The 115,343-nt window shown below is 62.3% G+C and carries 107 protein-coding genes (2 of these 107 cut by a window edge); 35 read left to right on the top strand and 72 right to left on the bottom strand.

The genetic code is table 11. From position 1 onward, the window contains the following. Positions 1-235 carry the final stretch of a mandelate racemase/muconate lactonizing enzyme family protein gene (locus F4X41_00745; GenBank protein MYB15555.1) on the top strand. Its footprint begins 884 nt before the window's first position, so the window shows 235 of its 1,119 coding nt (coding positions 885-1,119); its start codon lies off the left edge, out of view; the stop codon is at positions 233-235. A gap of 19 nt (positions 236-254) precedes the next feature. Here the strand turns inward: F4X41_00745 and F4X41_00740 are convergent, their stop codons facing one another. From F4X41_00740 to F4X41_00710, 7 genes are all read right to left on the bottom strand, one after another. Beyond that, the gene (locus F4X41_00740; GenBank protein ID MYB15554.1) at positions 255-1,226 is read right to left on the bottom strand and encodes an alpha/beta hydrolase fold domain-containing protein; all 972 of its coding nucleotides are present in this window, start codon (positions 1,224-1,226) and stop codon (positions 255-257) included. 19 nt (positions 1,227-1,245) lie between these two features. Then, positions 1,246-2,235 carry an alpha/beta hydrolase gene (locus F4X41_00735; protein MYB15553.1) on the bottom strand — a complete coding sequence of 330 codons (990 nt, stop codon included), beginning with the start codon at positions 2,233-2,235 and terminating at the stop codon, positions 1,246-1,248. Between the two features lie 69 nt (positions 2,236-2,304). Further along, positions 2,305-4,017, bottom strand: coding sequence for a gamma-glutamyltransferase (ggt, locus tag F4X41_00730; protein MYB15552.1), 1,713 nt, complete (start codon positions 4,015-4,017; stop codon positions 2,305-2,307). A 61-nt stretch (positions 4,018-4,078) separates the two neighbouring features. After that, a complete protein-coding gene (locus F4X41_00725; GenBank protein MYB15551.1) occupies positions 4,079-4,537 on the bottom strand; it encodes a VOC family protein in 459 nt (152 codons plus the stop codon). 79 nt (positions 4,538-4,616) lie between these two features. Next, complete coding sequence (locus F4X41_00720) at positions 4,617-5,510, bottom strand: homocysteine S-methyltransferase family protein (protein MYB15550.1); 894 nt, start codon at positions 5,508-5,510, stop codon at positions 4,617-4,619. A 54-nt stretch (positions 5,511-5,564) separates the two neighbouring features. Beyond that, positions 5,565-6,143: a hypothetical protein gene (locus F4X41_00715; protein ID MYB15549.1), complete on the bottom strand. Its 579-nt coding sequence runs from the start codon at positions 6,141-6,143 to the stop codon at positions 5,565-5,567. Positions 6,144-6,260: 117 nt separating this feature from the next. Beyond that, complete coding sequence (locus F4X41_00710) at positions 6,261-7,328, bottom strand: aryldialkylphosphatase (GenBank protein MYB15548.1); 1,068 nt, start codon at positions 7,326-7,328, stop codon at positions 6,261-6,263. A gap of 189 nt (positions 7,329-7,517) precedes the next feature. Between F4X41_00710 and F4X41_00705 the strand changes: the two genes are divergently transcribed. Further along, complete coding sequence (locus F4X41_00705) at positions 7,518-8,588, top strand: DSD1 family PLP-dependent enzyme (protein ID MYB15547.1); 1,071 nt, start codon at positions 7,518-7,520, stop codon at positions 8,586-8,588. A 106-nt stretch (positions 8,589-8,694) separates the two neighbouring features. Next, on the top strand, positions 8,695-9,114 hold the full coding sequence (locus tag F4X41_00700; GenBank protein MYB15546.1) for a DUF1801 domain-containing protein: 420 nt from the start codon (positions 8,695-8,697) through the stop codon (positions 9,112-9,114). A gap of 89 nt (positions 9,115-9,203) precedes the next feature. Here F4X41_00700 and F4X41_00695 read toward each other — a convergent pair whose 3' ends face one another. Then, positions 9,204-10,367 (bottom strand): fatty acid desaturase, encoded by a 1,164-nt coding sequence (locus F4X41_00695; protein ID MYB15545.1) that lies wholly within the window; start codon positions 10,365-10,367, stop codon positions 9,204-9,206. A 243-nt stretch (positions 10,368-10,610) separates the two neighbouring features. After that, a complete protein-coding gene (locus F4X41_00690; GenBank protein ID MYB15544.1) occupies positions 10,611-11,780 on the bottom strand; it encodes a fatty acid desaturase in 1,170 nt (389 codons plus the stop codon). Between the two features lie 248 nt (positions 11,781-12,028). On the opposite strand from F4X41_00690, the gene F4X41_00685 reads away from it, so the two are divergent. Beyond that, entirely contained in the window at positions 12,029-12,439 is a 411-nt protein-coding gene (locus tag F4X41_00685) for a DUF3574 domain-containing protein (GenBank protein MYB15543.1), read from the top strand. Positions 12,440-12,458: 19 nt separating this feature from the next. On the opposite strand, the gene F4X41_00680 is transcribed toward F4X41_00685, so the two are convergent. Next, complete coding sequence (locus F4X41_00680) at positions 12,459-13,193, bottom strand: GyrI-like domain-containing protein (GenBank protein ID MYB15542.1); 735 nt, start codon at positions 13,191-13,193, stop codon at positions 12,459-12,461. 68 nt (positions 13,194-13,261) lie between these two features. Between F4X41_00680 and F4X41_00675 the strand changes: the two genes are divergently transcribed. Then, positions 13,262-14,620 carry an ABC transporter substrate-binding protein gene (locus F4X41_00675; protein MYB15541.1) on the top strand — a complete coding sequence of 453 codons (1,359 nt, stop codon included), beginning with the start codon at positions 13,262-13,264 and terminating at the stop codon, positions 14,618-14,620. Positions 14,621-14,665: 45 nt separating this feature from the next. On the opposite strand, the gene F4X41_00670 is transcribed toward F4X41_00675, so the two are convergent. The 4 genes from F4X41_00670 to F4X41_00655 are packed head-to-tail and all read right to left on the bottom strand — an operon-like array spanning position 14,666 to position 18,183. Continuing rightward, entirely contained in the window at positions 14,666-15,727 is a 1,062-nt protein-coding gene (locus tag F4X41_00670) for a branched-chain amino acid ABC transporter permease (protein ID MYB15540.1), read from the bottom strand. Then, positions 15,727-16,737, bottom strand: coding sequence for a branched-chain amino acid ABC transporter permease (locus F4X41_00665; GenBank protein MYB15539.1), 1,011 nt, complete (start codon positions 16,735-16,737; stop codon positions 15,727-15,729). Before F4X41_00665 ends, F4X41_00670 begins: the two co-directional genes overlap by 1 nt. Positions 16,738-16,743: 6 nt before the next feature. Continuing rightward, on the bottom strand, positions 16,744-17,451 hold the full coding sequence (locus F4X41_00660) for an ABC transporter ATP-binding protein (protein ID MYB15538.1): 708 nt from the start codon (positions 17,449-17,451) through the stop codon (positions 16,744-16,746). A gap of 3 nt (positions 17,452-17,454) precedes the next feature. Next, positions 17,455-18,183 (bottom strand): ABC transporter ATP-binding protein, encoded by a 729-nt coding sequence (locus tag F4X41_00655; GenBank protein ID MYB15537.1) that lies wholly within the window; start codon positions 18,181-18,183, stop codon positions 17,455-17,457. Positions 18,184-18,541: 358 nt separating this feature from the next. Here F4X41_00655 and F4X41_00650 point away from each other — a divergent pair, with 358 nt between their 5' ends. Both F4X41_00650 and F4X41_00645 read left to right on the top strand, forming a co-directional pair. Then, positions 18,542-19,435, top strand: a complete 894-nt coding sequence (locus F4X41_00650) for an aldo/keto reductase (GenBank protein MYB15536.1) — start codon at positions 18,542-18,544, stop codon at positions 19,433-19,435. 146 nt (positions 19,436-19,581) lie between these two features. Continuing rightward, on the top strand, positions 19,582-20,859 hold the full coding sequence (locus F4X41_00645; GenBank protein MYB15535.1) for an MFS transporter: 1,278 nt from the start codon (positions 19,582-19,584) through the stop codon (positions 20,857-20,859). 22 nt (positions 20,860-20,881) lie between these two features. On the opposite strand, the gene F4X41_00640 is transcribed toward F4X41_00645, so the two are convergent. The 6 genes from F4X41_00640 to F4X41_00615 all read right to left on the bottom strand — a co-directional run bounded on the left by F4X41_00640 (position 20,882) and on the right by F4X41_00615 (position 27,003). After that, positions 20,882-21,766, bottom strand: a complete 885-nt coding sequence (locus tag F4X41_00640; protein MYB15534.1) for an amidohydrolase family protein — start codon at positions 21,764-21,766, stop codon at positions 20,882-20,884. Positions 21,767-21,844: 78 nt separating this feature from the next. Beyond that, a complete protein-coding gene (locus F4X41_00635) occupies positions 21,845-22,165 on the bottom strand; it encodes an L-rhamnose mutarotase (protein MYB15533.1) in 321 nt (106 codons plus the stop codon). A gap of 8 nt (positions 22,166-22,173) precedes the next feature. Continuing rightward, positions 22,174-23,277: a Gfo/Idh/MocA family oxidoreductase gene (locus F4X41_00630; protein MYB15532.1), complete on the bottom strand. Its 1,104-nt coding sequence runs from the start codon at positions 23,275-23,277 to the stop codon at positions 22,174-22,176. Positions 23,278-23,849: 572 nt separating this feature from the next. Further along, the gene (locus tag F4X41_00625; GenBank protein ID MYB15531.1) at positions 23,850-24,929 is read right to left on the bottom strand and encodes a class I SAM-dependent methyltransferase; all 1,080 of its coding nucleotides are present in this window, start codon (positions 24,927-24,929) and stop codon (positions 23,850-23,852) included. Beyond that, positions 24,929-25,753 carry a DUF1365 domain-containing protein gene (locus F4X41_00620; protein MYB15530.1) on the bottom strand — a complete coding sequence of 275 codons (825 nt, stop codon included), beginning with the start codon at positions 25,751-25,753 and terminating at the stop codon, positions 24,929-24,931. Before F4X41_00620 ends, F4X41_00625 begins: the two co-directional genes overlap by 1 nt. Before the next feature lie 5 nt (positions 25,754-25,758). After that, positions 25,759-27,003 carry an FAD-dependent oxidoreductase gene (locus tag F4X41_00615; protein ID MYB15529.1) on the bottom strand — a complete coding sequence of 415 codons (1,245 nt, stop codon included), beginning with the start codon at positions 27,001-27,003 and terminating at the stop codon, positions 25,759-25,761. A 248-nt stretch (positions 27,004-27,251) separates the two neighbouring features. Here F4X41_00615 and F4X41_00610 point away from each other — a divergent pair, with 248 nt between their 5' ends. Together F4X41_00610 and F4X41_00605 are read left to right on the top strand one after the other, a co-directional pair. Next, a complete protein-coding gene (locus F4X41_00610) occupies positions 27,252-28,124 on the top strand; it encodes a DUF1295 domain-containing protein (protein ID MYB15528.1) in 873 nt (290 codons plus the stop codon). Positions 28,125-28,234: 110 nt separating this feature from the next. Next, the gene (locus tag F4X41_00605) at positions 28,235-28,615 is read left to right on the top strand and encodes a hypothetical protein (protein MYB15527.1); all 381 of its coding nucleotides are present in this window, start codon (positions 28,235-28,237) and stop codon (positions 28,613-28,615) included. Between the two features lie 115 nt (positions 28,616-28,730). Here F4X41_00605 and F4X41_00600 read toward each other — a convergent pair whose 3' ends face one another. The 3 genes from F4X41_00600 to F4X41_00590 form a co-directional block, all read right to left on the bottom strand. Beyond that, a complete protein-coding gene (locus F4X41_00600) occupies positions 28,731-29,288 on the bottom strand; it encodes a GNAT family N-acetyltransferase (protein ID MYB15526.1) in 558 nt (185 codons plus the stop codon). Positions 29,289-29,426: 138 nt separating this feature from the next. Beyond that, entirely contained in the window at positions 29,427-29,744 is a 318-nt protein-coding gene (locus F4X41_00595) for an antibiotic biosynthesis monooxygenase (GenBank protein MYB15525.1), read from the bottom strand. A gap of 144 nt (positions 29,745-29,888) precedes the next feature. Next, positions 29,889-31,097 carry a cupin domain-containing protein gene (locus F4X41_00590; protein ID MYB15524.1) on the bottom strand — a complete coding sequence of 403 codons (1,209 nt, stop codon included), beginning with the start codon at positions 31,095-31,097 and terminating at the stop codon, positions 29,889-29,891. A 78-nt stretch (positions 31,098-31,175) separates the two neighbouring features. Between F4X41_00590 and F4X41_00585 the strand changes: the two genes are divergently transcribed. Next, positions 31,176-32,084 (top strand): NAD(P)-dependent oxidoreductase, encoded by a 909-nt coding sequence (locus tag F4X41_00585; protein MYB15523.1) that lies wholly within the window; start codon positions 31,176-31,178, stop codon positions 32,082-32,084. Here F4X41_00585 and F4X41_00580 read toward each other — a convergent pair. Together F4X41_00580 and F4X41_00575 are read right to left on the bottom strand one after the other, a co-directional pair. Then, positions 32,081-33,169, bottom strand: a complete 1,089-nt coding sequence (locus tag F4X41_00580) for a mechanosensitive ion channel family protein (protein ID MYB15522.1) — start codon at positions 33,167-33,169, stop codon at positions 32,081-32,083. The two genes, F4X41_00585 and F4X41_00580, sit on opposite strands and share 4 nt — an antisense overlap. A 254-nt stretch (positions 33,170-33,423) precedes the next feature. After that, positions 33,424-34,065, bottom strand: a complete 642-nt coding sequence (locus F4X41_00575; protein ID MYB15521.1) for a hypothetical protein — start codon at positions 34,063-34,065, stop codon at positions 33,424-33,426. On the opposite strand from F4X41_00575, the gene F4X41_00570 reads away from it, so the two are divergent. Continuing rightward, positions 34,043-34,831, top strand: coding sequence for a thioredoxin-dependent thiol peroxidase (locus F4X41_00570; protein MYB15520.1), 789 nt, complete (start codon positions 34,043-34,045; stop codon positions 34,829-34,831). The two genes, F4X41_00575 and F4X41_00570, sit on opposite strands and share 23 nt — an antisense overlap. A gap of 86 nt (positions 34,832-34,917) precedes the next feature. Here F4X41_00570 and F4X41_00565 read toward each other — a convergent pair whose 3' ends face one another. From F4X41_00565 to F4X41_00540, 6 genes are all read right to left on the bottom strand, one after another. Then, positions 34,918-35,784, bottom strand: a complete 867-nt coding sequence (locus tag F4X41_00565) for an alpha/beta hydrolase (GenBank protein MYB15519.1) — start codon at positions 35,782-35,784, stop codon at positions 34,918-34,920. A gap of 35 nt (positions 35,785-35,819) precedes the next feature. Further along, entirely contained in the window at positions 35,820-36,626 is an 807-nt protein-coding gene (locus F4X41_00560; GenBank protein ID MYB15518.1) for a sugar phosphate isomerase/epimerase, read from the bottom strand. Positions 36,627-36,732: 106 nt separating this feature from the next. Continuing rightward, entirely contained in the window at positions 36,733-39,732 is a 3,000-nt protein-coding gene (locus F4X41_00555; protein MYB15517.1) for an insulinase family protein, read from the bottom strand. 110 nt (positions 39,733-39,842) lie between these two features. Then, positions 39,843-40,262, bottom strand: a complete 420-nt coding sequence (locus F4X41_00550; GenBank protein MYB15516.1) for a cupin domain-containing protein — start codon at positions 40,260-40,262, stop codon at positions 39,843-39,845. A 128-nt stretch (positions 40,263-40,390) separates the two neighbouring features. Continuing rightward, positions 40,391-40,762: a VOC family protein gene (locus tag F4X41_00545; GenBank protein ID MYB15515.1), complete on the bottom strand. Its 372-nt coding sequence runs from the start codon at positions 40,760-40,762 to the stop codon at positions 40,391-40,393. 239 nt (positions 40,763-41,001) lie between these two features. Continuing rightward, complete coding sequence (locus F4X41_00540) at positions 41,002-43,545, bottom strand: trypsin-like serine protease (GenBank protein ID MYB15514.1); 2,544 nt, start codon at positions 43,543-43,545, stop codon at positions 41,002-41,004. 124 nt (positions 43,546-43,669) lie between these two features. On the opposite strand from F4X41_00540, the gene F4X41_00535 reads away from it, so the two are divergent. From F4X41_00535 to F4X41_00510, 6 genes are all read left to right on the top strand, one after another. Next, entirely contained in the window at positions 43,670-44,494 is an 825-nt protein-coding gene (locus tag F4X41_00535) for an SDR family oxidoreductase (GenBank protein ID MYB15513.1), read from the top strand. A 254-nt stretch (positions 44,495-44,748) separates the two neighbouring features. Further along, positions 44,749-45,747 carry a hypothetical protein gene (locus tag F4X41_00530; protein ID MYB15512.1) on the top strand — a complete coding sequence of 333 codons (999 nt, stop codon included), beginning with the start codon at positions 44,749-44,751 and terminating at the stop codon, positions 45,745-45,747. A gap of 253 nt (positions 45,748-46,000) precedes the next feature. After that, on the top strand, positions 46,001-47,131 hold the full coding sequence (locus F4X41_00525) for a pyridoxal phosphate-dependent aminotransferase (GenBank protein ID MYB15511.1): 1,131 nt from the start codon (positions 46,001-46,003) through the stop codon (positions 47,129-47,131). Between the two features lie 41 nt (positions 47,132-47,172). Further along, entirely contained in the window at positions 47,173-47,955 is a 783-nt protein-coding gene (locus F4X41_00520) for an SDR family oxidoreductase (protein MYB15510.1), read from the top strand. Positions 47,956-47,965: 10 nt separating this feature from the next. Further along, on the top strand, positions 47,966-48,844 hold the full coding sequence (locus F4X41_00515; GenBank protein ID MYB15509.1) for an alpha/beta hydrolase: 879 nt from the start codon (positions 47,966-47,968) through the stop codon (positions 48,842-48,844). A gap of 71 nt (positions 48,845-48,915) precedes the next feature. Then, complete coding sequence (locus F4X41_00510; protein MYB15508.1) at positions 48,916-50,106, top strand: hydantoinase/carbamoylase family amidase; 1,191 nt, start codon at positions 48,916-48,918, stop codon at positions 50,104-50,106. 64 nt (positions 50,107-50,170) lie between these two features. Here F4X41_00510 and F4X41_00505 read toward each other — a convergent pair whose 3' ends face one another. The 3 genes from F4X41_00505 to F4X41_00495 form a co-directional block, all read right to left on the bottom strand. Then, positions 50,171-51,070: a protoheme IX farnesyltransferase gene (locus tag F4X41_00505; GenBank protein MYB15507.1), complete on the bottom strand. Its 900-nt coding sequence runs from the start codon at positions 51,068-51,070 to the stop codon at positions 50,171-50,173. A 10-nt stretch (positions 51,071-51,080) separates the two neighbouring features. Beyond that, positions 51,081-51,998: a hypothetical protein gene (locus F4X41_00500; GenBank protein ID MYB15506.1), complete on the bottom strand. Its 918-nt coding sequence runs from the start codon at positions 51,996-51,998 to the stop codon at positions 51,081-51,083. A gap of 254 nt (positions 51,999-52,252) precedes the next feature. Beyond that, positions 52,253-53,098 (bottom strand): creatininase family protein, encoded by an 846-nt coding sequence (locus tag F4X41_00495; GenBank protein MYB15505.1) that lies wholly within the window; start codon positions 53,096-53,098, stop codon positions 52,253-52,255. 336 nt (positions 53,099-53,434) lie between these two features. Here F4X41_00495 and F4X41_00490 point away from each other — a divergent pair, with 336 nt between their 5' ends. The 5 genes from F4X41_00490 to F4X41_00470 all read left to right on the top strand — a co-directional run bounded on the left by F4X41_00490 (position 53,435) and on the right by F4X41_00470 (position 63,356). Beyond that, the gene (locus tag F4X41_00490) at positions 53,435-54,058 is read left to right on the top strand and encodes a DUF805 domain-containing protein (GenBank protein MYB15504.1); all 624 of its coding nucleotides are present in this window, start codon (positions 53,435-53,437) and stop codon (positions 54,056-54,058) included. Positions 54,059-54,118: 60 nt separating this feature from the next. Then, a complete protein-coding gene (locus F4X41_00485) occupies positions 54,119-56,086 on the top strand; it encodes a DUF2339 domain-containing protein (GenBank protein ID MYB15503.1) in 1,968 nt (655 codons plus the stop codon). Between the two features lie 540 nt (positions 56,087-56,626). Then, complete coding sequence (locus tag F4X41_00480) at positions 56,627-57,901, top strand: MFS transporter (protein ID MYB15502.1); 1,275 nt, start codon at positions 56,627-56,629, stop codon at positions 57,899-57,901. 86 nt (positions 57,902-57,987) lie between these two features. Continuing rightward, positions 57,988-61,170 carry an insulinase family protein gene (locus F4X41_00475; GenBank protein ID MYB15501.1) on the top strand — a complete coding sequence of 1,061 codons (3,183 nt, stop codon included), beginning with the start codon at positions 57,988-57,990 and terminating at the stop codon, positions 61,168-61,170. Between the two features lie 440 nt (positions 61,171-61,610). Then, positions 61,611-63,356, top strand: coding sequence for a glycoside hydrolase family 3 protein (locus F4X41_00470; protein MYB15500.1), 1,746 nt, complete (start codon positions 61,611-61,613; stop codon positions 63,354-63,356). 95 nt (positions 63,357-63,451) lie between these two features. On the opposite strand, the gene F4X41_00465 is transcribed toward F4X41_00470, so the two are convergent. The 3 genes from F4X41_00465 to F4X41_00455 form a co-directional block, all read right to left on the bottom strand. After that, positions 63,452-64,327, bottom strand: a complete 876-nt coding sequence (locus tag F4X41_00465; GenBank protein ID MYB15499.1) for an SDR family oxidoreductase — start codon at positions 64,325-64,327, stop codon at positions 63,452-63,454. Positions 64,328-64,552: 225 nt separating this feature from the next. Continuing rightward, the gene (locus F4X41_00460) at positions 64,553-64,888 is read right to left on the bottom strand and encodes an L-rhamnose mutarotase (protein MYB15498.1); all 336 of its coding nucleotides are present in this window, start codon (positions 64,886-64,888) and stop codon (positions 64,553-64,555) included. Positions 64,889-64,895: 7 nt separating this feature from the next. Next, positions 64,896-65,921, bottom strand: a complete 1,026-nt coding sequence (locus tag F4X41_00455) for an aldo/keto reductase (GenBank protein ID MYB15497.1) — start codon at positions 65,919-65,921, stop codon at positions 64,896-64,898. A 578-nt stretch (positions 65,922-66,499) separates the two neighbouring features. Here F4X41_00455 and F4X41_00450 point away from each other — a divergent pair. Further along, complete coding sequence (locus F4X41_00450) at positions 66,500-67,189, top strand: HAD family phosphatase (GenBank protein ID MYB15496.1); 690 nt, start codon at positions 66,500-66,502, stop codon at positions 67,187-67,189. Between the two features lie 375 nt (positions 67,190-67,564). On the opposite strand, the gene F4X41_00445 is transcribed toward F4X41_00450, so the two are convergent. The 3 genes from F4X41_00445 to F4X41_00435 all read right to left on the bottom strand — a co-directional run bounded on the left by F4X41_00445 (position 67,565) and on the right by F4X41_00435 (position 71,396). Beyond that, a complete protein-coding gene (locus F4X41_00445; protein MYB15495.1) occupies positions 67,565-68,650 on the bottom strand; it encodes a hypothetical protein in 1,086 nt (361 codons plus the stop codon). A 2-nt stretch (positions 68,651-68,652) separates the two neighbouring features. Then, positions 68,653-69,357: a hypothetical protein gene (locus F4X41_00440; protein MYB15494.1), complete on the bottom strand. Its 705-nt coding sequence runs from the start codon at positions 69,355-69,357 to the stop codon at positions 68,653-68,655. 68 nt (positions 69,358-69,425) lie between these two features. After that, positions 69,426-71,396, bottom strand: coding sequence for a hypothetical protein (locus tag F4X41_00435; protein MYB15493.1), 1,971 nt, complete (start codon positions 71,394-71,396; stop codon positions 69,426-69,428). Between the two features lie 491 nt (positions 71,397-71,887). On the opposite strand from F4X41_00435, the gene F4X41_00430 reads away from it, so the two are divergent. From F4X41_00430 to F4X41_00420, 3 genes are all read left to right on the top strand, one after another. Next, positions 71,888-74,272, top strand: coding sequence for a DUF262 domain-containing protein (locus F4X41_00430; GenBank protein ID MYB15492.1), 2,385 nt, complete (start codon positions 71,888-71,890; stop codon positions 74,270-74,272). 451 nt (positions 74,273-74,723) lie between these two features. Then, on the top strand, positions 74,724-75,002 hold the full coding sequence (locus tag F4X41_00425; GenBank protein ID MYB15491.1) for a hypothetical protein: 279 nt from the start codon (positions 74,724-74,726) through the stop codon (positions 75,000-75,002). A gap of 1,341 nt (positions 75,003-76,343) precedes the next feature. Then, entirely contained in the window at positions 76,344-76,616 is a 273-nt protein-coding gene (locus F4X41_00420) for a hypothetical protein (protein ID MYB15490.1), read from the top strand. Between the two features lie 114 nt (positions 76,617-76,730). Here the strand turns inward: F4X41_00420 and F4X41_00415 are convergent, their stop codons facing one another. From F4X41_00415 to F4X41_00375, 9 genes are all read right to left on the bottom strand, one after another. Continuing rightward, a complete protein-coding gene (locus tag F4X41_00415) occupies positions 76,731-77,615 on the bottom strand; it encodes a hypothetical protein (GenBank protein MYB15489.1) in 885 nt (294 codons plus the stop codon). Positions 77,616-77,686: 71 nt separating this feature from the next. After that, positions 77,687-79,021 (bottom strand): hypothetical protein, encoded by a 1,335-nt coding sequence (locus tag F4X41_00410; protein ID MYB15488.1) that lies wholly within the window; start codon positions 79,019-79,021, stop codon positions 77,687-77,689. An 8-nt stretch (positions 79,022-79,029) separates the two neighbouring features. Next, entirely contained in the window at positions 79,030-80,190 is a 1,161-nt protein-coding gene (locus F4X41_00405) for a DNA cytosine methyltransferase (GenBank protein MYB15487.1), read from the bottom strand. Between the two features lie 179 nt (positions 80,191-80,369). Continuing rightward, a complete protein-coding gene (gene vsr, locus F4X41_00400; protein MYB15486.1) occupies positions 80,370-80,858 on the bottom strand; it encodes a DNA mismatch endonuclease Vsr in 489 nt (162 codons plus the stop codon). A gap of 122 nt (positions 80,859-80,980) precedes the next feature. Continuing rightward, positions 80,981-81,151, bottom strand: a complete 171-nt coding sequence (locus F4X41_00395) for a hypothetical protein (GenBank protein ID MYB15485.1) — start codon at positions 81,149-81,151, stop codon at positions 80,981-80,983. Between the two features lie 18 nt (positions 81,152-81,169). After that, on the bottom strand, positions 81,170-81,238 hold the full coding sequence (locus F4X41_00390; GenBank protein MYB15484.1) for a hypothetical protein: 69 nt from the start codon (positions 81,236-81,238) through the stop codon (positions 81,170-81,172). Positions 81,239-81,244: 6 nt separating this feature from the next. Next, positions 81,245-81,496 carry a hypothetical protein gene (locus F4X41_00385; protein MYB15483.1) on the bottom strand — a complete coding sequence of 84 codons (252 nt, stop codon included), beginning with the start codon at positions 81,494-81,496 and terminating at the stop codon, positions 81,245-81,247. A gap of 97 nt (positions 81,497-81,593) precedes the next feature. Beyond that, positions 81,594-82,172 (bottom strand): hypothetical protein, encoded by a 579-nt coding sequence (locus tag F4X41_00380; GenBank protein MYB15482.1) that lies wholly within the window; start codon positions 82,170-82,172, stop codon positions 81,594-81,596. Between the two features lie 269 nt (positions 82,173-82,441). Continuing rightward, positions 82,442-82,681 (bottom strand): helix-turn-helix transcriptional regulator, encoded by a 240-nt coding sequence (locus tag F4X41_00375; protein MYB15481.1) that lies wholly within the window; start codon positions 82,679-82,681, stop codon positions 82,442-82,444. 50 nt (positions 82,682-82,731) lie between these two features. Between F4X41_00375 and F4X41_00370 the strand changes: the two genes are divergently transcribed. Continuing rightward, complete coding sequence (locus tag F4X41_00370; protein ID MYB15480.1) at positions 82,732-83,646, top strand: Dam family site-specific DNA-(adenine-N6)-methyltransferase; 915 nt, start codon at positions 82,732-82,734, stop codon at positions 83,644-83,646. Between the two features lie 400 nt (positions 83,647-84,046). Beyond that, on the top strand, positions 84,047-86,767 hold the full coding sequence (locus F4X41_00365; protein ID MYB15479.1) for an ATP-dependent helicase: 2,721 nt from the start codon (positions 84,047-84,049) through the stop codon (positions 86,765-86,767). Between the two features lie 79 nt (positions 86,768-86,846). On the opposite strand, the gene F4X41_00360 is transcribed toward F4X41_00365, so the two are convergent. Further along, the gene (locus tag F4X41_00360) at positions 86,847-87,215 is read right to left on the bottom strand and encodes a hypothetical protein (protein MYB15478.1); all 369 of its coding nucleotides are present in this window, start codon (positions 87,213-87,215) and stop codon (positions 86,847-86,849) included. A gap of 16 nt (positions 87,216-87,231) precedes the next feature. Between F4X41_00360 and dcm the strand changes: the two genes are divergently transcribed. Then, complete coding sequence (gene dcm / locus F4X41_00355; GenBank protein ID MYB15477.1) at positions 87,232-88,155, top strand: DNA (cytosine-5-)-methyltransferase; 924 nt, start codon at positions 87,232-87,234, stop codon at positions 88,153-88,155. Continuing rightward, positions 88,140-88,709 carry an HNH endonuclease gene (locus F4X41_00350; GenBank protein ID MYB15476.1) on the top strand — a complete coding sequence of 190 codons (570 nt, stop codon included), beginning with the start codon at positions 88,140-88,142 and terminating at the stop codon, positions 88,707-88,709. The genes dcm and F4X41_00350 overlap by 16 nt, the downstream gene beginning before the upstream one ends. A gap of 106 nt (positions 88,710-88,815) precedes the next feature. Here F4X41_00350 and vsr (F4X41_00345) read toward each other — a convergent pair whose 3' ends face one another. Beyond that, positions 88,816-89,325, bottom strand: coding sequence for a DNA mismatch endonuclease Vsr (vsr, locus tag F4X41_00345; protein MYB15475.1), 510 nt, complete (start codon positions 89,323-89,325; stop codon positions 88,816-88,818). Between the two features lie 97 nt (positions 89,326-89,422). Here vsr (F4X41_00345) and F4X41_00340 point away from each other — a divergent pair, with 97 nt between their 5' ends. Further along, positions 89,423-90,340 (top strand): 3'-5' exonuclease, encoded by a 918-nt coding sequence (locus F4X41_00340; GenBank protein ID MYB15474.1) that lies wholly within the window; start codon positions 89,423-89,425, stop codon positions 90,338-90,340. Between the two features lie 320 nt (positions 90,341-90,660). Here the strand turns inward: F4X41_00340 and F4X41_00335 are convergent, their stop codons facing one another. The 20 genes from F4X41_00335 to F4X41_00240 all read right to left on the bottom strand — a co-directional run bounded on the left by F4X41_00335 (position 90,661) and on the right by F4X41_00240 (position 109,466). Further along, a complete protein-coding gene (locus tag F4X41_00335; protein MYB15473.1) occupies positions 90,661-91,131 on the bottom strand; it encodes a hypothetical protein in 471 nt (156 codons plus the stop codon). A gap of 542 nt (positions 91,132-91,673) precedes the next feature. Then, positions 91,674-92,549, bottom strand: coding sequence for a hypothetical protein (locus F4X41_00330; protein MYB15472.1), 876 nt, complete (start codon positions 92,547-92,549; stop codon positions 91,674-91,676). A 180-nt stretch (positions 92,550-92,729) separates the two neighbouring features. After that, on the bottom strand, positions 92,730-93,269 hold the full coding sequence (locus tag F4X41_00325) for a prepilin peptidase (protein ID MYB15471.1): 540 nt from the start codon (positions 93,267-93,269) through the stop codon (positions 92,730-92,732). Continuing rightward, positions 93,194-93,763 (bottom strand): hypothetical protein, encoded by a 570-nt coding sequence (locus tag F4X41_00320; protein ID MYB15470.1) that lies wholly within the window; start codon positions 93,761-93,763, stop codon positions 93,194-93,196. The genes F4X41_00325 and F4X41_00320 overlap by 76 nt, the downstream gene beginning before the upstream one ends. 197 nt (positions 93,764-93,960) lie before the next feature. Next, entirely contained in the window at positions 93,961-94,779 is an 819-nt protein-coding gene (locus F4X41_00315; GenBank protein ID MYB15469.1) for a hypothetical protein, read from the bottom strand. A 34-nt stretch (positions 94,780-94,813) separates the two neighbouring features. Further along, on the bottom strand, positions 94,814-96,391 hold the full coding sequence (locus F4X41_00310) for a CpaF family protein (protein MYB15468.1): 1,578 nt from the start codon (positions 96,389-96,391) through the stop codon (positions 94,814-94,816). Beyond that, entirely contained in the window at positions 96,073-96,726 is a 654-nt protein-coding gene (locus tag F4X41_00305; protein ID MYB15467.1) for a hypothetical protein, read from the bottom strand. The genes F4X41_00310 and F4X41_00305 overlap by 319 nt, the downstream gene beginning before the upstream one ends. Continuing rightward, positions 96,723-98,282 carry a hypothetical protein gene (locus tag F4X41_00300; protein MYB15466.1) on the bottom strand — a complete coding sequence of 520 codons (1,560 nt, stop codon included), beginning with the start codon at positions 98,280-98,282 and terminating at the stop codon, positions 96,723-96,725. Before F4X41_00300 ends, F4X41_00305 begins: the two co-directional genes overlap by 4 nt. Positions 98,283-98,301: 19 nt before the next feature. Continuing rightward, positions 98,302-98,724, bottom strand: coding sequence for a hypothetical protein (locus F4X41_00295; protein ID MYB15465.1), 423 nt, complete (start codon positions 98,722-98,724; stop codon positions 98,302-98,304). Position 98,725: 1 nt separating this feature from the next. Beyond that, on the bottom strand, positions 98,726-99,193 hold the full coding sequence (locus tag F4X41_00290) for a hypothetical protein (GenBank protein ID MYB15464.1): 468 nt from the start codon (positions 99,191-99,193) through the stop codon (positions 98,726-98,728). After that, complete coding sequence (locus F4X41_00285; GenBank protein ID MYB15463.1) at positions 99,190-99,540, bottom strand: hypothetical protein; 351 nt, start codon at positions 99,538-99,540, stop codon at positions 99,190-99,192. The genes F4X41_00290 and F4X41_00285 overlap by 4 nt, the downstream gene beginning before the upstream one ends. Before the next feature lie 55 nt (positions 99,541-99,595). Further along, positions 99,596-99,793, bottom strand: a complete 198-nt coding sequence (locus F4X41_00280) for a hypothetical protein (GenBank protein MYB15462.1) — start codon at positions 99,791-99,793, stop codon at positions 99,596-99,598. Continuing rightward, complete coding sequence (locus F4X41_00275; GenBank protein ID MYB15461.1) at positions 99,786-100,172, bottom strand: hypothetical protein; 387 nt, start codon at positions 100,170-100,172, stop codon at positions 99,786-99,788. The genes F4X41_00280 and F4X41_00275 overlap by 8 nt, the downstream gene beginning before the upstream one ends. Before the next feature lie 122 nt (positions 100,173-100,294). Continuing rightward, the gene (locus F4X41_00270; GenBank protein MYB15460.1) at positions 100,295-102,574 is read right to left on the bottom strand and encodes a DUF853 family protein; all 2,280 of its coding nucleotides are present in this window, start codon (positions 102,572-102,574) and stop codon (positions 100,295-100,297) included. Further along, positions 102,510-103,697 (bottom strand): hypothetical protein, encoded by a 1,188-nt coding sequence (locus F4X41_00265; protein MYB15459.1) that lies wholly within the window; start codon positions 103,695-103,697, stop codon positions 102,510-102,512. Before F4X41_00265 ends, F4X41_00270 begins: the two co-directional genes overlap by 65 nt. Beyond that, complete coding sequence (locus F4X41_00260; GenBank protein ID MYB15458.1) at positions 103,694-106,009, bottom strand: DUF87 domain-containing protein; 2,316 nt, start codon at positions 106,007-106,009, stop codon at positions 103,694-103,696. Before F4X41_00260 ends, F4X41_00265 begins: the two co-directional genes overlap by 4 nt. After that, positions 105,993-106,412 (bottom strand): hypothetical protein, encoded by a 420-nt coding sequence (locus F4X41_00255; GenBank protein ID MYB15457.1) that lies wholly within the window; start codon positions 106,410-106,412, stop codon positions 105,993-105,995. Before F4X41_00255 ends, F4X41_00260 begins: the two co-directional genes overlap by 17 nt. A 2-nt stretch (positions 106,413-106,414) precedes the next feature. Further along, entirely contained in the window at positions 106,415-106,759 is a 345-nt protein-coding gene (locus tag F4X41_00250; protein MYB15456.1) for a hypothetical protein, read from the bottom strand. Between the two features lie 70 nt (positions 106,760-106,829). Beyond that, positions 106,830-107,525: a response regulator transcription factor gene (locus tag F4X41_00245; protein MYB15455.1), complete on the bottom strand. Its 696-nt coding sequence runs from the start codon at positions 107,523-107,525 to the stop codon at positions 106,830-106,832. 939 nt (positions 107,526-108,464) lie between these two features. Further along, the gene (locus tag F4X41_00240) at positions 108,465-109,466 is read right to left on the bottom strand and encodes a restriction endonuclease (GenBank protein MYB15454.1); all 1,002 of its coding nucleotides are present in this window, start codon (positions 109,464-109,466) and stop codon (positions 108,465-108,467) included. A gap of 269 nt (positions 109,467-109,735) precedes the next feature. Here F4X41_00240 and F4X41_00235 point away from each other — a divergent pair, with 269 nt between their 5' ends. Next, positions 109,736-111,094, top strand: coding sequence for a DNA-binding protein (locus F4X41_00235; GenBank protein MYB15453.1), 1,359 nt, complete (start codon positions 109,736-109,738; stop codon positions 111,092-111,094). Between the two features lie 284 nt (positions 111,095-111,378). Here F4X41_00235 and F4X41_00230 read toward each other — a convergent pair whose 3' ends face one another. Further along, positions 111,379-112,224 (bottom strand): hypothetical protein, encoded by an 846-nt coding sequence (locus F4X41_00230; protein ID MYB15452.1) that lies wholly within the window; start codon positions 112,222-112,224, stop codon positions 111,379-111,381. 307 nt (positions 112,225-112,531) lie between these two features. Here F4X41_00230 and F4X41_00225 point away from each other — a divergent pair, with 307 nt between their 5' ends. From F4X41_00225 to F4X41_00215, 3 genes are all read left to right on the top strand, one after another. Then, positions 112,532-113,059 (top strand): hypothetical protein, encoded by a 528-nt coding sequence (locus tag F4X41_00225; GenBank protein MYB15451.1) that lies wholly within the window; start codon positions 112,532-112,534, stop codon positions 113,057-113,059. A gap of 401 nt (positions 113,060-113,460) precedes the next feature. Beyond that, the gene (locus F4X41_00220; GenBank protein ID MYB15450.1) at positions 113,461-114,288 is read left to right on the top strand and encodes a 3'-5' exonuclease; all 828 of its coding nucleotides are present in this window, start codon (positions 113,461-113,463) and stop codon (positions 114,286-114,288) included. Positions 114,289-114,622: 334 nt separating this feature from the next. After that, positions 114,623-115,343: the 5' portion of a DUF2207 domain-containing protein gene (locus F4X41_00215; protein MYB15449.1), read on the top strand. It continues 986 nt past the right edge of the window; the window shows 721 of its 1,707 coding nt (coding positions 1-721); its start codon is at positions 114,623-114,625; the stop codon falls past the right edge of the window.

Genomic DNA, 115,343 nt, shown 5'->3' with positions numbered 1-115,343 from the left:
TTGCGTCAATCACGGATTCACCACCTACATCAACGTCGCCGCCGCGTTGCACTTTCTCAATTCGATCCCCAATTCGTTCATAACTGAATTCGTCGTCGAAGAGGGTACGACCCTGCGCGATCAAATCACCCGCCAGCGCCTGAGCGCGGTCGACGGGATGCTGGCGGTGCCCCAGGAACCCGGACTGGGGATCGACCTCGACCCCGACGGCGTCGAAAAGTTCCGCGTCGCCTGAAGGGCGCGGATTCGGCGCGCTAGACCCCGAGCGCCCGGCCCAGGGCCGCCAGCTCGTCGGCGATCCAGCGCCGTGAGAGGGCGGCGTCCGGAATGCTTATCGCCGAGCCGTGGTACGCGCCCGGGTAGACGTGCAGCTCGACCGGGACGCCGGCGTGCGACATCGCCCGGGCGTAGGCGACATCTTCGTCTAGCAGCCCGTCGAGATCGCCGACGTTTACGTAGGCCGGCGGCAGCCCGGCCAGTTCGGTGGCCCGCGCCGGGGCGGCGTATGGAGAGATCTCGGCGCCGCCGGCGTTGCCCTCCAGGTAGGCATTCCAGGCGGCCAGGTTCGAGTCTCGGTCCCAGGTTCGCGGGTCGAGGACAGCGTGGCTGCTGCGGGTTTCGGCGCGGTCGTCGAGCATCGGCGCGTTCAGCAACTGCAGACAGGGGAGAAATTCGCCGCGGTCGCGGGCCAGGAGGGAAAGCGCTGCCGAAAGCAGGCCGCCGGCGCTGATGCCGGCCACCGCTATGCGATCGCGGTCGACATCGAACTCGGAGCCGGTCAGGGCCAGCCACTTGAATCCCGCGTAGCAGTCCTCCAGCGGGATCGGAAACGGGTGCTCGGGGGCGCGGCGGTACTCGACCGAAGTAACCAGCACGTTGAGAGCGGCCGCCATGTTGGCGCAATATGGATCGTTCATGTCGGCCTGGCCCAGGACCGTTCCGCCGCCGTGGATCCAGTAGACCGCCGCCGCCCGTTCGGGCAGGTCGTGCGGGCGGTAGGCGCGAAGCTCGACGTCGGGCCCGTTGGACGGACCGGGGACAAATCGGGTGGAGACGTCCACGGCGGCCGGCATCGGCGCGGCCGGCAATTTCGCCCGCTGGGCCGCCGTCCAGTCGCGCAGCGCCGGGATGTCGGACCAGTCGCGCGCGGTCAACGGCAGCGAATCGAATACGCGCCGGTGCTCCTCGTCGAGACGCGAGCTTATGTCGATGACGTCTATATCCACCTTCGCTGCCTCCTGGTTGTCAGCTGGTAGTCTTCGGTTCGCCCAGCTGCAAGGCGCGCTCCAGCGCGGCTAGTTCGTCGGTAATCCAACGGCGCGAAAGCTGGGCGGCAGGGACCGCGCCGGGTGATCCGTGATAGGCCCCGGGGTAGACGTGCAACTCCACCGGCACGCCGGCCGCGCCCAGTGCCTGGGCGTAGGCTACGTCCTCGTCCAGGAAAAGGTCCAGGTCGCCGACGTTGATGTAGGCCGGCGGCAGGCCGGCGAGGTCCGTTGCGCGGGCCGGTGCGGCGTGCGCGGGAACGTTCGCGGTTCCGGCCTCGCCTTCCAGATAGGCGTCCCAGGCGGCAAGGCTCGAGGCCCGGTCCCACACCCGCGGATCGGTGACCGCGTTCGCGCTGCGGGTTGAGTTGCGATCGTCGAGCATCGGGTAGACCAGCAATTGGAAGCAGGGCCTCAGCCGGCCGCGGTCGCGCGCCAGGAGCGCCAAGGCGGCCGCCAGCAGACCCCCGGCGCTGCCGCCGCCGACGGCGATGCGTGCGTTGTCCAGGCCCAGCTCGACAACGTTGGCAAACACCCACGCGAGTCCCGCGTAGCAGTCCTCCAGACCGGCCGGGTAAGGATGTTCCGGTGCCAGTCGGTATTCGATTGAGGTGACCAGGATGCCCAGCTGATCGGCGATGTTGGCGCAGTAATGGTCGTTCATCTCCAGATCGCCGATCACCGTTCCGCCGCCGTGGATCCAGTAGAGCGCCGCCGGTTGCATTCCCGTCCGGGGGACATAAAGGCGCAGGCGCGGATCCGGCGCTCCGGCGGGACCCGGTACCCGGCGATCGGATATCTCGACCGACGGCGGCAAGGGAGGTTGCGGCAGCGCATTGCGGTCGGCTACGAATTTGGCGCGCACCGCCGGGATGTCGGTCCAGTCGCGCGGTTCGCGCGGCAGCGCATCGAACACGGCGCGGTGCTCCGCGTCGAGGCGGGCGCTGATATCGATCGGCTTAACGTCCATCCCGATACCCTCGCGGCTAGGCTCTGCCCGGCAGTTTATGCCGGTGGCGCGCAATGGCCATTGGTCCCCTCACCGGCCCATCGCGTAGCCGTCGAAGCGCGGATCGGCGGCGCCCATCAGCGCCCCCGAGGCCTGGTCGATCTCGATCATCATCTCGCGTCCGGTTACCCCGGCCCAGGACTCCAGCACCCTGACCCGGTGGCCGAGCGACGACAGGCCCCGGACCGTGTCCTCAGGGAAGCGGGCCTCGATCAGGAGTTCGTCGTCGCATTCATGCGGAATCGCCGATTCCAGCGGGCTCTGATTGTCCTTCCAGCGTGGCGCTTCCACCGCCTCGGCCACGCTCATGCCGAAATCGAGCACATGGCTGATCACCTGCAAATTGGCCTGCACCTGGGTATCGGCACCCGGGGTCCCCAGCACCAGACGCAGGCGCTTCGCGCCGTCATCGGACGGCGCGAACACCATCACCGGGTTCATGGTGTGACGGACGCGCTTGCCCGGCGCCAGGCAGTCGACGTGGTCGGGGTCCAGGTGCCAGTACGTCATTCGGTTGTTGAGCAGGATTCCGGTGTCGCCGGCGATGAGGCTCGACCCCCAGGCGCTCTGCAGGCTCTGCAGCTGGGAAACCGCATTTCCTTCCGAATCGACCACCACGAAACAGGTCGTGTCCTCGCCGTCGGGCATCCCGCCGGCGAGCCTGGGGCGCCGCCGGGTGATTCCGGCGTCCTGGTACGCCCATGGGTCGCCTGGCGCAACTTCGCCCGCGGCCGCCTGCCGGTCTATCAAGCCGGCCCGAAAACGTGCGTATTCGCGGGAAATCAGGCCTTCGATCGGGACCTCGACGTAGTCCGGATCGGCCAGGAACGCCTCGCGGTCCACGAACGCAAGCTTCTTGGCCTCCACCATGAGGTGGATCGATTCGGCTGAGTCCCAGCGATGGGGCTCGAGATCGAACTGGTCCAGCATCGCCAGTTCCTGCAGGAGGACGTGGCCGCTGGAATTCGGCGGCGCCTCGCAGACGCGGTGGCCGCGGTAACTGGTCCAGATTGGGTCCTGCCAGCGCGCGCTGCAGGCGGCCAGGTCGCGCATCGTCAGCAGTCCGCCCTGTTCCTGGATGAAGCTCACCATCCGTTCGCCGACGGAGCCTTCATAGAAAACAGCGCGCCCGTCTTCGGCGATGGCTGCCAGGGTTTTTGCCAGGTCGCTCTGGCGCAGGATCTGGCCGGGACGCAGCGGTTCGCCGGCGTCGGCGAAGACCGCCCGCGAAGTCGGGAATTGGCACAGCAGTGGGTCGGCGGCGATCTCGCCGGCCAGATAGTGACTGACCGGAAACCCTTCGGCGGCCAGCTCGATCGCCGGCGCCAGCACCGCGCCGAGCGAAAGTCGGCCGATCGCTTCATGCGCATCCAGCCAGCCGTGGAGCAGGGCCGGGACCGAGACCGAGAGCGCTCCTTTCTGCGGTATTCCGTCGCGGGCGTAGCGTTCGCGGGTGGCCTCCTGGCCGGCCGGACCGGTCGCGTTCACCACCCGCACACGCCCCTCGGCCTTCGAATAAACCATGATGAAGCCGTCGCCGCCGATCCCCGACATCATTGGCTCAACCACGTTTAAGGAAGCCGCCACTGCAATCGCCGCGTCGACCGCATTGCCCCCCTGTCGCAGGATCCTGACCCCCGCCTCGGCGGCGAGCGGGTGACCGGCACAGACCATGCCCCGGCGGCCCATCACCACCGGCCGGTGCGACTCGGACACTTGTCCGTGGGGGCTATTGCGGGTCAATCGCCCGGCCCAATTTCGCGGCCTCGATCGGTACTCGCGGCGCGATCACCGAGGTCGGCCTTCACTCCGACAATCCGGCCGCCGCCCGCAGCGGCGCGACTTCGATTTTTTCCATTCCGAGCAAGACCTCGGTGACGCCCTCGGGGTTTCTTCCCATCAGCTCCCCGAGGCAGTCCGGCACGACCTGCCAGGAAACCCCGAACCGGTCGCGCAGCCATCCGCAGGGTTGGCCGATTCCGCCGTTGGTCAGTTCCTTCCAATACCGGTCGATCTCGACTTGCGATTCGCAGTTGATCACGAAGGAGATCGCCGGACTGTGCTGGTACATCGGGCCGCCGTCCACGGCGGTAAATCGCCGTCCCGCGATCACAAATTCAACCAGCGCTTGCCCGGAGGCTGGCCCGGACGATATAGGTGAAATGGAAATCAGGTCCGAATCCGGAAAAAGCGAGGTGTAAAAGCGGGCCGCCTCCACGGCATCGCCGTCGAACCAGAGGCAGGTGTGGATTTTTGAATCCAGCTTCAACGATTCAACTCACGCGTCCACCGGGACCCGAGGCGGCCGGGAATCGAGCTTGGGCGATTCCAACCGGGCGGGCCTAGTTCCGGCCAAGTCGGTCTGAAAACGCGGCTATATCGGCGGGCGTGATCCTGCAGCAACCGCCAACCACCGTGGCGCCGTGCCCGACCCAGCGAAGGCCGGCGGCGACGAACTGTTCGGTACCGAAATCGGCTCGATGGCGCAGCCGGGCATTCTCCCCGGCCCAGTCGTGCGGGACGTCGAATCGATTGGGGTAGCCCCCGGTCGGCTTGTCGGTCAGGGAAGCCATCTCTACGATCGCCGATTCAATCGCGTCCGGATGCGTGCAGTTGAAGAGGAATCCGTCGGTACCAATTTCGGCAAGGGCGGCCCAGGCCTCTCTCACGCTCTCGCCGCTGCGCAGCCCGAAACCGGGCCGTTCGTCCAATGTCCAGGCGACGAAGACCGGAAGCCCGCGATCCGCCGCGACCAACTGGGCGGCCGCAACGGCGGTGACGGATTCACGGATGCTGGACATCGTCTCACAAATGTACAAATCGACGAATGGCTCCAGCGCGCGGGCGAGACTTTCGTAAATCGGCCCGGCCTCGGCGGCATCGGGAACCAATTCGGCCTGATAACTCAGCGACAGCGGGGGCAGGCCTCCGGCCACCTGCACTTCCGCGTCGGCTTCGTCGGCAGCTTTGCGGGCAAGCCGACCCGCTTCGGCGGCCAGCTCAGCATAGCGGTCGGCTATCCCCGCCTTAGCCAGCCAGCCGGGAACGCAGGCGTAGCTATTGGTGATGATCATCCCCGCCCCGGCAGCGATGAAATCGCGGTGCGCGGCAACTACTGCTTCCGGCGCGTCGATCAACGCCTGCGCGGACCAGAGTCCGTCTTCGCTTTCGCTGATCGCGCCGCGCCGGACCAGTTCGGCTCCCATGCCGCCGTCCATGACGGTCACCCTAGACATGCGCCCCGGTTCCAGTCATCACAATGGTTTCGTTCCCTATCGGCTGTATGTAGTTCAGATCCCGATCGCCATGAAGATGACCACGTTTATCACCAGCACAGGGATGGCGCCGATGACTATTACGAAGAAGGCGCGCGCGGTCGAGTCGAAGTCAAGACACTGGCGCACCGCGACGACCATGCCGGCCAGCTGCCAGAAAAACGCGATCGCCGCAAACAATCCACCGATTCCGGGGACGAACAAAAGCAAGTTGAGCAGACCGGGAGTCTGGGCAAACCCGGTGCCACGGGCCAGTTGCCCCCAGTCCGCATGGGTCTGCCCGGTGCGCAGGATGTATCCACCCACGATCCAGGCGACCAGCGCCCAGACGGCCCACGTGACGATCGAACGCAGCACCCCGTAGACGAGGGCTTCGGTGGCGGTCGCATCGCCGGCCAGCAGCGCTCCGACACCGCCGGCGGCCGAAACCAGCACCACCACCAAAAGCGCCGGCAGGGTCGCGCCAGTATCGTTCTCGACGTCCTCGTAGGTCGCAACCCGGAGACTTGCGGCCCCAATCATCCGGGCCAGCAGCGTTTGAAACATATTTTTCCCATCCGAGTGTGCCGGGCAGGCGCGTCCGACCCGTTCCATTGACCGCCTCCATTCTCACGTCGCGCGGGATCGGGGCCCGCGAGACCGGCTCTGATCCGCACGCACTCCGGGCGGCACCGGTAATCTTCCAGCGCGGCTACCGGCCTCGCGCGATCGTCAGGACCGCGGATCGACGAAGGTGAGTATGTCGCGCGGGTTGTTTACGAAGATGTCGTCCACGAGTTCGGACGAGAATCCGCGCGCCCTCATCCGCGGGGCAATCTGGCTCAGCAAGTAGTAGTACCCGTGACCGCCGTACCGCTGGAGCCGGAATTTCGAGCAGATGTCGTGGGAAACCACGATTTTGCGGCCGTGACCCTGCGACGCCGCCCAGGCGATGTCGTCCATCCGCTTGGCGTCGCTCGGCATGTGTATGGCGGGGTTGAACGGGTAGTGCGACTCCTCCCGGCCGAACAGGTCCCATTCCAGATAGCACCCGGACTCGGCGATCCGGGCCAGAGTATCGCGCCGGAACACGGTGCGGTCCAGGTGACCCATCACGGTCCGTCCCAGATCGGCGCCCGCTTCCTCCAGCACCGCCATGATTTCCAGCGGCGCGGCCTCGTCCCTGCCGGGGTGGATCAGCAGCGCGGCCCCGGTGATCCGCTGGGCGCCGGCGGAAGCGCGCAGCACTTTGCGTTCGTTTTTAGTCAGCGGCCACGAGCAACCTACCTCACCGATGATGCCGGAGCGGATGGCGGTTTCCTGCGCACCTTGGTAAACGTCGCGCACAATTTCTTCCCGGATGGCCGATTCGCGGCGGTGATCCATGTCGGGAGGATGGGCGGAGTCAACGTAGTACGACGACCCCATGACAACGTTTACTCCGGTTGCCCGCGAGATTTCGGCCAGTCCGCGCGGGTCGCGCGCGATGCCGACGCTGGTGGCTTCGACCAGCGACCCGCCACCGTTTTGCCGGTAAAGGTTGATTTCATCGATGGCGGTGGGAACGTCCCCCAGGATCACGTTGTCTCGGTTGGGCATGAAGTGGTGCCGGATGCGTCCGATGGTCTCGATCGAAACCGGTTGCTCCCAGAATTCGCGTTCGCCGGGTTCGGTGGGCGGGGTGTATGTTGGAGACAGGTCGACCAGTAGGTGTTCGTGCGCCAGGGTTACGCCGAGTTCTTCGGGTTCGATTAGGCCGCGAACCGTCTGCACCTTGCCGGCAATCGACTCGTCGTTCATCGAAACACCTCGAGGCTGCGGGGGCGACCCCGGCTCCGCACCACGCTCCGGCGATCACCGCTCGTTGAATCCCGGGGCACCACGCAGCGTATCCGTGGCTTGGCGCGCTGTCAATCCGCCGGGGGTCCGCGCCCGGCCGGTGGTGCGGGCCGCGGAAGTCGCTTACGATTGCCACGACGGGAGGTCGACATGAGAACGCCGCGAGACCTGGATACGCCTGCGCTGTTGCTCGACCTGGATGCGCTGGAGCACAACGCCCGCCTGATGGCGACCCGGTGCACGGCGGCCGGTGTGGCCTGGCGCCCGCACGTAAAGGCGTCCAAGGCTCCGGCCCTCGCGCTGCGCCTGATCGAAGCCGGCGCGGTGGGAATCACCTGTGCCAAGGCTTCCGAGGCGCTGGTGATGGCCCGGGGCGGCGTCCGCGACATCCTGATTGCCAACGAGGTTGTCGGTGCCGCCAAGGTGGACCGCCTGATCGAAGTGGCGCGTCTGGCCAATCTCTGCGTCGCGGCCGACGACGCGACCAACATCCGCGAGATCGCCACGGCCGCGGCTGCCGCCGGCGTCGTGGTCGACGTGCTGGTCGACGTCGACGTGAATCTCAACCGTTGCGGAGTTACCCCGGAAGAAGCGCCACCCCTGTGCGACCTGGTTGCTGAATTGCACGGCGTCCGTCTACGCGGATTGATGGGGTACGAAGGCCATGTGATGCACATGCCCGAAGACGAGAAGGAGCGCGAGACCGCGGTATCGGCCGCGATTCTGGCGCGTGCCCGGGACCTCTGCGAGGCGTCCGGGCACACCATCGGACTACTCTCCGGCGGCGGCAGCGGCAATTACCGGTACGTGCTCGAGCAGGGCGTATTGACCGAACTGCAGGCCGGCGGGGCAGTGCTGATGGACGTGACCTATGAGGAGATGGGGGTTGACGGTCACCGGCGGGCGCTGAGTCTCATATCCCAGGTGGTATCGGCAGCCAATCCGCACCGCGCGGCCGCCGACGCGGGCTGGAAATCTTCCGGCCGCCACACCGGGCTGCCAGAGGTGATAAGTCCGCCCGGCTGGCGTTGTGCCAGGCTCAGCGCCGAGCACATGAGCCTGGCCAGAGAGGGCGGTGACCCGCTTCGGGCCGGGGACCGAATCGAGGCCATACCGCATTACTCGGACAGCACCGTCCTGCTGCACCGGAAGATTTACGCGTGCCGCGGCGGGCGCGTAATTGAGGAATGGCCGATCGCCGGCGCCGGCGCGCTGCAATGACCGCCGACCACGCTCTCGCCCCGCACGCGTACCGGCCCGGCGCTGCGACCAAACTGCCCGGAGCGCCATCAAACCGGACCAAACCTAGGGCTGAAAAGGGATTCGCGTGAGCCAGAACAAGACCCAGAAGACCGGCGCCAGCGTTGAGGAGTTTCTGGAGTCCGTCGCCAGTCCGCGACGCCGCGAGGACGGGTTCGCGGTCTTGGCGATGATGCGTGAAATCACCGGTCTCGAACCGGAAATGTGGGGACCGAGCATCATCGGGTTCGGCGATTACCACTACAAGTACGAATCGGGTCGCGAGGGCGACTTTTTCCTGACCGGGTTTTCACCGCGCAAGCAGAGTCTCACGCTTTACATCATGAGTGGCCTCGAAGGACACGAAGACCTGCTGGAGAAACTCGGCAAGCACCGTACCGGCGCGGCTTGTCTTTACATAAACAAGCTTGCCGACGTGGACACCGACATCCTGCGGGACCTCATCCGAATCTCCTTCGAGAGCGCCCAGGCGGATCTAACGACCTGACGCCGGCCGGCGAATTCGCCGCGGAAGCACTTTTCAGAGGCGTTCCGGTCGGATTCAGGACATGAGGGAGCCGTGCCCGAACCCTGCCGTCAGCGCAGGCCTTCGGGCGCGAGGTCGGCGATCGAACGGTCCAGCTCGTCCTGCTCGTCTTCGCGGGTCCGCTGCGCCGTAGCCGGCAACGGAGTGTCGAACTGGTAGCTGGGATCTTCCTGCTGGCGGTCCCAGATGTACCACATTTCACGCCAGGCGCCGATCAGGGTACGCGGTTCGGGCACGTCGTGGGCGATCGCCTTGTGCAGCTTGCTGAGGTTGTAGCACGGGACGCCGGCGTACATGTGATGCTCCAGGTGCCAGTTCATGTGCCAGTAGATGAACTCAAGCGGCCAGGGAATCGTGATCGTGCGCACGCACTTTCGAAAGTCGGGGGTTTTGTCCATGAGTCCGCAGTGCATGGGCAGGCCGACGAAATAGGTGGCCCAATTCGCGATGAAGGGAAACAGGCTGAGGATGATCGGCAGCACCCACTGCCCGGTAGCTATGGCAAACACGAGGATCGCGCCGTGGAATACCAGCTGCCAGCGGGCCCAGACTATCGACTTGCGGAATTCCTTCGGCTGGTCGGCGTGGATCGCCTTGAGCCATTCGTGGGACGGTATCTTCATCGGACCGTGCACGCCGAAAGCGGTGCGGACGGTGAAGATGATGGTCGACAGCAGGCCGCCCTTGGCAAGGGTCCGGCCCGGTTGGGTGAAGACGTTCACCGTAAACAGCTGCACCAGGAAAAACTTGCCGACCGTCGGTTTGAGCGGCAGCAGGACCTCGCGGTCGCCTTCGGGGTGCAGGGTGTATCGGTGGTGGAAGGTGTGGCTGACGTTGTAGTCGAAGGGGTCGTACCAGGCCAGCATGCAGAAAACGTAATTGAACCACCGGTTTAGCCACTTGGTCCTGAACACCGATCCGTGTCCGAGTTCGTGTGGATTGGTGCCGACGAAAAAACTGCCGATCGTGCCGTGCAGGAACAGCGCGACGAAGAACCCAATCCAGATGTGCTGCCACCAGAAGAAGTAGGTCAGCGCGCCGGTGAGCGCGAAGAGCGCCAGGTGCCCGCCGGCCTGGATCCAGCCCTGCAGGTCGCTGCGCCGCGAGAGTTCCTTGAGCACCGTCCGGTCAATCGGGGACCGGTACCATTCGATCCGCAGGCTCTTGCGTACGTCGGCCAGCGGCTTGTAACCGGAATCTTCCGCCGTTGCCATGTTCAATCCCGCTCCACTCAGCTCAATTGGTAGCCGCATCCGCCTGGGGACCGGCCGAATCCGCAACCACCAACACTTGGTTCCACATCCACAGTGTCGTTAAGCCAAATATAAATGGGTGGCGGCCACCGATGAAAGTCGCGACCGGGCCCGCGGCTGCTTGAGCCAACCGCCGCTGCCGGACGGGCTCGACCTACTTCTTCTAATCAACCACCGGGCGGGGCACCGGCCGGCCGACCGCAATCAGGCCAGCTCCTTGGGCGCCAGGTCGCCGATTGAAGCCTCGAGGGCGTCTGGTTTTTCGCGGCCGATTTTCCCGGCCCCTTCCGGAAGCGGCGTGTCGAACTGGTAGTCGGGCTCTTCCTGCTGGCGGTTCCAGACATGGAACATCTCGCGCCAGGCGCTGACCAAAGTGCGCGGCTTCGGCATGTCGTGGGCGACCGCGCGGTGGAGCTTTTTCAGGTTGTAGCAAGGTACGCCCGCGTACATGTGGTGCTCGAGGTGCCAGTTCATGTTCCAGTAGAGGAACTCAAGCGGCCAGATCATGGTCATCGAGCGCACGCTTTTGCGAAAGTCGGGGGTTTTGTCCATTAGACCGCAGTGCTGCGGCATGACGCAGAGGTGGCGGGCCCAGTTGCCGATGCTCGAGGAGACTGTCAGCAGCAGAATCCAAACCCATTGGCCGGTGGCGATCGAGACCACCAGTACCGCGGCGTGAAAGAAAAGTTGCCAGCGCGAGAACCAGGCGGAGCGCATGTGCTGGCGCGGCTGGTCCTGGTGGACCGAATTGAGCCACTCGTTGCTGGGGAACCTTTTCGCACCGGCCGGCCCCAGGGCCGAGCGGGCCGTGGTCAGGATGGTCGCGAAGAGTCCGCCTTTGGACAGCGTGCGGTCGGGAGGGGTGGAGAGATTGATAGTAAAAAGCTGGATCAGGAACGTCCGGCCAACGGTTGGGCTGATCGGCAACAGCACCTCGCGGTCGCCCTCGGGGTGCAGGGTGTAGCGGTGGTGATAAGTGTGGCTGGCGGCGTAGTCGAAGGGATCGAACCAACTGATTGTGCTGAACAAATACAGGAAGAATTTGTTCAGCCATTTGGTTTTGAAAACTGTTCCATGGTCAAGCTCGTGGCCGGCGACTCCAACCCAGAAGCTGGCGATGGTTCCGTGCACGAACAGGGCCGCCAGAAACGCAATCCAGATTTCTTGCAGCCACAGGAAATAGGTCAGTCCGCCGCTGGCCAGGAATAGGGCAAGGTGCCCGCCGGCCTGGACGAATCCTTTCCGGTCGCTGCGCCGCGAGAGTTCGCGCAGGACGCGGCCCTCGATTGGACTGCGGTACCACTTGACGCGCAATTCCTGGCGCACTTCCGCCAACGGGCGGTATTGGGAATCGACTTCCCCGGTAACTGCCACCTTCTACCCCTGCTCGACCTCGGCCTGATTTTCAAAAGCGTAAACCGCGCCGCGCAGCGAGTCAATGTAGCTGGTCCGCCTCGGTGCAAACGCGTGCGGCAATTCGGTATCTGGCTTGAAGCCGGGACCTAGACTCGGGCGGCTTTTTTCAGGCGATAGGAGCCGCTGCCGGAGTGGGGTTTTCAGTGTGGTTCAGGGCGCAAATCGCGGGCGATATTGCGCCCTTTTTCCTCCGGCCCGGATTTTGTGTGGCCGCCGTCTGTATCACGGCCTTGTCATTCGCCCTGGCCGCATGCAATCCCCTGAACGGAACCGAATGCGGGACCGGTACCGAACCGTTCGTCGAATACCAGCTTTTCATGGGGCGCGGTGGCGTGGCCGGCGAGGTCGTCAGCGATGAAGACTGGGACGAATTCTTGGCCACCTCGGTCACGCCGCGGTTCCCGGACGGCCTGACCGTAATCGACGGATTCGGCCAATGGCGCGATGCCGCCGGCCAGATCAAACAGGAACGAACCAAGATCCTGGTCCTGTACGCGGTCGGGGACGAGAGTTCATTGCGCGCCGACATCGACGCCATATCAAGCGAGTACGAGCAGCGGTTCGATCAGGAGTCGGTGCTCCGGGTAGTCGATCAGGCCTGCGTTTCGTTCTCCTGAACCGGAACTGGGACGCCGCTCATCTGCTGACCGGGAAAACGATATCCGTTCGCCATTTGGCTGGATCCGGCTCGGCACCCGGATCGGTCACGTAGACCTCCCACGGAGCGCCGGCGGGGGCAAGCCCCTGGCTCTCCATCCAATCGGTCAGATTCGACCACGCCCCGGGCAGCTCGTCATAGGGACCGATGTGGGTCGTGATGGCCGCCAGCGTGGCCGGAAGTTCACCGGCGGTGATCCGGCCTGATCCGGCGATTCCGGCAGCGACCGGCATGGCGCACTCCAGCTCGAGTCCATCGCCCTCCATCGAGTGGTAAAGCGTCAGCGGCATGCCGACCGGCTGCTGGCCCTGGTCTTGGATGAATTCGTAGACCTCCGCGAAGAGTTCGCCCAGCAACTGCGGGACTTGCTCCATCGTGGTTGAGGCCCTGATTCCCAAGATTGGTTGCGACGGAATCTCGCGGGTCGAAAACTCCTGTTTGATGGCAGTTTCCTCTCGTTCTGAAATTGGCCGCGCGGTGCTGTGCCGCCAAGCCGAATGCGCCGTGCGAGTGTAGACATCATCTGCTTGGGCTACCGCCTGTCGTCCCGCCAGGGCGTCGGTCCGTGGAGGGTTCGGCGACGCGATCCAGCTGGCAACCCGCGCGATTCCTGATTGCCGGCCCAAGTTGCCGAATACGACCCGGGACCGGAAATCTTGCACCGTTTGCGGCCGGGGCGACTCGAAACCGGCCGGATGTAGCTTTGGGTCCACAGTTCAAACTAGCTGTAACCGAATTTGACTGAGCCCGGGTGACTTTTGGAACGGGCCAAGGAGAAAAGATGAGAGCGCTTCGACTCGTCAAACTGATTCTGCTGGCGACGCTGTTTTGCTTGGCGATCACGGGTTGTGATTTGACCGAGTCAGAACCCGAGCCGACCCCGGCGCCGGCACCGCCGGCGACTGCTCCGGCTCCTGCCTCCGAACCCGCTCCGCCGCCGGCCGAGGAACCGGCCGAACCGGCCCCTGCACCCGAGCCCGCGCCGGAACCGGCTCCCGCGCCCGGTCCGGTCAAGATTGGTTCGCTTATGGACCTGACCGGTGAGTTGGGCGAATTCGGCGGTCCGATGGACCAGGCTGTCCGGCTGGCCGCCGAACACGTGAACGCGGCCGGTGGCGTCCTGGACGGTCGCATGATCGAAATCCTCACCGAGGACGGGGCTACCAGCGACGTGATCTCGGTCGACGCGGCCCGCAAGCTGGTGAACGTGGAGGGCGTATCGGCCCTGGTCGGGCCGCTCTCCAGCGGGATTACCCTGGCGATCGCCAACGCGGTCACGGTGCCCAACCAGGTGCCGCAGATCTCACCCTCGGCGACCGCGCCGTCGCTTACCTTGCTTGAGGATGACGACTTCGTATTCCGGACCGCCCCGTCGGACGCGTTCCAGGGCGTGGTGCTGGCCGACCTGGCCTGGGAACTGGGATACCGGAATGCAGCCGTGCTTTTCATCAATAACGCCTACGGCCAAGGACTGGCCGACCAGTTCGCCGAGTCCTTTGCGGCGCTCGGCGGCCAGGTCACGGCGGTTGCCCACGAGTCAGGCCAGCCCTCCTACGCATCCGAACTGGCCCAGGCCAGCGCGAACGGTCCCGACGTGCTGATCGCGGTCAGCTATCCGGTAAGCGCCGGCGTTTACATCCGTGAAGCCATCGACAGCGGCGCGGCCGACACTTTCCTGTTCGTCGACGGCAGCCGCTCCGAGGACCTGATCGCCGCGGTCGGCGCCGAGGACCTGGAGGGCGCCTACGGGACCGCCCCGGGCGCAGTCGACAACGAGGGCACCCAGCGGTTCGACGCCGAATTCGCGGCGTTCGCCCCCGATGCCGGGGGGATTTTCCTGCGCGAGTCCTACGACGCCGCGATCCTTTTCGCGCTGGCCATTGAAGCCGCCGGGTCGGACGACCCGGTAGCCGTCCGCGACGCCTTGCGCGCGGTTGCCGGCGGATCCGGCGTAGAAATCGGGCCCGGTGCGGCCGAGATCGCCCGCGCCCTTGAACTGCTGCGCGACGGCCAGGAGATCAACTACCAAGGGGCCAGCGGCCCGGTCGATTTGGACGCCAACGGCGACGTCAGCGGGGCGATGGAAATCTGGAAGATCGAAAACGGCCAGATCGTCAGCGAGCGCGTGATTAGCGAATAGAACAGCCAGACCGACGATCGAAAACCCGGGCGGGGTCGCGGCGCCTCACCCGGGTTCGGCTTCGCCCCGCTCCCGGTTTCGCCCCAGGCGACGGCGGTACCGGTCCAGGGCCGGGGTGATTCCGGCGGGCGCGTAAAGCAGGACCAGCACCACCAGCGCGCCGATTGCAAAGTAGCGGACGTTGGCCAGGCCGATCGTTTCCAGCGCGGCCAGTATCGGGGCGCCGAGCGCTTCGGGCAGCAGTCCCAGGGCGTTGGGAGTAAATTGCGACCCGCTCCAAATGGCCCAGACGACGAACGCGCCGGCTATCGGCCCGTAGAGTCGCCCGCTGCCGCCGACGACCAACATCGCCCAGATGATGAACGTGCCCAGCAGGGGCGTAAACGCTATCGGCGAGATGGCGCGTATGTTGAACGCATAAAGGGCGCCGCCGATCGCCATGATGATCGCGCCGAGGACGAAGGCCTGCAGCTTGAACCGGAAGATGTCTTTCCCGCAGGCCTGAGCGGTGACCTCGTCCTCGCGGATCGCCCGCAGGACCCGCCCCCAGGGGGAGCGTACCAGCGTCCGCACGATCGCAAACAGAATCACGAAAACGGCCAGAACGACTACCAGATAAACCCGGTCGTAATCCTGCGGCGCGGCCAGTTCGCCGAGTACGCGCGGAATCGTGTAGATGCCGCGGCTGCCGTTGCTGAGCCAGCTCTCGTTCAGAAAGAGCAGGCGCACGCTTTCCGCAATGCCCAGGGTCGCGATCGCCAGGTAATCGCCGCGCAGCCGGATCGTGATCGCCCCGACCGCCACCGCCACCAGCGCCGCCACCAGCGACGCTGCCAGCAGCGCGATGGGGAACCAGAGATCGAACGGGGCGATCGCCGCTACCGCATCCAGCCGGTTCGCCAGGTCCCCCGCGTAAAGATAGTCCTCGCCCTGGTCGGGGAACGGCGGCCGGATCGTGACCAACGCTGCGGTGTAGGCGCCGAGCGCGAAGAATCCGGCCACGCCGATGTTGAAAAGGCCGGTGTAGCCCCAGTGCAGGTTCAGCCCCAGCGTGAATACCGAATAGACCCCGACCAGGATCAGGAATGCGGTCAGGTACTCGAGCATCAGTCCCTTGCCCCGAGCAGTCCGTGAGGCCGGAACAGCAGAACCAGGACCATTACCAGAAACGCGATCGCCGGCTTGTAGGTCGGCAGCGCCCAGGCGGTCGACACCTCCATCGAGATTCCGATCAGCATCGCCCCCAGGAACGCCCCGTAGGGATTTCCGATGCCGCCGACGACCACCGCCGCAAAAAGCGGCACCAGCAACTGGAAGCCGATGGTGGGCTTGAGTTGCGAGGTGGCGTTGAAGATGACCAGCAGCACCCCGGCCGCGCCGGCCAGAAGACCGCCGATGGCCCAGGTCCAGAGCAGCACCCGGTCGGTGTCGATCCCGCTGGCGCGGGCGAGATCCGGATTGTCCGAGGTGGCCCGCATCGCCTTGCCCGACTTGGTCCGGGTCAATAGCAGGTGCAGGCCGATTGCCAGCAGCAGCGCCGCACCGGCGACGAAGAGGTGATTGGGCGCGATGCTGATGCCGGCCGGCAGCGAATAGTGGTCGCGCCCCTCGTGCGGGTAATAACGCACCGGGGTGTCCCAGATCATCTGCACCACTCCGCGGACCGCTATGGCCAGGCCCAGCGAGGCGATCTCGATCGTAACTAGGTTGGCGCGCCGCAGGCGCAGGCGCCGGAAGACCAGGATCTCCATCCCCACCGCCAGCGCGGCAACCCCGGCCATGCTGATCGGAATCGCCAGCAGCAGCGGAAACCCGAACGTGAAAGGCCCCAGACCGGCGTGCTCCGGCAGCACGCTCACCAGCAGGAAAAACGCCAGGTAGGCGCCGAAGGTCATCATGTCGCCCTGGGCGATGTTGGCGAAACGGAGCACGCCGTAGATCAATGTGATCCCAATCGCGCCCAGCGCGAGGATGCTGCCCAGGAACATGCCGTTGACCGCCAGATCAATCTGGCTGGCGGCGGCGGCCCCGAAGGCGATGGCGGCTACCAGCTGGGCGGCGCGGCTCAGGCGGCGCGCCGCCGGGCTTGCGAGCACCCGCAGGATTGCGGCCAGCACCGCGGTTCAGGCCCTTCCCAGATAGAGCAGGCCGACCTGCTCGTCAACGGCAAGCTGGGGCCCGGGAGCCTCCATCCGCACCTGGCCCGTCGCCAGCACGTAACCGCGGTGCGATATCGCCAGCGCCTGCTTTGTGCGGTGTTCGATCATCAGGATCGCCACGCCGGTGGAATTGATCCGTTCCACCATGTCGAAAACGGATAGGGCCAACCGCGGTGAGAGCCCCGCCGACGGCTCGTCCAAAAGCAGCAGCCGCGGTTCGAGCATCAGCGCGCGGGCAACCGCCATCATCTGGCGCTGGCCGCCCGAGAGCGATCCGGCCGGCACCGAACGCCGGTCGGCCAGGTCCGGGAATAGGTCGAACATCTCCGCGATGCGCTCGCGGATTCCGCCCTTGCGCAGGTAGCCGCCCATCTCCAAGTTCTCCAGCACCGTCAGTCGGGGGAAGACGTTGTCGGTTTGCGGGACGTAGCAGATGCCCAGCGGGATGCGCAGGTCGGGACGCAGGTCATTGATTCGGCGACCGTCGAAGCGGATCGACCCGTGGGTGGCGGGCACGATTCCAACCAGTGCCTTCATGAGGGTCGATTTGCCGGACCCGTTGGGACCGATGATCGTGACGATTTCGCCCTCGTCGATAGCCAGGTCGGCGCCGTGAACGATTTCGGTATCGCCGTATCCGGCACGCAGCTCCGCGACCTCCAGCAAAGCCATTTGCTAGCCGCCCAGGTAGGCGTCGATCACGCGCTGATCGCGCTGCACCGAATCCGGCGGACCCTGGGTGAGAACCGAGCCCTGCTCCATGACGATTACGTGATCGCAGAGCCTGCCGATCAATCCCATGTCGTGTTCGATTAGCAGGAAGGTGATGCCTAGCTCGTCGCGGGCGCGGCGGATCCCGCCTTCAAGGCGCCTTAGCAGGGTCGGGTTCACGCCGGCCCCGGGTTCGTCCAGCAACACCAGCTCGGGGTCGGCCATCAACGTCCGGGCCAGTTCCAGGAGCTTCTTCTGCCCGCCGGAGAGGCTGCCGGCATCGAGGTCGGCAACTTCGCTCAGGCCGGTGAAATCCAGTACCTGTCGGGCCCGATCCGCGATCTCGCGTTCCTGTCTTTTGATCGTCCAGGGGGTCAGCATCACCCGCCAAATGCTCTCGCCGGCCTGGGCGGACGGAACCAGCATCAGGTTCTCCAGCACGCTCATGCGCTTGAGTTCGCGCGGCACCTGGAACGTGCGCACGATTCCGGCCCCGAATATCAGGTGCGGGGGCAGGCCCTCGATTCGCCGATCGCGAAAGCTGACCTGTCCCGCGGTCGGCTTGTGAAAACCCGCGATCAAATTGAAGACCGTGGTCTTGCCGGCCCCGTTGGGTCCGATCAGGCCGGTGATCGAACCTTTTTCGACTTCGATCGCGCAGTCGTTGACCGCCCGCACGCCGCCGAAGTCCATGACTAGGCCGCGCGCGTTCAGGATCGGTCCGGCCATGGCGGGCGATTAGGACGCGGTGGTCCGCCGACGGCCGTTGGCGGAGCGGAATTGGGGTTCGGCGCGGGCGACGGCCATTTCAATCCTGACTCTGGCGCAGCGATTCGGCGGCGGTTCCGTGTCCACCTTAATTGAATCTTTCCGACTTCCCGCGCAGCCCGGCCGTCCGAGTACGGCCTCCGGGTCCCCGGCGACCCGCCGCCGCCCGGTTTCGCCGCGCGCGCAGCCCCGGGTTTTGCGGCGGCAATCTAAATTTGGAAAGTACTGTCGCCGCGATGCGGCAGCGCTACAGACTTGGGGGAGGCCGGGCATGGGCAACGATCTGCCGACGGCGGAATTGGGCCAGACCGGCATGCGGGTATCGCGGCTCGGCTTCGGCACCGCGCTCTGGCGGTCCGAACGGCCGTACTGGACCGAAGAATCCGCGCACGCGGTGTACAAAGCGGCCCTTGACGCGGGCATCGATTTCATAGACACGGCATTTGACTACGCGTTCGCCGAGGAGTGGATCGGCAGCGGGTTGGGCAATCGCTACGGGGAATTCGCACTCGCCACCAAGTGCGGCTGCACCAATACGAGACCGACGCAGAACAATTCCGACCACCTCTGGACGCGTGAGAACTTCCACTACAACATCGACGTGAGCCTGGAGCGCCTGGAGCGCGAAAGCGTCGACATTCTGCAGCCGCACAATCCAACCGTTGCCGAATTCGAGGGAGGCGATTTGGGACGCGCGCTGTCGGAAATCCGCGATGCCGGCAAGGCCCGCCACATCGGTATTTCAACCACCCTGCCGCACCTTCCAGTTTTCCTGGAGATGGGGATATTTGCGACGATGCAGATCCCCTACTCGGCGCTCGAACGCGAACACGAGGATTGGATCACGAAGGTGGCCGATTCCGGTGTAGGCACGATCATCCGCGGCGGAATCGCCCAGGGCGAGGGCGACACGCGGCAACCGGCTGCCAAATGGGATCAGTTCGCGCGCGCCGGCCTTGACGAGCTGCGCCAGGACGGCGAGAGTCGGTCCGCGTTCGTACTGCGGTTCACGCTATCGCACCCGCACATCCACACCATCATCGTCGGGACCTCGCGGGCCGAACACCTTGCCGAGAACGTCGCCGCGGTGCGCAGCGGGCCGCTGTCGGCGGACGTGTACGCCGAGGCCAAGGCCCGTCTGGACGCGATCGGCCAGTCGCCGTCCCCGGTCGGCTGATTCATCTCCGGCAAACCCGGTCCAAATGCGTCGGGCCCGGGTTCGATGCGCCGGCGAATTGAGACGGCGCCCGCTCGTTTGCTCGGTTCGGGCGGCCGGCGGTTCCCGGTCGTGACCGGCGCGCCGATCCTCCGGGGGGTCGCCCGGTGATCCGAGAGGTTATCTCCGGCGCCTACCTGCGCGGGTCCGGCGCGCTGCGTCACCGCGACTTTCGTTGGGTCCTGCTGGGCGGCCTCAGCGGCCAGTCGGCCTACTGGGCGCTGATCATCGCCCGCGGGGTGTTCATCCTGGCGGCTACCGGGTCCTCGGGGCTGGTCGGGCTGGCCACGTTCGCCGCGATGGCGCCGCGCTTTATCGTTCCGCCGCTGTCCGGGTACGTGTCCGACCGATTCGACCGACGCACCGTCCTGGCGGCCGCCTACGGATTCCAGCTGGGTCACGCGGTCCTGCTTTCGGCGCTTGCGCTCACCGATTCGATCGAGGTCTGGCAAATCGTTGCCCTGGCCCTGATTGACGGATCGTTCCGGACATTCCAGATAACCGCCACCCAGAGCCTTATTCCAAACCTGGTACCGCGCAACCTGCTACTAAACGCGGTGGCGTTGAATCAACTGGCGATCCAGGGCTCGCGCTTGGTCGGACCGGCGGTCATCGCCCCGCTGCTGCTGTTGCAGGGGCCGCAGGCGGCATTCGTGGCCAGCATATTTCTCTATGCATTCGGCATTGCCAGCGTGATGGCGATACGCGTCAGGTCATCGGGTGAACTCACCGGCGGAGAGAAATTGGCCGCCAGCCTCTGGGCCGCCTACCGGTTCGTCTGGGGCAACCGGCCGCTGCGCTGGCTGTTCATCCTGGTCGCTCTGCACTGCGCCATGACGATGTCATTCGAGTCGATGCTGCCGGTCCTGGCGCGCGACGCCCTGGGTGAGGCAACCGCGAGCGTTTCCTACCTGATGATGGGCGTCGGCGGCGGAGCCGTCGTCGGGGTGGTGATTGTTGCCGGACTGCAGAGCGCGGCCCTGCGCGGACAGGCGCTGCTGGTGACGGGATTGCTCAGCGGGGCATCGATGGTCCTGCTGGCGGTCTCCTCGAACGTGACCGTGGCGATCGTCGGGGCGGCGGCGATGGGCGGCTCGCAGGCCGCTTTCATGGCGATCGGCATCGCCATGATCCAATCGCTGGCCCCGGACGGGATGCGGGGCCGCATAACCGGCCTGGAGCAGATCAACATCGGCGGCAACATGGCGGTCCTGAATCTGGTCAACGGTATCGCCGCCGACGCGGTCGGCGCTCCGGCCGTCCTTACCGTCATGGGGACCGGGTTCGTCGCGGTGGTTTTCATCAGCCTGGCCGTCGCCACGCTGCGGGCGATCTACTCCGGCGCGCTCCGTGCCGCCTCAGGATCGGTGGCGGTCCACGCCTGAGGCCTCGGTTCGAATTCCCGGTTCAAATCCGATAGAGCCTTTCGGCGTTGCCGGCGTGCAGGGCGGTCCGGTCGCCCTCGCTCAGCCCGGCGGTTATCTCGGCGTAGGCGGCAACGACCGCTTCGTAGCTGCTAAAGAGGCTGTCGACCGGCCAGTTCGTACCGAAAAAGCAACGCTCGACGCCGAAGGTTTCGATGCAGTATTCGATGAACGGCCGGATTGAATCGGTGCTCCATTCGTGGTCGGTCATCCCCAGTCCGGAGAGCTTGCACCAGACGTTGCCGGCCCCGGCCGCGGTGGCCATTCCGCGGCGCCAGTCGGCGATGTACTCGCGCGTCCGCCCCCGCGGCGAGCCGGTGTGGTCGACCACCATCTGCAGTTCCGGATGACGCTCGGCGATCGAGCGAACCCGGGCCATGTGTTCCCAGGTCACATTCATGCTTGCGATCAGGCCCATCTCCTCGAGCAGCGCGAACCCGCGCAGAGTGGCCGGGTCGTCAAGCCGATCGGCCACTTCGAAATCCCTGACTCCGCGCATGTTGGCAAACCGGCAGTGCCTCTGCAGCGTCGTCTCGGCGTCGGCGCTCGAGAGGTCGGCGGCGGCGATGATGCCGTGCGGGAAACCGGTGCGGTCGGCCGCTTCCTGGAGCCAGGCGGTTTCGGCAACCGGATCGGGCGAGCCGATCGCGGCCTGGACGTGGACGGCTTTGGCCACGTTGAAGGGGCGCGTCAATTCGATAAAGTCCTCGGCCAGGAAATTTCGTTCGCCGAGCGTGCGCACGCGGGTCCCCAGCGTCGGGTGAACCACGTCCGGACCCCAGTGCGAATAGACCAGTTCGGGGTGTTGCATGTCGTAGTAGTGAACATGCGAATCAACGAATCGCGGCAGACTCACGGATCGCTCCATTGCATTGGTCGCGCTTTTGGGATGGTACCGCGACCGTTTCTCCGGATCAGCTCCCGGATTTCCGGCCGGTAACCGGAGTCAGTCAAGAAAAAAGACCTGCTCCAGCTCCAGCATGCGCTGGTCGGGGTGGCCCGGCGGGCCCTCGAAGAATTCGGCCATGAATTCCTGCCAGCGGGTATTTACCTCCTCGTCGGCCATCCCGGCAAGGCTTTCAGCAAAGCTCTCATCAGCCTCGAAATAGCCGAACAGCAATCCGTCGGGGGCCATGAACAGCGAGTAGTTTCGCCAACCGTGCCGGCGCAATGCGGACAGCATATCCGGCCAGACCGCGCGGTGGTGACGCTTGTACTCGTCGATCCGGTCTTCACGTACCTTGAGGAGGAACCCGACGCGCTGCACTTGCCCGGTCAATCTCCTGGACGGGCGGGGATCCGGGCGGTCCGGCCTTCGGCCGAGGACCGGTAACCGGCTTCGAGGAATTCGACCACTCGGGCGCCGACGGTGCCCGGCGCGCGGTTCTCGCCTCCCTTGCCGATCAGGTCGACCAGGGCCCTGGCCGGAGCGTGCTGGGGATAGAGTTCGTCCCCGGTCAGATCCGCGAAGTCCTCCGACGTCCCGTCATGGTAGCTGACCCGCAGGATCCCGCCGGTCAGGTCCTGCTCGATGATCCCCGCGCTGCCGAAGTAGGTGTTGGCCTGGAGCGGTGACTGGTGGGGACGGACCCCTCCGGTGGATCCCATCACCCCGACGCCGCCGTTGCTGAGGCGATACGAGAAGGCGTCCGCCAGGTCGACGGCGAGATCGAAGTTCTCGACGAACCCGGTGACCTCGATCGCGTGCAGGCCGGTCACCCAGAGCACCATTCCCATCGGATGCGTGACTTGGAGAACGCCCTGTCCGCCGCCGGCGATCGCCGGATCGGAGTACGTCGATGGCTCGGGTCCGGTGACCGGGAACTGGAAATGGTCGACATAATCTTGCGGGCGTCCCCGCAGATACGATTCGACCATCGTGGCGAACAGCCCCGAAACAAACTGGATTTCCCCCAGCCGGCCCGACCTGACGATTTCGTGGGCGGCCTTGGCGTGGCGGGTGAAGTGAAACGTGTAGCCGACCATCAGGTGCAGGTCCCCGGCCGCGGCCCGATCCACCAGGTCCCACGCCTCGTGCGCGTGCAGGGTCATCGGTTTTTCCACCAAGACGCTCACGCCCGCGTCCAGGGCATCGCGGGCGACCTGGTAGTGGTAGGCGTGCTGGACCGCGACCACGACGCCGTCGAGGTTCGCCGCCAGCAGCTCGCGGTGGTCGGTGAAGCGGCCGGGAATGTCGTAATAATCGGCGGCCCGCTGGAGCTTTTCCGGCTTCAGGTCGCAAATCCCCACCAGGTCGGCCGCCGGGTAGTTCAAGAGGCTGGGGATATGGTGCTGGGTTGCCCACCACCCGGTGCCGATCACCCCGATTCGCGCGCGCACCCCGAATTGACTCCTAGCGGATTTCCGGCTCATGCCCATTTTGTCCGCCGTGGCGGCTCACGGCCGTCAATCGCTCGGTTTTCAGGAATCCGCCGCAATTGGCTTTCAAGTGCCGGCGCCGCCGATTGCTGGGGGTCGATCGCCGGGGCGGCTTCTCCGCTAGCGGTCTTCTAGTCGCTCCCGAAGGGCAACTCCGCCGATGGCAACCGGCCCGCCTCGCAGTCCGGAGCGGCCTTTGCCAGAACCATCACCCGCATTACGCGATGCCCCTCAACAATTGCCATTCGAGATCCTTGCCCCAGTCATTCCCTCCGTGCGCAGAATCGAACTTGGACAGTTGCCGGAAATCGGAGGCGGGGATGCTTGCCCGGAGTCTGCGAATGGGCGCCCACGTGGCATTGTTCGCGATTGCGTTCGTCCTCTTTTATCTCGGTCTTGGGCTGGGTCTCCAGCATGATCCGACGCTCGGCACGATCTGCTGGATCGGCGCGGGCATCCTGGTCGCCGGCAACATTTTCTGGATCGATCGCGTCCGGCGGCGGGCCCGGGAGGAGTAGGCCGCCCCAGGACCTCTCCGGCCGCCGCGAATGCATGGTCGGCCGGAATTGGGACTAGCAATCGGCGTTATCGAATCGCGGTGCGAGCAGATAGTGGCCCACGCCCCATTCGTTTCCGCCCGAGAAACCCCATTGCTCGGCGCAGGCAATGAAAAACAGCCGCCACCGGCGGTACCAGCGCCGGGCCTCAACCTGCCCATGGGTTCGCGAGAGAATCTGTAGCACTTTTTCTTGCTCGGCATCCATCTGCGACAGCCAGGCTTCGGCCGTCAACTGGTAGTGCCGCCCTGACCACCACCAGTCCCGCTCCAATTGGAAGTCTTCGCCAAAGCACGGCAGCAGGTCGCGTCCGGGCATCAATCCGCCGCTGAAAAAATGGCGGGCGACCCAATCGCCGGCGCCGCCGGGTTCGAATCCGTACGTGAGCCGGTTGTGGGCAAAAACATGGATGAACAGGCGTCCGTCGGGCTTGAGCCAACTCCTGATGCGGGCCAGCATGGCGCGGTAATTGCGCAGGTGCTCGAACATCTCAATTGACACGACGCGGTCGAACCGACGCCCGGGATCGAAGGAATTCACGTCGGCGGCTACCGCTTCGACGTTTTTCAACCCCCGGGTCCGTGCCCGGGATCGGATGTGGGCCTGCTGGGTTGAGGAATTGGAAACCGCGGTGACGTGGACTCCGGGGCAGGATTCTGCCAGCCACAACGCCAGCGCTCCCCATCCGCACCCCAGGTCCAGCACCCGCATCCCGTCCTGGATCCCGGCCCGCGAACGGTAGGTCTCCAAAGCCGCCACTTCCGCTTCGGCCAGGGTGTTCGTTCCCGGTGGCCAGAAGCAACAGCTGTACTTGAGCCGCGGTCCTAGCACGGCGCTGAAAAAATCGGTAGGGACCTCGTAGTGTTGGCGATTGGCGGACGCTGGCTCGGGCGCGATCGGCCCGTCGCTCAACTGCCCTTTCCAGTCCGCTAGCGACAGCGGCGACCAACCGCGTGCGGCCGAGGCCAGGCGGCGCTCGCAGAACCGGCGCGCGGCAAACCGCAGCAACCGGTCCGGCAGGGCCCCGGACTCGGCGGCGGCGATCCCGGCGGCCAGCAACCGTTCCGAGGCATCGCGCCGCGGGCCGGATTCGATCAATTGCGGCCGCCGGTCCGCTTTTCAATCTGGTTCCGAACGTTTGCGGGAGGTGCATGGCCCGAAGTTCGGTTGTCGGTGCGCTTGCCCGGGTGAGGAAAGAACGGCGCTCCCTTGAGCAGGAGCCGGAAAGCTTGCCAATAAATCGCTGCCAGGACCCGGCCGGTGATGAACGGGTACTTGACCAGACAGCGGGCCAGACTCGCTCCGCGAATGGGAACGCGCTCCAATTCCATTTCGGCAACAAACATCCCGCCGGCCGGATCCGAACCCTGCACGCTCACGGCCAGCGCTTCCCCGGGAATACCTACCGCCCAGCGGTACCCCATCTGCATCCCCATGAAAGGGGATACGTGGAATTGCTTCTGGTTGTCTTGGAGCAGGACCCTACCGGTTTGGCCGCGCGTATCCAGGACGTAGCAGTGGCGTTCCCTCCAGGGCGTGTTGCTTACCTCCAAAACCAGGAAATCAATCGCCGATCCATCCGGGGCGAAGCAGAAATAGATGCTGATCGGGTTGAAGCAGTAGCCGAAATAACTAAGGTGCGTCAGCAATCGCACCGGCCCGCCGGGCCGACTGCCGGTCCGGTCCCGTACCAGCCTGCGCACCGCTTCGTCCAGCGGCAGGTCGGGGTCGCCCAGGTGGTCGCCCCGCCGGAAGCGGGCCGGCGCGGGGCGATTCGCGGACCAGAACAGGCGATCGGCGAACACCGCGTCGATTTCCTCCAGGTCCAGGTACAGCAGGAACAGCCGGAATGAGAACTTGTGCCGCACCGGCCGGTGGCGGGCATGCCGGACTACGCCTTCGTATATGCAGCTATTCATCGCGGTCATTCCCGCGCCAGGACGTTCGCGACCGCCAGGGCGCTGTTGACCGCGTCTTCGTGGAACCCGAACCCCCAGTAGGCCCCGCAGAAGGAAGTACGGCGGCGCCCGATCAACTCGCGGTGGCGGCTCTGGGCCCGCTCCGAACCGGGACCGTACTGCGGATGCCGGTAGGTGAATCGACCCAGGATTTTGTCGGCGGGAATGCTTCCCTGGTCGTTTAGCGTGACGTTGAAGACGTGCGGGCCGGGAATTTTTTGCAGGATGTTCATGTTGTAAGTGATTCGAACGCTGTCCTGATCGACCGGCGGAGCGTGAACATTCCAACTTGCCCAGGTTCGGCGGTTTCGCGGCAAGACCGACGGATCGGTGTGCAAAAGGACCGAGTTGGCCTGGTAAGGAAACTGCCCCAAGAGTTCTCTTTCGGTTTCGTCCGGGTCCTCCAGCAGATCCAGCGCTTCGTCGGCGTGACAGGCGATCACGACCTGGTCGAACTGTTCCCGACCACCGCCCGCAGCATCAACTTCAACATACTTCTGGCGGCGGCGTACCCGGTGGACCCCGCACCCGACCCGGATCCGGTCCTTGAATAGGGTTGTCAGCTCGTCCAGGTAATTGGCGGAGCCGGCTGCGATGAATCGGTAGCGGGGTCTGCGCCCGGTCTGCAACAGGCGGTTGTTGCGCAGGAACCGGATCACAAAGCTGGCGGGATAACGGCGAAACGCCGCCGGCGGAGCCGACCACAACGCCGAGCCCAGCGGCACCAGGTAATGCTCCAGGAATTCGGGTCGGTATCCGCGGTCGGCCAGGAACTGGACGATCGGGCCGTCGCCGATGTCGGGCCAGCGTCCCGGCGAGTTGAATTCACGACTGAAGCGGTTGATGTCGTAGAGCATGCGCAGGAAGGCCGGCCGCAGGAGGTTGCTGCGCTGGCTGAAGAGGCCGTTCAGCGAGGCGCCGCTGTACTCGACCCCGCTGCGATCATGGCGGACGCTGAAGCTCATCTCGGTTTCCCGGGTGGGTACTGCCAACTGCCGTAGGAGGCGCGAGAAATTTGGAAAGGTTTCTTCGCTGTAGACGATGAACCCGGTGTCGACGCGGTAGACCTTTCCCTGGAGCTTGGCAGAGACGGTATGCACGTGCCCGCCGATCCTGGGTCGTCGCTCGAAAACCGAGATCCGGTGGCGCGAATGCAGGCGGTGGGCGACGGTCAGGCCGGCGATTCCGGATCCGATGATTGCAATGCGCAATGGCTGCTCCGTCAGGGCGGGAATCCGCCCGCAATCCGGCCCGTGCGCGCGCGTGCGACCTCGCCCGCGTCCGGGCTCTGAAACCATCCGAATTGGAACTCCGGCCGGCGCGCCCAGGCAGCACAGGCCGACCGATCCCGCGCGAATCCAGCTGACCGTCGCGTGACTGCGGCCGGGCCGGCCGGTAGGCCCACCCGTTCGATCCCTTAACGGGTCCGGTTCGTATCCGAAACTGATATGTACTACGGATCATTTGTTCGGGCGGATGGATTGCCGAAGCGCTCGGACCGGGTCACGGCGCCCGGCGGTTCGGCCGGCCGGCAATTGCGCAGACGGCATTGACGTACCTACTGGCGACGCTCGCGCTCAGCCTGGCGATCCAGGCGTTTTTCTTTGCATTCGCCGCCGGTTTTCGGTCGGACAAGGTAACCGACCTTTCATACAGCCTCAGCTTCATCGCCCTGGCGGCGTTCCTGCTGCTGCAAACCGGCGCCGACGGTTGGGCGCAGATCGTCTTGACGGCAATGGTCGTGGCCTGGGCGGTGCGGTTGGCCGCTTACCTGGTGCGCCGAATCCTGCTGATGGGACACGATCCGCGATTCGACCGGATGCGCGGGGACCTGCGAAAGTTCTTGGCTTTCTGGGCGTTGCAGGGCCTGTTCGTGTGGGTGCTGATGCTGCCGGTGACGGTCTGGTTCGCCTGGCATGTACCCGATCGCCTGGGCCCAGTCCATTGGCTGGGGCTGGCGATCTGGGTGGTCGGCCTGGCTTTGGAATCGATCGCCGATGCCCAGAAATTTGCCCACAAGCGCAATCCAGATCGAGCCCAGGGATGGGTGGCGCACGGGCTCTGGCGCTGGAGCCGGCACCCGAATTATTTCGGGGAACTGGTCCTCTGGTGGGGCGTATTCATCTTCGTCGCCGCGGATCTGAGCGGTTGGTCCTGGCTGGGCGCGATTGGCCCGATCACCTTGGTCGGTTTGCTCAGGTTCGGAACCGGGATTCCGCAACTGGAAAAGAGCGCCAAGCGCAAATGGGGCCAGGACCCCGCCTATCGGCAATACGTGGCCGCCACCAACCTGCTGATTCCGGGGCCGCCCGGCCCACCTTCACCACGATGAACCGGGCACCCGCCGTGAACCCGGATGGCTAGGGTCCCAAACCGGAGCCCGCGGACCGCGACGGCACCCTCGTTCGTGGATATCCCGTCGATCGAATCCGGCGCGATTCGTTGACTTCACATCCGGACGCGGGCCGGAGTCGCCGCCACGCCAACCTGCGCTCTGGCCTGGGAATGGGCCTGCTGGCCGGCGTGACCGCCATCATGTGCTGCGTGTCGCCAGTCCTCATGGTTCTGCTGGGTGTCTTGACCGCGGTCGAGGCAATCTCCCTGGGGGACACGCTGTATTACGAGTACGGGTGGTATTTCCGGGGGGCCGGCCTCCTGGTCGCCGCTTTGGCGGTCTTGATCTACCTCCGTAGAAGAAATTCATGCTCGCTTGGCGGCGCGCGGCGCCACTGGATCGCGCTCGCGACGCTTCCGGTAACCGCCGTCATCACCTATGTGGCGCTTTTCTGGCTTACCAAGTACCTGGGAATCTGGTTCGGTTAAATCCCATGGTGGTCGATCGCCCCGGGGCTTGGCAATCCGAGCAGGGGGTAGTCGGCGATAGGTATCGCCCGTGCAATCGGCGGGCGCTCCGCCTGGCCCACCCGACGGGGACTCCCTACCCTCGCGCGGCCCCCAGCCAGCGCCGCATGGCGTGACGGCGTTTGCCGATCCGTCCGAACTCCTCAAAACCGGCCGCCCGAAAAGTGGGCACCAGCCCCATGAACCTATAACTTGGTGACCCTGGGTCCACCGGATAACCCTCGATCACGTCGGCTCCGGCCTCGGTCGCCAGCTCGCAGGCGGCGTTGAGGAGCCGGGCCTGGATCCGCTGGCGGCGCATGGGCCGCGGCACGAAAAAGCAGACCACCGCCCAGACGCTTATTCCGGCCGCGTAAGCGCCGCCCCCTAGATCGCGAAATGTTTCTCGCGGCGCGACCGAACACCAGCCGACCGGTTCGGGACCGGAATATGCCAGCAATCCGACCGGCGTGCCGCCCAGGACCGCCCGGCGCAGTACGGAGCGTTTGCAGGCCGGGTCCTGGCGGTCCGACTTTCTCCCCGGCCGCCAAAGGGTGCACCAGCAGTACTTGGGTCCCCCGCGGGCTTCGAACAGGCGCGCCAGGTCGGGCCAGTTCCCTGGCCCGACTGCGCGGAATTGCAATGGTTCCGCCATGGTCTGCCGGTCCCGGTCATCCGCCCCTGGCGGAGGTTCGGGCCTCAATCGGGAGGAATCGCCGGGCCAGGACTCCGGAACCGCGTTAAGGCCCGGGTCTTGTTCGGCTGATTTCGGAATCTACCGGCCCGGAATCGGCTACTTCCAGTTCTCGTCGGTCGGCCATATGTTGGTGCTGCCCAGCGCCGCCCCCTGCAGGCCGTCGACGATGATGTCGGCGGTGGCATCGCGGAATTTGATGAAGTGCGGCGTCTCCAGGTGGGCCTTGAAGGCGGCTTCGTCGTCGTAGATCTCATACAGCCAGACCCGGTTTTCGTCTTCGCCGTCCTGGATCACGTCGAATCGGTGACAACCCGGTTCATCGTTGACGGACCCCACCGCATCGCCAATGATGGCTTCGACGAATTCGTCCTTGGACCCCGGTTTGATTTGAACGGGGGCGATTATCACGTACAAGGGTCACCTGCCTATCGGAAGCCCTATCGGCTGAATGGGACGCGCCGACACGACGCTAAATGCGCGGACCGGCTGCCTGATTCTCATTTCCGGACCGCTGGCGTCCCGGACATGCTTCCGGCCGTCGAGTCGCACCAAGCCGCATCAGGCCTCGCCATCGAAATAGTCGACCGCGTCCTTCAACCGGAATAGGCGGCGCACCGCACCCACGTTCACCTTGCCCGAGTCCGGGTACTCCACGTTGTCCACCGTCGGGACGGTGCCCAGCATCAGGATCGTGCAGGGCGCCGTGCCGTTGTTGACGAACTTGTGGGCGCTGCGCGGGCCGGAGGGTGCGGCGATGAAATCTCCCGCCCGCACCGCGAATTCGCCGCGGTCCGTCAAAAGGGTGCATGTCCCGTCCGTGACGTAGAACATCTCTTCGGCGACGTGGTGGAAGTGTCGCGGATAGGTTGCGCGGCCGGGCGCGAGCCGCACCAACTGGTACCCCAGCCGCCGCGCCCCGATAAGCGCATCAATGTCCTTGCTCTCAAGGCGGTACGGCCCCGGACCCGATCGCGTATCCCAATCCACCTCATCCAGGTTGATTCGGTTGATGTAGATGTCCGAGCGCGACTCAAGCAACATCAGCAGTGCTTCGCGGGCACCCGTGTAAATCGAATGCCCGTCACCGAGCAGGAGGGCGTCGAGGGGGCGGATGGCGAGCAGCTTGCGTAGCTGCAGCAACGCCTGCGCGTGATTGGACACCTTTTGCGGCGCCCCCAGGCTCAGCTCGCCGGCCGGCGAGCCCCACACAAAGTCGCCGATGAACGCAACCTGCCCGCCTAACCCGATCAGGGCAATCTCGCCCGCACTCTTGCCGTGCTCCAGGTGCAGCACGCGTAAGTCCGGCACGATCTCCTCGCCATCGGCCACCGTCCGGTCGATCGGAAACTCGAAATGTGGCGCCTCCGCAGCGTGCGCGACCAGCTGGGCGTCCAATTGCTCCTTGAACTCGACGGCCTCGCGGTCATGATCCCGGTTGGTCAACACGATCGTCGTCGCGCCGCCCAGTGCAGCCAGTTGCGCCCGATCGCTCGCTCCCATCGGCACCGGATCAATCAATACGTTGCCTTCCGGCCGCACCCACAGATGTCCGTTGAAATCGAACTGCTTCTCCTCATCGAACACGGACCACGAGTAGAGACCCTCGAACATCAACCGCTTCACGGCAATCCCTCCGTCTGTCCTGCAGCTCCCGATCGTCGGCCCGATTCTGGCGCAATCCCTCAGGCGACCATTGCTTCCGTCGCGCCTTCCGCCGGGGCGCCACCACTGCCGGCAATCTTGTGCTGCAAAGGACTGAACCGTCATCTCGATGTCGCTTTCGGAATAACGCCGCCGCGGCCGAACGGGCAAGGCTCTAATGAATGAGGAATAGGAGGCACGCAAATGCAAGATCGCAAGGTTTTACTGACCGGTGCTGCCGGATACGTCGCCGGACAGCTCCTGCCAGCCTTCCGTCAGCGCTTTGATCTGACCCTGACCGATGTCGTCGACACCGATCGCGACGGCCGCACGGTCGATGGGGTTGAGATTTCCGACCTGACCGTAGCTGATCGGAGTCAATACGCGCGGTTATTTGAAGGCCAAGACGCCGTTGTACACCTGGGTTACAAGCGCCGGCGCTGGGACCTGCTGGACGATTTCTTCGACGAACAGGTGAACGTGGCCATGGCCTACAACGTGTTTCGTTCGGCCTACGAAGCGGGCGTCAAAAGGGTGGTCATGGCCAGCTCCAACCACGCCGCCGACTGGTACGAGCACAACCTCATCCACGAACGCAAGCTGGAAAACCTGGACCCATACCGGCTCCCGCTGTCCGACAACTTCTACGGTTGGGCCAAGGCGACCTACGAGCACATTGGATTCGTATTCGCCAGCGGGGTTTTCGGACGCAAGCTGGAGGTTGTGATGGTGCGCATCGGCGCCCCGCGGGAAATCCGGACCGAGGACTTCCCCGACAACCCCAGGGGCTACAAGCGCGATCTGGGCGCGTACTTGTCGCCCCGCGACCTGACCCAGCTCATCCGCCGGGCGATTGAGGCGCCGGCCATCGAAAACGAGCACGAAATACCCTGGCAGGTCGTTTACGGGATTTCCGACAATACACGCGCTTTCTGGTCGCTGGAAAGCGCCCGCAAGTACTTGGGGTATTGCCCGGAGGATGACTCCGAGGTCAGTTTCGCCGAAGGGATACGGGAGATCCTCACCTCCCCCGGCGCCGACGCCGGTCCCGGGCGCGCGGGCGGGGCGGGAGAGATTGAGTTCCTGATCCGGCGGCCGCCGGTTACCGGTTAGCGACCTGAGGGCGCGGGCAGTTCCTTGACGTAGAGGTCCTGCTTCGAATAGGGGATCTCGATCCGCTCGCTGGCAAATCTCCGGTAGACCTCGGTGTTCAGTGCATCGGTCACGCGCCCGCGCAGCACCGGTTCGTCGACCCAGGCCAGCAGTTCCAGGTCAAGGCCGGAGGGGCCGAACGTGCGAAACCGGACCCTGGGTTCAGGGTCCCGGCAAACGCCACCGTGGCCTTCGGCCACCTCCAGCAGGACCTGCTTTACGCGGTCGATGTCGGAACCGTAGGCGCACCCGACGCGAATCCTGATGCGGTGCTTGGTGTGGGGACCGCCGGTCTCGTTGATGACCTTGATGTTCCCCATGATCCCGTTGGGGATCGTGATCTCAATGTCGTCACGGGTCAGGAGCCGGGTGCTGCGCAGACCGATATGGGTGACCTGGCCCCGTTCGCCGGTGTCCAGGACGATGAAATCGCCTACCCGGTAGGGTGCGTCAGCCAGGATCAGCACGCCGGCGAAGAAATTCGCGACCGTATCGCGGGCGCCGAGCCCGACCGCGATGCCCAGGATCCCCGCCGAGGCGAGCCATGCCGTCACGTCCAGGTCCCAGACCAGCAGCAGGAAATACGCCGCGATTCCGACCAGGAGCACATTGTTGATGTTTCTAAACAGCGGCATCGTGCGCTGCCCGACGTAGCGGAAGCGCTCCTGGTTCCGGCTCAACCCCTCCAGGGTCAGCTGGTTCAGGCGAACGGCCAGGACCAGGACGACGAACACGGCCAGCGTGCCGAGTATTCCGAAGGTGATAGTCTGCGCCCACCCGTCCAGGACCAGCAGGGTTGACGCGACGGCAAGGCCGCCGAGCAACACCAATAGAAAGACTGGCCGGTGCAAGATCTCGACGAGCCGGTCGTCAAAGTCGTTTTCGGTTCTGCGCACCCAGCGCAGCAGCAACCGCGTGATGATCCAATCGGCCGTTTTGGCCACGACCGCGCTCACGAGCACCACAATGGCCGCCTGAATCCGGGGATCGACCGCGGCTACGTCGTAGGCCGTGATTTCACCCAGCAAATCCCAGAACCCCTGCATTGGTCACCTCCCGGTGGTGGAAATGCGCGAAAACGACCCTTTGGCTATTCGGCTTCCCGCCGGGCGATCGCCGTTCGCGCTGCGCCGGACTCCACCCGCTCAACATACAAGAAGCTTGCGTGACCGAACGGTTCAATCACGCGGCGCGCATGATGCAGGACTCGGCGTGCGGTGCCGGGACCAGTGATGCGCAGGGGAAGCCGCCGCGCGACTGGACCTTTCGGAGCCGATCCCGGACTACCACCGGGTTGAATTCAGGCCGGATCGCCACCTATAAGACCGACCGGGAAAACGTCGTTAACCAGCGGGTTCTCGGTATCGGGGCAGTGCGCCGGCCGGACCGTTCGCCATTCCTCACGGGGGATATGGTACCTGAGCTCGCCGGAAATCCAGATTTCCGCCTCCAGTTCATAGCGGCGGTGGCGGGAAATTGCCACGCCTTCCTCCGGCAGAAAAATCTCGATCGGAAACGATCCGGAATATCCGGCCTGGCGGGACTCGGTGACTATGGTTCGGTCGTCCGGATCGGAAACGTCCACCAGCCGCACGCGAATCTCGGCGTCGTCAAAAGCAACCCGATCAGCAGGGTCGGTGTGTATCCGGACGGGCAGGGGCGCCACGCAACGATCGTAGGGATCTACCGAGACGACCTGTACGTCGCTGTTGTCGGGCGCACCGCGGGTCAACACCGGATGAACCGTGTCGTTGACATAAAGCAGGGAATCGCCGTCAGTGATCCTGGCCTGCAGCGAATACTCGTTGCGCGGGTTTATCGCGGCCGAGTCGTAGGCGACCCGGAATCGGACCGGCAATTGCCCCGGGTTTTCGATGACCGTGCGGCCCAGTTCCACCGCCGGGGCGTCGGCCAGGGAAATGTCACTAAGCGAGACGACCACCACTGCGCCATCGGGCAGCTGGACATTTCTGGCGAACGTCACCTGGCCCGTCACGGCGCTCTCGCCGAGCGGTCCGCAGGCGGTTACCGCCAGAACCAGCGCCAGCAAGAGTACGTGTCGGAAGCGGCGCAATGGCCCTGATTTCACCCGGTCCGATCCCGGTTGGCATTTGCATCCATTTGTAACTACGCGATGGCCGTCTCGGCGGTTTGGGCGGGATCTGAGAACTACACTGGCGGGCCAGAATCTTACCGTCGCGCAATCGGTCCCGCAGCCCTCGGAAGGGATTCAGGTGGCAATCACGCTCGCGCCGGGCGATCCCGCGCCGGAATTCGAACTCCCCGATCAGGACGGCAACGTCCACCGGTCGTCCGAATACCGCGGACGCACCGTCGTTCTGTACTTCTATCCGCGCGACGACACGCCGGGCTGCACCGCCCAGGCCTGCTCATTCAGGGACGCGCACGATGAAATCGCCGCCGAGGGCGCGGTCGTGCTCGGCATATCCAGCGACGACGCCCACTCGCACCGCAACTTTCGCGACAACCACGCCCTGCCCTTCCCGCTGCTGGTCGACGAGGACGCTCAGGTGGCCAATGCATATGGCGCCTGGGGCGAAAAAGTCTTCTACGGACGCAGGTTTCTGGGCCTTACCCGCTCCACTTTCGTTATCGGGCCCGACGGGTCCCTGCTGAAGGTGTGGAAGCGAGCGCGGCCCAAGGAGCACGGACCGGCGGTACTGAGGGCCTTGCGATCGCTGAAGTGATCTTGCCCTGATCCAGCGGCGCACGGGCGGCTCAAATCAACTGATCACTGCGGTGGTTGTTTGCGGCGGATTCGTTTTGGCGGGAATTACGCCAACGTGCGTCTGAGGAATCCAACCACCAGGTCCTGCGCCCAATCCGAATCGAATGCGCCGCCCCCGTGACCCGTGTCGGATAGAAGGTAGTACTCTGCGGCTTCCGGTCCGAATCGCTCCTGCAGGGCGTCCTTCAGTCGTACCGACTGCGGGGCTCCGATCAGCGGGTCTTGGTCGCCGTGCATGATCAGGAACGGCGGCGCCGAGCCGGCCGATTCGAGGTAATGCAGGGGGCTGGCGGCATAGGCCAGATCGGGGCGATCGTTCACGACCGCGCCGATCAGGTCCGATTCGGGCGATCCGGCTTCTCCATTGGGAGGCGATCCGCGTGTCACCCCGGTTAAGGCGATGTCGCTGTCCATGTGCTGGAAGTGAATTGGTCCGTACCAGTCCACGACCGCGTCAATCCGCAATTCCGGATCGTCGGCGAATGCGATCCCCATGACCGCCGCCAGATGGCCGCCGGCCGAGGACCCGAACGCGGCCAGCCGGCCGTCGTCGAATCCGAATTCGGCCGCATTGGCCCTTATGAACCTGCTCACGTTGGCCAGGTCCTCAAGCTGGGCCGGCCATATCGCATGCTGGCTCAGGCGGTAGTTGATGCTCACGATCGCCATCCCGGCGTCCAGGATCGGACCGGGCATCTTCAGGTCGCGCTTGTCGCCAATGCGGAATGCGCCTCCATGAATCCATACCACGACCGGACAGGGTCCGGCGCCGGGCGCCGCCGGCGGCAGGTAGATGTCGCAGACATTGCGGGGCGATAAGTCCGCGTAGGGAACATCGGCAACGCTCGGGGCGCGGATTCGGCCGTGGCTTCTGGCGGCGATTGGATTCCTCGCTTCGCTACGCGGGCGAATCGGCCACGCTAGTCAATCACCGGTTGCGCGAACTGCTATTGGGCCTGGTCGAGGCATTCGCGGAGGAACCGGGCCGTTTCGGCGAGGGTCTTGCCTTTCGGTTCTGCGATCCGGCATTCCAGAGCGGCGAACCCATCGTAGCCAATCTCGCGCAGCGCCTTGAATCCCGCCACGAAATCGGTGTGTCCGCGCCCCGGAACCTGCCGGTTGCTGTCGGCCAGGTGGACGTGGCGGAGGTGCCGGGCGGCCGATTTGAGACTGGAAGCGATATCGGCTTCCTCGACGTTCATGTGGAAAAAGTCGGCCATCAACTTCAGGCCCGGGCTGTCGACCTCGTCGCAGATCGAGGCCGCCTCGGCCAGATCGCGCGGGAAGTCGGACTCGTAGCGGATCAAAGGCTCCAGGAGCACGCACACGCCCAGGTCAGCGGCCTCCTGCGCCAAGGGTCGCATCAGGGCGACCAGCAGTTCCCGCTGCAGCTGGCCGGTCGTGGCGATCGGTTCGAGCCCCGGGATCCGGGTGTCGTGATTGAACATCGGCACCACTATGCAGCCGATCGCGCCGAATTCGGCGCAGAGCTTTAGTATTTCGCGCTGCTGGCGGACCGACTCCTCGCGCTTGGTCCGATCAGGGTGGATGAACTGCACGTTGCTGCCGCCGCAAATGGTGCTGGCTTGGACCGGGCTGTCGGCCAGGGCGGACTTGATCTCGGCAACCCGCGAGCGCAGCAACCCGTCAAAGTCGGTGAGCTCGACGGCCTCATATCCCCAAGCGGCGAGATTGGCCAGGCGGTCGGCGAACGTAGCGCCGGGGACCAGGTTTTCCTGGCAGGACAGCTTCATTTATGGCTCCGCTCGAGGCCCGCGCGCAATTATTGACCGGCGGGCGGCCGCTCGGGCACCGCCAATCGGTTCACCCGCCCGGACCCGAGCTCCTTCGGGCCGGGGGTCATCCTTCCTCGGGCAGCAGGACGACCCGCAGGTACTGGTCGAGCGGCAGAACCCGCTGGGCCACCGCCGCTATGTCGTCGAGCGTCAGCGCCGACAGTCGTTCTTCCAGGTCGGCGATTTGACCAAACGAGTCGGCGCGCTGCGAAGCGCTCAGAATCTGCCGCATCCAGAAACCGTTCTCACGCAGCTGCTCCTCGCGGGCGCTGATGAACTGTTCCTTGACCGTCGCCAGGTATGAGTCCGCCGCCCCCGCGCGCAGCCATTCGACCTCCTCCAGGACCTTGGCCAGGAGTTCGTCGGTCCTTTCCGGATCGCTGCCGAAGATGATCGAGACCTGATATTCGGCGTCCGGCAGCCTGCTCCGCGAGGCGTCGACCTGGATCGCATATGTACCTCCCAGGGCCTCGCGGATGCTCTCGCGCAGTCGTATGCCGAGCACATCGCCGGCGACCGAAAGGGCCAGCGCCTCGCGCTGGCTGAATTCGGCCTCGCCGGCAAATATCAGGACCGTCGCCGCGCGCGGTTCAAGCCCGCTGTTTACGACCTCGTCGATCAGACCGGTCGGCGGATCGATTCCAACGTCGCGCCAGCTCTCCTTGACCCCGCCGGCCGGCAGGCTGGCCAGGTAGGTCCGGGTCAGCGAGCGCAGGTTTTCCCAGTCGAATGCCCCCACGAACACGAAGGTGGCATCGCCCAGATCACGGAACCGGTCGGCGTAAACGGCCTGCACCCGCTCCGGATCGAGCTCCTTGATCAACTCGGCGGTCAACGGCCGGGCCCGGAAGTGGCCCTGGCTCAGCAGTCGGCCCACATGGTCGAAGAGGATGGCGTCGGGATCGGCGGCCCGGGTCTCGGCCACGCTTTCCAGGCTGGCCCGGTAGCGGCTGTAGAACGCCGGGTCCAGGCGCGGCTGGGTGGCGTACAGGGTGATCAGCTGGAACATGGTTTCAAGGTCCTGCGGCGACGCGCTGCCGCTGAACCCCTCGTAGAGCTCCGAAATGTAGGGCGCGACCGCAACCCGCTTGCCGGCCAGCAGCTTGTCCAGGTCCACGCTGTCGTGCGGGCCCACCCCGCTGCCGGAAATGAGCGTATCGCTGTAGATCGCCGATACGTGGTCGGCGTCCTCGACCAGCGAGTGCCCGCCGGGGCTGTAGGCGTTGAAGACGACCTCGTCGTCCCGGAAATCGGTCTTTTTGGCGTAGACCGTAATGCCGTTGGAAAGGGTCCACTTGCGGGCATCTATCGATTCGATCGACTCCTCGGCGACAATGCTGCCGGCTTCGGGCAGATTCGCCAGCAACGGTATGTCCTCGATCGCGTCGACATACGCGTCGGGCGCCAGGCCGGGCGCCGATTCGAGATCGCCGAGCAGCGCGGCGGTCAGGTCGGCGTCGGGCAGCGCGTCGTCCCCGCCGGGCCGGACTACGAGCAGCGCCGTGTCCGCCGACCGGGTCCATCGATCGGTCGAGGTCTTCAGCTCGGCCAGCGATATCTGCGGCAGAACCTCCTGGTAAAAGCCCCACTCGGCCTCGATCCCGGGGGCGGGGATCCCGCGCAGGAAGTGGTCGACGTACTCGCCAACGAAGCTTGACGACGGGGTCTGTTCGCGCTGCGTATAGGCGCTCTCAATCGCCCGCAGCAGGGTTTCCTTTTCACGCGCCAGTTCGGTTTCGGTGAATCCGTGCAATTGCACCCGCCGCAGTTCTTCGAGCATCGTCCCCAGGCCGCGCTCGACCCCGCCCGGTTCGACCCAGCCGGAGAAAGTCAGAATATCCAGCCTTTCCACGTAGGGGGATCGCGCCGCGCCGGCCCAAAGGTATGGCGGGTCTTCGACCTGGGCGCGCTCGAACAGGCGCGCGTTCAGCATCATGAAGGCCAGTCTTTCGACCACGATCCGCCGGAACGCGGCCGCGTCCTGGCCGTCCTCCGGAGAGATCTTGCGCACCAGGATGAACTGGACGCCGGGAGACTCGGGGTCGGTGAAAACTTCGATCCGCGGATCGGCGTGCCCTGGGATCTCAATACTGGGCCGGGCGGTCGGATCGCCGACGGCGGCCGCGGCCTGACCGGCCTGGCCCTCGGGCGGCGGGGCGAAGTGCTGCTTGATCTTGGACTCGATGGCCGCCGGGTCGAATTCCCCCACCGCCACGATCGCCATGTTGTCGGGCCGATACCAGCGCCGGTAGAAGTCGACCAGGCGCTCCGGCGGGGCGTTCTCGATCACCTCCGGCAGGCCGATCGGGGCCCGCTGCGCGTAGCGCGAATCGCCGAAAAGCAGGGTCAGCAGGTTGTCCTGCAGCCTTGAGCTGAATCCCTGGCTCAGCCGCCATTCCTCCAGGACGACGCCCCGCTCGAGATCCACTTCCTCTGGGTCGAAGGCGATCGCGTAGGCCCAGTCGCTAAGGATCTGGAACGCGGTCTCGGTGATTTCGGGATCGTCGGTCGGGATTTCGACCCAGTAGAGGGTGCTGTCAAAACCGGTCTGGGCGTTGATGTCGGGCCCGAACGTGCCTCCGACCGACTCCAGGTATTCGACGATCTCCTGCTTGGCGAACCGCTCGGTCCCGTTAAAAGCCATGTGCTCGACCAGGTGCGCCAATCCGCGCTGGTCCTCTTCCTCCAGGACCGACCCGGCCTTGACGACCAGCGAAATCTGGGCGCGGTTCCGGGGTTCGGAGTTCGGCCGGATGTAGTAGCTCAGGCCGTTGGACAGGGTGCCGCGAATGACCTTCGGATCAAAGGCCAGGGGCGGGCCCGGCTCGGGCGCGGGCTCCGGTTCGCGCTCGCGGACCGGAGCGGGTGTGAGTTCGGGCTCCGGTTCGGCGGGTTCTTCCACCGGTTCCGGTTCGGCGAGCGTGGTGGGCTCTGCCACCGGCGCGGCCGTGGCGGCCGGCGGCACGGTTGCGGTCGGTGTCGGATCTTCGGATTGGCCGATGTCGCAGGCTGCCAACGCAACAAGCGCCACGGTTAGCAGCAGCCCCGTCCAGATACGCTTCAAGCCGGCACCGGTCCTTTGGGTCTCAATTGGGTAATTCGCAGTCATTAGGTAACTACGAAAACTGGGTCGATCGGATCACCCGCAGCCCGCGTATTCGACCGCGCGGCCGGTCAACAATCGGTCCGGCCCTTGCCGTCCATTTCCACGACCAGTTCGACCGGCGTGTTGCGGGCAACGATGAGCCGCAGCGGCTGGTCGTCGCTGGTGTTGACCGGTTGGTGCGCGGCGCCGGGAGGGATGTAGATCATGTCGCCGGGGCCGATGACCTCCTCGATTTCGAGATCGTGGCCGGAGAGCATCAGACCTTCGCCTGCGGACACGTAAATCGCCGACTCGCAATTGCTGTGGTAGTGGGCGGTGGAGCAGCGACCGGGCGGGATCAACGCTTCGGCCAGGTGTATCCCCTTGGCCCCGGTCAGCGCTTCCGATACCCCGGCTATCCGGGTCATGGCGCCCGAGGCGATCTCGATCTCCCGCTCGTGCTCGCGCACGACGAGCACTTCGGGTTTCCGCAACTCAACGTCAGACATCTGACCGAATTATCCGGTAGCACCGCGCTCGGCTGCCGGCCGACAGCACAGTTTGCAGGCCGGCGCCAGGGGGCATTGAGGTGCCGGCGAACACGCTGGCGGCGGCGCTTTGGCCCGCTGCGATGCCCCTAGCGATGCTGGTCGATGAGGATCGGATTCCCATCCGGATCGATCGCCATCAGGCTGCCCGGGCCAGATCCTTCCGGGTCGACCTCGCTGATAAGGTCCACGCCGGCGTCCTTCAGGCGGTGCTGGATCTGCCGCACGTCCGCAAACGAGTCCAACTCCTGGCCGAACCGGTCCCATCCCGGGTTGAAGGTGAGGATGTTCTCCTCGAACATGCCTTCGAACAGCCCGATCGTGTGATCGCCGTTGCGCAGGATCTGCCAATTCGCATCCCGGTCACCGCCGATCACCTTGAACCCGAAGTGTTCGTAGAACCTCCGTGACGCGTCGATGTCGGCGACGGCGAGGCTGATCGAAAACGCCCCGAGCTCCATTTGCACTGTCTGGCCTCAATTCCAACCTTTGAAAAATCGATGCGGTCCGACCCAATAGAGCGGTTCGCCAACGCCGGCCCGCGAGCCGATGCTAGACAAGTTCGCGGGCTCCCAGTCGATCGGCGTTTTTAATCTGTTGCCGGATATGGCGGACGGCCGAGAACCCAAGGCCAATCAGTTTTGGTCGGCGTCCGGCGGTTTTGGGCCGCGGCTGCCGGCGCGTAATGATCCGGTCCGCTTTAAGGCGTGAACACGCGGAAGCTGTCGAACTCTTCAAGATTGCGGTTGCCGCTGATGATCCCACCAGCCAGGGCGATGAAGCCACGATCCAGGTTGTGGCTTAAGTCGAGTTCCAGGGCCAGTTTCCCATCGACAAAGAACCAACCCGAGGACCCGGTCGCAATGAGCTGCAGCCGACGGTTTACCTGGCCCTCTACGGGTTCGGGCGCCTGACCGGTGCCGAGCCGATCGAAACGATCCTCGCCGGTAGTGCGCGTGTAGTGGAAGACCTCGCCGTCTCCGTCCAGGGCAACCATTTCAAACCGGTCGGACTGGGAATTTCTAAATATGAATCCGGCGTCCCAGTCGGTTTCGGTCGGCAGGGGAACTTCCGCTTCGGCGACCAGGTCGCGGGCAAAAGCACCGCTCTGCAGCACCGCGATCTTGTCGTCATCAACCCTTTCCAGCATCCCGGCGCCGGAATCGAAGTGCGGTTGCAGGCCGCGCCCGGCAAAGCTCTCAAACCGCGTCGCCGCGCCAGCCACTTGGTGGCGGTTGTAGTAACCGGAAATCGCCGCCACGTCGCCGGCTCCGGTCACGGCGTCCAGCTCCAATCCGGCGACCAGCTCCCCGTTGCCGAATAGCCACCCGCTTTCGCCGACCGCAATCACGCTCAGGTGGTTCGATTCGCCCACGCCGTCGCGGAACCGCGGCATGCGGCCCTCGCCGACTAACGTCCGCGGCGGGTCGTCGCCGTAGAAGAGGCGCCAGGAGGCGTCGGAAGTGACGATCAGGAAAAAGGCATTGCCGCCGGCGTCACGGAACTTGAATCCGTAGTCGAATCCGCCGGCCGCCGCGCTGTAGGGATTGAAGAAGGTGGCCTCGATAACGAAGTCGGCCGCGTCGAAGCCGGCTGCGACGCCTTTGATGAAACCATCATCGGGATCGTGATTCAGCGTCCCGCTGGCGGGACCGAAATCTGAAGCTCCTGATGGAGTGGTCTCGTTGGTCGGCGGCGATTGCGTGCTGGGGGCCAGTCGCCCGGACAGCAGCTCCGGCAGGCGATTGGCCAGTTCGTCGTGGCGAATTGCGAATCCGATCCCCTGGGCCAACCGCGAGGGAATCCCGGACGTGTTCATGCCCACGACCTGGCCACGCAGGTTCAGCAGCGGTCCGCCGCTGTTGCCCGGATTGATCGCCGCGTCGGTCTGCAGGTGGATCACATCGTCGAGGACGCGTTCGAGCGACGAGATGATTCCGGTGGTCACCGTCAGTCCGCCCTGGAGTCCAAGCGGGAAACCCAGCGCCACGACCGACTCCCCGGCGCGGACGTTCGTGGCCAGGGACAGGAAAGGCAATGGCGAATCGGGGTTGACTTTTAGCAATGCGATATCGCGGGCCGAGTCGATTCCGATCAGTTCGGGTTCCCAGCGGCTGCCGTCCTCGAGAACGACTTCCATTTCGCCCACGCGCTCCACCACGTGGGCATTGGTGAGGATGTGGCCCTCGGGATCGATCACGAATCCCGAACCTGATCCGGTAGTCCCCTCGATGCGCACCACCGCGGCGCGGGCTCCCGCTACCACGTCGACCACCGGCATCTCCGGGGGTTCGGAGATAAACGTCCCGGGCGTCACGTAGCGGTCGGCTCGTTCGGGTTGCAGTGGCGCGCCGGCAAACATCCCGACCTGCTTGGCAAGGTCGCCGCCGTTGGCGACCGTCACCGTACCGGCGCTGGCCCACGGGAAATCGCTGGTCCAGAGTTGCAGCACCGCGCGTTGCAAGCGAATGGAGCGAAGTCCCTCGTACTCGCGCACCCGGGAGGTCGGCAGTCCGTAGGTGAGCAGCGGATCGGGCACCGATTGGTAGGTCGCCAGCAGTTGCGGTTCAACTTCCAGCAACGCGATCCGCTTCCGGACGATCTCGCTGAAGTTGAGCGAACCTTCGTCGGCGAACGTTTCGGTCTCGGGAACCAGCAGTTTCGCCAGCGCCGCGTCGTGGCCCCGGCCCGTGAGGTCGTCGAAGACGTTCACGAACGCCGTGCTGCCGGATTCGGGACGCCACTGGAAGACCGCTTTCTGCATTACCTGGGTGGTGAATCCGTCCCAGACGAACCGGCGCGAGATCGGATAACCGACCGCGGCCACCCCGCCGTTATCCTGGAACGCGCTCCAGAATCGGGCCTGGCCGTCGTCAATTACCGCGAATCCGTCCTGCGGGTCCGGCGTATCGGTCGCGCCCTGGGTAAAGAACCAGCCCTCCGCGATCGGGTAATCGAGCGTCTGGGCGCCGGCGCCGGGCGCGGACTGGACGGCCAGTGCCAAAAACGCCGCCAGCAAGCCGATCCGGAGCATCCGCAGCAATCGGCGTTGGCCAGGCCGCCGGCCCGGCGGGCGCCGAAAGGCCGGCACGGTTGCAGCTGGCGGCAGGTTCAACCTGTATGCAAACAATGCGGGCGGGACACCAATCGACGGCCGAAAACGCTGCCCAAATGTATACGTACCTTTGCTGGTTCGGGTTTGCCGGCGGGCAAACGACCGATGACGCCGGACCGGTCTTGGCATTCGGCTTGAGCGATCCAATCTTGCGGCCAGCGGCGAACTTTGGGTAAGAATCGGCCGGTTGAAAAGTTCCGGCTGGAGGGCCAATCCAAACCTCGGCCGACCGTCTTCGCCAAAGGGGCGCGAATTGACCCAGCTGCAGGGAAAGGTCGCCGTGATCACCGGAGCGACCGGAGGGATAGGCCGGGCCGCGGCGCGCCGGTTCGTTGAAGCCGGAGCAAAACTCACCCTGGTCGACCTGGACGAGGATGCGCTCCGGAGCCTGGTCGAGTCGCTGGGTCCCGGTAACGCCAACTTCTGCGCCGCCGACGTGACCGACCCCGCGCAGACCAAGGCGTACGTTGACGCTGCCACCGGGCGATGGCAGGGCATAGACGTCCTGCTGGCCAACGCCGGGATCGAAGGGCCGGTTGCCCTCATTTCCGAATATGCGGACGAGGATTTCGACCGGGTCCTGTCGGTCAACGTGCGCGGCGTGTTCCTGGGGCTTAAGCACGTGTTTCCGGTCATGCGTCGCGGCGGCGGCGGCAGCGTCGTGATCACGTCGTCGACGGCCGGCGTCAGCGGATCGGCAGGCATGTCGGGCTATTCGGTCAGCAAGCACGCGGTCATAGGTCTCGCCCGCACTGCGGCGATCGAGGGGGCCGCTCACGGAATCCGGGTCAATACGGTGAATCCGGCCCCGATCCAGACCAGGATGATGCGCTCGATCGAGCACATGCGGGCGGAGGCAGATAGCGGACCGCGGGAAACCGCCGAGCAGGCCCGGGAGCGTATGCAGTCCCGGATCCCGCTGGGCCGGTACGGCAGACCCAAGGAAGTGGCGCGGCTCATGGCGTTCCTGGCCAGCGATCAGGCCAGCTTCTGCACCGGCGGCATCTACATGGTCGACGGCGGCTGGACGCTTGGCCAAGCTCCCGCGGATTCGGCCAATCAGGCCGGTTCGGAGTAATCCGGATCCCGGGTCTTGGGCCCGCGGCGCCCGAGTAATCGGCGACGGCTTTGAATGAGCGTGGCTTCCCGGCATTCAATTCGATTCGCTCAGTAACGTCGTCGTTCCGCGAATGCGCGCAGACGGCTCGAGCCCTGGCCGCGGCCGGCGGGCGGGCGGACCGTTGCCGACCCGCCCGCCGGCGCGCGTGATAGGCATTGCGTGCCCTGCCGGCGCCCAAGGGTGTCTTGTTGGCGGCAACGCCCGGAGCCGACATGGGTGATGCGAAGCTCCCGGCCATCCGGGTGGAACGCCTTAGCGACGGGCCGATCATCTGCCCGGAGACCCACCCAATCGCCGGCCGCAACATCCAGGGACCTTCGCTGATTCGGGTCCCCGACTGGGTCGAGCAACCGCTCGGCAGGTACTACCTGTATTTCGCAGACCACAAGGGCAGCCATATCAGATTGGCGCACGCCGACGACCTGCTTGGGCCCTGGAGGATTCATTCCCCGGGCAGCCTGCGGATCGAACATTCGCATTTCCCGAGCGATCCGCCGGAGTTCGACGAGAGGATGCTGAACAGGGCGGTGAAGCGGCACCGGCAGAACCCCCGCTACAACCGGCTTCCGCACTCGCTGCTCGCCGAGTTCACGACTCCGCACATCGCATCGCCGGACGCGCACGCGGACGAGCAGAACCAACGCATCGTGATGTATTTCCACGGGTTGGAGGATTTCGGAGTACAAAGGAGCCGGGTAGCGGTCTCGCGGGACGGGATCAACTTCCAGGCCCGCCCGGAGATCCTCGGACGGACCTACCTCCGAGCGTTCAAACATGACGGTTTCACGTTTGGCATCGCGATGCCCGGCCACGTCTACCGCTCCACCGATGGCCTGTCCGGATTCGAAAAAGGTCCGACCCTTTTCAACCCCGACATGCGGCATTGCGCGGTCCTCAAGCGGGGGGAGCGGTTGCACGTGTTTTGGACGCAGGTCGGGCACGCGCCGGAACGGATCCTGCTGAGTACGATCGACCTCTCGGCCCCATGGACTCAGTGGAAGGAGACCAAGGCGGTTGAAGTCTTGCGGCCGGAAAGGAGCTGGGAGGGCGCCGAACTGCCGCTGGAGCCGTCGATGGGCAGCGTCGCCTACGGCCGCGTGAACCAGCTGCGGGATCCGGCGATCTTCGAGGAAGCCGGTCGGGTATATCTGCTCTACGCGATCGCCGGCGAGGCGGGCATCGCAATCGCCGAACTGCACCTGACCAACTGACGGGGATCAAGTGACCCTTTCCGCGCGCCGATCACCGGAGGCGCGATTAACGCCGCCCGCGACCGGGCAAGCGCAAGGGTGCCGATGGCCCGGAGGTGACTGAGACTCCCGCAGTGACATCCGTGGCCCAGACTGGACGGAACCAGGCGCAAACAGTCAAAAATGAGAGCATGCGTTTGGTCGAACCCGTCCGGTTAATCGTTTGCGGCCGTGACGCGCCGGTCCGGACCGAGCAGCCAACTGGCAACAACCGGTGATTGAGCGCCGCAATCGCCATTTCGACGAGCTGGTCTCGCGCCGTGAACTCAGATGGCTGGGTCAGAACACCAACCATTTCCAGCCCCATCCGGCCGTTCGGGAGGCGATGCTCAAATGCATAGATTCGGGCGAATTCCATCTTTACGCGCCGCCGCTCGGGCTTGAGGCCCTGCGCCGGGGCATCCTCGCCGATCTCGGAGTCGGTGCCGGATTCTCAGTGCTGGTCACCGACGGGGCGATCGAAGGCCTCTACCACGCGTGCCGAACGCTGATCGGGTCCGGCGACCAAATGCTGTTCACCGACCCGGGCTGGCTCTGGCCGCGCCGCTTCGCCGCCAGCGCCGGCGCCACGGTCTCGGAAATTCCGATCTACGACCGGTCGGCCGGGTTCAGGCTCTGTCCCGACCGGTTGCGCGCGGCAATCACGCCCCGGACCCGCCTGGTCTACCTGGTCGATCCCAGCAACCCGCTCGGGTCGGTCCAGTCAGAAGACGAATTGAGGGAAATTGCCGAAGTCTGCCGCGCCGCCAGATCGATCCTGATCCACGACTGCACCTACCGCCACTTCGCCGCCCGGCATTCGCTCGCCGCCGAGCACTACCCAGAAGGAACGATCACGACCTACAGCTTTTCCAAATGGCTCGGCATCGCCGGACTGCGCCTCGGCGCCCTGGTGGCGTCGCCGGAAATGATTGCGCGGTTGGCCGAGGCGCCGCCGAACAATCTGGGCGCATCGGTCCTGGCGCAGCGCGCCGCGCTGGCCGGACTGCAGCACAAGGCGGAGTGGTTTCCCGCGGTCCATAAAGCACAGCTTGCCAACCAGGCCTCGATCAAGAACGCGGTCGATGCAATTCCGGGCCTGGCATTGACCGTTTACCCATCCAACGGCAACTTCGTCTGCATTGACGTGAGCGGAGCGTCGATCGCGCCCGACCGGCTGTGCGAGTACTACCTCGAGCGCAACGTCCTCATTCGCCAGGCAAGGTATCACACGGACCGCTTCGCCGAGCGATTCGTAAAGGTGGGCACCACGGTGCCGAGCGAATGGATCGCCGAGTTCTGTAATCACCTCGATGAAGCGGTCGCGCGATGCCGGGGGAAAGTCGCCGCCAGCGAGTTGTTCTGATTCCCCTTCGTTGGATCAATGAAGCACGAAAGAGGTAGCGGTTGGATCTTCAGTTAGCTGGCCGGCGGGCGCTTATTACCGGCGCTTCGCAGGGAATCGGCGAGGGGCTCGCCGAAGCTTTCGCGCGCGAGGGCGTGAACCTTCTGCTAGTCGCCCGGAACGAGGTCCGCCTGCTGGCGGTAAAGACCCGGTTGAGCGAAAGCTACGGGGTGGCGGTCGAAATCCTACCGGGCGATCTGACCGCGCCCGGGGTCATAGACGCGATCGCTGCGGTTGCGGGCGACGTTGACATATTGGTGAACAATGCCGGCAGCATCCCGGGCGGGAACCTGGAATCCGTCAGTGAAGCCTCCTGGCGCGAGGGGTGGGATCTCAAGGTGTACGGCTACATCAATCTGACCCGGACGATTTACCCGATCATGCGCGACCGTGGTGGCGGCGTCATCGTCAACAACATCGGCAATGCCGGCCAGGTTTACGACCCCGACTACGTGGCCGGAACCTCCGGCAACGCCAGCCTGATGGCGTTCACCCGGGCGCTCGGCGGACGCAGCCTGGATGACGGGATCCGTGTCGTCGGCGTAAACCCGGGTCCGGTCGAAACCGAGCGGATCTACAAGCTCCTGCGGCGCCGCGCGCTTGACCTGTACGGCGACGAAAGCCAGTTCACCCGCCTGCTGGAACGCTATCCGCTGAACCGACCGGCAACCGTTCCCGAGGTCGTCGACCTGATGGTTTTTCTCGCCTCGGACCGCTCGGGGTACACGTCGGGCACGATCGTCACGGTCGACGGCGGCATCAGCTCGCGCCACTCGATCATCTAGGAGCACTGCCATTCCGTTCGCCACCACCGACGACGGTGTCCGCCTCTACTACGAATCAGAAGGCTGCGGCGATCCGTTGGTTTTCGTGCACGAATTCGCCGGCAGCTACTGGAGCTGGGAACCCCAGGTATCAGCGTTCGCGGGGCGCTATCGCTGCATCACCTACGCGGCCCGCGGCTACCCGCCCTCGGACGTACCGCCAAGCGTAGAAGCCTACTCGCAGGCACGGGCGGCCGACGATATCGTCGCCGTCCTGGGCGCCGCCGGCGCCGAACCGGCTCACCTGGTTGGGTTGTCGATGGGTGGATTCGCGGTTCTGCACGCCGCCATTCGGCATCCCGGCATGGTCCGCTCGCTGGTCGTGGCGGGAACCGGCTACGGCGCCGAAAAGGAGCACGAAGAGTACTTCCGCGAAGTTTCGGAATTGGTGGCCGGCGGGTTCGAACGCGGCGCGGCTGAATTTGCCCCCGTTTACGCCGAGGGAGCTTCGCGCGTCCAGTTCCAGGGAAAGGATCCGCGCGGCTGGCGGACATTCGCCGAGCGGCTGGCCAGGCACTCGGAGCTGGGAGCGGCCAACACGATGCGCGGCGTCCAGGCCCGGCGGCCCTCGCTTTACGACCTCGAAGCAGATCTCGGGGCAATCGCGGCCCCGACTTTGATCGTCAGCGGGGATGAAGACGACCACTGCCTCCAGCCGGGGATTTTCCTGAAGCGAACGATCCCCGCTTGCGGACTGGCCGTGTTGCCCAAGACCGGGCATACGATAAACCTCGAGGAGCCCGAGCTCTTCAACCGCCTGCTGGCGGGATTCCTCGCCTCGGTCGAGGCGGGCGGCTGGCGGGAACGCGACCCGCGCGCCGATCCCAACCAGATCATGCGCACTTCGTGAATCAAGCGGGCGCGCCGGGATCGGGTCCGGCTTCCCGGCTGATCGACCCGCAGCGGTTGTGGAACCGGCACATGCAGCTCGCCGAGATCGGCGCAACGCCAGGCGGCGGCGTTAACCGACCGGCGTTGTCCGACGTCGAGATCGCCGCCCGCCAGGTACTGCTGGCCTGGGCTCGGCAGTCCGGATTGACCGCCTTTCACGATCCGATCGCAAACCTTTTTCTGCGCCTTGAGGGAAGCGACCCGGATGCCGCGCCGGTGCTCGCCGGATCGCACATCGATTCGCAGCCCACCGGCGGCAAGTTCGACGGTGCGTTTGGAGTTCTGGCGGCGCTTGAAGCGGTAACTGCGATGGCCGCAGGTGGATTGCGGCCGCGGCGGTCCATCGAAGTCGTGGCCTGGACCAACGAGGAGGGTTCGCGATTCGCCCCGGGATTGATGGGGTCAGAGGCGTTCGCCGGTTTGCGCCCGCTGGAGAAAATTCTGGCCGTGACCGACGCCGAAGGTGAGACGGTCCGGGAATCAGTTGCGCGGATCCTGGCCGCCGACGCCGGGGTCGAATCGAGGCCGCTGGGGTTCCCGATTCATGCTTTCATCGAACCCCACATCGAACAGGGGCCGGTCCTGGAGCGCGAGGACGTGCCGATCGGCGTGGTGAGCGGGATGCAGGGCAGCCGCCGGTTTCGGGTAACCGTTTCCGGGAATGCGTCCCATGCCGGCACGACCCCGCGGGGGGACCGCCGCGACGCGGTCCTCGCGGCGGCGAGGATGATTACCGACCTTGCTGCACTGATGGACGAACCCCAGGACTTGATGTTCACGGTCGGCCTGCTGAACGTTAGTCCGAACGCACCGTCGGTTGTGGCGGAAGAGGCCTATTTTTCGATCGACCTGCGGCATCCCGTGAACGCGGTGCTGGCCGACCTCGGAGATGCCATCGCCGGTTGCTGCGAGCGCGCTCGCGGTCCCTGCGCGGTCAGCGTGGGCGAGATTGCCAGCACGCCCTCGATCGAGTTTCCCGTCAGCATGCAGCGGCGGCTGAGCACGGCCGCCGAACGCCTGGGGCTGGCCTGGCACAGCGTCTATTCGCTGGCCGGTCACGATGCCCGGAACCTTCACGCCGTTTGCGAAAGCGGCATGATATTCGTCCCATGCCGCGACGGCGTCAGCCACAACGAATCCGAATCGGCCGAACCCGGGCATCTTGTCGCCGGTGCCCGGGTCCTGGCCGACGCGCTCTGGGGTCTGGCCGACGGCGACTGATTCGCTCGCAGATGCTCGGGGGCCCGGCGCTCGGTGCGAACTCAGACCGGGTCGGGCACCACGATCAGGCGGCGAGAAAGCCGCCCGCCAGAACGTCCAGCATCGCGCCCAGAAACACCGCCGCCAGATAGGCGATCGAATAGAGGTACAAGGACTTGGCACCCTCTATCCCTTCGGACCTGGCCAGGCGCAGCGCCAACACGAGAAAGCCCGCCCCCGATGCCGACGCGATTACCAGGTACATGGATCCGACGACGCCGGTGAAGGCGAACGCGATCGTCACGCCCACCAGCACGAAGGAGTAGATCAGGATCTGTCGCTTGGTGGCCGCCGGTCCGGCCACGACCGGGAGCATGGGCAATCCGGCTCGCGCGTAATCGTCCTTGATCAACAGCGCCAGGGCCCAGAAATGGGGCGGCGTCCAGATGAAGATGATCGCGAAGAGGACCAGCGCCGGCAGTTCGAGCGATCCGGTTACCGCCGCCCAGCCTACCAGCGGAGGGACCGCGCCGGCCGCACCTCCGATGACGATGTTCTGCGGAGTGATCCGCTTGAGCCCGAACGTGTACACGAACAGATAGATCAGAGTGCCGCTCAGAGCGAGCACGGCGGTCAAAAGATTCAGGAACGTTGCCAGGATCGCGAACGCCAGGACGTTGAGGATGATTCCGAAGCCGATCGCGTGCCGGGGCGGTACCCGGCCGCTGGCGACCGGGCGTCGGCTGGTCCGCCGCATGCTCCGGTCCAAATCCCGTTCCGCGCCGTGGTTCAGCGAGTTGGCTCCACCGGCGGCCAGGTACCCGCAGAGGGTCACCAGCAGCAACGTGATCGGATCGGGCCACCCCTGGGCCGCGACGACCATCCCGGCGATGGCGGTAACAAGCAGCAGCGAGATGATCCGCGGCTTGGTCAGCGCGATGTAGTCGCGCAGGTGCCCGGCGAAGGGAAAGGCCTGGATCAACATCTGCCGCCGGTCACTTAACCAAGATCCGGGCTCGAAACCGGGCGGGGTCGAATAGGACCGCGACCAGTCCCACGAGCGAGACCCAGAGGAGGGTCGCGGTCACCAGGTGCAGCGATCTCAGCAATGCCGAGAAGTTGAACCAAACCATGAGCGCCCCCAGGAGAATCGCAGCTGTCATCCAGCCGGCCGCCAGCACCGCGATCCAGCGCGCCCGACGGGTTCCGGGTCCCGGAACCCAGGCCCGGTAGCACAGCCAAAAAACCGGTAACGAAATAAGCGCGGTCGTGACCCTGTGGGTCATGTTCGCGATGAAGGCGAAACCCTCGGGGATCCGCGTTCCCTGGCACATCGGCCAACTAGTGCAGGCGGCGCCGTAGTTGAAGCCGACCATGTACGAGCCAAAAACGATAACGCACAGCAGCGCGGCGGGGGTTGCCAATCCCACCGTCCGGTCGAGTTTGGATCCGGCCCGCGGCTCATCGACGGACCGCAATTCCCTAGGCCCGGCGAGCCAAGCGACGGCGATGCAGGCGACGACGAGTTCGGCCAGCACCAGGTGGATGAGCCGCGCCCACCAGGACAGTTCGGTCAGAACGGTCAATCCGCCCAGCAGGGCGGCCGCCACCACCAACACCAGGGCCGCGCCGATCGCCAGCAGCGAGGTTCCGAATCTCGGCACCTGGCGCCAGGCCAGCACGCTCGCTATCAGTACCAGTACGCCCAATACCGAGGCCGACAGGCGATGGCTGAATTCAAGCCAGATGTTCAAGTCGAGGGGAGGAATTATCTGGCCGTGGCACAGCGGCCAATCGGGGCACGCGTCGCCGGACCCGGTGACCCGTACCACTCCACCCAACGCCACCTGCGCGATTGCCGCGGCGAGCCCCAACAGCAAAGTGGCGCGATACCAGGAGAGGTTGGCAGTCAAAGCCGCGGTGTCTATGGGCTTTTCGGCCGGTGCGGAATTCGGAGCGTCAGCCGTAATCGATTGATACGGGATCCGGACATCGTGCCAACGTCAATCAGCCGCGCACGAGCCGACAAATCATATCCTGCCGATCTGCCTTGTCCGCTGCGCGTTGCACAGAAATCGCGGGCCCGGCCCGCCGGCGAGCGGCGGCCGGCCGTCCTCCTGCCAACGGTCAGGCATTCGGATTCAATGGGGAAGCGCGATTTGGCCGCCTAGCCGGGAACCGGAATCGACGGCGGTGCGGCGTGATGGTCGGTCCTGGCCGGGTACTGGCGAGCATGAAACTCGTCTCCCCACTCGGCCAACCTGGAAACTGCCTCCTCGAAAAGCAGTTCTCCTTTTTCTCGGGTCGCCAACTCGGCCGACCCGCATACGCCCGTTTCCGTGTATGTGCTTGTCCAGCCCGTTACCGCGACGGGCCCGAATCCGAAAATGTCGACCGATTCGAACTTGGATCCCTGGGCGTTGGTCCACGTCTGGTGGCTCTCGACCAAGTCCTTCCGAACCATGGACTCATCCAATCGCAGCGCGAGGGATGTTTCCAGTTCGCATGCGTGCGCGCAGCCGCCCGGGAATTCCGATTCCCGCCACTGGGCCGCGAAGCCCGGATCGACCGTCACGAGCGACCACCAGCTGGTCATCGATACCACGGCGTCGGTTTCAATCATTGCCCGCCTGGCGGCCAAGTCCAGCGGCGGAACGTTGGAGCCGTGACCGTTGACGACGATCACTTTTTTGAATCCGTGGTAGGCGACGCTCTTGATCACATCGACGACGTAGCGGATGAAAGTTTCGTGGTGGACCGTGATGCTGCCGGGGAAGTCCATCACATGGGTCGTGTAACCGTAGGGGATGACCGGCATCGCCAGTAGCCGGTCGGGCCGGCGCCGCGCAGCTTCGTCAACCACCGAATCGGCCGACCATAGGTCCATCTTCAGGGGCAGGTGCGGGCCGTGCTGTTCAACCGTGCCGACCGGCAGGACTGGAATCAGGCCGTTGGCGACTGCGTCGTTGACCTCCGGCCAGGTCAGGTTTTCGAATCGGTGCGAGTTTTCCATCGGTATCTGCTCCGGGGGTCTGATTGCTGGTCCGGCGCACTCTGAGCGCCTCGCCGGGCGTGCAGCTGCCAGCAACGCGGGGACTGGCACCCTTCATATGAGTTTGATCACGCCAAACTGTGCTTCGGCCATACGTTTTCAAGCGGTCGCTGGCTCCAGGGTCAATCGCGATTCGGGCGCACCATCGGGACCCCAACACAGGTTTCCGCTGCGCGGGCAAAGCTATCGTTGTACGTGAACGCGCATCCGCGCGAAACGTGCGTGCAATCCGCGTGTGCAAATGCGGGTCGGGCGGGGTCGTGGCGAGTTGGATCAGGTACGGCGGAGGGTGCTGAAGTGACGCTGGTTGACTCGATTCGGACTTGCTTCCAGAAGTACTTTGATTTCAGCGGCAGAGCTTCGCGGTCCGAATTCTGGTGGTTCTTCCTCTGCGCAACCATTGCCCAGTGGGTAGTGGGCATTTTTCTGCCCGGGATCCTATTCCTGCTTCTGGTTTCACCGTTTCTGGCGGTGTCGGCCCGCCGCCTGCATGACACCGGCCGTTCGGCCTGGTGGCTGTTGTCGTATTTGGTATCGGGTGTAGCGATCATCGTTCTGGCGGTAGCGGGGTTCGTGCTGGCGTTCGCTGGGGAAGATATCTTCTCGGAATTTGATTTCGAGGACGCCGAGTTCGTGACCCTGGCGGTGATTCTTCTCTTCGGCCTGCTGGCCGGCTTGGCCGCATCTTTGCTGCCCCTGGTGCTCTGTGCCCTCCCGGGGACGGTCGGACCCAACCGCTTTGGCGACGACCCGCTGTCTCCGCCTCCCGAATCCGGCACCGTGGATTTGCCCCCGATCGACCCGGTAGCGCACGCTCCACCGATCGAACGAGAGGCTGACAAACCCCGATTTTGCGCCCAGTGCGGGTCGAGCCTGGACCCCGGTGCAAAGTTCTGCGCCAGCTGTGGCGCGGCCGTTTAGGCCGCACGACGGCGACGTCGTCGAAACGCGTCTTATGAGGCGGGCCGCCGGAAGAAGCTGATGATCGAACGGCACTGCTCAAATTGCGGGCACGAGGCGTCGTCCGCCGATGCCAAGTATTGCGTGAATTGCGGCACCGAATTGCCCGAATTTGCCGCGGAACCGGCCTCCACCGCCGACGACGAAGACCTGCGGCGGGCAGTAAGCGAATTGCAGTCGCTGGTTACCGGACTCCAGTCGCAGGTGAACCGCCAAACGCGGCGCATTTTTGCGTTGGAGAACACAACCTCGGGGGTCGCCCCTTCGGCGACCGAATCGGCCGGACGCGCCGGCGCCCCAGGCGCCGATCGGCGCGGTTCCGCGACGGCGGAGGCGGTGCGATCCCGGCGCCCGGCACCGGCCGCTCCCCGGACGGCCGACGAAAAAGACGCGTCCAGGGACTGGGAGTGGTTGCTGGGCGGCAACTGGCTCGCCCGAATCGGCATCTTGGCGCTCATAGTCGGAGTTGGCTTCTTCCTCAAACTGGCTTTCGACAACGATTGGATCGGCGAGACCGGCCGGGTCGTGCTGGGGTTTGCGACGGGCGTGCTGCTGTTGGGCGGCGGCGAATTCTGGTCGCGGCGTTACCCGGCGTGGGCCCAGGCCGTCACCGGCGGCGGGGTGGCGATCCTCTACCTCTCGGTGTTTGCCGGCTACTCCCTTTACGACCTTTTCGCTCCGGTCCCAGCTCTCTTCCTCGCCGGCCTCGTGACCGCGGCGGCGGCGGGGTTGTCGATTCGCCACGCATCCCGGGCGGTCGCGGTCCTCGCGATGCTGGGCGGATTCGCAACGCCGCTTTTCCTTGCCGACAGGCTTGAGGATCTGTGGGTTCTCCTGGTTTACGTCGTGGTCCTGGATCTGGGCGTCCTGGCGCTGGCCTATTACCGCGACTGGCGCTGGCTTGCGATCCTGGCCTTTGTCGGTTCACTGGTGCTATTCGGGTTCTGGTACGACGAATTCGATCCGGGCCTGGCCCTGGCGCAGACAGGGATAACAGTCATCTTTTTGATGTTTGCCGGCGCGTCGAACCTCTTGTGTCTGCGCAGGACGGGCGACCCGGAACCGCTCGACTGGGCGTTGATCGTCCTGAATGCGGTCGCGTTCCTTGCGATCAGCTATCAGATCTTGTTCGACGTGCACCGGCCCTGGATGGGCGCATTCACGCTTGCGCTGGCCGTCTTCTACGCCCTGAACGGGTTCGGTATCCTGCTGCGCTACCCGGAAAAGGAGCTGCTGGGACGGGTTTCGCTGGGGATAGCGATAGTGCTGTTGACCATCGCAATTCCGGTGCAGTTTGAGGGAGTCTGGGTAACGACGGCCTGGACGGTCGAGGCGGCGCTGCTGATGCTGGTCTCCTACATGCATTCAAGGCCGAATTTGCGCTGGGCGGCGGGCGCGATCTTCGCCATCGTCGTTTTGAAGCTTGTTGTGTTTGATTTTTCCGCCGACGACTGGCGCGAAATATATTTCGGCGCCGATCATTCCTACCACCCGGTTGCCAACTGGCACTTCCTGGCCTTTGCCGCCGCGGTCGCGGGGATGCACCTATCGGCCTTGTTGATCAGTAGCCGGCAGGCCGACGATCCCCATCCCTCAGACCAACGATTCCGGCGGTATTTGCTGGTTGCGGCAAACGGCCTTACCGTGTTCGCCCTCAGCGGCGAGATCGTGGACGCGTTCGACAGGGAATATTTCGCGGTCGACCCCGAAATCGCCGGGCAGGTGGTGAGTCTTTCCCTGAGCGGTCTATGGGCGGCGTACGCGGCGGTATTGATCATACTGGGCATCGCGTTCCGGACTTACTGGCTGCGAGTGGCCGGCCTCGGACTGCTTGCGGTGCCGGTCATAAAGTTATTCGCCTATGACGCGTTCGAATTGGCGCAGGCGTATCGAGTCGCCGCTTTCATCGGCTTGGGCGTGATGCTAATCGCCGGTGGGTTCCTTTACCAGCGATATGGTCGCGCGATCCGCGGGGTGTTGTTGGATTAATCCGGCTGCAACCGGTACCTCGATCGGCGACCGAGGCGCGGACTTGGCGGCGTTGAACTGAGCAACGTCGCAATTGGTGGGCAACGACCGCGCGGTCGTTCGAATTCCGGCAGACGCAACCAGGTCCTGCAACCGGGAGAGCTCGGGGGTGGCAAACATCGCCTAGATCACGGATGCGCCCGGGGTGCCGTTCAGCATCCGAGGTACCGAAAGGCCGACGGGCCTCATTGCGGCGGTTTGGCCGACCGGAATGACCAAGCCAAGAATCGGCGCGCCATTCAAGTTCGTCCAGGATGACGACACCCCAATGCGTAGGGGTTTGGCGCTGTCCACGGATGAGATCAAACTTCGCATTGCAACTCTGATACCGAAAGCCAACCGCGGAAAATACGCCGAGACCGCAGGCGGGCCGTTCAGGTTTACGAGGAATCTCCAGATCGGGGGGCGGGAACCGTCGTGGGAACGGTTTCGTTCCAAGGGGAACGGTGCTGGCCCGGTAGCGTTTCACCACCTGTTTGACCCGTCTGGATGTAGCTTTCGTTGGCATCGCTCTCTGGTTTCCTAAATACCGACGCGTTGACACAGCGCATGGGCGCGTTATCGCAGCCTGCCTACCGGCGTTACTGGCTGGGATCGGTGGCCTCCGTCGGCTCGGTTCAGCTGATCATCGTGGGGCAGGGCTGGCTGATCGTCAACGAGCTTGGCGGTTCGCCAATCGATCTCGGCTACCTCGGCGCCGCCTCGGCGCTGCCCACGATCGCGGTCAACACGTTCGGAGGGGTGGTGGCGGATCGGGTCAACCGGCGGATGCTCTTGGTCATCACGTCCACCATGGTGATGATGCTGCTGGCCCTACAGGCTTTGCTGGTGATTTCCGAGGCTGTTCGAATATGGCACGTGGTCGTGATCAGTGCCATGCTGGGGCTGGTATTCGGCCTCGAATGGCCGACCAGAAACGCCTTTTTTCCGGCGCTCATACGGCGGGCGCACATCATGAGCGCGGTGGCGCTCAATTCAATCTTGTGGCACGGGGGCAGGGTGATCTCGCCGGCCATTGCCGGATTTGTGATCCGGATGTTCGGTACTGGCGCGGTGTTCATCGGAGGAGCGGCGGGATTCGGCGCGATGGCGTTGGTCTTGCTTTCCCTCAAGACTCCGGTGCAAGTCCCCCCATCCGGCCGCAACGCTGTGAGGGATCTGGTGGAGGGCGTGAAGTTCATCGCGAAGGACCCGTTGTTCGCGGTGATCATTCCTCTTACTTACGCCCACCACTTTTTCGGGACCCAACACGTGCAACTGATGCCGTTATTTGCCAAGCGTTTCGACGTGGGCGCTGAGGGGTTGGGGTTGATGTTCACGATTTCCGGTGTCGGTGCCGTGGTAGGCATTCTGGTCGTTGGAAGAATTCAGGGGGGCCGCCATACAGGAAAAGTCATGTTGGGGGGCGGTTTCCTTTTCGGGCTGTTGGTTCTTGGATTCGCGCTGGCGCCAACGTACCCGGTTGCGCTGGTGTCCCTATTGATCATGGGGATGTTCAGTTCGTTCTACCTGATAACTTCGATGTCGGTCCTCCAGTTGCGCGTTCCGGACCGGCTGAGGGGCCGCGTGATGGGCATTCACGGCATCACCTTCAGTCTCATACCGCTCGGAGGGCTGCTCGGCGGCGCCGTGGCGGAGTTGTACGATGAACGCGTCGCAATCGGCCTCGGCGCAGTCATCTTTATGGCGATAGTCCTAGGTGTTCTCGTGTTTGCAGGCCATATCCGCAGCTTGGACGGGCGGCAATTGGTGGCCGCGAGGGCCGAAGCGGTCTGACACCCAACGCCAGGGAATAGTCGAGCAAGCACCTCGCAAGGGTTCAAGCACTTTGGTTCGGATCCAGTCAGCAGCGCAGGCCCGGTATGGCGCCAATCATCTGCTTCCGCGCCAAAATTGGCCTATCGCGGGGTAGTATTCCGATCGTTGCAGACACCTCCATGTCCAGTCGCCTTGACGCTAGAGATTCAGAAATAATGCGCTCCGACGCTGACCTTGTGGCCTCCCTACGCCGCCTGCGGCGCACTTCCGCACTTGCCGGTTTGGCGTTGGCCTTGACGTTGGGATTGATGGTGACCGCGTGCGCGCCATTCGGGACTGAAGACGAGCGGGTTGCCGTGGAACCGACCGCAGCGCCGCCGGTCGTCGATACCACGGAACCGGTGGATCGCCCCGAACCCGCAGACTCCCAACCTCCCGAGTCAGCCGAACTAGCTCCTGCCCCCGAGCAGGTCGAGGTATCTCCTTCTGACGAAGAGTCCGGGGAGCCAGAGCCTGACTCGGACCGACTCGATCTAGGTGAGTTCAACGACTACGAGCCGGCCGACGCGGACCTGACCCGCTTGAGCGTCGATGAAGAGATCCTCATCGGAACGCTAGACAACGGGCTGACGTATTACCTGCGGTCCAACGACACGCCTGTCGAAGGTGTCGAAATGCGCCTTGTCGTCAACGCCGGCGCGATTCTGGATCCAGAGGGCACCGACGGCGTTGCCCACTACCTGGAACACATGTTGTTTAACGGCACCGAGCGTTTTTCCAAGAACGATCTCATCCAAGCACTGCGCAGCATCGGCACCGACTTTGGCCCTGATCTAAACGCCTACACCAGCGCCGACGAAACCGTTTACATGTTCGACTTCCTGCTCGACAACCCCGAAGCGCTGGATCTTGCTTTCGAAGTGCTGTCGCAATGGCTGTCGGCCGCGACGTTGCGACCCGAAGACGTCGAGGCCGAACGAGGAATTGTGCTGGACGAGTACCGACTGACCGAAGAATCCGCAAATGGCCGAATCACGCAATACCTCAACGCGATCTACTACACCGGCAGCATTTATGAAGGAATGCTGATTGGAGGCAACGAGGAAACGAACAACGCAATCACCGAGGCGCACCTCCGGGAGTTCTATGAAACCTGGTACCGGCCCGACAATGCGGCGGTGATCATCGTCGGGGACCTCCCCGTTACCGATATGGAACGGATGGTCGAACAGTATTTCGGCAGTCTGGCGCAGCCTTCCGATCCGATACCGGCCCAACCCGTACGACACGCTTTCACCGCGGACTTCATAACCGAACCCTTCACCGACGTCGTGACCGATCCGGACTTCGGCTTCGTTTCGATGTCCATCGACTGGCAGCTCCCCGCCTGGCCGGCAAGCACCGTGGGCGGCGATCGCCTGCGCTTCATGGAAGGAGTCATCGCACAGATGCTGGAAATCCGCCTCGACAAGGCGTTCCAGGCCGGGCTGATGTCTCAGGCCAGCGAACCGTTCATGGCGCTGTGGCAGCAGGCGCGCGGATTGCGCTTGTATGGCACCAACCTGCGCGGACCCGATCTGAAGCAGGCCACGACCGACTACCTTTCGGTTCTTGAAGGCGCCGCGCACTACGGGTTCACCCAGGACGAACTTGATCGCGCAGCCCTTGCGTGGCGGACCGGTCTCGAAGCGACGCTCGAGGGGGCGGAGACTACGCAAAGCTCTGCGTACGCGAGTCGCATGGTTTCACATTTCACGAGTGGCGGGGGAATCGAATCAACCAGCGATAGGGTGGCTCGCCTCGGCGCTCTTCTGGGTACCTTTACGGTCGAGGAGTTGACGGCGCACCTGCGCTGGATTTTGGACAACGCGCCGCCACTAGTCGTTTCTTTGGGCGACGATCCAGCAAACGTGCCGACCGCAGCCGAGCTCCAGGCCGCGATCGACGCGGTAATTCCGGTGTCGGTGCCGGAAACCGAACCGGCGATCGAATCGCTTATGGTCGCGCCCGATCCGGTCGCTCCGACCGGCGAGGGTGGACTGGCGGCGTTTGAAGGCGCGTTTGAGTGGGTATTCGGAAACGGCACCACGGTCGTTTTCGTTCCCAGCGACCTTGCTGCCAACCAAGTGAACGTCACCGCGCAGGGCTTGGGCGGCTGGTCGCTGCTGCCGGTCGGCAGCTCCGCGATCCGTTTCCATGCAACCGCGGCCGTGGCCGCAAGTGGTGTCGGCGACGCTTCGGCCACCCAACTGGATGAATACCTTGCCGGCACAACCGCGCGATTAAGCCCCTACATCTCCCAGTTCACCGAGGGATTCACGGGTTCCGCGAGCCCCGACGACCTCGAAGACCTGTTCGCCCTGCTGCATCTGTTCGTAACCGAGCCGCGAATCTCCCAGGTCGCGACCAACGAACAGATCCAGAGCATGCAGACGCGCAGGACGGCCGCCGACAACTCGCCGGGGTGGATTGCGGCGATTTCAATGTGGGCCGCTGTTTATCAGGACAGTCCATGGTTCACTCTCGTTGCCACCAACGAACAAATCGCCGCCGCCACGCCCGATTCCCTGCTCGAGCTCTACAAGATGCGGCTCGGCGACGTTGACGACCTGGTGGTGGTAGTGGTCGGCGACGTCGATCGGGAAACCGTGGCTGAAATGGCAACCCGGTACATTGGAACGCTGCCGTCCGGCGCCTCCGATTCGTTCGTGGATCACAATCCAGGGTTCCCGGCCGGGGTCCAGCGGATAACCATCCCGGTTGCCGCCGATTCCGGTGAAACCGGCCTGAACATTGCATTCGGCGGAAATTTGCCGGTCACGGTCGAATCGCTAGTCGCCGGGGACGTTACCGAGAACCTCATCAACGATCTGCTCGACGTCACCGTTCGGGAAGGACTCGGGGAAACCTATTCAATCGGCAGTTCTATTTCGCCCGCCATCCAAACCGGCGCTTGGGAAGTCGTTATCCAGGCCACCGGAGCAGCGGATGTACTTGAAGAGAGCCTGGCCACCATCATCGCGGTAATCGAGGACCTGAGAGCCAACGGACCCACCGAGACCGATCTCGCCCAGGCCATATCGGTGGCACGCGATGACTATCAACTCGATAGCAACAGTGAGATCGTCGCCCCGCTGCTGCGCCGCCGCCACCTCGGCGACGCTCCCGGCACGCCGGAACAGCGGCTGCAGGTGCTCGGCCAAATCACCGCCGACGACATTCAACGATTCATGTCGGTGGTGGTCAACTCAGGTAACCGGATCGAAGTCTTCCGCACCGTCGAATAGCGTTTTTCCGAACCACAGCTAAATCCTCCTAGTGCCGATTCAACCGGAGCGGTGCGGTCGATAAACCGGCCCATTCCCTGGTTCCGAAGCCTCGCGCCAGTGCTGATGAAGGATGGAGAGGATGCTCCCTGGCAGCACAGTAGCCGGCGGCATCAGCCGTACCGTTTAATCACCATTAACGGAAGATGCTGGTTATCTACTAAGCCCGAGCGGCTAACAGGGCTGCGAGCGGCAAATCGATTGGGTGCTAACTCACGGGCGGGACGGTTTCATTGTCGGAATTGAAAGGCGACGGAGCCGCATTCGAAAACGGTCACAGGGACCGGCCGCGCATTGTTCAGGGGCACAAATACCGCGACTTGAACGGAAACGGCAGGTTGGACCCGTATGAGGACTCACGGGTGCCTGTTGTAGACCGCGTCGGCGATCTCCTGGCGCAAATGACCCTGGAGGAGAAATCCGGCCTGCTTTTTCATCCGGGGATCCCGATCGGCCGCAAAGGGGGCGTCGTCGAGGGTTTCCACCCGATGAAGATTGCCCCTTCAACCGAACTGGTAGTCCAGCAGAATATTCGGCATTTCAACATCATGATGGCCCCGGGTCCCGTTGCCGTCGCCCGTTGGCACAACCGGCTGCAGGAAATCGCCGAGGGGACCCGCCTCGGAATCCCGATAACGTTCAGTTCCGATCTCCGCCACGCGCCGGGATTCAACCCCGCCTGCGGAGTTAAGCAGGAAGGTTTCAGCCATTGGCCTTCGCAGCTGGGCCTGGCGGCGGCCGGCGACGAAGGGCTGGCGGAGAGCTTCGGCGACGCGGTGCGGCGCGAATTTTCGGCGATCGGACTGCGCGGGTTGCTGGGCCCGATGGCAGACCTGGCCACCGAACCGCGGTGGGGACGATCCGGAGCCACCTTCGGCGATGACGCCGAACTCGCCGGCAGACTGGTTGCCGCCTTCGTGCGGGGACTCCAAAAAGGGGCGGACGGCCTGAATCCAGCCAGCGTGGCCGCAATGGTCAAGCACTTCCCGGGCGGCGGGCCGGCCGGGGATGGCCTGGATCCGCATTTCAGCTCCGGCAGGCGCCAACTCTACCCCGGCGACAACTTCGAATACCATCTCGGCCCGTTTCGCGACGCGATCGCCGCCGGCACGCAGCAAATGATGCTCTCTTACGGGATTCCCAGCGGTCAGACATCTGAAGAAGTCGCAATGGCGTTCAACTCGGAGATCATCACCGGCTTGCTTCGCGATCGGCTCGGCTTCGACGGCGTGGTCTGCAGCGACTGGATGACCGTGGAATCCATCCGCGTTCTCGGATTGCTCAGGCTCAAAGAAGCGTCGGCCTGGGGAGTCGAGCACCTGTCGACCAAGGAACGGTACGCCAAGGCGATCGAAGCGGGAGTCGATCAATTCGGCGGCGACTGCGGCCCTGCTCAAGTGACGGAACTGGTCCGCGACGGCCGCATTCCGGAATCGCGCATTGACGAGTCGGTGCGGCGGATATTGAAGGTCAAATTCGAACTCGGGTTGTTTGAGAACCCGTACGTGGACGCGGAGGCGGCCGCAGAAAGGACAGGAACTGCCGACCTGGTGGCGGCCGGGAAACGGGCCCAAAAGCGGAGCCTGGTGCTATTGAAAAACCGGTCCAGCAACACTGCCGGAGATCGTCCGGCGCTGCCAGTGTCAGGGCCGGTGAAGCTCTATCTGGAAGGCGTCGATCCCGACGTGTCGCGGCGCTATGGGACAGTGGTCAAGTCGCCGAAGAACGCCGATATCGCGGTCCTGCGCTTGGTTTCACCACGCCGATTCAAATGGAGCAGGTACCTGCTCGAGTACTTTATTCCCCAGGGTTCGCTGGCATTCCAGCGGCGCCGGTTGTCGAAAGTCCTGGCGGTCTGCCGCGCCGTACCGACCATCGTCGACATCCGCCTGGATCGGCCGGCAGTCTTCCCTGAAATCGCCCGCGAGGCGGCGGCGTTGCTGGCCTCGTTTACGTGCGATGACACGGCCCTTCTCGACGCGGTTTTTGGCATCGACCCCCCGACAGGGAGTCTGCCGATTGAGCTGCCCTCGTCGATGCGGGCAGTGGAAGAGAGCTTGACAGATGTCCCGGGAGGCTCAGAAAACCCATTGTTCGAGCGGGGCTGGGGCCTGTCAATCAAGCAGCGCGAAATGGAAAGCCGCTAGCCGCAACCCTCAAGTAAACGGCAAGCCGGTTCGATGCCACCGGTTCGGCTGGCAATCACACACGCTTGGGGCGATGGCTGTGTCGATCTTCGCTGCTACCCGCCCGGAACACCGATGGCGCGTTGCAAGTGCGCTTCGACGGACTCCGCGGGCGCGCCGGAGAGCAGTTCCACGTGATCAGTTACCCGGGCAAATTCGCCGTGATCGACAGCTCGGTACATTGACGCAAGGATCGCGACTATCTCATCCGGGATGTCGTCCTCACGGCAAATTGCCTCGAACTCGGACTCGGAAACGCAATCGAAGGCAATGGGTGTTCCGGTAGCTGCGGTAAGGGCCCCAGCCAGTTGCGGCATTGACACTGCCTCTGGCCCCGTTAACTCGTACACCTGCCCGGAATGCCCGTCCTGCATTAATGCGCTGGCGCTGGCTCTCGCCAAATCGTCGCGTGAAATGTACGCAACGCGCCCCGATTGGACCGGGTATGGCAGGCGCCCTTGTTTAACAAGCTCCGGCGCCCAATCGGCAAGGGGGTCAAGGTACATGCCGTTCCGCAAGATCGTCCAATCAATCCCGCAGAGTCTGACCTTGGTTTCGGCGTAAACAAGGTAGGGAGCAATCAAGAACAGGGAGTCGGTTCGAGCAGCGCTGAAACTGCTGAAAACGATCCTGCGCACCGAGGCTGATTTCGCTCCCGCCAGGATGCGGTCGTGCTCGATTACTCGGTCTTCGACGGGGGCCATGCTCGGAATTTGCATTAGCACGTCGGTGTCGTCAAACGCCGGTGCGAGAGATTCGGGAACGTCGTAGTCCGCATACCGGATTTCGATTCCAAGTTCGGCGAACCGCCGCGCCTTCGCCTCGTTGCGACAGCTGATGACCAATTGCTCAGGTCTGGCTCCGGCCCGCAGGAGCGAATCGATGATTCTTGAACCGAGTTGGCCGGTTCCACCGAGAACATTTATCTTCACGCCGAAAGTCTATTGGCGCAGGAGAAACGCAACCGTCGACCGAGCCCTCCAAGTGACGCCTTCAAGGTAGGTGTTCCAATTGGTCGACTCTTGGGAACCCCCGGAAATCGGATCGCATTCGGGCCTGGTGGCATCCACGGAAATGCCAGAGCCCCCGTGTCGCAGAGGTGGTGGTGGCTGTAGATGGAGTTTTCGCCGGACTTTGTCGGCGCGGCGGACCCTCCCCTACCAGTCGAGGTCGAAGACCTCCTCCATCTCGGCCCACCACTCGCCCGGCTTGGCGCCCGGGACGGGCTCCTGGAAGCCGCGCATCAGCTCGTCCCACTCCTTTGCGCGGGGGTCTTCCATGTACTTGGGGAAGTCCCGAGCCGGGTCGAAGTCGTCGCCGGCCTCCAGGTACATGAAGAGCCTGTGGCCGTGCAGGAATATCTTCATCTTCGTGATGCCGATATCGTGCAGTCCTGACAACGCCGCTGGCCAGACGGCGCGGTGATACCGCGTGTACTCTTCGACCACGCCGGGATCGCTCTTCAGGCCCAGCGTCATCGCGAACGCTTTCACTGCCGACTTACCCTGTCGGCGCCGGCGCGTCCGCCGGTATCAGTCTGGCCCGGCGCAGCTCCGCCCACATGTCGGCGGGAATCGGAACGAGTACCATCTCGCAATTCTCCTCCGCCTCCTCCACCGACCGCGCGCCCGGGATCACGGAGGCGACCGCCGGGTGGGCCAGGCAGAACTGGAGCGCGGCGGCCTTCAGCGGCACGCCGTAGCGGTCGCAGATCGCCTTGATGCTCCTGGCTCGCTCCAGCACCGCAGGCGGGGCTTGGTCGTAGAAGTAGGTCGCGCCGAGCGACAGATCGGAGGCCAGGATGCCGCTGTTATAGGGCCCGCCGATCACGACACTGATGTTCTTGCTTTCGCACAGCGGCAGAAACTCGGGTAGGGCCGACTGGTCGAGCAGCGTGTACCGGCCCGCCAGCAGGAAGCAGTCGAAGTCGCCGTCGCGGGCGAACTGGGCCAGCATTTGCCAGCCGTTCATGCCCACGCCCACTGCGCGGATAACGCCCTGCGAGCGAAGTACGCTCAGGGTGGGCAGCACTTCGTCGATGACCTGCCGGTAGTGGTCGGGGCCCGAAAAGGCGTGGAATACGGAGCGGCCCTCGTCCGGGTCGTGGACGTAGAGGACATCGACGCTGTCGAGCCCCATGCGCTCCAGGCTCTCCTCCAGTGACCTGAGTACGCCGCTGCGGCTGTAGTCGAAGACCGGCTCGAACGGCGGCAAGTCCACAAAGTAGTCCGAGGCCGAGGGGGCGCTCACTGGTTCTAGGACTCGCCCAACCTTGGTGGAGAGCACGTAGTCGCCCCTGGCCAGCGGCGACAGCGCCTGCCCAACGATGCGCTCGCTGCGTCCATGGCCATAAAGGGGCGCCGTATCGACGTAGCTCGCTCCCAGCTCTACCGCGCGCCTCACGGTGCGCACGGCTTCGTCTTCATCCACGGAGTAGTAAAGCCCGCCCAAGGCGGCGCTTCCTATTCCAATGCGCGGCACGCGAAGGCCGCTAGACCCCAGCTCCGCGGTGTCAGGAGTGTCCATGGCCTCCGACTTTACTTAATCAGCCATGACCGTACCCCGAAGTACCGGGCTCCAGGCGTGGACGACTCGCAAGGTTGTCCAATATTCATCACCGTTAACAAACGTGCCATCGAGAGCATTCGCAGAATCCACTACTCCAATTTCGTGCAGAACGGCTTCACAACCCCGGAATTCACGGCAAGTTAGGGTTTGTCGAAGATGTCAATTGCACGTCAGGAAGACGTGAGTCGGTGGGCCCAACGCGTCCAAATCGTCAATGACTTCGGCGGATGCATCAAGGGGTCAATCAGCCCGGGGACTTCGTCCTCTGCAACATCGACAGCGAATTCGCTCCAGGGTTACCGGTGTCTCGCCCGCCCATGCGTCTCCCTCCAGGTACACACTTCAGAGGTGAATTGATCAAGCACTTCACGCTGGTTCAACCGCGGTTCCCGAAGTGTTCCAGGGTCCAACTGGGGCGTTGATTGCCGCGATTTGCCACGTCGTCATCGTCTGATTCACGCGATTGACAAACCCCATTGAAGGCTCGGGGTTCGGCCCAAAAGCAATATCGAATATGTGAATCACGATCAAATTCATTGGACACTGTTCGCGCCCCCTGGTCGAAGATTTTGAAGATTCAACGAGCCGTCATCTTCGATATGGATGGCGTAATCACCGATAGCGAGCCACTCTATGCGGAGGCGATGGATATCGTGCTTTCCAAGCATGGGATCGCGCTTGCGCCCGAAGACTACCGCGCCGTCATCGGCAGCAGCACTGCCTTTACGTGGCAATACGTGATCGACCGATTCGATCTAGGCGGCGGCATCCAGGAGTGGATTCGCGTCTACGATGAAGCGGTTGCCGAAATCCTCTCCGCAAAAACGACCGCATCCGAGGGATTACATTGGCTACTCGAATGCTTGGTGAGCAAGGGTGTGCACGTGGGTCTGGCGACTGGGTCCAAAACTAGGTGGACGGAGATCATTCTCAACCGGATTGGCGTCGTCACATTTTTTGAAGCTGTTGCAACCGCGGACATGGTTTCTGCTTCAAAGCCTGAACCCGATCTTTATTTGCTTGCAGCCAACAAGCTCGGCGTCTCGCCTCGCAACTGCCTTGCAATAGAGGACACCCCGCGCGGCATTGCCGCTGCCAAGGCTGCCGGCATGGTTTCTGTAGCTGTACGAACTGAATCAACTGCCGGACTAGACATCTCAGCCGCCGATTACGTCATCAGTTCCCTCAGTGAGTTTGATTTCACTTGGGTCGAGGACTTACGCTAGACATAATTACCAATATGTCTCGTCCTCGCGCTAGCTCCAACCGGCGAATCCAACGAATGAGATTAGTCGCCGAGAAATATGGAGCCGCGAATCTACGGCGCCTCGCGGGAATCGCCAACAGAATGGCTTCGAAAGGTGCTGCCAGGTAGTTCGCATCGCATTTGTTTCGAACATGTTGCGGAAGCTTTGTCAGCCGATTCTGCGAATTGCGAAGGTCCTCAATGCGAATGTTGCAAATGAACGGCCCGATTCTCCCAAGTACCTCCACCTGGGAGAGGCCGACCCGCTTCGAAAGTGGGCACTCGTTCTGGCAATCAGGTTTAAGAGCTGCGGCGCTTGCTAATTCGCAATCGGGCCAAAAAAGTGGATTGCACTTCAAAACCCAGGTGCCGCAGATCTCGCAGGGCTGCGAGTCTGTTGGGTTTCCCATTGCCGAAATTCCGCTGGCAAAATGCGAAGCAATGCGTCCGAATCCATGCCGTAGACATCGAACGTGCGTTCCAATTGCGCCAACACCCTGATCAAGTGGCGAAGGCCGGCACGATTCCGAGAAAACCCTCGTTTTTGTTGCGAGCCATGTGTGTACAAGCGCAATATCAGATCAACGACGCCGATCGAATTGAAGATTCGGGTGGAACCAAAACAGCGTTCCTCGATATCTCCCCACTGAGTCAATGGCCTGTCAAGCAAGAAATCTGCTTGCTCGCCGTGTTGCAAATAGAGCCTCCAAGCGCCCCAGAGATAATGCCGATACCGCAATTGATACGAGCGGGTTGAAGAATCTTCGCGATTTACTACGAACGTCTCATCAAGTGGCGACAGCTTAACGGCGCCGTCTTCGCGTGCAACTGTTTCGGGGAAATAAAGCATGCCGATCCATGACCAAACACCGGAATGATCAGCAATTAGGTGTGAAACCGGCTGAAGGATGGGGGAAAGATACGCGGCGGCTTCACGCCGCGAATTGAATCCGCGCATTTCTAAGCGTATGTCTCCGGCAAATCGAGCCGCGAATTCCTCGTCGATCAATAGCTCTTGCGGCGGGGTGACAGCACCTGATGGCTTATCCCGCAAGTCAGACAAGAATTCACGAGCAAGCGTGATTCCAGCGGGGGTCAAGCGACGCAATTCCAGGTTGACCCCTGAGGTATTGGCCAGGTTTCTCGAACGGCCGAAATCCGATACACGTACTCTTCTCGAAACTTGCGGTCCATCTTCCGAGGCACCATCGAGAAGCTCAGTTGTAAGTGAATCGATCGTTGCGTTTACCCGCGTGATTACGGTGTTGCGACGGACTTTGCGTCCTGGAACTCCAGCAACCTTAATGAACGCCTTCCACGCAGGTGAATTTTGGGGAATATGAGCACGTAAATTGACCCGCCTAGGCGCATTTTCTTGCCCTAACTCGTCGCGGAGTTCTCGCAGCGTAGATAGCGCCTGGATCTTGTCTACGTTTTTCATTCTCAGCGACCCGAAATCGTCGCGTTGTACACATCAACTGCGTCCAGCGGGGAATCCGCAAATGCAGCAACGACGCGATCAATCCATTGAATTGCAGATGAAATCTCTTCTTCGGAGGTTTCATCGAATCGCAATGTAGGCGGGTCTTCATTCGGCAGGTGCGTGCGGGCGATCGCAAACCAACCGCCCCATGGACCTTCATCATCATGGGGGTCATGGCATCCAACTACAACTATGTGGTGCAATACCTTCCGCAAGATTTCAGGCATCACAAGCGAACGGAACGTCGCATCACTCCGGACAATCTCACTTATCCCTACTACAGATGAATTGACGAGCAACTCAGGGCTATCCAATCCATCGCCAAAGTCGACTCTCCAAACCTCGTCCCCCAGTTCATTGGTCTCCCTAACGGGCAACAGTGATCGTCTTGGAAGCACTGGGCGAATGCTGGGCGCGTGACCCAACAACAGGCCCGAATCGTCTCCGGCGACCACTAAAACTCGGAATTGAGCAGAAGTAGGAACATCGGTCAATTTGCTGGCTTCCCCAATCGGCGACTCTATTGCCCCAACGGTGCCGTATTCCCAGCGCTGAACTGAATTGCTGCGCCATGCCTCAACACGCACCAGGGCGTTTTTTGGGAAATCATAGGATGACAACTCAAGCGTGACATCAACTACCGGCGCCTCGCCCTCGGGAGCCAACCTGATGCCAACTTGCGCGTGATTGCGCGTTATTCGCCTCCGCCCGGTGCTATTTAGCCGACTCCTCACTAAGGGCTCACGATCTCAATCGGTCTCGCATCGAGGATCAAATCGCGATGATCAAAGCCCGAAATGTCAATGCGGAAGTCGTCGCCAGTTATTTGGAATTGCAACTTGTTTTCGGCAATTTGTTTGATTGACGCAGATCTCGCATTCACTTCAACATCACCTGGCGCTATTGCGAAGTCTGGCACTCCATTTCGAACGCCCTGGTCGAACAGCTTGAATGCATTCCCCCTCACGACGTCATATGCAAATTGAAGTTCCCATTCAGAATCAACTAACTGGGCGTCTGGTGGACCGGAAAGCGAAAAAGAGTTTCCGACACGTGTCGCGACAAGGGCCTGCGGTTGAGTCTGATAAACCTGTCGGCGCGGCGGTTGGACACCCCTACGCCTATTTGGTGGATTTCGACCAATGTTTTCAGGTTCGGCCGGAAAAAGATCAGCTAGGGCGTCATATTGCTTTTCATCAGGACGTTCAGCAAATCGATTCAGTAGAAACAACGCGGCGCGTCGCACTTCCTGAACACGGTTATATCCACCAATCCAATGATCTTTGAGTCGTTGTTCATGTGGATTCCAGGACACATGAGCTGGCCCCTCGGAGTCCCTGAGCATGTGAGCAAGATCAGATTTTCCCGCCACCGTCAACAAAACACGCGATTTAAAGCGTCGTATGTGATTCATGCGCGGAATATTGAGATGGCCCCGAACAAAATAGTCGTGGCCACTACCAAGACCATCATCTCTCTCGAGGAAAACGTGAAAGGCAGACTTGATTTGTGTGCCCGAGCTCCTCGGACGTACATGAATTCCGAATTCAAATGCGAGTCGCTCTCCGCGTTCGTACCGATCGCGTAAGGGTTCCACGTCAAGAATGTCCAGTGCATCATTTGCGCGAGTCGGCACGTGAAGCTGATTGAAATCAGATGCTTCGAGGGAAATTGCCCACTTCGCTAACCGAATTACCCCAGAAATCGAGGCCACAGATTCTTCATCATGCGCGTCCGAGGATTCGAGTGCCGGCATTTTCAGGGCCTCGGCCGAAATCGTTTCGGCGTTAATGGTGAAATTTCCTTCACTTGGAGAACGGATCTCGACGCAAAGGTCCCCACGTACTATTGGCAAAAAGAAATTTACGATGGCTGCTCGAGCAATTGCCCCCGGTGAAAGCTCCTCTTTTGGAAAGGGCACGATTACTGACAATCCTGGTTCTTCAGACCTTGCTAAACCGAAATCCACAACGGCCCGCGCATTGAATTCTGAATCCCCAGGTGCAACTATCGGCAACGGTAACCACGCGTCGTCAGATTCGTTAGTTTCCGTTGCAAATTGCCCGTACGGCGGATGTTTATTCCCGTCCAAATGATGTGTACGCAATACCGCCATACCCATCAAATAGGATTCGTTCTCACCTACTCGTTTAGTGAGACCAAGATATGCATTGATCGACGATGCATCCGGAAAAACCCATTTGCCTAAGCCCCACGAGCCACCGTCGTCCTCGCCTTTTGGGGAAATACCAATGCTCCTAAAAAACCCCCAGAAATGATTTCCTCTTTCGTTTGAACCATTGGCCCGAATGTTGCCAGTGAGGCCAGTCGTGCCGAAGTCTTCTACTGACAACCAAGGCATCGGCCCGGTTACAAGGTCGCGCGCCGCCGCGATAGCGGTCAATTCAGATGCATCCGCATCCGGATCCACTTGAATGTGGGGTGCAAGACCGCGGAGATAAGGCGCCGCTTCGCTTGGTGAAAGCGCGTTTTCTTGGCCGCTAAAGGTAAAGCACACGTGGACTTGCTCTTGTTGGTGCTGAGCGTCCAATGAATTCTGGATCGATTCCCGAACTAGCCTCTCTGACAGATCGGAAGAGGAGGTAAAAAATTCTCCCTGGATCGGATCTTGGTTTATCTCCGATGGCAACATCCGTCGAAACCGCCAGCGCGGCGAATTCGAGAATTCATGGTCTGCGTGCAATGCAACTCCCGGTTTCCGATCAGATTTGAGTCGGCGCTTTAACGGCTCTTGGCTGCGAAGGCTCCTCAGTATGCACGAATACGCGATTGCAACACCAATACACGACGCTGAATGAGTTTTGATTCACCTAGACAGGGAGCAAAACGTGGCTCTTGCACCCAAACTTAACCGTGTTCGAAAGCGCGCGCCTTTGTGAGAGGTTCTTTCAACCCTTGAATCCGGGTGGCGATCTTACGAACAGGTTTCGCTGATCGAGCCGATTACTGGAAATGTAATCAAATTAGTTGAGTTATCAAGTAAGCAAATCCGTCCTGATTCGAAAGTCAATTTCGCCACTCGCTGCAATAACTGAATCCATTGATTGCGATTCGATGCAGCATGTCGAAGCAAGTACCAGACATAATTGCGATTGGGTCTAGTTCCCCGGACGCACCGGCAGAATATGTTGGCCGCCACGAAGTGCGCCTGCACGCGGGGATCTGGAGAAGTAGTTGGAAAAAAAATTCAGTAGCGATGAGTTGCCGCTTGCGCAATTGCTCGACCAAGCAGCGGCTGGCGAATTACAACTGCCGGATTTTCAACGCAGTTGGATTTGGGATGACGACCACATTCGCAGCCTTCTCGTTTCGATTTCACTCTCATACCCGATCGGTGCGGTCATGACGCTGGAAGCCGGAAATCCAGACGTCAATTTCAAAGCGCGCGCACTTGAAGGCGTGAGGGATCCAGCGAAGCGGATCCCTGAAACATTGCTATTGGATGGCCAGCAAAGACTCACTTCATTGTTTCAGGCGTTGAAGTCGAACTCGCCTGTTAATACACGGGACAGTCGTGGCCATGACCTGCGGAGACATTACTACGCAAAGATTGATGTTTGTATCGACCCTAATGCAGACCGTGAAGAAGAAGGGATATTGAGTGTCCCCGAGGGGCGGATTCTTCGGAGCGATTTTGGTCGCAGGGTTGACTTGGATTTAAGTTCTCGCGAATTGGAAATTGCGGAAGAGATGTTTCCGTTGGGCATCGTTTTGGATTCAAGCGAAACGGTTGATTGGCAAATGGCCTACTTGCAGTTCGGTCCAGGTGGCATGGAAGGGCGCCTCAATAAGTGGAAGCGATTTCAGGATGCATTGATTAACCCGTTCGTACAGTACCAGGTGCCGACGATCGAGCTAATCAAATCGACGCCGAAGGAAGCAGTTTGTCAAGTATTCGAGAAAGTAAACACCGGGGGCGTCACGCTTACCGTATTTGAATTGCTCACGGCGACCTACGCGGCCGGCGACTTTGAGTTGCGCAAGGATTGGGAAGAGCGAAGTGCGCGGCTCAAACAACACGAGCTCCTGAAAGGGATTAATGCACCTGCATTCCTGCAGATCGTCGCGTTATTGGCGACCTTCGAGCGGCGCACGCAACACATGCAAGACAAACCTACAGATGACAAGGCACCCGCAGTATCCTGCAAACGTCGCGACGTGTTGCGTTTGCCACTTGCAAGTTATCGCCGGTGGGCAAATTGTGCGGAAAGAGGGCTAATTCGGACGGTGCCTTTCTTTCACGCTCACAGCATCTTCAGATACCGGGATATTCCATATGCCACACAGCTAGTCCCTCTGGGGGCGATCTACGGGTGGCTGCAAGATCGAGCGGAGTCATTTGGGGCGCAACAGCGCCTGGGGCAATGGTACTGGTGCGGAGTACTTGGCGAGATGTACAGTGGCACAACGGAGACTAGGTTCGCCAACGACCTGGAAGATTGCGTCGCTTGGATCGAGGACCCAATCAACCGGCCGTCTCCGCGCACAGTGCAGTCCGCTCAATTCCAGGCAGATCGGCTACTAACCCTCCGAACGCGCAATAGCGCTGCCTACAAAGGCTTGTACGCGCTGCAAATGAGAGAAGGAGGCAAAGACTTTCGGACTGGCAAACGGATTGACGCTCTCACGTACTCTGAGCACGCCATCGACATTCATCACATATTCCCGCGGGCATGGTGCAACAACCACTCACCGCAAGGAGCGCGAGCAACCGGCGACTCCGACAATCGCGTACCGCCCGGAATAGCCAATTGCATTGTCAACAAGACTGCACTCGATGCCAGTACCAATCGCCGAATTGGCGGCAGTGCGCCAAGCATCTACCTTTCGCGCATCGAGTCGAATGCGGCAATTGAATCCCACGAGCTGGACAGCATCTTGCGTTCGCACGACATTGATCCTGCCGCGACGCGACACGATGACTTCGTACAGTTTTTCAATCAGCGATTCGAGAGCCTGCTTAAGCATGCAGAAAGAGCTATGGGAAAACCAGTCAACAGGCGGCCCGACCGCGACGAAAGTCCATTCATTGAACCGAACGAGTCCGTAAGCGGAGGGGTGCAATCATTACTCGGTGCTGGCGAATCTGCAGTTGTGGAATTCAAGTCAACGGCAAGACACAACTTTTTCACTGATGCGAAAGATGACGAAATAACGCGGGCCGTGATCAAGTCGATCGCCGCATTCATGAATACCAACGGCGGGACGGTATTGGTGGGCATCAATGACGGAGGCGATGCAGTCGGTATCGAATCCGACTATCGACACGTCAAAGGGAATGACCGCGACGGCTGGGAACTTTGGTTAACGACAGCCATCGAAAATGCGTTGGGCGCAATTGCAGCCACGGAAACGCCAATCCTGTTCTGCACCATCGACGGCCGGACAGTCGCTCGTATAGATGTACGCAAAAGCGCGCACCCGGTGTTTGCAAGAGGTAAGGGTGAACTCGGTGAGGTTTTTTATGCGCGAATCAACAACTCAACGCGGGTTCTAACGGGATCTGATTTGCTTGCATACCAGAAGAAACACTGGCCCGCAGTTAGCACCCTCGGTTAATTGGGGCAGCGGTCAACTGATTCAACGTGGCCGATCGAGCGTCAGTCACTGCAAATAATCCCTCGTATCTTGGAAGTGGGCTACGCCGGCTGCGGCAGTCCGAACCTTCCTTGATCCGCTACGACCGCACAATTGCGTGGTCGTCACGCCAGGGAGCCCGCCGAGAAATGCCCCACTGATTAAGCAGTAGACCGATGGTTTTATTTCGAATTGACAATGGCGGCTCCAAGATGGTAGCGATTGGCAACGAGCAAGAAGATGCCGATTTCCGAATTCCGGTATACGTCCTAAACGACGAAGGCACGCTGACCAAGACGGCTCAGCTTTTCCCTGGCATCGTGCGCTGGATTCCATACGCAACGATTGAGGGGCCGTTCTTGCAGACAACTAAGCAGATTCGCAAAACCTATCCGACTTGGGAGAAAGCTCGGAAGCAAAGTCCGAGCTAGTTATGCAGATTTATCGTTTTTCAGCTGATCCGCTAGAAGAAGATGCGCCAAGGCGCCAGTTCGCTGCAATCGGTACACGCGCGCAGGAAATCGCCAACGAGCTGTCGGTCTATGAGATTGACTTCAGTGATGAAGCAAGAATGATCGCGACGGCGCACCGTTTTCCTTCGCTGCTCCGTTGGATGCCAGATGCTCGTTCGGTTGGCGGCGACACGACTCGATCAAAGCGCGAAATAGAAGCTCAGTACGGTCCGATTCCAAGACCCCTGGCATTGGGATAAACTGCACAGCTTTATCAAGAGGCCACGCTTCAGGCACGATGTCGTCAAAAACCCGGGTTTCGTACGAGCCTTATGCATGGCTTTGAAAAACTTCTATTCATGAATTACCTCATTGACTGCTGGGGCCCCAACAATCGGGGTGGGTGTGTCACTGATAGCAAATGCGACGACCTACTTGGCAATTTCAATTCGCTCATCTTGGTAGTCGCGAGTTTGTGAAAGCGCACCGGGACGAGACGCGAGGTGATATCGCCTGGTTCGGATAAAACCCGCGACGAGATCCGAAGAGTACTTGCCAGGCTGCAGGATCTTGAGGTCTGCGTGATCGTGATCGACGTGACTGTCGGCAGAGAAAAACGACTGGCTGTCGCACTTGATGGAGCCGAGGTTCCGATCTAGGTCGCAATCCCGCGACGATCCCGGAGCAATGGCAGGGCCATGCGGAAACCTAGCCTAGGCGGATTGGATCAACGCCAGTGTCATTGCCGAGATCGACAGGCAGGGACATTAGCTGCAATGGAGGGCCGCCGATCCGTAGGATCTCAATAATCTCGCCCTATAAACCCAAGTTAGCGCGTTCATTACGTTCCGTTGATCGTCTGGATTAGGAGTCCGGAGCTTTGGTATTGAACGCCGATGCCTTTGAGGATTGGGACCGACCAGTTCACGAATTCCAGCGGGGGCGGAATCGGATTCTTGTTTCGAAATAACAACTGACGAGCAATGGTGAGCTTGGCCAAATAGGTCCGAACTGCGAATAGCGTACGGGCATGCCAACAATCGTTAGTAGCTTGCCCGGCCCGGAATCGGCTGAGAAGGACTGACGACAATACCTTGCAATATGGGCAGTGATTGATCAGGAACAATTCCAGTGCTTGCGAACTTAACGGAATTAATTCGAAATGCGCCTTGGCGAGAAGCGGTCACCTATCGCGACACGTGGCCACACGAATATGTCCTAACTGAGAGAGACAGCCAGCAAGAGCTTCTTTTGGCAGTTTGCCAACGGTTTCGCGCCGGCGAAGGAGTGTCCTGCCGATTCTTTAGCATGCAAAACACCTACTTGTTCATCGGCGAGCACAAGTACTGGTTGATGACACATTGGGAAAAGATTGAACCAGGAACCAACTACGTACTAAATCGCGCAAGGCTCTATAGGGACCGCAGGGATTTCGTAATCCAACCGGGTGATTCGGGACGACCATCGGACTATCCACTCAACCCCGCGGTCCAGCTGTCAATGACGTGAAGTGATTCTGCCGGTATCGGTATCTGTCCCGCGACCCAGTGTGCATCTAGTCCTTGGAAACTAGACAGCTAGGCCATGACGGGTTTGGAACCTTGCTGAAATACGTGGACGGCAGGATCCACTCGCGGCGCCGCGAACGTGAGAAATTGCTTGCGGAGTTGACTCCGCTCCTGCAGGCGGCCCGCAGAGTCGAACGCGAACTGGACCGCCACCTGGCTCGCCGGTTTTCCGTTTTCAAGTATCTCCGCACCGACGAACTTGGCCTGTCTCGAATCTCCTGGACTCAGAAGCCGATCATGGCCAGGGGGCATTGTTTCTCCAGACGATGCTGGAGCTGTTGCCAGAAACGCGCAATCTACCCGTAGGAATTTGCGCAAAGACCACCGATTCGATCAAAGTTGTAACCGAGCGCCGAATACCGAAGGGCCGGCCCTGTCGCGTCTAACGCCGGTGATAGCGACAGGTGGCGGAGATGCCGGTCACCAATCTTCGGCTTCGACAAACAATGGCGCGTATCGATAGATGGATGCGAATTGCCGCGCGTCGGCCCTAGGGATGCCAGCCTCGGCCGCGGCCCTATTCAACGCGCCGCCCACATCGGGCACGCGGCTCAAAAGGTGCTGGGCTTCGCGACGAGTGAGCGGCGGAATTCTGACATGGAATGGATCCTTGCCTGATCGGGTGAATTCGAGAGTATTGATCTCGTGTTCAGGCCAACTCGCGCACTCCCTTTCCCCCGCCAGCGCACCGCCCACCGTCAGCATTTGGGCACCGTCGGCGTGGACCAAATGCAGCAGTTGGCGGAACTCGATTCGCCTTTCAGAGGGCAGCGCCGCGTTTCGGAACCGGATCGCGCTTTGGATCGCGGCGTCCAGCAAGCGGTAGGACAGCATCGTGTATTCTCTTCGGGATCGAGGGTTGCGTGGATGCGGCCGCTCCCCCTCGGCCCCGAATCCGCTTAGCCAACTCTCGCGCTCATCGCCGAGTAACCTTTCGGCATTTACCGAAACCAGCAGAATGCTGCCCGCGCAACTCCGCTTCGCCGCCTCCTCTACATCGGAAAGAACGCCAGGGTTCAAGCGACTTTCGTAGTCGAGCCATATCACATGGGGGCGGGCACCGAGCTGCAACTTTGCAAGTGCGGCTCCCGCCGAGTCCATCATCAATTCGATGCAGGCCAGCGGCAAATTGAATTTGACTCGGGACTCCGCGTTCCTGTTTCCCTCGATTGTGACCATGTCGTTCATCCCGAGTCGCCGGTGGAAGATCTGAAAATCCCGAAAAAAGATCGATCCCATTCCGACATAGCGGCATTCGTTGGCGGCCACCGCCGGGTCGAGTTTCGCGAGGGTTTCGGCGACCATTCTGCGAACTGTGGCTTTGGCGGGGCGGATTGCATAGTCGAGCTTCGGCCGGAATGTCGCCATGGGTGGTCCTAGGCGATTTCTTCTTCATACAGGCGCTCGAATGCCAGTTCCCCGACTGCCCGATTGGTCGTCAGGCCAAACGCGGCCTTGAGTTCGCCCACTTGATCTGCTTGGGCGTGGAATAGCACTCTTGTCATTTTCGGGCCGCTCGGCGTTCGCTTTATTCGGCCTCGCTCCGGAACGGCGAATTCACCTTCCGGCAAGTCGTTGACCGCTACGAGCTCGGCTTTGCCGATCGCTTCTTGGATCACTTGGGGGGCGTCCCCTTCGCTCTCTTGATATCGTTCGCGTTCCTGGTCAAGTTCGTTCGTGAATGAGGTAAATCTCCGAATCACCGTGCGCATCCTTCCGAGCGCGTTTTGATAGACGGGGGAAAACTCATCTATCTCAGTCTTCGTCGTGGTCCACGGCAATGCGGCGGGGTGTTCGGACTCGAAGAACACGAAACCGCGGAATCGGGCGTATTGGGGATGCCATGCGGGTATGCCGTCGGATTGGCCGGTACCTCCGGTGCCCCATCCGGTCAGGGGCGTTCGGTCGGCTTTCAATACCAATCGACCGTTGCAATATATGTACCAGCCGGACTCGGACCTTGAACGCCTGTCTGGCCCGATACCGGCCACTATGCGGAGTTTCACCGGGTGGTCCCCGGAGACCAGTTCGATAGTCTGGTTCTCTGGGGCAATTCCAGCGCCGTTCAGCACCTCGTGCAACCGCGCGTCGGCCGGGATCTTGTTCACGGTCAATTGCATCCCAAGCCGCAGCGCTTCGCTGTGCGCTTCAGCAATCTCCTGCAACATTCGGTTCGAATATTCCTCGCCGTCGAGTAGCTCAGCGACACCCTGGTTTAGTTCCGTAACTTTGACCCGGGTGCCCGAATCGCCCAGCGGATCCGAAACGACCATCGGAAACGTCCATTCCCCTCGCTGTTCGCGCCATGTGGCAACGTCGACGTCGACGCTGAAACTTGCGTCTGTTGTGGACGATTCGACCAAGAACTTCCGCCCGAGCCTGAAGACGGCTCTCTTCATCCCAATGCCGAATTCGCCGATCTTTGACTTCGGGTTGAATTCCCTCGCCCTGCCGAATCGAAACGCGTAATTCCGGGCCGTTTCGACATCGATGCCGCCGCAGTTGTCACGGATCTCGAAGTAGTCGGAATTGAAGACCACTTCGACCCAGAAGAGACCAAGGCCCTCCCGTTGACTCGAGTGCGCGACCGCAGCGTCAATTGAGTTGTCGACGAGATCGAGGATTGCCCCGTCGACGCCGATGTCTCGCACCAACATGTCGACGAAGAAAGCTCTCGTGGCGCTCGCGTTCGCTGCAATTGTTTCGGCCATGGAATCGCCTACGCTTCCTGCGAGATTGCCCTGTCAATTGAGTCGGCGACCGCCTGACCGAGCAGCGGCGGAACGGCGTTTCCCACTTGCATGAAGCCCCGCCACTTAGTCGAATCGAGGAGAAACCAGTCAGGGAAGGACTGGAGTCTTGCGGCTTCGCGCACCGTGATGCACCGGGGAAACCGATAGTGGATCGGGCGCGGCGCGGTGTGGCTGCCGCGGGCCGGAAGCGTGCCCGCTCGGATCGTGGGGGATGTCCGATCCGGGTGGAGTCTGTGGAATCGGCTTACCGGATCGGCCTCGCCAGGACAAACCGACTCGAACCTCTTTGCGACGTCCTCGGAATGCTCCACCCGCGCGCACCCCGTCAATTTCATTTGCACGCCGGAATGCTGCGACTCGCCGTTCTCCGGAAACAGCCTTCGGAGCTGCTCCACGTAGGCGCTCACAACCTCGGCCGAATGGGTCAACTCCCCATCGGGCCCAGGGGTTTCGCCTTCAAGTGTCTCCAGATCCCCAATCGCGTCCTTTACCGTGGGATTGGATTCGCGACCGGCCGCGGGCTCCACCGGAAGTGCACTTCCGTCCTTCGCTCCCACGAGGAAAACCCTCCTCCTCCGCTGAGGAACACCGAAGTCCGAAGCGTCCAGCACCCAAGGATCGGTGACTTGGTACCCGGCGGTCCGCATTTCCGATCGGAATCTCTCAATGATCGCGTCGAAGGGCGGCACCAAGATTCCGGGCACGTTCTCCATCACGAAATACATTGGTCCGACCTCTCGAACGACCCGGCCGAACTCGAAGACTAGCTCGGACCGATCATCGTCGGCGTTTCTGAACCCGCCCATAGAGAACGCCGCGCACGGCGGGCCTCCGACAACGACTCCGCAGGAGTCGACGCCAGCGGAGTCAAGCATCTCAGATCCGGTCAACTCGCCAACGTCTCCCAGTATCGTGGCGACGCCCGGAAAGTTCGCGGAGTAGGCGGAAATCGCGCGCTGGTCGTCGTCGACCCCGAGCACCGGCGAAAACCCGGCTTGGGCGAATCCGAGCGAAAACCCCCCGGCGCCCGCGAACAAGTCAATCAGCGATCTACTTTCGGGGATCGCTTCAACCCGGTCAGGGGTTTCCTGTGCATGGCCCTTGGACAAACTCGGCTTCCCCCTCAGCTAGATGCAGGGTCGGCATGGTCCAATTGTCGCGTTGGAAGGGAAGGCGACAGCTGGCGGACTTGCGGCCGGGTGCAACGCTTGCGCGGCGCGCCCCGGTTGTGTGACCGCAAACTTCGCTCCGGCCGGGGAGTCTCGTCGGTGTGCCGTCGACCGCGGTTCGATCCTCGTTTATTCAGCTAGTTGGCGTCGGGGCGTTGTGTTTTCACGTGCGGGTGTGACGATCGCATGCGCGTGGGGCCGAGGAAACGCTTGATTGTCCCGGCGACGCAGTCCAAATTTGACGTTTCGCACTCCCAAACAATATGCACGCGCCACCCGAGCGCCACCAGGGCCGCCACGTTCCGGTCATCGCGCCGCGCGTTGCCTTCGAGTTTGCTTCGCCAGAATTCCCGCCGCGATTTTGGTAGGCGATTCGCCTTACAACCCTCGTGCCGGTGCCAGAAGCATCCGTGCACAAATACGACCTTTCGGCGGGACTGGAACACGAGGTCCGGGCGGCCCGGTAGTTCCTTCGCGTGCAGGCGGTATCGATACCCCATCCCGTGCAAGAGCCGCCGAACCAACAACTCGGGCTTGGTGTCCTTTGAGCGGATTCTGCTCATCAACTTGCTGCGCTCGCGGATCGTAAGGTGATCGCGCCCGATCCGCCGGTCGGATTGCGGCATGGCCCCCGCGCTAGGATCCACGCGCCGAATTTGCTGAGCGGTCGTCGATCAGCACTGACCACCCCAGCCGCCGCCGTTGCCGACGCAAATGCGGGCGGGCATCCGGGAAGCCGACGACCCAGTCACGGCTGTTTTTGGGCCTCCACTTCGCGGACGAATCGATCGAAGGTCCGCGGCCATCCCCGCTGTGTTGGTGAGTAGCTGGCATAAATGGCAATCGGTACGACCAGTTGCAGTTTGGCTGCCTCCATCTGGCGCGCCTGCGACTTCGATTTTCCCGGCTCAAGCGTCAGGAGGTGCTTTTCCGGGACCTATTGCGTTTCCACCAACACCTGCCGCCAGCGGCCCTTGCAGGTTAATCTGGCCCCGAGCCTTGCCAGGCGCCATCATCCCGACGACACGGCCCTGCGGGCGTCAATCCCGGTAAACGGGAAGTCTGGCTTGTTGATGCTTTCAGTCACCGAATAGCGATCGTACTTGAGGCAGTGGCCGCGGAAAACGGCGGCGGCGTGGCGCTCCAGGGAGTAGCCGATTGAGATGTCCGAGGGTTGCGAACCGTTAGAGAAACGCCTACGGAACCGTTGGCATCGATGCTTCCGTCCGTGACGAATCCGGCGTTCAGCTTCTCGGCGACCAATTTCCTATCCAGCCTTCCGAACAAGGCCTCCCCGGGGCCTAGCTAAGCCAGCAGCGCGCCGTCCGGATCGTGATGCGGGCTTGCTTCGACGGGAACCGTCATTGGACGCGGTCGCAGTTCACCCACCCTTGGACTATTTGCGGAAGCCGCTCTACCACTTCGTAACCGAATAAAGCTTCGTCCACATATCCCATATGCAGCATATCGACGATCCGGCACAAGTACGAACGGCCCTTTCCCCACCAAGTGTCGTACGCGTCGAGCATGAAGTAGTGCTTTATCTGGATTCCATGCGAATCTCGCAATGCGGCGAATTCCATGCCGTCCAATAGCGTTTCGTACACACCTGCCGCGACTCGACTTCCGAACGTGGTCGTGTAGTACTGCTCTTTGACCTCCCAGACTGCGATCGGATTCTTGTCTCCGCCGAACGCTCCGTCCAATCTTCTCGCGGACGTGAAAACCAGATCGCCGGCCTGAGAGGCGGTTATCAATCTTTGGGGGTCGTAGTCGCATTTGATTCCCGCGCCGTGCGCTTCGACGAGCATGTTGACAATTCCAGTGAAGTAAGCCGGTGCCTTTTTGTCGCCCTTCTGTTTATTCATCGGGATTGGGCAAGTGGGTTCGAGACTGTCTTGCAATTCGGCAAAAACCGTTGCCGCCCGGTACACGTCCATCAATCGAGGCCTGACGTATTCATTAAGCGTGTGAGCTCGAAAAGCGAGGTACTCGCCCAGTAGCTCGTCAAGCTGGGCTGGCCCTAAGGCCTCATTCGCCTTTCGCAGGGGATTAAACCCGCGCTTGGAGATAGCCGTGCAAATTTCTTGGGCGCTCGGAGCCTTTACTCTATCGGCACCCTTCATCGAATAACCGGCAGTCTCGCTGACCAGTCGAACAGTGGCCCAAAACGGGCTCGGCAAATCCAAGAACTTGGTTTCGGGCAACACTAAGTGGACTTTTCGAATCGGGCGACGAAATCCGACAACGGAATGCCCAACGCGCTGCAAATTGCTCTCAACTCGATCAAGTCGAGTCGTCGTTCACCGGATTCGTACTTGCTCACGAACGACTGCGTTTGCCCTAAGCGGCGGGCAACGTCGATTTGCCGCAGCCCCGCTTCTTTCCTTGTTTGTCGGAGCAAATCCCGGAGCGCATCGCGTTCGAATTGAAAGTCCTCGCCCGACATGCGGCGATGCTACAAGCGGCTTTCACAATATGCCAAAATGGAATATGGGGATGCGAGCAAAGTCAATTGACAGTTCGACGCAACTAGGATTCACTGGGGAATTGGCGCCTGCAAGAACTGGGCGGCCGCGATACAAACCCTTGCTGAAGTGGGTTGGAAGCAAGAACCGCTCGGCCCCGGAGATCATTTCGCACTTTCCAGAGGAATTCGGCACATATTTCGAGCCTTTTCTTGGAAGCGGAGCGGTGTTAGGGCATCTGTCCCCGGATCAGGCGATCGCCACGGATGCGTTCGAGCCGTTGATCCAAATTTGGAAGACTCTCAAATCTCGCCCCAACACCCTGAAAGCCTGGTATCGGACTCGTTGGGAAGCTGTGGCCTCGGGGGAGAAAAAGTCCGAATACGAGCGGATCAAATCGTCTTTCAATCGGGAACCTAATGGCGCCGACTTGCTTTTTCTTTCCAGGTCTTGTTACGGCGGCATCGTGCGGTTCAGGAAACGCGACGGGCACATGTCGACGCCTTGCGGCGTTCACAATCCGATTCCGCCGGACTCATTCGACGAAAGAGTCGATGACTGGCTTTCGAGGACTCGCGGTGTCACCTTCGCAACTCGGCCGTTCGAAGAGGCAATGGATCTCGCCCAGCGTGGAGACCTTGTCTATTGCGACCCGCCGTACTCGTACAGCCAATCGATCCTGTACGGTTCGCAATCGTTCGATCTGGAACGACTGTTCGAGGCGATTGCCGGTTGCAAGAACCGAGGCGCGCGAGTTGCCTTGAGCATCGACGGATCCAAGCGCTCCGGCGAGTTCGTTTGCCATCTGAACCTGCCGGACGGATTGTTCGAACGCGAGGTTTATCTCGATACGGGCAGATCCATGCTCAAAAGGTTTCAAATGAAGGGCCACTCCCTGAATGAGGAACTCGTTCGCGAGCGCCTACTTTTGACTTACGCGATTTGAAAGCGGTCCAAACCACAACGGTTTGATTCCAATTCAATGGCGAATCCGGCACCGGCCATTTGTATTCGCCGCCATTGACCCGATTTCGCAGGCTTCGACCTGCCGCATCTAGGACGCGATTCGCTTCATTGCGGCGTTCAGCTAGTGCGCCAATCGGTCGCAGGCAACTTGAAACGCGCAAGAACGGTGTGATTGTGAACATGCCTAGGCGGATTCCAGATCCCCTGGTTCGAATATTGCTGAATCCAAAGGGGTGACGGAAATCCTTTGCGCGGGTGCGTTTCCGCACGCCTCCCCATTGGGAATCCGTATTTGACTAGATTGCTGAATGCCTCTCCGCATAATCCTTTGGCAATCAAACAATCGAATCTAGATTGCGAAGCACCTTGCGGGAGGTTGTATGACGGTTCCGCCAACCTTGGACGGCGCCTCTTTGGATGCCGTCAGACACCGTGGCGGGCCTCTCCAAATCATTGCGTCCGCTGGTTCGGGCAAAACCGAAGTTGTATCGCAGCGAATTGCAGACCTCCTCGCAGACGGTGTCCTCCCTGGGCAAATCGTCTCATTCACATTTAACGAAGCTGCGGCTGATGAGTTGAAGACTCGGGTCGAAGACCGCGTCGCGAACCGCCTCGGCCGAGGCTTTCTCGATCACATGAACGACTGCTTTATCGGCACGATTCACTCATATTGCTTCAGGCTTCTTCAGTCGCAGGTCCCCGGATATGAAACTTTCGACGTACTTGATGAGCACGGCCTCTCGGCATTCCTCTCCATCGAGTCAAGCCGCATCAAGCTGGGAGAGCTTGACAGGCCGTTGTTCGCAGCAATCCGTGACTTCAGAGCGAATATCGCCGTCGTCGAGAACGAGCTGATTGCGGTCGATCAACTCGAAGGGGCATTCGGGGAGATTACCCGGCGCTACTACAACGAATTGAACCTGCGCCGATTGCTTACTTACGGCCAGCAGATAGAGCATGCGGTTCGCGCCCTCGAATCCGGTGCCGTTCTGGGAACAATCCACTCGTCGCTACGGCACCTGGTGGTCGACGAATACCAAGACATCAATCCGGCCCAAGAACGCCTTATTGAATTGCTTGCTAGCGGGCCGGTAGAGCTCTGCGTGGTTGGCGATGACGATCAATCGATCTATCAGTGGCGCGGAGCCGACGTAAACAACATCCTTGAATTCAAACAACGCTATGACGCGAAGCAATACCCAATCGTTGTCAACCGGCGCAGCCGGCCAGGGATAATCAGCCTCGCAAACGGGATCTCGTCGCAGATTCCAAACCGGTTGCCGAAGGAAATGCAGCCCGACCGAGAGCCGGCCGAACCGGAGCACACCGTCTGGGTCGCACCAACCGAACAGGGCGAATCGGAAACGATTGCCGAAGCTATCCGCAATCTCCGCGACCAGGGGTGGCGCTATAGCGACATTGCCGTGCTCGTCCGCGGCAAAGTCGCCTATCCGGCTTTGCTGCGGGCGTTTGAACGCATACCCGTGACGACAGGGGCTGCGGAGGGGTTGTTTCAACAGCCTCTTGCCCGGCTATTTGGCCGTTCGGTGGCTTTTTTGGCGGGCATTGAATGGAGCGATGAACAATACGGCCAGCGCCTAAGCGTCGAAATCGACGATCTGCTGGACCGGCACGAAATCGAATATGGCCTAGGCAGCGGGCAACGGCAGGAATTGCGTGAGTTGCTTGAGAACTGGCAGGAAGAAGCCGAGTCGCCGACGCATCCGGCCGACTTAGTCGGGGACTTTTACCGCCTTCTGGAACATTGCGGTGTGCTTGACTGGGATCCGGACGAACCGGAAAACGTCGCGCGGCTGGGGTGCCTCGCGCGTTGTTCCCGCATCCTGGCCGATTTCGAAAGCGTCCAGCGCCGGTCCCGGCCAGATCCAGCTGTTCCTGGGGAGCAAATCGGCGGGCAAGACAGGGGGTCCTTTTTCTACTTCAGGCTGGCGACCTTCGTTCAAAACTACGCGCACGGTGCCTACGAAGGATTTGAGGGAGAAGAAGACTTGGCTGTCGATGCGGTCACCCTTACCACTGTGCACGGCGCAAAGGGGCGTGAGTGGCCTATCGTATTTGTGCCGTCGCTGACCGCGAAGCGGTTCCCTCCCTCAAGAATGGGTCGCGCAGGGAATTGGTTCGTCGCACCAAACCTTTTCGACCGGGCCAGGTACGAGGGGTCGATGGACGATGAGCGGAGACTTTTCTACGTCGCAGTTACGAGGGCCCGCGATTGGTTGTCCCTTTCCGCCCACGAACGCGTGAATACGGCCCGCTCCGGGTCCTCGCCGTTTCTCGCCGGGCTAGGAGGAGAACCCCGACCCGATCGCCCCGAATTACCGCCGCCTCCGAGTGCGCGTGAAGCTACCGGCGAACTGGCGCGCGTCAACCTTTCCTTTTCTGAGCTCGCCAATTACTTGCGCTGCCCCTATGCGTTTCGGCTTCGCCACGGTCTCGGATTTCAGCCGCGGATCGCCCCAGAACTCGGTTACGGTACCGCTGTGCACCACGCATTGCGGCGTGTTGCCGAGCACCATCAAGAATCCGGGTCCCCGCCTTCGCACGAGGAGCTAGATCGAATATTTGAAGAAGCGATGTTCCTGCCGTACGCAAGCAAACCGGCCCACAAACAGCTCAAGGCATCCGCTCGGCGCCTGGTTAATCGTTACTTGGAGGCGTACTCTGAAGACCTCGACAGGTTGTGGGAAGTTGAGCGTCCATTCGAATTGCATTTGGACGGCGCAACGGTGGCCGGGCGAGCGGATGTGATTCTTGATCGAGAAGAGGGCCAAACTCAAGCCCTCGCGCTAGTCGACTACAAGACATCGCTCCGCCGAGGTGACGATTACGATCTCCAGCTCCAGATCTACGCCAGCGCCGGCCGGCGTGAAGGGCTTGACGTTCGAGGAGCATACGTACATGACCTTGACTTGGGGGATCGCCTCTCCGTGCAAACCGATCAATTGGCAATCGAGGCTGCCGAAGAGCGCGTGCTCAAAGCGATTGAACGGTTTCGAAGCGCCGATTTCACGCCGACCCCTTCTGGGCGCGCCTGCGGGACGTGCGACATGCGCGCCGTTTGCCGGTTTCGGTCCGCCTGAGGACGGCTTGTCACCGCCGGGAAGTTTCGGCGAAGCGCATCGGCCCGATTGCCTCGTATTCGTTACCGCTTCCAATCCGTCAACGAAAATGGAATGGCGCTGCAGCAACCGAGGGGTCACTGAAAGCGCTGCTGCCAATCTGGCGCAAACCAGCTTGGGCAATAAGGGCGCCTTCGATCGACCAAATGGCTTGAACAATCAGGCGAAATGCAACCTCAATCTGGATATTCACCGATTCGAATTGGCGTGCCACATTCGGGTAGCCAACAACCGCGGCAGCGGGCCTGTGGAACCTCCGGTGGCGCTCGAATGCCCTTGCCAGGCCCGCACCGGTACCCGCAAAATCATCCAGTAAACCGATAAGGGTTGTATTCTGGTTGTATGAATGACCGTTTGTCCTGTTTGACTGTGGAATCAGCCACTGTCGAGGGAAATGTCCACCCGCCAATCATTGAGTCCCCGGCGTGAAACCCACGGTTCTAGAGCTTTGCGCCGGCGGCGGCGGCCAGGCGATTGGCTTTGAGCGGGCGGGATTTGACCATTCGGCGCTGATTGACGACAACGATCACGCTTGCGCAACTTTGCGCATTAACCGTCCGTATTGGAATGTCATCAATGCAGATATCCGCCAATTGGACATGGCCTATTGGCGCGGCGTCGATGTCGTGGCCGGCGGGCTCCCCTGCCCTCCGTTCTCTGTGGCTGGAAAACAAAAAGGCCGGAGCGATGAACGCGACTTATTCCCCGCTTTGCTGCGCATCGTCGACGCAACCAATCCGAGGATGGTTGTCGTTGAGAACGTGCGGGGGCTGATGCAGCGCCGTTTCGAGCAATATCGGGCGGATTTGGAATGCGCACTTGAAAAGTCCGGCTACCGAACCAAGTGGGGTTTGCTCAACGCTTTTGATTTCGGCGCGAACCAAAACCGCACCCGAGCGTTTATGGTCGCCCACGGCGACGATTTGTCGTTTCAATGGCCTGAGCCGAATGGCGGCGGTGGCACCGTGGGCGAGGCCCTCAGTGAATTGATTGCCGAAGGCGGTTGGCTCCACGCTAAGGAATGGGCTGCAAAGGCGGATCAACCGGCGCCAACATTGACGGGCGGCTCGCACAAACACGGTGGGCCAGACCTTGGGCCAACCAGGTCACGCGCCAAGTGGGCCGAAATCGGCGTGGACGGATTGGGTATTGCTAATGAGCCGCCGTCCCGTGATTTTGATGGAATGCCCCGATTGACCATCAAGATGGTGGCTTGCCTCCAATCATTTCCGCCGGATTGGCAATTCGCCGGAGGCAAAACACAACAGTACCGACAGATCGGCAATGCGCTGACCGTCGAACTCGCAACCGCCGTGGCGAAGGCAGTGCGCAAGTGCCTGAAAGATTAACCGGCAAAAAAGGAATCAGGGCGTTCCTCAGCCAGCGAGTCGGTGAGATTGTTACGACGGAGCAAGTCAGGGACGCCAGCGGAAACCAGGTCCAATACGGCCGGAGATTGCGGGAGCTCAGGGACGAGGAAGGTTGGCGGATCGAATCTCATCTCGACGCTGAAGATCTCAAGCCCGGGCAATACAGGCTTGCCGAGGCGCCGCCTCCAAAAGGCGACCTGAAATTCGAGCGCAGTATCAGCGGGCGAGTGCGTGCAGAAGTCCTGATCAGAAACGGCAACACTTGCCGGATGTGCGGTGCCGGCGCCGGTGAACCTCACCCCGTGAACGGGCGCAGAACAGTTCTGCATGTCGGGCACATCGTCGCAAAGAGCCAAGGAGGGGATGACACGGCAGGCAACCTTCGTGCGCTCTGCACCGTTTGCAATCAGGGCGCCAAGAACGTTGCCCAGGAGCCTCCCTCCCGCATCAGGATGATGACCATATTGCGCACCGCCACGGTCGCCGACCAGCAACACGCGCTCGATTGGTTGAAAAACAAATTTAAGGATTGATCTGCCCGGGACGTTGAAATTCCACTCGGGGACGTAGGTTTTTCTAAATTGGTTCTGGACCGTGGCGCGAGGTATCAACGAGCAATTGACGGATTACAGGAACCGCTTATGAATTGGCGCCCCGCGAGACGTCAGTTATCTGTTGGTTCGCGTCTTGGCGTCCTGCCTCCGTACCCGGATCGGTACCTTGGGCCGCACGATCCAATTTCAAATGGCTACAAATCCGATTGACAAGCGATTCGGGCGACTGCAAATCGCACTCCCAAATCACCAATACCCGCCACCCGAGCCGTGACAATTCTGCCAAGTGTTCTGCATCTCTTTCCCTGGTCCGGGCCAGCTTTGGCCCCCAATACTCAACGTTCGATTCGGGCAATCGGGCAATAGGGCATTTAGGGTCTGGATGCCAATGCCAGAAACATCCATGGACAAATATGGCTGCGCGGTGTTTGGCGAGAACAATGTCGGGATTTCCTGGCAGGTTTTTCTGGTGGAGTCGAAACCTGAAGCCCAGTCGATGGATCATGGACCGCACCGCCATCTCCGGCTGCATGTCTTTTGCCCGGATCTGGGACATGCAGTATGAGCGCTGTTCGGGCGTCAATACGTCGGTCATATTGGAGACTGATTTTCAAGATTCGCGGCAGCCAAGAGATGTTCAGGGCGGCTGGCAGCCAATTACGCGCAACAGCAAGTTGGCAGGTACCTGACCATTGCCGCAGGGCTGCGCCACCGGTGAGTCACATTTATTAGCGTCCGCAGAATTCTCACCTCGCAATCAGAATGAAAACAGAATGGTGACGCGTATTGGGCGCGCTGAATTGCGCGCTCGATCGGCGTATAGCAAGGGGCGTGAATGTGGCGAAGCGAACTGCCATGCACAAAAGCCTGAATCAACTGGGGCGGCGCCTTCGCGTTGCAGTTGTCACCTGTTCGAGGGATTCCGTTCGAAACTGGGGCGAAGGTCGGCTAGCTTGGAAGCTCTGATCGGGAACCTGGTTCGGCGTTTGCTCGGTGATGATCAATATGACGATTCCGACGCCGATTGTCCAAAAGGCGGGCGCAACTCGCCGACGGGCCTTGACTCCGTAGTCGCAGTCGATGTCGAAACCACCGGCCTATTCCCGAATGGCGACCGGATCGTTGAAATAGCGCTGGTCGGATTGACAGGCGAGGGCGAGATCGCCTGGCAATGGCAGTCGTTATTGAATCCGGGGCGGCGGATACCGCCTTCGGCCACGCGAATTCACGGCATCCGGGACAGGGACGTGGCGAATTCGCCGCGTTTTTCTGACGTTTCCGACACCGTCAAAGCGTTGCTGGCCGGCAAGGTCCTGCTCGCGCACAATCTCCGGTTCGACGCCGGTTTTCTCAACGCCGAATTCAGACGTTGCGGTCTGGAGGTGCCCACCAGCCGTGGAATCGATACGTTGCAAATGTCGCGCCATTTCGACTCCGGCGAGCGTTCCCACAAATTGGCCGATGCCTGCAGCCGCTACGGTGTCGGATTGAGCGGCGGCCATCGCGCCAGGCAGGATGCGGTAGCCGTCGCGCAGTTATTCGTGGCGATGTGCGAGCGCAACGAATTCCAGAGCGGCGGTTTCAGGCCCGGATCGTACCGCATCGGATAACCGTGAACTACTTAGGCGGCCTGATTTGGGGCGGCCCCGAATTCTTTGGACCTTTTCGCCAGCGCCGATATGAATGCAGCGTTGCCGGGACCGGATGACGAATTGGCCAAAGATGATGTTGCCGGCCGCTCTGCCGCAGCAACGCTCCACGGATCGTGTGGGCAACCGCCGCAAGGACGCGGAGCAATCCCGGTTGGTCATGGCCGAAAGTTGAGCACCAAAGCAACTTTGGTTTTGTTTTCCGATTTGCGGGGGTCAATCAATTTGATCAGCGGGTCGAACTGCACGCGGCTTGGAAGCGTTGCTGGCCCTAAGCCGGTCTATTCAACGTCGGAAATTTGGGCCTTGCGGATCGGCTCGATCTTGGCCGGATCTAATCCATCCGCAGTTACTATGCGTGGATCGATGTGGATCCCCGTTATGCGTCCAAATACGACTACGTTTTCTACATCAGTCACGAAGCAGGGCAGGTCGACGATTGCTACCACCCGACACTCAACGCTTATTGGACTCTCGATTACCCGCGGACAACCGACCGATCGACCGGGCGCCGGCGTCACCCCTACACTCTCGAATTCTTGGCCCCACCAATCGGTGGCCGACAGCTGGCGCCGCAGATCTGCGTTTGCGAGATTTGCCGTAAATTCACCAACTTGGCGCGCATGGTTTATTGCGTTTGGCATGAAGCCGGCCACGCTGATACCGCTTCCGGCGAACATGACCGCCGGTTCAACCATGCCCACCAGCCCGAAATCATCGAATGCCGAAAGGCGGGGCGACCCATCGGGCACCAGAGTCGAAATCCAACCGACGGACCCCGGTTTCGTGATCGCCCGGATAGCCGATGCAACCGAGTCGTCTGGGTCGTCTGGGCGTTCGAAAAACACGTGCGGTCCGGAATGCATGGAACCCAACCTCCGACGTCGGCGCATTTGCGTGAATTTGGCCGCGCCTTCCTCTCAGCGGGCCGACGCTTGCGCAATTTTGCAGTCGCCGCCGGAATGCACCGAGTAGGCAATTGTCAAGATCTCGTCGGAGCGGTTGGGAATGGCAGCAGCGCCGGTCTCTCTGCGGCCACATCCCAGCTCTGCATAGGAGCTTGCTGCAGGCGTAATCCCGGCATAGGAGATTAGGGTGCGATCGTCGATTGGGCGCGGCGGCGAGAAAGATCTCTTTACCCTGGAAGTGCTCCCCATTCTTGTGCTTACTTGTCGTGGCCAATCCGGATTTCCCCGTTATGAGGGAGCATTTCTTCGAATCCGGGGCCGAATTCTGAACAGGTTAAGGGGACGATCCTCGTCAATCGGCCGAAGTCGGAGAGACTCGCCGGAGGTTACCGCTGGACGTCGATGATCAATCGGCAGTGATCACTCGCACCCCAGTTGTCGACCGAATTCAATGCCTCGACTTCGACGTGTTCATGGAATCCGCGTGAAGCGAAAACGTAATCCAATTGGTTCTGGGCTGTCGCAGGGGTTTGGCTACTTGCGTGAAAAGTGGGCACGTTCTTAGTGTCGCGAGGCAAGCCCTGCGGAGTGGGGTCCGCGCGCCTCCCGGCCGGATACTGCGGCCCGAGAAACTCCAAACCCAGCGCATTCATCCGGTCCCAGACCGTCCGGTCGCGAGCGGGCAGTGAATATTTGTTGTCATCCGAGGCGCCATAGATAGTATTCAGGTCTCCGGCGGCCAGGATCCGGTGCGTGTTTGGGTCCGTGCTGCCGATGAAAGCCGAAAGGTCGGAGATGATCCGGTGGGCGGAACCGTCCGGAAAACCGGTCGACCAACTGCTGTTAGCTATTGGGTGAGGACTTATCCAGCGCGCATACATTGACACGGCCAGGAAAGGCTGACCCTGTTCAGGGACGACTCGGGCCGCGGCTACCGTGCCGATTCCGCTTACGGCGAATTCATCGCACTCTGTACCGCCGATCGGACCAACTTGTTTGAACCATTCAATTCGGACTCGATCGGACAACTTGACCACCATGGGCCAGCGGTCGTAGAGCTTCGGCCAGCGGTCTTTGTACCAATCAGAGTTCCAAACATGAGAGTCCCAATGCTCTCGGCTTCCGCACTCGACCCGATCCGCCACGTCGTCGGGGATTGCCTTAACTTCCTGCAAAAGCCCGACATCTGCTTCCATCTCCACAAGTTGCCGCCACGGTGCTACGCGACCGGCAACATTCCAGCAAACCACTCTCGTCGTCATTAACCGATCAACCTTACCTAGTGCTATTCCGGCGCACCGATTTCATCACGAGTCGCACACAGCCGACTAGCGTCGCTGCGATGACCGGATCGGTCGCATTTGCCTATGTCATGGCTCGATTGGGATCGGCAGGGGAGTGTGCCGACTATTCGATTGGGCGAGATCGTTCGAATTCCTCGGTCAAATGGGCCATAGCCCGTCCCGAGTTGCCAGTAGAAATCCAGCTAGGAGAAAGGGAGCAAAAGGTAGGGCGGAGTGTCGGTTGCGGCTCCTTCGCAATCTCCCAATGGAGATTGCGTAAGCCAGGGCCGCACCGGATGCGGCACCAATTGTGAATAAGGTGCTAGCGATGCCCAGCAATGCACCAACGGCCCCCACCAGCTTTATATCTCCGGGGCCAATCGCGCCGGATTTAAAGAGGTTGGGAAGACTTGTGACCAGCATTGAGAGTAGGACCGCAAACAATGCACAAAGAAGTGCCCCCTGGATGAGCGCGATTGCCAACCCGCCGAAGGCTGCTGCAACCGTAAGCCAATTCGGTATCCGACGCCATCGCATGTCAAACCACGACGCAAGCATCAGCATCACCGCCGTCAGGAGCCAGGCGAACCCGCAAGCCGCCGACGCCATGTTACCGGTGGCCATCAGGAGCCCAGGCCCTGCAGCATCCCAAGGAAAAGAGGTACCAGGACCATGGCCATGAATGCGGGCAGAAAGCATCCGACAACCAGCAACTGCGAACGCAACTGGGCCCGTTCGGCGGCCGCCGCGACACGGCGCTCGTGGGCGGCAACGAACTCGAATTCGGACCTTGCCAGGGTCTCTTCCAGCCCCACTCCCAATCGCCGCGCCTGGGTGATCGAGCGCGCCAGGATCTCTATCTCAACCGAACCCAGCTCGCGCCCCAACTGCGACAGGGCAGTTTCCGCCGATCGGCCCAGCCCGTATGCAGCAAGCACCGAGCGCAGCCTTTTCGTCAAGGCCCCACCAATCAATGGGGTGTAGGCCAGTAGGCGTAGGGCCGCCTCCAGCCCCAGCCCCATAGCGATCTGGGCCCGCAGCAACGCCATGGCCAACTGGACCTGACTCAGCGCCGATGCCTTGTCTCGGGCCCGATCTCGCTCTTCACGCAATCGCGGCAGCAGCGAACCCATCATGGCCAATACCCCGGCCAATCCGAATGCGGGAAGACCGATCAACGGCACAAGCGCCACTCCTAATGCGATTCCGACCAGCGCCAGCAAAAAACGCCGTTTGATTGGCGTCGGAGGCGCCTTAATGCTTACCGGCAGCGCAGACCGAATACGGTTCGATTCCGTTGCGCCTCGTTGCTTCGATCTGATCCGGACAGTTATTCCAACCAGCAGCGCGGCCGCCAGCAACATTGCGGGTGGGGCGATCGCAGAAATGCTCACAGCGAATCGGGCCGGGTCCAGCGCCAGAGCAGGACCAATCCAATAAGTTCCATCACCAGTGCAAATGGCATAAGGATCGAGCGCCCCAACGGCAGTTCAAACACGGAGAACCGGTACGGGGAGCTCTGCCAGAGCCAGACGGCCATGAGCGGGATCGCCCCTGCCACGACGTAGATCTGTATAGCAATCCCACGGGTTCGCTCGGTGAGCTGCTCGCGCGCGCGCAGCCCGAGCTCGATCTGCCGGGCGACGAGGTCCAGCACGTCGGCGGCCGCCTGGCCCTGCGCGCCCTGCCGGGCGAGTTGGGCCATTACCGTCAGCAACAACGCCAGCGGCCGGTATTGGGCTCGGACCGCCGCCGCGCCAAGCACCTGGGCCAACGGCCGATCGAAACGGAACTCGTCGGCTACCTTGCCGAGTGCCTCCTCGACCGGGTTGTCGCGCGATCCGGCCAGCTGGCGGATCGAGCGGTACAGGTTCTCGCCGGCGGCCAGGTGCGCCGAGAGCTGCCGGGAGCAGGCGATCACCTCGCGCTCGATGCGGCGCTCGTGCCCGGCGGTGCGCAGCCACAGGTACGCCAGCGGCGCCATTGCGGCCGCGGCCCCGGATAACACCGCCATCTGGATGGAGATCCCTGCGGCCAACCGACCTGCCCCCAAACCCGCGATGCAGCAGACCACGAGCAGCTGGGCCGATCCCAGACTGATCCCGCTGGCGCGCCGGATCCGCGCCAGGAACTCCCCGGCCGCGGCGAAGATCGGGAGTCGGGATGCCGCAATCGGCAGGTCAAACGCGCCCAGTAGCAGGACTGCCACACCGGCTGCGACCAATCCGAAGTGAATCGGCACGCTAGGCGCCGACGTCGGACGTGGAACCGAACTTGGCCTTGACCCGCGGTCCTGTCCTGTATTCGCCGCAGGGTTGAAACCCAGCGTCCGCGGTCCAGGCAAACGCCGGACGCAGGTCGTATTCCGAACCCCGCATCCCGGCCAGTTCGATCACCTCGCGAACGATCCGGCGCCCGTTCTCCAGGCGCCCGACATGGACGATGAAATCAAACGCCCGGGCGATCGGCGCCCGCACGTCGGCGGCGCTGAACCCCCCGTACTCGCGCCTGATCAGCATCTCGAGCCGCCCCAATGCATCGGCGGCGCCGTCGGCGTGAATGGTCGATCCCGACCCGGGATGCCCGGTGTTCAGGGCTTCTATGGTCACGTAAGCCTCGCGCGGGGTGCGAATCTCACCGACCACCAGGCGGTCCGGGCGCATCCGCAGGGCGTTGACGACCAGGTCGGCCAGGTTCACGCGACGCTGGCCCGAACTGGCGCCCCGCACGTCATGCACGCACTGCAGACGCACGGCGTGAGCGCCGGGATCGATCGGCAATTCCTGGGTGTCCTCGATTACCACCAATCGCTCGTTTGGCGGCACATGCGCCAAAAGCGAAGCCAGAAAGGTCGACTTGCCGGCCCCGGTGGCGCCGGAGATAAGGAAATTGCAGCGCGCGCTCATGGCCATGGCGAACAACCTGCCCATCAGTTCGCTCATCCCGCCGCCGGCGGCCCACGAATCGGCGGCGCCGTACAGGGGTCGCAGTTCCTGGCGGTGCCGCCGGATCGATAGACACGGACCGCCCACCGGAGCGATGACCAGGTTGGCGCGCGAACCGTCGGCCATCCGGGCATCCAGGCAGGGCGTCTGCAGGCTAATGGTCCGCCCGACCAGGGCGGCGATCTTCTCCATCAACGCGCCCAGGTGTTCCGGACCCCGAAAAGCGGTATCGACGCGTTCCAGGCGCCCGCGGCGTTCGACCCAGACCTCGTCGGGGGAGTTAACCAGGATGTCTGATATGCCCGGATCGGAAAGCAGCGGGTCCAGCGGCCCCAGACCGATCAGCTCGGCCAGCAGGGTCTCGATCCGCTCGGCCCCGAATTCGGCGCCCGGCGACCACTGCGCCAGCAGTTCCCTGATCAACTCGCGCAGCTGCCGGCGCTGACCGGGCTCAGAACGGAATGGATCAAGCAGCTCGGGTTCCACTTGATGGAGCAGCTGGTCGCGCAGGAAATCGAGTTGGGCCTCGAGATTTCCAGAACCGGGTGCTGTTGCCGTCAGGGACCGGCGTCCGCGGCGGTCGCCAGCACGAAGTGCGAACTTTCGATGCGGGCGATTACCCGGGCCAGCAACGCGCGCGGCAGGGCGATCAACACCGAGCCGAGCGGTTCGTCGGCATCCAATCCGGGAGAACGCGCCACCGCCAGGCTCTGCCCATCCGGGCTGCGCAGGTCGATCAGCCGGGCTCCGGGTGCCAGGATCTCGGCCGGTCCGGCCGATCGCTTGGCGACCGCGTACAGGTCGACTTTCTGCCCCGGCGAGAGGGCCCCGCCGAGGGCGTGCTCGAATTCCATCGGCAACGCCAGCAGGGACCATCCCACCGGCAGCTTGATGCTGGATTCGGCGAGCGCACGCCAGGCGGTTGGAGCCAGCTGCCGGCCGGTCAGGTATTGGCCCCGTGGCAGGGGCCCGCGCGCATGCTGTCCAATCGCCGCTTCAGGATCGGCAAGGGCGCCGGGCGGCAACGCGCCGCGCGGGGCATTCTTGAAGGAAAGATCTGACTCGACCAGCCGCTGGCCGGCCGGGACGTCGCGGGCCAGGACCAGGACCTTGGCCGGGCGGTCGTCCAGTAAGTACATCGATACCGCACCGCCGGCCAGCAGCAGCGCCAGCGCCAGCAGGGCGATCCGCCACCAGTTGATCGCTCTCACGCGATCGCCTGGTAGTGGACCTGGGCCAGGAGCGTGACCGGCAGTTCGAAGTCCTCGATGCGCCCGTCGCTGGCGATGACCCGCACGCGGGCCGAGAGTTCGATCTGATGCTGCGCGCGTCCGGCGGGCGGACGGGCGTCGAGACGCAATCGCAGCGGTTGCAGCGGACCGTGCACCGTCCCGGCTGTGGGCGAATCCGGATGATCGTTGGGTCCTGAAAGGTAGGTCCACGACCTGAACGAAATCGTGGCTTCAGGGTCCTGTTCCGGCGGTTTAAGGCGCGGCAGCAGATAGACCTCGACGGGAGCGCCGCGCAGCACCTGGATGCTCGGCTGGCCGGCTCCGGTCACTTCACCGGACCCTTCGATGGCCACCGCGAAGGCGAACTCTCCCCCGGGATCCAAGACGACCGGCGGCTGGGTCGGGGAATGGGGCGGGGTGGTCGGTCGCCGGGTCGGGGTGGAAGTCGGAGATTTGGTCGGCGAGTTCGGTGGATTGCCGGGCGTGGGCGTTGCCTCGGGCGTGGGACTCGGGGTCGGGGTCGGCGAACCGGGGTCGGGCGTTGGGGTTGGATCGGGGGTACCGGGTTCGTCCAGCTCGCCGGCCACGACCGTATCGTCCTGGAAGAAGACGACGCTCACCGCTTCGAAGCAATCCCCGTCCGGCAGGTAGTTGCGGTAGAAGCGTCCCGCAAGCAGCAGGCCGTCGGCGCCGCTCCCGCGGCCGTTGAAGGCCTGCGAGTCGTAGCGGCTGCCGCTGCCCTTGGAAACCGAACCCAGGCTGACCGCCCACCAGGGGTTCTCTTCAGGGGAGGTCTCGGTCCCGTAATGGATGGTCCCGTCCTCGTCGGTCCACTGGGTGTTGCCCACGTAGTTGCTGGAAACCTTGTAGATGCCGCTGGGCCTGCACGCAGGCGGCTCTTCGCCGACTCCCTCGTGGGGCAGCTCCACCCATACCCGGGTGGTCTCCCAGCGCCCCGGCTCGATTTCGTGCCAGTAGGTCTCGGTCCGGCCCGGCACCCACCGTTGCCGGGTTTCCCAGTAACCCGGGATCTCCTCGGTCACGGTCCGGGTTTCCTGCCGGTTTTCGGTGCGGGTGCGGGTCTCCCAGTAGGAGGTGTCGACCCAGCGGCGCTCCAACCGGAAATACGAGACGTCGACCCGCTTGCACTCCTCGCGCGGACCGTAGACCCATTCGCAGGAGCCCCAGAAATCCGAGCAGTCCCGGTACCACTTCCAGACTGTTTGGCACCGGACCTCGTAGGCCTCGACCCAAACGTGAACGACGTCCCAGTGCCCGTCCTCGACGTAGTACTGGTATTCGACTTCGACTTCAACGGTGGTCGTCTCCTCCCTGGTCACCGTGCGCGGCGGGACCCAGACCCTTTTGTTCACCCAGCGGCCGGGAATCACGCGGATCCTTTCTTCCCGCACCGGTTCGATCCAGGTCTGCCGCTCCTGCCACTCGCCGTGGTCGGCGAGCGCCGGAGGAGCTCCCGTGACCAGCAGCAGGACCGCCAGCGCGACCCCGAATATGCCGGACAAGGCTCGCGTCAACGCCGCATTCAAGTCGCTGCTACTCGCCAACGCGGACGGTAACTTCCGTAATCAATGGGGATAGTTCGGCCGTTAACCGAACCTGCCCGATTCCCATCCCGCTCAAAAGACCCTGCGAATCGACGCGGGCTATCTGCGGATCTGAGCTCGACCAGCTGATCGGGGCGTCGTACCTGACGCTGCCGTCTTCGAGCTCCACCGCCGCCAGCAGGCTTAGCCGCTCTCCGATCGTCAGCTCGAAGGGACCCGGTCCCTCGTCGGAGCCGATCTCCAGGCCGACTGGGGCCAGCGCGCGTGGTTGGGTCGGCCCCGGTCCGGCCCCGCTTGGGACGGGTTCGGTGCTTTCGGTTGGTGCGGGACGGTTGGAGAACCAGATGCCGCCGGCCAACGCCGCCAGCAGGAGGGCGGCTACCATGAGCGCCCAGAGGTTTCTACCGATCAATTCAGGGTCCTTCCAATACGGAATGGGATTCGATGCGGTGGGTGGTGGTCGGACCGACGCCGACGATTGCGAGCAACCCGTTGGGCAGATCCACCACGCCCGACAGCGTGACGGACGATTCCGGCGCCGAGGAAACCCCGACTTGGGCGGCGGTCGCAACCCGGCTCGCGGTCATACCGGGTATCGAGCCTTCCAGCGGCTCCAGGTTGGCGGCCAGGTATTCCCGGGCGACGGCCTCGGCGGCCGCCGCATCGAGCCTGAGCTCGCCTCTATCGGCCAGGGCGCCGCCATCGATCGCACCGGTTGCCGCCAGGGCCGCGCGGTCGAACGCCGACTGCAGCCGCAGGGTCTTGGCGCGCAGCGACCCGAATTCGGCCACGAACGCCAGCACGACCATGAATATGCCCAGCAGCAGGATCCCCTGCACGCTGACCGATCCGCGTTCGCCAAATAGGAATCGCCCGATCATGCGGCGACCTCGCCGACCTCGTTGCGGGCCGCGAACTGCGAAGACAGCTGCAGGTCCCGGGATCCGAGCAGCGGGATCTGGATGCTGCGCGACAGGCTGAGGCGCACCGTGATCGAGTCCTGCCAGGCCGGCGCTGCCGGATCGACCCGCACCGTCACCGAATCTTCCGGCAGACCGGCCGCCTCGAGATCGGACCGCAGGCTCGCCCGCAACTGCGCCGAGTCCCCGCCGGCGGCGGCGGCGCGGCGGACCGCGACGGCCGCCACATGGTCCAACGCCACCTGGTCGGCCCAGAGGTCTCCGAGCGCGATCATCGCCGCAAACAGCGGCGCCAGAAGCGACAACACCAGGATCGCCTCGGTGGCCGCGCCGCCGCGCTCGCTTGCCAGGGCCCGGAAGACGTTACTCCCCCAGCCCCTGCAGGTCGGAGAGCATGTCGTCGAGGTAGGTGACCAGACCTTCGTTCCAGGTCACCACGGCGGCGCCGAGGACTATCACCGCCAGGCCGGCGATCATGATGTACTCGGTCGCCGAACCGCGCTCGTCGGCGATGAACCGCGCGAGAGTGCCGCGCAGGCGCAGCATGATCCGATTAAGCAAGGTTCCTCCTTTGGGAGACGTCTACCCGGATACCGGGGTAAAGGTGCTTGAGGCGCGCGGGGTGGTTTCCCGACCAGGGCCCGGCGGTGTAATCGCTGTATGAGATCCGGCGGGCGTTGATCCTGACCGCGCGGCCGAAAGCGGCCGGTTCCGCTCCGCCCAGCAGGCGCGGACCGGGTGCGGCCAGCTCGCCCGATCGGGCGAGCTCGGAAAGCATCGAATGCGCCGGCCCATCGTGGTCGGAAGGTACCAGAATCCGGTACCAGGTCCCGGTCGGATCGCCAGCCAGTGGCCCTGATCGGGCTCCCAACCAAACGAAAAGCGCGACGGCAATTGCCAGGCCGCAGCCGGCCAGAAGCCCGGCCGGCGCCAAAGGCAAGAACTGCTCCGTTTTGTAGCTCCAGGTGTTATGCGCCGGGACTCCGGCGCTGGCAGAATCCTCGGTCCGCCCAGGACCCTTGCGCCAGAGGGAATCCCGTATGCGCGCCCCGGTGCCCGGCTTCAGTTAAGACGCGGGCCGTAGCGCCGGCGAACGCTCTCCTCGAGTTGCCCCAGGTCGGCGCCAAACAGCTGCGAGGCGCGCCGCTTTCGGGCCGTCAGCCGATCCGCACAGGGATCCGGCAGCGCCGTCACGTGGGCTGAAAACGGCGGCACCGGCTGGTTGTCAACCAGCGTCGAAACCGTCATCTGGAATGCCTCGCGGCGGTCCAAGTCGCGGGCCGAAAAGTGCGGTTCGGTTGACAGCGCGAAGTGCCGGGCCTCGTCCCGCAACCCGCCAAACACCACGTGGGTGCGAGCGTTGATCGTCACCGTGCGCCGCACGGCTTTGAGCCGCGGCTGGGCCAGGGACTGGGTCGCGATGCACATCCCCACCCGGTAACTGCGGGAGCGCTCGAAGAACGCCCCCATGTTGCGGCCGGTATCGAGGAATTCCTGGAATTCGTCGATCAGGAAGATGAACGGCGGCCGATCTCCGCGCGGGCGCCTCAGCACCGCCTGCCAGAACTGGGTGACGATGATGCTGCCCAGCAGGCGCGATCCGGCGATCCCAAGGGCGTTGTCGGCCTGGTCCAGGTTCACCAGCACGATCGCCGATCGCTTTAACGCACGGTCCCAGCGCACTGCCGGCCGCGCCTGAGCCAGGATGTTGCGGACACGCGGGTCGTTGACCAGTAGGGCCATCCGACGCAGCGCCGATCCGAAGTTGAGCTCGAACTGGCGCTCGCCCATCCGGTCCACCTGGTTGGTCCAGTAGGCGGCAACGAACGGATCGGAGACGTTCTGCAGCAGACCGGCGCGCCATCCGCGGTCGAAGAACAGCCGCTCCAGGTCCAGCATGGTCGGTTCGATCTGTGGATTTGCGGCCAGGGTCCTAAAGCCGTAGGCGAACGCCTGCGACATAGTGGTGCCCCACGCCATGCCCTCGCCGGTAACCAGCTCGCGCATCATGGTGCTTACCGCCGCCGCGGTCTGGTCGGCCGCGGCCGTATCGGTCACCGCCAGCGGGTTGAGCCCGATCGGTCTGGCGGTGTCGGCAAAGTTCAGGAATGCGACGTCGTTGGCCCGGCACTCTGGCACCGCGTCCAGGACCGCTTCGGCGAGGTCTCCCTTGGGATCCAGCAGCAGCAATCCCATACCGCTGCGGATTGCCGACTGGGCGTACCAATATAGGAATGTGCTCTTGCCGGTCCCGGTCGGTCCGACCGCCAGCACGTGCCGCAGCGCGTCCTCGGTGCGCAGACCAAGTTGCCGCCTGGGATCGGCCGATCCCGGTTCGGGCCAACCCAGAAAGAGCCCCTCGCCCACCGGCACCATCGCCGCCGGCGGGACCTGGGCGGCCGGCGCGCGGGCCAGGTTGGGATCGCGGGACCGCGCCGTTGGCAGTTCGCAGAGCGCGGCCGCGTCCGCGGCGGTAAGCAGCCAGCATCCCGAATTCGGCAAGCGCCAGCCGTCGAACCAAGATTCAGCGCGGCGGTTGTCGGACAGCCGTTCGACCTTCAGCCGATTCCAACCGGACCCGTACTGGCCAAGCGCCTGGGCCAGCGCGGCGACGATCGTGCCATGCCGTGCATTGGGGGCCCGAACGCGGGCCAGGACCGCCCCAGCCAATAGCGGTTCGAGCGCGCGTTTGGCGACGATTCGGGAGAGCTCGCTTTCTCGGTGAGGTACAGGATGCTCCGGTCGGCAGAACATAACGTCGAGAAGGAACCTGACTCCACCGACGACGGATCGCGCCAGGCTGGCCGCTAGCCCGTGGCGATAGGGGGCGATGCCGTTCTGCAACCGGCCGCAGGCGGCCGCGAATTGGCGCTGGGCATTTGGAGACGCGGGCGCGAACAGCCACCGGATTTCGACCTCTTCGTAATCGGCCAATCCGGACAGGGCCGCGTGCAGGATCCCCTGGGGGTCGGGGTCGCCGCAATGGCCGAGCGGCGCCGCGCTTTCGAATTCCGGCACGATCCGGAAATAGGCCGATTCGGTTAGGTGGTTGCGCTTGGCTCGAATTCCGTTCAGGGTGAGCCAGGCGAGAAACCGGCCAACCACAGGGCGATGAGCATCCCCGGCGTCGCGAGGATCAGGGCCGCGATCCCGGCCGCCAGCAACACGTGAATTGCGCCACTGGATCGACCTTCCTGCTCGCCCGGGGCATCGCCTCGACGGGCGATAGCTGAGATGCCCGCCTCCAGTGCCACGCGGCCAAGCACCCAGACCAGCTTCACGGTCCGGGCCCGGCGCGCGGTTTCGGGCCCATCCGGGTGCGCCTGAAGATCCGCCGGGCATTGTGCCACCCGGACGCCGGACCGGCGAGGTGCCCCAGGATCGCTCGCCCGCCCTGGCCACCGGCTCCGGCCACGGCGTCGAGCAGGAATCCCGGCAGCGCCTGGGCGACGAACAGGGCCACGATTGCCAGGGCGACGCTGAGCAGGCCCGGCGGTTGCAGAGCAATGACCGAAAAACTCACCGACAGTCCCAGGACCAGGGCCGATTTCTCAAATACGGTACGGAGCAGGCGGCGCAACCACAGCTCCGGCAATCGCGCGGCCGGAGGGAATACCGCCAGCGTCAGCACCAGCGGGGCGACCACCGTCAGGGCCCAGATCCAGACCAGGCGCACCAGCAGGCGGATCGCAATCCCGGCCATCCCGATCAGCAGCAGCAATTGCAGGAATGCGCGAAAGAGTCCATACCACGCGCCCTGCAGCAGCGCCCCGCCCAGGTCCACAAGACTGTCGGCGTCTTCCCCCCAGCTCCAGGCGCTCATCAAAGTCTGCGGCGCGCCCAGCAGCACGTCCGTCGACCCGATGCCGGCGAAAAGCCTCACCAGGATGTCGTTGACCTGGAGCATGGCATCTACGAATTGATATGAGGCCAGCGACCCGAGCAGAGCGATCCCTAAGCGTCCAGCGGCCGCGGGAACGTCGACCGGTCGACCGAGAAACAGCATCGCCAGCGCCCAGACCGCGAACCCGCCCAGCACCAGTCCAAGAAACGGCAGCCGCGAGGAGAGCGCCAGTTCGCGCGACCGCTCCCAGGCCGTCCGTACCGCCACGGCCGCTCCGTAGCCGCTGAAAATCGGATCGCTCAAACCCGCCGGGGCGATTCGCGCCAGCGCCGCATCCACCTGGTCTGCGCGCGCCGGGTCGATCGCATCCGGGACCAGGAAGAGATAAGCCCATACCCACTCCAGGGGTCCGCTGATCACGCGCGTGAGCTCCCCCACCAGGCCGGCTCCGGCCGCCGCCGCGGCGGCGCCGGGATCGTTCCATGGCAACGGCAGAAGTTCCACCGGACTTGGAGCTTCGACCGCGGATCCGGGGGTGCCGTCGCCTGGTTCCTGGGCCAGGACCGGATTGGTAACGAACAGCAGCGCCATCATCAGTACGGCGCCGGACAGGCATTTCACCAAGGGTGGTTAAACACTTCGATCGCCACCCGTTCGCCGCCGGCAAGGGCGGCCAATGCCTGGCCGCGGCGCAGGGTCGAAACGCGCGCCGAGCCCTCAGAATCCAGATCGAACAATTCGGCCAGGGCGGCGCCATGCGCCCGGTGCTGGCGAAAGATCATTGCCGCCGCGCAGTTTGCCAACACCGAACGCGCCAGGGGATTGGCGGCGAAATCAGCCACATCCTGGGTGATCATCAAAAGCATCGCGCCCTTGGCCCGCGCAGTCTTGGCCAGATCGAGCAGAAACCGCGACCCGGCCCGGTCATGCAGGAGGCACCAGGCCTCGTCGATCAGGATTAGGCGGCGGTCGGCGGGGCGATTGAACCAGCGCGCCAGGGCGAGCAGGGTAAGCCTTACGGCCAGCGAGAAAACGTCCACGTCCTGAGCGCGCAGGCCCGCCAGCTTGAACAGCAGGAAATCGTTGTCCAACTGGACGTTGGTCGGAGACGAAAAGAGACGTCCCATCGCCGGACCACAGAACCTCTGCAGGCGTTGCGCCAGGTCCTGGGCGGCGACGCGACCCGCCCCGTCGATCGAAGAATCATCGGTCAGTTCGGCGGCCAGGTCGCCGGCCAAAGCGCGCCGTCCGGTCCGGTTCCCGGGCGGCGGGCAGATCCTCTCGATCGCGTTGGAAAGCAGGGCGGCCTGATGGTCGCTCATCTTCCCGAGGGCCGCTCGCCAGAACCCGGCGACATTGGCGACGCCGCCAGCGTAGGAGCTTTCGTCGTCACCGACCGCATCGAATACGTTCAGGGCCGATCCACCGCCCAGGTCCAGCACAATTTCGGACCCCGCGCACCGCTGACATAACGACCCGTACTCGTTCTTGGGATCGATCAACGCGACTTCGGCTCCTGAAAGCCAGGCGCTGTAGGCGATTGCCCGGGCAAGGTGTGTCTTGCCCGTTCCGCTCTGCCCCAGGATCGCCACGTGCGGGTTTTCGTATGCGGGCGAGAAGGGATTGAACAGGAACGGCGCACTGGGGCCATTGTCCCATCCACAGGCGGCCAGCAACCAGCCGTCGGGATCTGCCCGACCGCGCCCGCTGCCCGGGTGGGCGGCCGCCAACGGGGTCGTGGTGATCCCTCGCCGGCGGACCAACTGCTCGCGTGCAAGCGGGAGAATCGACATCAGCGCCTGCCGCTGGTAGCCGAATGCGCCGGACCCGACCAGCCCGGTCCCCGATAGGACTGACCGCAAAGTGCGAAGGTTTTTGTCCAATTCCTCGCGGCAGTCTGCGCCCACCAGGTAATAACCGCCCAGCTTGAAGTAGCGGTCTCGACCACGCATGGCTTCAGCCAGTTCGCCGACATCCTCGGCTCGCCAGCGTTGCTCCCGGGCAGCGACCGGATCGGTACCGGCGGCATCGTCAAGCGCTCCGGCGATTTCGCGTTCCGATTGGGCGACCCGGCGCATGACCTCCTCGTCAGGCAGTGGGTCGATATGTAGCGACAGCGTCATATCGAAATCAAATCTGGACGGCAGGGCCAGCCACCCGGTATCCACGGCGCGCGGCAGCGCGCGAAGGTAACCGGCGGCGCAATACCGGTCCCCCTCCGCTAGGGGGAGCCGCATGTGGCGGGGCGAAAATTCGATCCATTCCGGCAGCGGATCGGCCAGATCGAACGCCAGGTTCTCCAGCCCCTCCACGACCCGCATCGGCCCTCCCGCCGCCAGGGCGTTGGCCAGCGTTCCGCCGCCGTGAAAAAACGCGCGCTCCAGCTCTAGCACCAGCTCCAGGCCGCCCATCGTCCGCCAGGCGATCCCTGCCTGAGAGAGCGCCGCACCGATCCGCTCGATCCGGGATTCGGCGTCGGGCGGACTCTTTCCGCGCCCGCGGTGGGCCAGAATCATGAGGCGGACCTTGATCTGCCGAAGATTCGCGTTCGCGGCCGCGACATGCGCGAACGTGACCCAGGAGGTTTGGCCTTCAGGGGAAGCAACAAGACGCTCGCGCAGGCCGGATTTGGCGAACCAGTCACCGCGCCAGCGGTCGATGGTGCGCGAAAGATAACGCTCGGCATCGAATCGGTTGTTGCTTACCAGAAATTGGACCGGTGTGTCCAGACCGGCCAGGAATCCGGCCATGCCCGAATTCAGCGCGGAAACCTGCTCTCGGTCCAGGGATTCCAGATCTGTCGGCGCGAGCGCCAGACCGGCAACCAGCACGCCATCTTCGCGCTCGATGCCGTTCTCGGTTACGCGACGGACGCCGACATCTAGCACCGACCGGCGGCTACCGCCGAATAGCTTTTCAATCGATCGATTCAAACCGGAACCCCCGGTCGTTGCGGTGCCCGCGGCGCAGCGAATGGACCGGGCTGACGATTTCGTATTCGAGACTGATGCGCAATCGGGCCGTCCCAGACTCCGGCCGCTGCCGACCAGTCGCCAGGACTCGGCCGCGGGTGACGAAAAGCGCCATGTCCACGACCCAGCGCTCGATCACCGCCCCATCGACGCGTAGCTTCAATGCCGCCCAGCAGGCCAACGCCGGGATCGCCAGCAACAGCAACGCCGGCAGCGAGAACCCGGCTGTGACCGCGAACCCAGCCAAAGTGGCCTCGGCTCCCACGGCGCCGGTCAGCCAGATCAGTTCGCGCGGGCTCACGTAGAAGCCGATCAGACTGAACCGGCCGGCGATTTCCTCCACATCGGCTGGGATAGGGATCAATTTCAGGCGCGCCCGCCCATGGAATTGACCAGGTATTCGACCGCGTTCTGCATGAGGCCGAAATTGAACGCCATCACCAGGCCGTAAACGACCAGCGATTGCAGCGCGAATCGCTGAGCCTCGCGTTGGGCCTCAACGCTTCCGGCCGACCAGGCCACCACCGCTTTCCAACCGATCGAGGCGGCAACGACCACGGTTGCGATCGTGGCCAGGAAGGTCTTCAGCGAATTGACCGCGAATGTGATTGGATCCGAGCTGCTGGCCGGGGCAACGATTTCGGCAGCCCAAACTGGTTCAGGTCCAAGCAGTGCGATTCCGATCGCCCACAGCGGCGCTGTGAGGACCAACCCGAGAAACCGGCAAACAACGGGATGCTGCTGAGTACCCGGTCTTGCCGGATCGTCGGTGTCACGCATCCTAGATGAGCCCGTAGTAACGGGCGATGTTGCAAGCCTGGACCCGGTTGGCGGCCTGGAGCTTGCGGTAACAGACGCTGAGGTACTTCTCAACTGTGTGCACGCTCAGGTAAAGCTGTTCCGCGACCTGCTGCGAAGTCAGACCGATCGCGACGAGCTCCAATATCTGTCGTTCGCGTTCAGAGAGTTCCTCCGGACCGACAACCATCGCCGGAATCTGGTTCGGAGACTTCAGTTCCGCTCTGCGCGGAAAGATCGAGTGTCCGTGGGCGATGATCTGGCCGGCCGCAGGCAGGTCCGAATACCCCTTTGAGCAGTCGACCAATCCGCTAGACCCGGCATTAACAAAGTCATCCACGATTACGGGTGCCGGAACTTGATGCAAAGCGACCAACATGCGGGTTGATCCCAGACACGCCCGGAGTCGCTTCACCACGGTCAAGGCGAAATCGGGCGAGAGCCCGGCCACCACAACCAAATCGAATCGTTCGGTCGCCAACCGACGAACAGCCCCATCAGCATCTTTGACCCACGCGAGGAATCGGCAGGTGCGGCGGCGGTCGAGGGAGTGCAGGATCGCGTCAGCGACATCAGCTTCGAGCGCAATCACAAGGACCGCGCGCAGTGGGGCGTCGCCGGGATCGGGCACATGATCAGTACCGGGGCCCACGTGTTCGAGCGGGTTTGCACTGGTCACTTATGCACTCCACGTTCGGGTTTTGTATGGTCGCTGAAATATAGCATACGGAATTGAAACATCGAGCGAGTTTTGATGACCGGGATCGAAGCGTATTGCCGACGAAATGGGAGCGGAGTTAAGCGTCCGTAGGAGGTTCAGATTGAAGACTTCGGATTAAGGCCCCAATTGGAATCTTGGTACCGGATTCCGTATTCGAGAACCCGTTCGGCGTGAAACCTGCGAAGGCGCTACGCTGTGATCCGCCCTGGCACGCTCGTCCACCCAATCGATGGACAATCGCCTCTTGAATCCTGTACCCAATTCCCAGCGTTGGCGGATTGGGAATCCCTGCACAAGGACAAGATCGTGCCTCGCGCGATCGCTCACAACCGAATGTAACTCGGTGAATCTGTGGTGCAAATCGCAGTCTGGGCCGCGATTGCAGAACCGTCAGATCGCCGGTTATTCGCGCTGTCGGTAGAGGAGCGGGAAGAAATGCAAGGGATTCTTGATCGATCCACAACTCCAAAACCCAGGCTCGCCAACCTACTGGCTAGACCCTCAACGCTTGAAGCGGACTGAGCGCTTACCAGGATCCCGAACGGCTTAGCTCAGATCATTTCTGCGTTTGCGTCGTCGATTGGGAAACTGTGGCGAATTGGCTCGCAAACTACTGCCGGTCGGCCTCAAGTTGCCCGGATGCAATCCCGTGGCCATGGGTTGCGCCTCGAGTAAAGGCTGAGGAGGCTATATACCGGGTAGACCAGCTAGACATAAACCCGAATATGTCGAATGGCCCGAATCCACCAAATACTCAACCGGTGTCAGATACCGTAGTTGCGGTGTACTGCGGCAGTTATTCGGTGTCGCAGGTAATTGAGCGTCGGCGAGTTCGGATTTGCGTTCGCTCAAGCCTTGAACCCACCACCCAGCGTTAATTCAGATCGGATGTATCCGTTATTCGATCGGCACAAAGACCTTTTTCAATGGCATCAGCGATTGGGCCTGAGGATCCAGCCGATCGTAGTACTCCAGCAAGAATTCGGTGAATTCGTCTCCCGTCAAAACGGTCAAAGAGATTCCTTGTGGGGCTCGTTCAGCCTCATATAACGCCTCGCGTGTATACCCTCCAGTGGAAACGTAAAGTCCTTTGTCCGGGGGGCGAAGCGTCGCGATGAACTCACGGATTTCGCGTGCACCAGTCCGATCATTCCGTTGCTTGACTTGCACTTTGATGCGGGGAGATTCGAATCCAAGAGGATCCGACTGCGCTATAACATCCACGCCGCGATCAGGACCTTCCACAGTGCGACGCGCGAAGTACCCCATCGACCGCAAGAGGGCGGCGACTAGTTCCTCAAAGTCCAGCGGGTCCATTTGGGCAATCTTGTCGGAGATCAGCTCCTCAGCCTTTCCTTGGACTTCTTCGTAGAACTGCGCCTCTGAATCGTCCAATAGTGCCGGGTCATTGGCGGCAATCGTTTGCCCCTGGGAAAACGCGACCGATTCGATTTCCGCCCGGTGTTCATTCATCGAGAAAAGTGTTTGCGCACCGCCGGCGCTGTTCCTTGCGCGGTTGGACAACTTTTCCCGCGCAATACGCTTCTTCCAATCGACTGATCGGATATGAGGGTTATTGTCATGTCGTCCGGACTCGTACTTGTATGGTCCATCGCAGACCCCGATCATGATTTCGCGCGAATCCCTTATCGGCGTGAGGATTAAGTCGCCCTCCTTGATTACGTGAACAAATCGAAGGAGCTGACTCGCTCTAGCGTGTAGCCGGCGGTCCTTCACGTTTGGATGTTCGCCTCTCATCGCGTCCATGATCTCCTTTGGGGTCTTCAGGTGGGAGATATCACCAGTGCGTGCAAACCCGATCGCGATAATCCCCGCCTCCCAGTACGAATCAGCAAACACGCCGCCGCCGCCAGCTCTAACGATCCAGATATTTCGCACTTGGAATCGCCTTCACGATCGCGTTCTGGGGAGGTCTTGTTTAGCTTCGCCGAATCGGCACGAACCACCGACTGGCTGACTAAACCAACCCCTTACCGGGAACGCCAAGACTCTATATGAATCGTAAGTAGATTTCGCGTTCCTATCGAACGGAGTTATTGTGCATGATTCAATGCTCAAAATGAAGCCAACGCAGTCGCCAACAATCGATTTGGCGAAGAATTCCTGCTAGTTGAAACCTCCGTGTTATTGGCCAATAGGGGATTGATTTGGGAGACGAGCAAGTCTTCACTGTTGAATCGGGAAATGCTCTACCTGCACAGCGGATTTCGCTAGCAGACGCGGGATTTCGCGAACGGACACATTTGCAAGAGTGGGTCAGAAAAAACCCCAAAATCCTCGGAGATTCGGTACGCATAGTTACCTTCGAATTCAGTTCATGGCAGGGTCGCAACAACCGTCCACTTGATCGTCTGGATCTTTTGGGTGTCGACGAGGATGGGAGACTCGTGATTGCCGAACTGAAGCGCGGGGTGGCACCTGATTTCGTAGAGACTCAGGCAATCAAATACGCGGCCATGGCAAGCAGATTCGATTCTTCGACGCTCGCCGTCAGTCACTCCCGGTACTTGACCGATGTTGGCGAATCGACTGTCAGTGAAAACGAGGCCCTCGGACTCCTTGAGGATCACATTGGTGGTGACTTCGATCCTGAATTGCTGAAACGCCCCAGGATCATCTTGATGGCGGAAGGATTCCCATCACAAGTCTCGACGAGCGCAGTGTGGCTGACAGAAATGGGAATAGACGTGTCGCTGATTGAATTCAGCGCTTGGGATACCGGTAAACAGATCGTGATCACCGTATCGCAAACCTGGCCGATTCCCGACGCCGAAGATTTCGTGGTTACACCGGCGCCGCCTGGGGGATTACGGGAAAGAACGCGCAATCGTCGAGAAGCTACCGCGACCAAAAAAATCGTTGACGGCGGATTGCTTGACGACGGTGTGCACGTAGACGTAGTAGTTGAGGCGTTCCCGGTCCGAATGCGGCAACCAATCTCTAGATGGCTGGCAGAAACGCCTGAGCGAGCCATAGCGACCTGGCGTAATCACTCTCGCTTGCCTTTGAAGTGGGCGATTGATGGCGCACATTGGAGCCCGACCGGACTAGCAAAAGAAATCGGGTTGAAGGCAACGGGTGAAATGCTCGCTGTAATCAATGGGCCCGAAGCTTGGCAGTCTAGGAGCGGGAAGTCGCTTGCCGAATTGGCAGGATTTAGTTGGGCCCGGGGAGTTCGGCGGGATTGGGGCGCCCTGCACGAATTGTTAGGTTTTGTGCGTCCTGGGGAGTGGACAACCTATGGTGACTTGGCCAAGTTGGTCGAAAGTTCACCCATTGCGGTAGGGAGGCACATTGCCTCATGCGGTGATTGCTCAAAAGGGTACAGAGTGCTGAATGCCGACGGTTCGGTTTCGGAACATTTTTCCTGGTCCGACCCTCAAGATACGCGAGACCCTAAACGAGTATTGATTGATGAAGGCGTGCAATTCCCAGGGGGTAAAGCTGCGGTCGGCCAGCGACTTTCCTCAGGCACGTTGATGGCCCGCGCAAAGCAAAACACTTGATTCGCAGCAAGAACATTCAAATCGCGAATTGATGCTGATTGGCGTTCGCTTATTGCGAGGCCCAATTGCTCGGACGGTGCCTCGGCATTTGGATTCGAAGCAGCAGACGATCAATGTTGAAGTAATCGGTGGTGGGCGGACAAAAAGTGAAAGCACAGTTGCCCAATAGGTAACTACGCTTCGGCCCCGATTTCCATCGCTGGGCGATTAGAAGGGTGATCCAGCGTCGGTGAAAAGTCGAGGTCGCGGCTTGAGCGAACGTACCAAAAGTTCAATTACGCGATTTAATTCGCGTTGTCGCCTCCAAATTGAACTTTGTACAGCTTGAAATCAAACTCACCTGGAATTGAAGAGGCGATGGCAAGTGTGTTTGCATTCGTGCGCCCAAATCGCAATGCCAAAACACCCTTTTCCGTCTCATAAACGACTATTAATGCTTCGCCGAGTTTTGGCTGCATTCCGGGCGCCACCAACGGCAAATCGAGCAGTACTGAACCCTTGAATTGCGGCCCGGGAATCAGACCGGTCTTCAAATTGACCATTACGGGGGAAAACTCGATGCGCCGGACCAACCGATATAAATCCCTGAAGTACCTCCCGGCTTCCTCACGGACTCTCTTGTCATCGACGCTGAGTATCCGGTGTGCAATTACATTCCGGCGGGCCAATAGGTCGCGCCAGATTTCTTTGGGCAACTCTGGGAAAAGAGCGATTAGCGAAGACCCTCGCACTTTCAGGCGATTGTCGATCTCCTTGAGGGCTTGCCCCGTGTCTTCAACGTATTTCTTCAGAGCGGTAGATCGATGGTGATCACCTTCTGTACGGGGGTCTTCAAGTAATTCGACTGCTCTGCCGGAGTTCCTCGCTGCGAGGTTCATAAATTCCAGGCACTCGACACACAATTGGGAAACGAGATCCTCGCCAGGATTAATGCTCCATATAATCTCGGCCTCATCGACCAATTCGCGACTGTCGTCAACCAGGCGGGCCCCGTGCTCAATCCTTTTGTTGATGAATTCCTGAGCATCTACAGTCCTGATCTCCCCCCGAGGGCGGTCTTGCTTGCGGTGGCGACCCTGCCGCGCTGATTGCCGCTTTTGTCGTCGACGTCGATCGCGTGACTTACTCAATTGACTGCCTCGTCTCAGCGTTTCCCGTAAGTAAGTACCAACCCCCAATTGTGGGCGCCTACCTGGTGTTCCCGCCGATGAACATGGCCGGTCGTACGCAAGATCAACGTTGAATTGGAGTGAACCCATGGACTTTCCTCTATCCTCATCTCGCTGTGCGCCAATTGATCGCGCAAAGACTCAGTTCTCGAATCCCAATCGTTAGCCCCCCCCCGGTTCCATCGGTCAAGGGAAAACACCTATGAAATCTGCGTTAATCAGCCACCGAATTCAAAACCTTCTCATGCGGCGATTTGAGGCGAGAGTCATGGAAAACGTTTACCGGGGCGACTATGTCGAATGCATGGTGGCGCACGCATTGGGCCATGATTGGCAACTCACGTGGATAAATGGCTGGAATTGGGCCGTTTGGGACATTGAGCACCGAACCGGTGTCCGCGTTGAAGTTAAGCAATCCTCAGCAAGGCAGTCTTGGGATCGGGCGGCGGAAGCTCCTGATCGGCAGGCTATTGCAAGGTTTGACATCGCCCCCCGCACGGGATATTGGCTCAAAAATGGCGGCGACTGGATTCCCTTTCAATCACCTTCCCGGCCAGCCGACGTGTACGTATTTGCGTGGCACGGTGAAAGGCGGCGGGAATTTGCTGACCAAAGTGATCCCGCGCAGTGGCGATTCTTCGTCGTGGCCGAATCCGAGCTGCCATGTTTACAAAAAACGATCGGACTGCAAGTCTTGAAGCGCTCGTACTCGAGTTGCCGCATCGGAGAGCTTCCTGACGCAATCGCCACCGCATTTCCAAATCAATTGGAGATTGGGGCAAAGCCACCGGATTGAATTGCAAACACTCCAAACGCCTCCAAAGAACTGGAATTCGAGCGCCGACATAGTCACGGACCGTAGACATAATGCTCATTAGGTTTAGCGCAATCATTGCTTTTGCTACGAGTGGAAGATGGCTTTCCGGCCCCACCAGGTCAAAAGTTGGGCGAACCGTTCTACTCGGAATAAAGCTCTTGACACGGTGACGTTGAGTTGGTCTCGTTGATAGCCGATCGAATCGAGATCTGCCGCCGTGCAATCGCCAGACAAACCGTCGGGAATTACTAGGCGCTTGTGGTCCCGGGTTGATTTGGATAAGTAGCTAAGCATCGCTCCAAGTGGCTGATTTAGACATCGGATCACGCGCAAACGGTAGTTGCTTTTTCGATCTCTTCTGATGCCGGACGCAACTCTATATTTCCGGCAAGTTCGGAGGCCGAAAATATCAAGCATCGAAAAGCGGTGCGACCGTCGCGTATCGAGCGGCCTTGCGCAGAAAACTCAATCAAACGGGTTGGCGCCAGCGCGCCGCAGTAGGGGCCGCCGTGTTGGATTCCGTCGAGTTTCGGGTTGGGGGATTGGCCAAAGTGGAATTCCTGATCGGATTTCTGGCGCGGCGTCTGCTCGGCGACCAAGATCAAGTCGACTTCAACGATGCGGATCCGCAGGGCGGTCAAATCTCCCCAACGGGGCTTGAAGACGTAGTCGCAATTGATGTCGAAACCACCGGCCTCGACTCCAGGCGCGATCGGATCGTCGAACTGGCCCTGGTCGGATTGACAGGAGAGGGTGATCTCGCTTGGCAATGGGAATCGCTGATCAATCCGGAGCGGCCGGTACCGCTTTCGGCAACGCAAATTCACGGCATCCGAGACAGCGATTTGGTTAATGCGCCGGTTTTTTCCGAAGTTTCTGGCGCCGTGGAGGCGTTGCTAGCGGAAAAGGTCCTGCTTGCACACAATCTCAGATTTGATGCCGGTTTTCTCCATGCCGAATTCCGGCGCTGTGGCCTTGCGGTGCCTACCAACCGGGGAATAGACACGCTGCAAATGTCGCGCCAATTCGACGCCAACGAGCGGTCCCACAAACTGGCCGATGCTTGTCGCCGCTACGGTGTCTACTTAAGCGGCGGCCATCGGGCTAAGCAGGACGCGATGGCGGTCGCGCAATTGTTCGTAGCGATGTGCGAGCGCAACGAAGACCATAGTTCCGGATTCAGTCCCGGCACTTACCGAATCGGGTAATCGCGCGTCTTCAGGGGCGGCCCGATGCGGTTGGCACGAGCGCCAAATACACACCGGCTCCCAGGCCTGATCCGCCGGCATCCGGGGGCGGCGATTTTTCCAACGCCGAATCGAACTCAGAGAACGGCCGCCGCGATAAAAAGCCCGTAAGCGGTTACGTCTTCTGGTGTGGCGATGTGAACTGGCCAGATTAATGACATTGATCAGTCGACGCTTTCGCTACATCTGGACGTGGCAATACCAACACGCCCATTGCCCTCCGTATTAACGTGAAAGACGGTTGCCCGGCGCAGAGCGGTCGGGCAGCGAATCCCGAGAACGAAAGCGGGCCATCGTGAGCGTGGTGACGGCAGGAGCGGTCCTCGCCGCCATCGGCCTGCTTTTCGCGATGGACCCGGGCGGCGCCATCGTCGACAGCGGTTTCCCAAATTACCAGGAAATGGACTGGAAGCGGCTGATTGCCTGGGGTTTCCGCACAATCGGCGTGGCTGTAGCGCAGATCATCATCATCGCGATGTGGCTGTGGCCCAAGTACCGTCAACCCCAGGCGAGCACCGGATTGGGGTCTCCCCAACCCGGATCGATGCCTGCGGCGGCAGTGTCCGCCTTGCAGGGGCACATGATTTGGAGCCCGACGCTCCTGGCCTCAATCATCGAAATGTGCCAACGCGGCGCGTTGCGCATCGAGGTCGTCGGCACTACGGTCGGATTCTTTTACCGGTTGACTCGGCAAGGCCCGATGCGGCATGGTTGGGAAAGAACAATTGCCGATCGGCTTCCGGCGCGCGCCACAACGATTAATGGGCTTCGTGAAGCGATTAAGCAGCGCGAGGAGACCATCGGCGACCAGATTGGGGAATACCTGCAGCGGCGCGGGCTCTACCTTGACAACCCGGTGCTGGTCAGGAGGGGGAATTCCGGCGACGGGGGCGATTGGTGGATGGGTGCCTCCGCCCTGACGGGCGTTGGCGCCGGGCTCTGGGCGGCGCTTTGGCTGGAGCCGTGGTGGGCAAACGCCCTGATTGGCGCATTCGCAGCTCTCTTGTACTCGTTTG

The sequence above is a fragment of the Chloroflexota bacterium genome (assembly GCA_009840625.1).
Lineage (GTDB): Bacteria > Chloroflexota > UBA11872 > UBA11872 > VXNJ01 > VXNJ01.
Note: the sequence above shows the minus strand (reverse complement) of the source record. Positions and strands in the feature narration are given on the sequence as shown.

Bases quoted from the DNA above. Each gene is read 5' to 3' on its own strand.
- F4X41_00735 (MYB15553.1), bottom strand. From the start codon at position 2,235: ATGGACGTTAAGCCGATCGATATCAGCGCCCGCCTCGACGCGGAGCAC.
- F4X41_00720 (MYB15550.1), bottom strand. From the start codon at position 5,510: ATGTCTAGGGTGACCGTCATGGACGGCGGCATGGGAGCCGAACTGGTC.
- F4X41_00715 (MYB15549.1), bottom strand. From the start codon at position 6,143: ATGGAACGGGTCGGACGCGCCTGCCCGGCACACTCGGATGGGAAAAAT.
- F4X41_00710 (MYB15548.1), bottom strand. From the start codon at position 7,328: ATGAACGACGAGTCGATTGCCGGCAAGGTGCAGACGGTTCGCGGCCTA.
- F4X41_00705 (MYB15547.1), top strand. From the start codon at position 7,518: ATGAGAACGCCGCGAGACCTGGATACGCCTGCGCTGTTGCTCGACCTG.
- F4X41_00695 (MYB15545.1), bottom strand. From the start codon at position 10,367: ATGGCAACGGCGGAAGATTCCGGTTACAAGCCGCTGGCCGACGTACGC.
- F4X41_00675 (MYB15541.1), top strand. From the start codon at position 13,262: ATGAGAGCGCTTCGACTCGTCAAACTGATTCTGCTGGCGACGCTGTTT.
- F4X41_00670 (MYB15540.1), bottom strand. From the start codon at position 15,727: ATGCTCGAGTACCTGACCGCATTCCTGATCCTGGTCGGGGTCTATTCG.
- F4X41_00660 (MYB15538.1), bottom strand. From the start codon at position 17,451: ATGGCTTTGCTGGAGGTCGCGGAGCTGCGTGCCGGATACGGCGATACC.
- F4X41_00655 (MYB15537.1), bottom strand. From the start codon at position 18,183: ATGGACTTCGGCGGCGTGCGGGCGGTCAACGACTGCGCGATCGAAGTC.
- F4X41_00640 (MYB15534.1), bottom strand. From the start codon at position 21,766: ATGGAGCGATCCGTGAGTCTGCCGCGATTCGTTGATTCGCATGTTCAC.
- F4X41_00630 (MYB15532.1), bottom strand. From the start codon at position 23,277: ATGGGCATGAGCCGGAAATCCGCTAGGAGTCAATTCGGGGTGCGCGCG.
- F4X41_00620 (MYB15530.1), bottom strand. From the start codon at position 25,753: ATGAATAGCTGCATATACGAAGGCGTAGTCCGGCATGCCCGCCACCGG.
- F4X41_00600 (MYB15526.1), bottom strand. From the start codon at position 29,288: ATGGCGGAACCATTGCAATTCCGCGCAGTCGGGCCAGGGAACTGGCCC.
- F4X41_00590 (MYB15524.1), bottom strand. From the start codon at position 31,097: ATGACGGTTCAGTCCTTTGCAGCACAAGATTGCCGGCAGTGGTGGCGC.
- F4X41_00585 (MYB15523.1), top strand. From the start codon at position 31,176: ATGCAAGATCGCAAGGTTTTACTGACCGGTGCTGCCGGATACGTCGCC.
- F4X41_00580 (MYB15522.1), bottom strand. From the start codon at position 33,169: ATGCAGGGGTTCTGGGATTTGCTGGGTGAAATCACGGCCTACGACGTA.
- F4X41_00570 (MYB15520.1), top strand. From the start codon at position 34,043: ATGTCACTAAGCGAGACGACCACCACTGCGCCATCGGGCAGCTGGACA.
- F4X41_00560 (MYB15518.1), bottom strand. From the start codon at position 36,626: ATGAAGCTGTCCTGCCAGGAAAACCTGGTCCCCGGCGCTACGTTCGCC.
- F4X41_00550 (MYB15516.1), bottom strand. From the start codon at position 40,262: ATGTCTGACGTTGAGTTGCGGAAACCCGAAGTGCTCGTCGTGCGCGAG.
- F4X41_00545 (MYB15515.1), bottom strand. From the start codon at position 40,762: ATGGAGCTCGGGGCGTTTTCGATCAGCCTCGCCGTCGCCGACATCGAC.
- F4X41_00540 (MYB15514.1), bottom strand. From the start codon at position 43,545: ATGCCAAGACCGGTCCGGCGTCATCGGTCGTTTGCCCGCCGGCAAACC.
- F4X41_00530 (MYB15512.1), top strand. From the start codon at position 44,749: ATGGGTGATGCGAAGCTCCCGGCCATCCGGGTGGAACGCCTTAGCGAC.
- F4X41_00510 (MYB15508.1), top strand. From the start codon at position 48,916: ATGCAGCTCGCCGAGATCGGCGCAACGCCAGGCGGCGGCGTTAACCGA.
- F4X41_00505 (MYB15507.1), bottom strand. From the start codon at position 51,070: ATGTTGATCCAGGCCTTTCCCTTCGCCGGGCACCTGCGCGACTACATC.
- F4X41_00495 (MYB15505.1), bottom strand. From the start codon at position 53,098: ATGGAAAACTCGCACCGATTCGAAAACCTGACCTGGCCGGAGGTCAAC.
- F4X41_00485 (MYB15503.1), top strand. From the start codon at position 54,119: ATGATCGAACGGCACTGCTCAAATTGCGGGCACGAGGCGTCGTCCGCC.
- F4X41_00475 (MYB15501.1), top strand. From the start codon at position 57,988: ATGGCGCCAATCATCTGCTTCCGCGCCAAAATTGGCCTATCGCGGGGT.
- F4X41_00470 (MYB15500.1), top strand. From the start codon at position 61,611: ATGACCCTGGAGGAGAAATCCGGCCTGCTTTTTCATCCGGGGATCCCG.
- F4X41_00455 (MYB15497.1), bottom strand. From the start codon at position 65,921: ATGGACACTCCTGACACCGCGGAGCTGGGGTCTAGCGGCCTTCGCGTG.
- F4X41_00445 (MYB15495.1), bottom strand. From the start codon at position 68,650: ATGAAAAACGTAGACAAGATCCAGGCGCTATCTACGCTGCGAGAACTC.
- F4X41_00425 (MYB15491.1), top strand. From the start codon at position 74,724: ATGCAGATTTATCGTTTTTCAGCTGATCCGCTAGAAGAAGATGCGCCA.
- F4X41_00415 (MYB15489.1), bottom strand. From the start codon at position 77,615: ATGGTCGCCGAAACCCTCGCGAAACTCGACCCGGCGGTGGCCGCCAAC.
- F4X41_00410 (MYB15488.1), bottom strand. From the start codon at position 79,021: ATGGCCGAAACAATTGCAGCGAACGCGAGCGCCACGAGAGCTTTCTTC.
- vsr (MYB15486.1), bottom strand. From the start codon at position 80,858: ATGCCGCAATCCGACCGGCGGATCGGGCGCGATCACCTTACGATCCGC.
- F4X41_00380 (MYB15482.1), bottom strand. From the start codon at position 82,172: ATGGACGTGTACCGGGCGGCAACGGTTTTTGCCGAATTGCAAGACAGT.
- F4X41_00375 (MYB15481.1), bottom strand. From the start codon at position 82,681: ATGTCGGGCGAGGACTTTCAATTCGAACGCGATGCGCTCCGGGATTTG.
- F4X41_00370 (MYB15480.1), top strand. From the start codon at position 82,732: ATGCGAGCAAAGTCAATTGACAGTTCGACGCAACTAGGATTCACTGGG.
- F4X41_00365 (MYB15479.1), top strand. From the start codon at position 84,047: ATGACGGTTCCGCCAACCTTGGACGGCGCCTCTTTGGATGCCGTCAGA.
- vsr (MYB15475.1), bottom strand. From the start codon at position 89,325: ATGACCGACGTATTGACGCCCGAACAGCGCTCATACTGCATGTCCCAG.
- F4X41_00330 (MYB15472.1), bottom strand. From the start codon at position 92,549: ATGACGACGAGAGTGGTTTGCTGGAATGTTGCCGGTCGCGTAGCACCG.
- F4X41_00325 (MYB15471.1), bottom strand. From the start codon at position 93,269: ATGCTTTCTGCCCGCATTCATGGCCATGGTCCTGGTACCTCTTTTCCT.
- F4X41_00310 (MYB15468.1), bottom strand. From the start codon at position 96,391: ATGGTCCCTGCTGGCGTTGCCGATGGAATTCGAGCACGCCCTCGGCGG.
- F4X41_00290 (MYB15464.1), bottom strand. From the start codon at position 99,193: ATGATCGGGCGATTCCTATTTGGCGAACGCGGATCGGTCAGCGTGCAG.
- F4X41_00270 (MYB15460.1), bottom strand. From the start codon at position 102,574: ATGCCCGGCGGATCTTCAGGCGCACCCGGATGGGCCCGAAACCGCGCG.
- F4X41_00225 (MYB15451.1), top strand. From the start codon at position 112,532: ATGGAAAACGTTTACCGGGGCGACTATGTCGAATGCATGGTGGCGCAC.